Origin of the sequence: Paenibacillus kribbensis (assembly GCF_002240415.1) — a bacterium.
In the GTDB taxonomy this organism is placed as follows: domain Bacteria; phylum Bacillota; class Bacilli; order Paenibacillales; family Paenibacillaceae; genus Paenibacillus; species Paenibacillus kribbensis.
The window spans coordinates 1,385,172-1,500,514 of sequence record NZ_CP020028.1 but is presented as its reverse complement, the minus strand read 5'-3'; the positions used below and the strand labels follow the sequence as shown (position 1 = coordinate 1,500,514).

General features: G+C 46.7%; 82 protein-coding genes, 1 pseudogene and 2 riboswitches (2 of these 85 cut by a window edge). Of the genes and pseudogenes, 12 read left to right on the top strand and 71 right to left on the bottom strand.

Translation table 11 applies throughout. From position 1 onward, the window contains the following. From B4V02_RS06725 to B4V02_RS06705, 5 genes are all read right to left on the bottom strand, one after another. Nucleotides 1–104, bottom strand: the start of a protein-coding gene (locus B4V02_RS06725) for a DUF454 family protein (protein WP_094154205.1). The gene continues 2,050 nt to the left of window position 1, outside the view; the window shows 104 of its 2,154 coding nt (coding positions 1–104); it begins with the start codon at nt 102–104; its stop codon lies beyond the left edge, outside the window. Nucleotides 105–323: 219 nt separating this feature from the next. Next, complete coding sequence (locus tag B4V02_RS06720; RefSeq protein WP_094154204.1) at nt 324–1,469, bottom strand: mannitol-1-phosphate 5-dehydrogenase; 1,146 nt, start codon at nt 1,467–1,469, stop codon at nt 324–326. Next, a complete protein-coding gene (locus tag B4V02_RS06715; protein WP_007431587.1) occupies nt 1,466–1,900 on the bottom strand; it encodes a PTS mannitol transporter subunit IIA in 435 nt (144 codons plus the stop codon). The genes B4V02_RS06720 and B4V02_RS06715 overlap by 4 nt, the downstream gene beginning before the upstream one ends. Further along, the gene (locus B4V02_RS06710) at nt 1,897–3,975 is read right to left on the bottom strand and encodes a BglG family transcription antiterminator (protein WP_094154203.1); all 2,079 of its coding nucleotides are present in this window, start codon (nt 3,973–3,975) and stop codon (nt 1,897–1,899) included. The genes B4V02_RS06715 and B4V02_RS06710 overlap by 4 nt, the downstream gene beginning before the upstream one ends. An 82-nt stretch (nt 3,976–4,057) precedes the next feature. Next, nucleotides 4,058–5,536, bottom strand: coding sequence for a PTS mannitol transporter subunit IIBC (locus B4V02_RS06705; RefSeq protein ID WP_094154202.1), 1,479 nt, complete (start codon nt 5,534–5,536; stop codon nt 4,058–4,060). A 572-nt stretch (nt 5,537–6,108) separates the two neighbouring features. Here B4V02_RS06705 and B4V02_RS06700 point away from each other — a divergent pair. After that, nucleotides 6,109–8,307, top strand: coding sequence for a DUF6055 domain-containing protein (locus tag B4V02_RS06700; protein ID WP_094154201.1), 2,199 nt, complete (start codon nt 6,109–6,111; stop codon nt 8,305–8,307). 232 nt (nt 8,308–8,539) lie between these two features. Here B4V02_RS06700 and gcvH read toward each other — a convergent pair whose 3' ends face one another. Then, entirely contained in the window at nt 8,540–8,935 is a 396-nt protein-coding gene (gcvH, locus tag B4V02_RS06695) for a glycine cleavage system protein GcvH (RefSeq protein WP_094154200.1), read from the bottom strand. 303 nt (nt 8,936–9,238) lie between these two features. Further along, nucleotides 9,239–9,426: riboswitch (glycine riboswitch) on the top strand. After that, a riboswitch (glycine riboswitch) is annotated at nt 9,427–9,522 on the top strand. Between the two features lie 79 nt (nt 9,523–9,601). Here gcvH and gcvT point away from each other — a divergent pair. From gcvT to gcvPB, 3 genes are all read left to right on the top strand, one after another. Beyond that, on the top strand, nt 9,602–10,702 hold the full coding sequence (gene gcvT / locus B4V02_RS06690) for a glycine cleavage system aminomethyltransferase GcvT (protein WP_094154199.1): 1,101 nt from the start codon (nt 9,602–9,604) through the stop codon (nt 10,700–10,702). Between the two features lie 125 nt (nt 10,703–10,827). Next, nucleotides 10,828–12,183, top strand: a complete 1,356-nt coding sequence (gene gcvPA, locus B4V02_RS06685; protein ID WP_094154198.1) for an aminomethyl-transferring glycine dehydrogenase subunit GcvPA — start codon at nt 10,828–10,830, stop codon at nt 12,181–12,183. Continuing rightward, complete coding sequence (gcvPB, locus tag B4V02_RS06680) at nt 12,180–13,676, top strand: aminomethyl-transferring glycine dehydrogenase subunit GcvPB (protein WP_094154197.1); 1,497 nt, start codon at nt 12,180–12,182, stop codon at nt 13,674–13,676. The genes gcvPA and gcvPB overlap by 4 nt, the downstream gene beginning before the upstream one ends. A 131-nt stretch (nt 13,677–13,807) precedes the next feature. Here gcvPB and ptsP read toward each other — a convergent pair whose 3' ends face one another. The 10 genes from ptsP to B4V02_RS06630 all read right to left on the bottom strand — a co-directional run bounded on the left by ptsP (nt 13,808) and on the right by B4V02_RS06630 (nt 26,731). Next, nucleotides 13,808–15,520 carry a phosphoenolpyruvate--protein phosphotransferase gene (gene ptsP / locus B4V02_RS06675; RefSeq protein ID WP_094154196.1) on the bottom strand — a complete coding sequence of 571 codons (1,713 nt, stop codon included), beginning with the start codon at nt 15,518–15,520 and terminating at the stop codon, nt 13,808–13,810. After that, complete coding sequence (locus tag B4V02_RS06670; RefSeq protein WP_010347286.1) at nt 15,513–15,788, bottom strand: HPr family phosphocarrier protein; 276 nt, start codon at nt 15,786–15,788, stop codon at nt 15,513–15,515. The genes ptsP and B4V02_RS06670 overlap by 8 nt, the downstream gene beginning before the upstream one ends. Nucleotides 15,789–15,911: 123 nt before the next feature. Further along, the gene (gene ptsG / locus B4V02_RS06665; RefSeq protein WP_094154195.1) at nt 15,912–17,957 is read right to left on the bottom strand and encodes a glucose-specific PTS transporter subunit IIBC; all 2,046 of its coding nucleotides are present in this window, start codon (nt 17,955–17,957) and stop codon (nt 15,912–15,914) included. A gap of 264 nt (nt 17,958–18,221) precedes the next feature. Beyond that, entirely contained in the window at nt 18,222–19,073 is an 852-nt protein-coding gene (glcT, locus tag B4V02_RS06660) for a glucose PTS transporter transcription antiterminator GlcT (protein WP_094154194.1), read from the bottom strand. Between the two features lie 199 nt (nt 19,074–19,272). Continuing rightward, nucleotides 19,273–20,808: a flotillin lipid rafts scaffold protein FloT gene (locus B4V02_RS06655; protein ID WP_094154193.1), complete on the bottom strand. Its 1,536-nt coding sequence runs from the start codon at nt 20,806–20,808 to the stop codon at nt 19,273–19,275. A 48-nt stretch (nt 20,809–20,856) separates the two neighbouring features. Further along, nucleotides 20,857–21,375, bottom strand: a complete 519-nt coding sequence (locus B4V02_RS06650) for an NfeD family membrane protein (RefSeq protein ID WP_094154192.1) — start codon at nt 21,373–21,375, stop codon at nt 20,857–20,859. 174 nt (nt 21,376–21,549) lie between these two features. Next, a complete protein-coding gene (locus B4V02_RS06645) occupies nt 21,550–22,713 on the bottom strand; it encodes an iron-containing alcohol dehydrogenase (protein WP_094154191.1) in 1,164 nt (387 codons plus the stop codon). Nucleotides 22,714–22,900: 187 nt separating this feature from the next. Beyond that, entirely contained in the window at nt 22,901–24,544 is a 1,644-nt protein-coding gene (locus tag B4V02_RS06640) for a UDP-glucose--hexose-1-phosphate uridylyltransferase (RefSeq protein WP_094154190.1), read from the bottom strand. A 17-nt stretch (nt 24,545–24,561) separates the two neighbouring features. Then, nucleotides 24,562–25,551, bottom strand: coding sequence for a UDP-glucose 4-epimerase GalE (gene galE / locus B4V02_RS06635; RefSeq protein ID WP_094154189.1), 990 nt, complete (start codon nt 25,549–25,551; stop codon nt 24,562–24,564). Nucleotide 25,552: 1 nt separating this feature from the next. Beyond that, nucleotides 25,553–26,731 carry a galactokinase gene (locus B4V02_RS06630; RefSeq protein ID WP_094156955.1) on the bottom strand — a complete coding sequence of 393 codons (1,179 nt, stop codon included), beginning with the start codon at nt 26,729–26,731 and terminating at the stop codon, nt 25,553–25,555. Nucleotides 26,732–26,950: 219 nt separating this feature from the next. On the opposite strand from B4V02_RS06630, the gene B4V02_RS06625 reads away from it, so the two are divergent. Further along, nucleotides 26,951–27,817, top strand: coding sequence for an AraC family transcriptional regulator (locus tag B4V02_RS06625; RefSeq protein WP_094154188.1), 867 nt, complete (start codon nt 26,951–26,953; stop codon nt 27,815–27,817). Between the two features lie 219 nt (nt 27,818–28,036). On the opposite strand, the gene mgrA is transcribed toward B4V02_RS06625, so the two are convergent. The 4 genes from mgrA to B4V02_RS06605 all read right to left on the bottom strand — a co-directional run bounded on the left by mgrA (nt 28,037) and on the right by B4V02_RS06605 (nt 31,463). Continuing rightward, nucleotides 28,037–29,044 (bottom strand): L-glyceraldehyde 3-phosphate reductase, encoded by a 1,008-nt coding sequence (gene mgrA, locus B4V02_RS06620; RefSeq protein ID WP_094154187.1) that lies wholly within the window; start codon nt 29,042–29,044, stop codon nt 28,037–28,039. A gap of 84 nt (nt 29,045–29,128) precedes the next feature. Continuing rightward, entirely contained in the window at nt 29,129–29,872 is a 744-nt protein-coding gene (locus B4V02_RS06615) for an NAD-dependent protein deacylase (RefSeq protein WP_094154186.1), read from the bottom strand. Beyond that, a complete protein-coding gene (locus B4V02_RS06610; RefSeq protein ID WP_094154185.1) occupies nt 29,860–30,639 on the bottom strand; it encodes an HAD family hydrolase in 780 nt (259 codons plus the stop codon). The genes B4V02_RS06615 and B4V02_RS06610 overlap by 13 nt, the downstream gene beginning before the upstream one ends. Nucleotides 30,640–30,653: 14 nt before the next feature. Further along, the gene (locus B4V02_RS06605; RefSeq protein ID WP_094154184.1) at nt 30,654–31,463 is read right to left on the bottom strand and encodes an alpha/beta fold hydrolase; all 810 of its coding nucleotides are present in this window, start codon (nt 31,461–31,463) and stop codon (nt 30,654–30,656) included. 326 nt (nt 31,464–31,789) lie between these two features. On the opposite strand from B4V02_RS06605, the gene B4V02_RS06600 reads away from it, so the two are divergent. Continuing rightward, nucleotides 31,790–32,824, top strand: coding sequence for an acyltransferase family protein (locus B4V02_RS06600; protein WP_094154183.1), 1,035 nt, complete (start codon nt 31,790–31,792; stop codon nt 32,822–32,824). A gap of 194 nt (nt 32,825–33,018) precedes the next feature. Then, a complete protein-coding gene (ilvD, locus tag B4V02_RS06595) occupies nt 33,019–34,707 on the top strand; it encodes a dihydroxy-acid dehydratase (protein ID WP_208618707.1) in 1,689 nt (562 codons plus the stop codon). Between the two features lie 133 nt (nt 34,708–34,840). Here the strand turns inward: ilvD and B4V02_RS06590 are convergent, their stop codons facing one another. Beyond that, nucleotides 34,841–36,238, bottom strand: a complete 1,398-nt coding sequence (locus B4V02_RS06590; RefSeq protein WP_094154182.1) for a polysaccharide deacetylase family protein — start codon at nt 36,236–36,238, stop codon at nt 34,841–34,843. Nucleotides 36,239–36,414: 176 nt separating this feature from the next. Here B4V02_RS06590 and B4V02_RS06585 point away from each other — a divergent pair, with 176 nt between their 5' ends. After that, complete coding sequence (locus tag B4V02_RS06585; protein WP_094154181.1) at nt 36,415–37,569, top strand: AI-2E family transporter; 1,155 nt, start codon at nt 36,415–36,417, stop codon at nt 37,567–37,569. On the opposite strand, the gene B4V02_RS06580 is transcribed toward B4V02_RS06585, so the two are convergent. The 11 genes from B4V02_RS06580 to B4V02_RS06530 all read right to left on the bottom strand — a co-directional run bounded on the left by B4V02_RS06580 (nt 37,524) and on the right by B4V02_RS06530 (nt 50,845). Further along, nucleotides 37,524–39,332, bottom strand: coding sequence for a peptidoglycan D,D-transpeptidase FtsI family protein (locus B4V02_RS06580; protein WP_208618706.1), 1,809 nt, complete (start codon nt 39,330–39,332; stop codon nt 37,524–37,526). The genes B4V02_RS06585 and B4V02_RS06580 overlap by 46 nt on opposite strands. 124 nt (nt 39,333–39,456) lie before the next feature. Then, a complete protein-coding gene (locus B4V02_RS06575; RefSeq protein ID WP_094154180.1) occupies nt 39,457–41,700 on the bottom strand; it encodes a methyl-accepting chemotaxis protein in 2,244 nt (747 codons plus the stop codon). 224 nt (nt 41,701–41,924) lie between these two features. Continuing rightward, complete coding sequence (locus tag B4V02_RS06570) at nt 41,925–43,256, bottom strand: peptidase U32 family protein (protein ID WP_094154179.1); 1,332 nt, start codon at nt 43,254–43,256, stop codon at nt 41,925–41,927. A gap of 30 nt (nt 43,257–43,286) precedes the next feature. Further along, on the bottom strand, nt 43,287–44,216 hold the full coding sequence (locus B4V02_RS06565) for a peptidase U32 family protein (protein ID WP_094154178.1): 930 nt from the start codon (nt 44,214–44,216) through the stop codon (nt 43,287–43,289). Nucleotides 44,217–44,227: 11 nt separating this feature from the next. Beyond that, the gene (gene mltG, locus B4V02_RS06560) at nt 44,228–45,256 is read right to left on the bottom strand and encodes an endolytic transglycosylase MltG (RefSeq protein WP_094154177.1); all 1,029 of its coding nucleotides are present in this window, start codon (nt 45,254–45,256) and stop codon (nt 44,228–44,230) included. Between the two features lie 95 nt (nt 45,257–45,351). After that, on the bottom strand, nt 45,352–45,654 hold the full coding sequence (locus B4V02_RS06555; protein WP_007431621.1) for a DUF1292 domain-containing protein: 303 nt from the start codon (nt 45,652–45,654) through the stop codon (nt 45,352–45,354). Then, nucleotides 45,651–45,953, bottom strand: coding sequence for a DUF1292 domain-containing protein (locus tag B4V02_RS06550; RefSeq protein ID WP_007431622.1), 303 nt, complete (start codon nt 45,951–45,953; stop codon nt 45,651–45,653). The genes B4V02_RS06555 and B4V02_RS06550 overlap by 4 nt, the downstream gene beginning before the upstream one ends. Nucleotides 45,954–45,966: 13 nt before the next feature. After that, nucleotides 45,967–46,383: a Holliday junction resolvase RuvX gene (gene ruvX / locus B4V02_RS06545; protein WP_043891218.1), complete on the bottom strand. Its 417-nt coding sequence runs from the start codon at nt 46,381–46,383 to the stop codon at nt 45,967–45,969. 9 nt (nt 46,384–46,392) lie between these two features. Beyond that, nucleotides 46,393–46,653 carry an IreB family regulatory phosphoprotein gene (locus tag B4V02_RS06540; protein ID WP_007431624.1) on the bottom strand — a complete coding sequence of 87 codons (261 nt, stop codon included), beginning with the start codon at nt 46,651–46,653 and terminating at the stop codon, nt 46,393–46,395. A 137-nt stretch (nt 46,654–46,790) separates the two neighbouring features. Then, nucleotides 46,791–49,424: an alanine--tRNA ligase gene (gene alaS / locus B4V02_RS06535; RefSeq protein ID WP_094154176.1), complete on the bottom strand. Its 2,634-nt coding sequence runs from the start codon at nt 49,422–49,424 to the stop codon at nt 46,791–46,793. Between the two features lie 353 nt (nt 49,425–49,777). Next, nucleotides 49,778–50,845 carry an AI-2E family transporter gene (locus B4V02_RS06530; RefSeq protein WP_094154175.1) on the bottom strand — a complete coding sequence of 356 codons (1,068 nt, stop codon included), beginning with the start codon at nt 50,843–50,845 and terminating at the stop codon, nt 49,778–49,780. Nucleotides 50,846–51,055: 210 nt separating this feature from the next. Here B4V02_RS06530 and B4V02_RS06525 point away from each other — a divergent pair, with 210 nt between their 5' ends. Beyond that, nucleotides 51,056–53,029 carry a methyl-accepting chemotaxis protein gene (locus B4V02_RS06525; protein WP_094154174.1) on the top strand — a complete coding sequence of 658 codons (1,974 nt, stop codon included), beginning with the start codon at nt 51,056–51,058 and terminating at the stop codon, nt 53,027–53,029. A gap of 179 nt (nt 53,030–53,208) precedes the next feature. Here B4V02_RS06525 and B4V02_RS06520 read toward each other — a convergent pair whose 3' ends face one another. The 4 genes from B4V02_RS06520 to cymR all read right to left on the bottom strand — a co-directional run bounded on the left by B4V02_RS06520 (nt 53,209) and on the right by cymR (nt 55,673). Continuing rightward, entirely contained in the window at nt 53,209–53,421 is a 213-nt protein-coding gene (locus tag B4V02_RS06520) for a hypothetical protein (protein WP_025718630.1), read from the bottom strand. Nucleotides 53,422–53,431: 10 nt separating this feature from the next. Continuing rightward, entirely contained in the window at nt 53,432–53,953 is a 522-nt protein-coding gene (locus B4V02_RS06515) for a PRC-barrel domain-containing protein (RefSeq protein WP_094154173.1), read from the bottom strand. 136 nt (nt 53,954–54,089) lie between these two features. After that, on the bottom strand, nt 54,090–55,241 hold the full coding sequence (locus tag B4V02_RS06510) for a cysteine desulfurase family protein (RefSeq protein ID WP_094154172.1): 1,152 nt from the start codon (nt 55,239–55,241) through the stop codon (nt 54,090–54,092). A gap of 12 nt (nt 55,242–55,253) precedes the next feature. Further along, a complete protein-coding gene (cymR, locus tag B4V02_RS06505; protein ID WP_007431631.1) occupies nt 55,254–55,673 on the bottom strand; it encodes a cysteine metabolism transcriptional regulator CymR in 420 nt (139 codons plus the stop codon). A gap of 304 nt (nt 55,674–55,977) precedes the next feature. Here cymR and mnmA point away from each other — a divergent pair, with 304 nt between their 5' ends. Then, nucleotides 55,978–57,099: a tRNA 2-thiouridine(34) synthase MnmA gene (mnmA, locus tag B4V02_RS06500; protein ID WP_167383749.1), complete on the top strand. Its 1,122-nt coding sequence runs from the start codon at nt 55,978–55,980 to the stop codon at nt 57,097–57,099. A 144-nt stretch (nt 57,100–57,243) separates the two neighbouring features. On the opposite strand, the gene B4V02_RS06495 is transcribed toward mnmA, so the two are convergent. From B4V02_RS06495 to B4V02_RS06445, 12 genes and pseudogenes are all read right to left on the bottom strand, one after another. Beyond that, nucleotides 57,244–57,552 carry a ClbS/DfsB family four-helix bundle protein gene (locus B4V02_RS06495; protein ID WP_244188466.1) on the bottom strand — a complete coding sequence of 103 codons (309 nt, stop codon included), beginning with the start codon at nt 57,550–57,552 and terminating at the stop codon, nt 57,244–57,246. 62 nt (nt 57,553–57,614) lie between these two features. Then, nucleotides 57,615–57,851 carry a DUF1871 family protein gene (locus B4V02_RS06490; RefSeq protein ID WP_094154169.1) on the bottom strand — a complete coding sequence of 79 codons (237 nt, stop codon included), beginning with the start codon at nt 57,849–57,851 and terminating at the stop codon, nt 57,615–57,617. 189 nt (nt 57,852–58,040) lie between these two features. After that, complete coding sequence (locus tag B4V02_RS06485) at nt 58,041–58,295, bottom strand: CPCC family cysteine-rich protein (RefSeq protein WP_094154168.1); 255 nt, start codon at nt 58,293–58,295, stop codon at nt 58,041–58,043. Nucleotides 58,296–58,310: 15 nt separating this feature from the next. Beyond that, nucleotides 58,311–59,489 (bottom strand): WXG100 family type VII secretion target, encoded by a 1,179-nt coding sequence (locus B4V02_RS06480; protein WP_094154167.1) that lies wholly within the window; start codon nt 59,487–59,489, stop codon nt 58,311–58,313. Nucleotides 59,490–59,661: 172 nt separating this feature from the next. Continuing rightward, a complete protein-coding gene (locus B4V02_RS27270; RefSeq protein ID WP_157739716.1) occupies nt 59,662–59,808 on the bottom strand; it encodes a hypothetical protein in 147 nt (48 codons plus the stop codon). A 272-nt stretch (nt 59,809–60,080) separates the two neighbouring features. After that, a complete protein-coding gene (locus tag B4V02_RS06475) occupies nt 60,081–61,499 on the bottom strand; it encodes a helix-turn-helix transcriptional regulator (protein ID WP_094154166.1) in 1,419 nt (472 codons plus the stop codon). Between the two features lie 445 nt (nt 61,500–61,944). After that, nucleotides 61,945–62,847 (bottom strand): hypothetical protein, encoded by a 903-nt coding sequence (locus tag B4V02_RS06470; protein WP_094154165.1) that lies wholly within the window; start codon nt 62,845–62,847, stop codon nt 61,945–61,947. A 273-nt stretch (nt 62,848–63,120) separates the two neighbouring features. Beyond that, nucleotides 63,121–63,724 (bottom strand): annotated as a pseudogene (locus B4V02_RS06465) (recombinase family protein). 291 nt (nt 63,725–64,015) lie between these two features. Then, nucleotides 64,016–64,354 (bottom strand): hypothetical protein, encoded by a 339-nt coding sequence (locus B4V02_RS06460; RefSeq protein ID WP_094154164.1) that lies wholly within the window; start codon nt 64,352–64,354, stop codon nt 64,016–64,018. A gap of 181 nt (nt 64,355–64,535) precedes the next feature. Continuing rightward, entirely contained in the window at nt 64,536–64,814 is a 279-nt protein-coding gene (locus B4V02_RS06455) for a hypothetical protein (RefSeq protein ID WP_094154163.1), read from the bottom strand. A gap of 18 nt (nt 64,815–64,832) precedes the next feature. Next, entirely contained in the window at nt 64,833–66,008 is a 1,176-nt protein-coding gene (locus B4V02_RS26480; protein WP_244188465.1) for a YncE family protein, read from the bottom strand. A 66-nt stretch (nt 66,009–66,074) separates the two neighbouring features. Then, nucleotides 66,075–66,806, bottom strand: coding sequence for a YiiX/YebB-like N1pC/P60 family cysteine hydrolase (locus tag B4V02_RS06445; protein WP_094154162.1), 732 nt, complete (start codon nt 66,804–66,806; stop codon nt 66,075–66,077). A 744-nt stretch (nt 66,807–67,550) separates the two neighbouring features. Here B4V02_RS06445 and B4V02_RS06440 point away from each other — a divergent pair. Both B4V02_RS06440 and B4V02_RS06435 read left to right on the top strand, forming a co-directional pair. After that, nucleotides 67,551–67,853, top strand: a complete 303-nt coding sequence (locus tag B4V02_RS06440; protein WP_244188464.1) for a tyrosine-type recombinase/integrase — start codon at nt 67,551–67,553, stop codon at nt 67,851–67,853. Nucleotides 67,854–67,956: 103 nt separating this feature from the next. After that, complete coding sequence (locus tag B4V02_RS06435; RefSeq protein ID WP_094154161.1) at nt 67,957–68,787, top strand: PPK2 family polyphosphate kinase; 831 nt, start codon at nt 67,957–67,959, stop codon at nt 68,785–68,787. A 141-nt stretch (nt 68,788–68,928) separates the two neighbouring features. Here the strand turns inward: B4V02_RS06435 and crcB (B4V02_RS06430) are convergent, their stop codons facing one another. The 23 genes from crcB (B4V02_RS06430) to B4V02_RS06320 form a co-directional block, all read right to left on the bottom strand. Beyond that, a complete protein-coding gene (gene crcB / locus B4V02_RS06430; RefSeq protein WP_094154160.1) occupies nt 68,929–69,285 on the bottom strand; it encodes a fluoride efflux transporter CrcB in 357 nt (118 codons plus the stop codon). Continuing rightward, the gene (crcB, locus tag B4V02_RS06425) at nt 69,282–69,683 is read right to left on the bottom strand and encodes a fluoride efflux transporter CrcB (RefSeq protein WP_094154159.1); all 402 of its coding nucleotides are present in this window, start codon (nt 69,681–69,683) and stop codon (nt 69,282–69,284) included. Before crcB (B4V02_RS06425) ends, crcB (B4V02_RS06430) begins: the two co-directional genes overlap by 4 nt. An 88-nt stretch (nt 69,684–69,771) precedes the next feature. Beyond that, on the bottom strand, nt 69,772–71,082 hold the full coding sequence (locus B4V02_RS06420) for a replication-associated recombination protein A (RefSeq protein ID WP_094154158.1): 1,311 nt from the start codon (nt 71,080–71,082) through the stop codon (nt 69,772–69,774). 287 nt (nt 71,083–71,369) lie between these two features. After that, a complete protein-coding gene (locus B4V02_RS06415; protein ID WP_094154157.1) occupies nt 71,370–73,511 on the bottom strand; it encodes a HelD family protein in 2,142 nt (713 codons plus the stop codon). Nucleotides 73,512–73,764: 253 nt separating this feature from the next. Beyond that, nucleotides 73,765–74,652: a triphosphoribosyl-dephospho-CoA synthase CitG gene (gene citG, locus B4V02_RS06410; protein WP_094154156.1), complete on the bottom strand. Its 888-nt coding sequence runs from the start codon at nt 74,650–74,652 to the stop codon at nt 73,765–73,767. A 61-nt stretch (nt 74,653–74,713) separates the two neighbouring features. Further along, on the bottom strand, nt 74,714–75,244 hold the full coding sequence (gene citX / locus B4V02_RS06405; RefSeq protein WP_094154155.1) for a citrate lyase holo-[acyl-carrier protein] synthase: 531 nt from the start codon (nt 75,242–75,244) through the stop codon (nt 74,714–74,716). A gap of 1 nt (nt 75,245) precedes the next feature. Next, nucleotides 75,246–76,292 carry a [citrate (pro-3S)-lyase] ligase gene (gene citC / locus B4V02_RS06400; RefSeq protein WP_094154154.1) on the bottom strand — a complete coding sequence of 349 codons (1,047 nt, stop codon included), beginning with the start codon at nt 76,290–76,292 and terminating at the stop codon, nt 75,246–75,248. 113 nt (nt 76,293–76,405) lie between these two features. Beyond that, the gene (locus B4V02_RS06395) at nt 76,406–77,578 is read right to left on the bottom strand and encodes an NAD(P)-dependent malic enzyme (protein ID WP_094154153.1); all 1,173 of its coding nucleotides are present in this window, start codon (nt 77,576–77,578) and stop codon (nt 76,406–76,408) included. Between the two features lie 54 nt (nt 77,579–77,632). After that, nucleotides 77,633–79,192 carry a citrate lyase subunit alpha gene (gene citF / locus B4V02_RS06390; RefSeq protein WP_094154152.1) on the bottom strand — a complete coding sequence of 520 codons (1,560 nt, stop codon included), beginning with the start codon at nt 79,190–79,192 and terminating at the stop codon, nt 77,633–77,635. A 10-nt stretch (nt 79,193–79,202) separates the two neighbouring features. Next, nucleotides 79,203–80,084: a citrate (pro-3S)-lyase subunit beta gene (citE, locus tag B4V02_RS06385; RefSeq protein ID WP_094154151.1), complete on the bottom strand. Its 882-nt coding sequence runs from the start codon at nt 80,082–80,084 to the stop codon at nt 79,203–79,205. Next, the gene (gene citD, locus B4V02_RS06380) at nt 80,085–80,378 is read right to left on the bottom strand and encodes a citrate lyase acyl carrier protein (RefSeq protein WP_094154150.1); all 294 of its coding nucleotides are present in this window, start codon (nt 80,376–80,378) and stop codon (nt 80,085–80,087) included. Between the two features lie 45 nt (nt 80,379–80,423). Further along, nucleotides 80,424–82,667 (bottom strand): sensor histidine kinase, encoded by a 2,244-nt coding sequence (locus B4V02_RS06375; protein WP_094154149.1) that lies wholly within the window; start codon nt 82,665–82,667, stop codon nt 80,424–80,426. A gap of 184 nt (nt 82,668–82,851) precedes the next feature. Continuing rightward, nucleotides 82,852–84,201 (bottom strand): 2-hydroxycarboxylate transporter family protein, encoded by a 1,350-nt coding sequence (locus B4V02_RS06370; protein WP_094154148.1) that lies wholly within the window; start codon nt 84,199–84,201, stop codon nt 82,852–82,854. A 361-nt stretch (nt 84,202–84,562) separates the two neighbouring features. Further along, nucleotides 84,563–85,261 (bottom strand): response regulator transcription factor, encoded by a 699-nt coding sequence (locus B4V02_RS06365; RefSeq protein WP_094154147.1) that lies wholly within the window; start codon nt 85,259–85,261, stop codon nt 84,563–84,565. Between the two features lie 477 nt (nt 85,262–85,738). Next, nucleotides 85,739–87,556: an ABC transporter ATP-binding protein gene (locus B4V02_RS06360; protein ID WP_094154146.1), complete on the bottom strand. Its 1,818-nt coding sequence runs from the start codon at nt 87,554–87,556 to the stop codon at nt 85,739–85,741. A gap of 97 nt (nt 87,557–87,653) precedes the next feature. Then, complete coding sequence (locus B4V02_RS06355) at nt 87,654–88,952, bottom strand: NCS2 family permease (protein ID WP_094154145.1); 1,299 nt, start codon at nt 88,950–88,952, stop codon at nt 87,654–87,656. Between the two features lie 175 nt (nt 88,953–89,127). Then, nucleotides 89,128–89,877 (bottom strand): tRNA threonylcarbamoyladenosine dehydratase, encoded by a 750-nt coding sequence (locus tag B4V02_RS06350; protein WP_007431654.1) that lies wholly within the window; start codon nt 89,875–89,877, stop codon nt 89,128–89,130. A gap of 152 nt (nt 89,878–90,029) precedes the next feature. After that, nucleotides 90,030–91,808, bottom strand: a complete 1,779-nt coding sequence (aspS, locus tag B4V02_RS06345) for an aspartate--tRNA ligase (protein WP_094154144.1) — start codon at nt 91,806–91,808, stop codon at nt 90,030–90,032. 89 nt (nt 91,809–91,897) lie between these two features. Next, nucleotides 91,898–93,142, bottom strand: coding sequence for a histidine--tRNA ligase (hisS, locus tag B4V02_RS06340; protein WP_007431656.1), 1,245 nt, complete (start codon nt 93,140–93,142; stop codon nt 91,898–91,900). A 576-nt stretch (nt 93,143–93,718) separates the two neighbouring features. Further along, nucleotides 93,719–98,674, bottom strand: coding sequence for a type I polyketide synthase (locus B4V02_RS06335; protein WP_094154143.1), 4,956 nt, complete (start codon nt 98,672–98,674; stop codon nt 93,719–93,721). Beyond that, a complete protein-coding gene (locus B4V02_RS06330; protein ID WP_094154142.1) occupies nt 98,674–105,696 on the bottom strand; it encodes a beta-ketoacyl synthase N-terminal-like domain-containing protein in 7,023 nt (2,340 codons plus the stop codon). The genes B4V02_RS06335 and B4V02_RS06330 overlap by 1 nt, the downstream gene beginning before the upstream one ends. Nucleotides 105,697–105,710: 14 nt before the next feature. Beyond that, a complete protein-coding gene (locus B4V02_RS06325) occupies nt 105,711–111,461 on the bottom strand; it encodes a type I polyketide synthase (protein ID WP_167383748.1) in 5,751 nt (1,916 codons plus the stop codon). 121 nt (nt 111,462–111,582) lie between these two features. Beyond that, on the bottom strand, nt 111,583–115,343 hold the 3' portion of the coding sequence (locus B4V02_RS06320) for an SDR family NAD(P)-dependent oxidoreductase (RefSeq protein WP_094154140.1). It continues 6,691 nt past the right edge of the window; the window shows 3,761 of its 10,452 coding nt (coding positions 6,692–10,452); its start codon lies beyond the right edge, outside the window; its stop codon occupies nt 111,583–111,585.

The window sequence follows — 115,343 nt, the reverse complement described above, 5'->3', positions numbered from 1 at the left end:
GCCGCCAGCAGCAAAAACGGCGTAGTCGGCAGCAATGGCACCACCACACCAATAACTCCAAGCGCCAAAAATAGAAACCCTAAGGTAACATATATCGGTTTCACTGTAATCCTCCCTAATAAAATAAGATAATAAATATCATTTTATAGATAATGATAATCATTATCAATATAAGATAATTCGGGCAGGTTGTTATGTGATTTAAGTCACGCGCATTAAAAAATCCTCCTGAAGTACATCCCTGCAGAAACACTTTCGTGTTGATGCAGATGTTTTTAGTCTTCAAGAGGATTATCAAAAATATGACGCGTTATTTCGTTGTTTTATGAATTTATAATATCATATTGCTCCAAAACCTGCCGGTGTAGCGGGTGGTCTGCAGGTATGGATGTATAACGTGTCAGCGCCACACCCAGTCCTTCGCTGCGGATGACCTGCTGAAGCTCAGCCGCCTCGGGATCTTCCGCAATATCAAATTTACAGGCAGCAGCCATTCCTAACGCCAGATGATCCGTCGGGATGCCATACTCCTGTGCTTGCAGCGCGGGACGTACAAGACGGTCATTGGGAGACAGCTTGCGCAATGGTGAACGTCCGACCCGAGTAACCTCGTCTGTCAGATTAGGATTGCGGAAGCGATCCAAAATTTTGGAGATATACTTCTTATGCTCCCCTTGATCCAAACCGAAGCGCTTTACAAGCACCGCCCCTGTTTCCTCCAATGCTCCTTGTATCGAATCCACCACCTTGCCGTCCTTCATGGCCTCTTGAATCGTAGCATAACCTGCTACATAACCAAGATAAGCCGCCACGCAATGCCCTGTATTCACCGTGAACAGCTTGCGTTCAATGTAAGGCTCCAAATCCTGCACATAAAGGATGCCTTCGATCTCTTTATGGTCAGGAGCCATTTGCGAACGATCCACAACCCACTCGTAAAAGGGTTCTACCTGCACATGCAACGGGTCCTCATGATGCTGGATCGGCACAATCCGGTCTACAGCAGCATTGGGAAAATACACTGAAACCTCTGCCTTGGCACGGGTCGCCTCATCCAGCAGTGCAAAGACATGCTCTTTCAGTTGGGCGCTGCCCCCGATTGCATTTTCACAGGCAATCACATGTAGCGGCCTTGCTCCTCGTTCTACCCGCCGCTTGATTCCCTCTGCGATGCCTGCTGCAATGTGCTTGAGGATGCTGACACCTACTGCAGTCGTTACCAGGTCGGCGTGGTCAACCGCATCCGCTACAGCCGCTGCATCCTTACCGTCAATCGCCGTTACATTCGTGACCGTCTCCGTGTCCTTTGTATCATTGGCTAACTCTACCGTGTATTGTTTACGACGGCGCAACTCGGATACAAGGGTATCGTTGACATCCGAAAATACAACCTCATAGCCTGCTCGCGACAGAATCAATCCGATAAAGCCGCGACCGATATTTCCTGCTCCAAAGTGGACGGCTCTCATAGTTCCATCTCACTTTCAAACAAATCGATAATTTCCTGAGGGGTCACCGCGTTACGAAGTTTGTCCATGTTTTCTTCCTCCGCACATACCATAGCGATCCCCGTCAGAATCTCCATATGATCGCCGCCTTGTGCTGCGATGCCGATCACCATATATGCTTTCTCTTCTCCAAAATCTACACCTTGCGGGAACTGAATGATCGAGATTCCTGTCGATTGAATTAACGCTTTGGATTCCTTTGTGCCATGTGGAATAGCCAACCCATTCCCGATATAAGTGGACACGATCTCCTCGCGTTCAAGCATCTTGTCAATGTACTCACTTGTAATATGTCCCGCATCCAGCAGAATCTGTCCAGCCATGCGTATCGCCTCATATTTGTCTTTGGCGGTTGCGTTCATTTTTACTTTATCTATCGTCATTATGCTCACGGTAGCTTCCTCCCTGTTCCTAATTTACTGTGAAAAAATTCAGCCAGCTCACTCGATATATAATTGGCAATATGCTCCCGGCTACCGCGCTCCAGTAGCGTAACCATCTCTTCCTGCAAAAGTAATGCACTAATCTCGCTCAATACCTCCAGGCTTTCTCTCGGCAGCTCGCGAGGTCCCAACATCAGCAGCACGCATTCTACCTGTTCGCCTGTATCCGTCAGCAGCGGCTCTGTCAGCTTATACAAGGTAAGTGAAGGCTGGCGAATATAGTGGCTGCGCGTATGAACTAAAGCAATCGAGGTATCAGGGATAACCTGACTACCTTGGCGTTCTCTTTCCATGAGTTGTGCAGCAACGGCAGAAGGCTCTGTGACATTTCCCCGCCCCGCCTCCAGCATGCATATGGCCTGTACGGTAGCCTGCATATCCATCCCCTGATTTTCAAGCGGATATACTTGAAATTGCTGTACAATGTGTACAATTTCCTCAAGACTTTTCCGCAGCCCGGTAAGCCACTCCATGTCCTGACCGGGCTGAACAGCCTGTTCCTGCTGATGGTCATTGGGATGCTTGAGTGTAATATGCTGGATAAAGTTACGCAGGCGGTCACTCTCCTCCTGCGTCAGCAGCGGGCTGATCTTGAGATATCGATCCGGTTCAAGTGGCAGCTCCACTGTCGAAATGATCAGATCATAATCCTCCTTCGGAATTCGCGCCGCCTCGAACCAAGACGCCCTATCTACAATTTTGATCTGTGGAAGCTCCTTGGCGAGCCTTGTTGCCAGAAGTCTGGATGATCCAATGCCGCTTGTGCAGACAACGATGGCCCGTACCTCCCGCCGGAATTGTCGCAGCCGTTCCAGCGAAGCGCCGAAATGCATGACGAGAAATCCGATCTCTTCATCTGGTACTTCCATGTCTGTCATGTCTGCGGCAGCCTTTTTCACCGAGTCGAACAAGCTGCCGTAATCCTTGCGGATTTGCTGAAGGAGGGGGTTACGGATCGACTTGCCTTCCTTCAAACGTTTGAGTACCGGAGCCATATGGGCAATCAGCCCTTCACGCAGAACGCGATCCTCTGCCAATGGCGTGTCTGTCTCTTCCTCCACACGGCAAATCAACTCATGAACGGTCTCCAGCAGTACGAGATCATCCAGCGGCAGCAGCCGGGTGGAATGATCCTCGGCATCACGAAACAACAGCCTGAAATAAGATCGTTCCGGCTCTGGAAAGTCAATATCCAGCGCCTCTGACAATTCCGTGCATATGCGTTCCACCATCGCCGCGCGCAGCATGATATTCTCGTCCGAATCTGTTTTCGAATACGAGAGACGATGATCCACAACATACCCGAGTCGCAGACGTGCTAGCGAAACACAAATTTGAATCAGCAGCTCCATATATTTGCTTTCCACCATGTTTTCCAGCCATTGATCATGGGGCTGCCAGAGAGTATTTTCCACGGTCAGCAGATTCTCTCTGCCAATCATCTCCAACAATTTGTCGGCGACACGTGTCACAGGACGAAGCTCCTCCCGACTGGAAAACAAATCTGATTCATCCAAATATTCGAGAACCAGCTCGGAAATCGCCCGTCTTTTGTCCATCTCCCGGCCTGTAATCTCGACACCATATCCGCGTCTGCGCACAAGCACGAGTCCCCGTTCCCCGATCCAGCCTTGCAATTCGTCCAGATCATGGCTGACAGTAGTGACCGTGACCTTCAAATCAGAAGCCAGCGCCAGCAGTTTGATCGGCTCCTGTGTATCCAGCAGCATACAAAGAACCACGATCTTTCTTTCCTCAGCCGAATATTCGTCCGACTTCGTATGCATCAATTGCTCCCGCAGGCTTGCAAGCTGAGCCGGGTCGGCATCCACATAGATACCGATCCCTGATTTTTTCTCCAGCTTTACCTCATGAGCCGCCAGCCAATGCTCGACTGCGCCGAGTTCACGGTGAACTGTCCTTGTGCTGACATTGATCTTCTCGGCAATTTCCCCGGCCGTAACCTCTTGGGACTGCTCCAAAAGATATTCCACGATGTCAGATTGTCGTTTCGTAATATTCATAAGCGCATACCGTTCCTTCCCAAGCTCTCATCCCTTCAGCAGGAAATACAAACTGTACACAGACGACCTGACTTTACGGGAATTAAGAATCGGATTTCAGACGTTCCACCAGCGCTTCGTACTCAGGGCTTTTCAGGAAATTGTCAATGGAAATGTGCTCGGCATTCGGAGCTACCGTTTTAGCCCGTTCTGTCAACGTTTTTTGCGTAATAACAATATCCGCGTCCTGTGGAATTTCACTGATTGCCGTGTTCGTTACCGTAACGTCCACACCCGCCTGCTTCATTTTTTTGCGTAAAATCGAGGCGCCCATAGCGCTTGAACCCATACCTGCATCACAGGAAAAGACGATCTTGTTAACTTCTGATTTGTCCTTCAGCGTTCGATCTGCGGCAATCTCGGCAGCACGATCAGATTCGCGGTTATCTTCCATTACAGTGGCGTTAGCGCTTGCACCCTTGCTTTGATTTTTCATATCTTTCATGCGGGATGCAGCTTCCTCCAGCCCTTCTTCTTTTTGCTTACCTGTCTTGAGTAGTACTGCAGCAACAGCAAAGGATACGACCGCCCCAGCTATCACACCGCTCAGCATTGGCAAATATCCGCCTTTTGGTGTCATCAGGAAATAAGCGATGATACTGCCCGGTGAAGGAGCAGCAACCAGTCCGGCACCTGTCAACATGAAGCAGAAGGTTCCTACAACGCCCCCCGCTATAGCAGCAAGAATCAGAATCGGCTTCATCAAAATGTAAGGGAAATAAATTTCATGAATCCCGCCGAAAAAATGAATGATTACTGCACCAGGAGCCGACGACTTCGCAGATCCTTTACCGAACAGACAGTATGCCAGCAAAATACCAAGCCCCGGCCCAGGGTTGGATTCAAGCATGAACAAAACGGATTTGCCTGTTCTTGCAGCTTCCTCCAGCGCAATTGGACTCAATACTCCGTGATTCAGTGCGTTGTTTAGAAATAATACTTTTCCGGGCTCAATAATGAGGTTGACGAGCGGCAAAAGCCCTGCGTTCACGAGGAACTGTACCCCTGCTGACAACACTTGACTGATAATTTGTACAAACGGGCCAATTGCCACATGGGCAAGCAGTGCTAGAATGGCACCGATAATCCCGGCCGAGAAATTATTGACCAGCATTTCAAAACCTGATTTGACTTTGCCTTCAATAGCCTTGTCGAACTTCTTCAATACCCATGCAGCGAGCGGACCTGCTACCATCGCGCCCAGAAACATCGGGATATCTGCTCCCACAATGACACCCATCGTCATAATGGCCCCGATCACACCTCCGCGCTGTCCGTGAATCATCGTGCCACCTGTGTAACCAATCAGCAGCGGCAGCAAATAATTTTTCATCGGATCAACCAGTTGGGCAAAACCCTCGTTCGGGAACCATCCGGTCGGAATGAAAAGTGCCGTAATCAACCCCCACGCGATAAAAGCTCCCATATTGGGCATAACCATACCGCTGAGAAAACGGCCAAAACGCTGTACGGCGACGCGAGCGCCTCCATTTGAATTGGACTTTGCGTCCACTGTGCTCATATTCATATCCTCCTTGTTGGTAATAGCAACACTACCTTTTCTCAAGATTCATACTAAATGACAGCGTTATCTTCATCAACGAAATGAAAACGTACTTTCGTCATGAACGTTGATGACAACATTTAAATTTAAATTAACAATAAGGTATTATACCCTACATAATTCTTCTTAATATGGCCTGTAACCATAAAAATTAGCCGGAAATCCATACCGTCATTTGTACTACTCTTACAAGGAGACAAGCCTCTTAATAGAAGAAAACACACGTAATTACGCCTGCCCAAAAAACAACAAAAAATGGGGCTTATCTGATTGTCCCATTTCTATAGTCTCCCTATTGAAATTTCTTCTTTTTTCTGCTTGGAAATACAAACCATAAAATTGTATATTCATACATTAATGTATTCACTTTTCATTTTGTCAACCGATAAAAATAATAGGAGAACTCTTTTTTCCTGAAATGAAGAGAAAGGGGGTGCATTGACAACGCTCAAAGAGCATGGCTTATAAAGACCATGAACAGAAAAAGGATTTGCAAAACAAAATGAGGGTTACACAGAAAGGAGAAAAAAATGAAGAAGAAACATGTGACAAGAAAAACAAGAAAAGAGCGTGCGCTGGCAGCAGGAGTGAGTGCCTTGGCCATGACACTGGCATTTACCGGGGGGCTGTCTCTGCATACGCAGAGCGTATCGGCTCAAAGTGAGCCGGAAGTAGAAATGGTTGCCGATTCACTTAGCGAGAGCCGAAATGTGGTAGAAGCAACCTACGCGGTAGAAACAGCCTACGCGGTACAAGCAGCCTACTCTGTACGCGGTGTTCATAATGATGCGGAAGTGATTTCCAAAGCAAATGCCAATGTATACGAATCGGAGCATTTTCAGTTCCTATGGGGCAACGGCGGGGAATCTAAAAAAGTAACCAAGGCTTTCCTGGAGGGAAATGCAAAGATTTTGGAGGATAACTGGGATTTATTCATAAATAAGCTTAAAATGACACCGCCTACCCGTTCGACTCATGAGTGGATACGCGATAATAAAGATTACAAGGTCAACGTGGTCATTCTGGGAACCGGGCTTCATCTCTACGAGGGGGGATGGGCTTTTGCCGGGCTTGACTCAGAGGGGTATCCATACTTGATGTGCGCTCCGGATGCCATGAGTCCCAGAGTGCAGCCAGGTTTGCCAGTCCCTCATGAATTTGGACATGTAGTACAATTTGCCCAAGGAAGCAACAGCTGGAGAGGAAATGATTACCTTGGCCCTTGGAGCGAAGCGGTGGGCAACTGGTTCCGCGAGGAATACACGTCCAGTGACGCTTATAAACAACAGTCAGGTACGGAGGGAGCAACCGACTTTTCCGCTCTATATTTACGCGCAAGCACGTTGACCGCCGTAAATGGGCGGGCATATTACGAAGCCTGGCCGCTCCTGAAATACCTTGAGGAAAATCCGGATGGCTTACCTGGTTACGGATCGGGTTTTGTCGCAAAGCTGCTGCAATCCGGGAAACCGGAAAACCCAACGGAGTCCATCTATGAGGTGATCCAAAGAATTAATCCTCAAGTAAAGGTGCAGGAGATGATTGGCCGTTTTGCCAGCAGAATGGCTACTTTTGATTTCAGTAATCAGAAGCTCTACAAGCGCAATGTCGAGAACATGCTCAGGTACGGAGAACTTTATTGGCAGCAGTATTATACGATGATGCTTAAAGTGGATGGAAGTGAGAATGTCTATACCATTCCTTCTGAGCGTGCCCCTCAGGCTACCGGCTACAACATCATCCCGCTTGATGCAAAGATTCCTGCAAACGCTTCCTCCACCACAGTACGAGTCAAATTGGATGGCTTGGCTAAAGCAAACGGTGCTGGCTGGCAAGCATATCTTATCGTTGAAAATAAGAATGGAAAAAGCCGGTATAGCCGTTCTTTCGGTAACGGGGAATCCGTTCAGGAAGAAGTCTTTAACGGGGAAAAAGCTTATTTGAGCGTGGCGGCAACCCCTACGTTGGAAAGCATGCAAAAAACTAAAATAGGTATTGGAAGCTGGCAAAGAAAGTTCTCCGAAAAAAATATTCCGTTTGAATCCAAACCGCAATATCCTTATCAAGTCACCTTGGAAAATGCTGAACCGCAAATGCGTAAGGTTGAAGAAAGTACCGGCATCAGGGGGCACGTACACAGAAATGGCGGAGGTTTCGTAGCCGACAGCGCTCGGGTCGATGATAGTGTCTATGTGGCTAAGAATGCCAAGGTTCTTGACAGTGCAACCGTGACCGGGAATGTCCGCATTGAAGATTCTGCTGTGGTGCGCGGTGCCGCAAGAGTAAGCGGCTCAGCCAAGATTACAGACTATGCGCTGGTGCGTGGAAGCGCCCAGATCGGCGAATCCGCTACCCTAAGCGGGTATGCGATTGCGGACGGTTCTGCAAAAATAACAGGTCATGGTCATGTAGGGGATCAAGCCGTTGTTACTGAACAAGCAGAAGTTTCGGAATATGGACAGGTGGTCGAAAGCGCTTTAGTGAAGGGATATTATACTGTGAGCGGTCATGCCGTAGTTAAGGGGCTTTCGATTGGTCACGGCGGGGTCAGCAAGCGAGAACATGGAGGAGCCACCGGACAGGCCGTTACTTACGGCGATTTCTTCGATGATATGGGATATACCATAAGTGGCGGTTCCTTTGCAGGCTATGAAAGTTTGGAGGCCTCTGTGAAAAACTTCAGAGACGGTTATGCCCGATCAGACGGCAAGGGCGGCTATATGCGCTAAAATGGCCAATCCGCAGACTAGAGTTTAAACGCCGGATACCGGCATGAACAAAACGAAAAATATTTGATATAAAATGACCTCATCCTCCACTTGACACTTCACCGTGGAATATGAGGTCATTTTTGGCTTATTCCTATCCGAAAAGAACTCTTTTGGGACAGCCCCATTTTATACAAGCACAAGCGAATAAACGACACTCTTATTCAATTTTCGACACGATATGACTTTATTATTACCCTTCGGCAGTCAATCTCTCGTACTCATCCGCAGACAATAGCTTGCCCAGAGCTTCCTCCACATCGTTGCTGATCTCGACCTCGATCATCCAGCCTTTTTCATAGGGAGACTCGTTAACCAGCTCAGGCGTAGTTTCCAACGTTTCATTCACCCTTAATACGGTTCCCGTCACCGGAGAAAACAAATCGGATACCGTCTTCACCGATTCAATGGTACCAACCTCCGCTCCTTGTTCAATTGCTGCTCCCTCCTCAGGCAACTCCACAAAAACAATGTCACCCAGTTGGTGCTGTGCAAAATCTGTAATACCGATTCGAACCTTTCCATCCTCTATACGCTCAACCCATTCATGCTCCTCCGTATACCAAAGCTGCTGTTTCACTTCGCTCATCCTGCTTCCGCCTCACTTCCAAGGGAATGTAATTGCTTCTGCTCACCTATACTAGACAGGTTAAGATTATGACAACAAGAATACCTATGTCAATAATACTAACAAAAATACTTCATATCACTGTAAAAAGCGTTGTAAACCAAAATACGACAAGGTACAACAAACGCTTACATATCCTTATTTATGTATTAAATGTTTTTTAGATTGATTTTCATGACATTTTTATTGACATTTTGAATGAATTTGCGTATTAATGGGTTATAGCCAATGCTTGTGGAAATACCCCGACAACTGCAAACGCGGATGAACGCGGAGGGAGAGACTGCCAGGATTCGCATAGCTGTTACTGCTTGTGAGACAGAGGTACATGCGAATCGGATTATGTTGTTATCTGTATCCATCGGTAACATACAATATTCCCGAAGGTAGCGCCGAAGGAGTAAACCTGCACGGCAGGTGAATCTCTCAGGCAAAAGGACCTCTGCCGGACGCATCTCTGGAGAGCATTCGCCATGGAGCGGATCACCCAAGAGGAAACCTGGTGCACACCGGGGTAACTTTCAGGTATCAAGGACAGAGCTGAAAAAAGAGTATGGACCGCCGTCTATACGTTTTTTTCAGCCTGTCTTTTTTGTTTAGCCGATCACACCGGATAGGAGTGGAAAAATGACTAACTTGCGAAGAACACCGCTGTATTCTTCTTACGGGACGCTGCCCGGAGTCCGTTGCATTGACTTTGGAGGTTGGGAGCTCCCTGTGCAGTTTAGCGGCATTCAAAAGGAGCATGAGGCCGTCCGCCAACATGCGGGATTATTCGATGTATCGCATATGGGCGAGTTTTTGGTTGAAGGCAAAGAAGCCCAAGCTTTTCTGCAACAAGTAACGACGAACGATGTCAGCCAGTTGGAACCGGGTCAGGCCCAGTACTCGCTCTTGTGTTACCCCGATGGTGGTGTGGTGGATGACCTGCTTGTGTACTGCAAAGGACCGGAGCGCTACATGCTGGTTGTCAATGCCTCCAACATCGACAAGGATTGGGATTGGCTTATGCGCCACGCGCCTGCATCCGTTCATCTCGAAAATGTGTCGGATGCCATAGCATTGCTGGCGTTGCAAGGCCCGGAAGCAGCGCGTATTATGGCAGCCGTGACAGATACGGATATAACCAATCTGGCCTCCTTCCGATTCCGTGAGAACGTGCAGCTGTTCGGAGTGAAAGCACTCGTCTCCCGCACCGGATATACAGGTGAAGATGGTTTTGAAATGTATATACCTGCAGCGGAAGCAGCCGCTGTATGGGAAGGATTGCTTCGCGCAGGTGAGTCGTATGGTCTGATTCCCGCCGGGCTTGGTGCCCGGGATACGCTGCGCTTTGAGGCACGGCTGCCCTTGTACGGACAAGAGCTATCTGCCACGATTTCACCGCTTGAGGCTGGCTTGGGCTTTTTCGTTAAGCTGGGCAAGGGAGATTTTATCGGCAGAGAAGCGCTGCAGCGTCAGAAGGAGCAAGGTATTCCCCGCAAGCTGATCGGACTGGAATTGCTGGATCGCGGTATCCCGCGCGCCCATTACCCGGTATTCGCGGAAGGACAGCAAATCGGTGAGGTTACAACGGGAACCCAGTCGCCAACCTTAAAGCGCAATCTGGGTCTGGCCCTGGTGGACAGCCGTTTTAGCACGCTATCCACACCGCTGGAGGTCGAGATCCGTGGCAAACGCCTGCGCGCCGAGGTGGTAGCAGCGCCTTTTTATAAACGTTCACACTGATCCTAGACTCTTTTCATTTCTATAAAGCGAACAAGGAGATATGGACTTCTGGATTTTCCAGTTCACGATTATGTATTAGCCAATTTACGACTTTACATTTTGCTTTTTGAAAGGAGCCAGAACCTATGAAGCAGCATCGCTATCTGCCCATGACCGAACAGGACCAAACCGAAATGCTGCGTGTGGTCGGCGTATCGTCCATTGACGATTTATTTAGTGATATTCCAGCAGAAATCCGATATCAGGGCGAGCTGCCCATGTCCTCTCGACTGGACGAAAGAGCCTTAACCCGCCATCTGGCCGAGCTGGCAGGGCATAATGCCAACACAGACACACATGTCAGCTTTCTTGGTGCAGGGATTTATGATCATCATATTCCGTCCGTCATTCAGCACATCACTTCGCGCTCGGAATTTTACACTGCCTACACTCCCTATCAGCCAGAGGTAAGCCAGGGCGAGCTGCAAGCCATATTCGAATTTCAATCGTATATTTGCGAATTAACAGGCATGGCTGTAGCCAATGCCAGCATGTATGATGGAGCGACTGCGCTGGCAGAGGCAGGCTCACTGGCCGCCTCTGCCACCCGCCGTAAACAGCTTATCGTATCACGAACCGTCCACCCGGAGGCACGTCAGGTATTGGCTGCCTATGCACGCGGGCTAGGCTTGGACATCGTGGAGATTGGCTATTCGGACGGTGTAACGGATGTAGAGGCATTGGCAGCGGCCGTATCGGAACAGACGGCGGCTGTTTTGGTTCAAAGTCCCAACTTTTTCGGAGCCGTGGAACATTTGAAGCCGATGGCTGATCTGATCCATGCGCACCAAGGGCTTATGGTTGTCAGCGCCAACCCGCTGGCGCTGGGCTTGCTGGAGACGCCCGGCAAGCAGGGTGCGGATATTGTCGTCGGAGACGCACAGCCGCTTGGCATCTCTCCCTCCCTTGGCGGTCCGACCTGCGGTTACTTTGCCGTTTCTCAGGCGCATATGCGCCGCATCCCCGGGCGTATTGTGGGCCAAACGACAGACCGCAACGGCAAACGCGGCTTCGTGCTGACCTTGCAGGCACGGGAACAGCATATCCGCCGTGAAAAAGCCACGTCCAACATTTGCTCCAATCAAGCATTGCTTGCTTTATCTGCATCTGTGTATTTGTCCGTTATGGGGAGACAGGGCATGCGGGAAGTCGCCGAGCTGAATTTGCATAAAAGCCGCTATGCATTGGAGCAATTGCTAAGCTTAAAGGGCGTAACTGCTTCCTTTAACGCGCCGACCTTTAACGAGTTTGCCCTTAAACTGCCTGAGGGTACGGATATGGCCAAGCTCCAGGCCGGATTGCTTGATGCGGGATTTATCGGTGGCTATGAGTTGGGCCGGGACTACGAGGAGCTTGCAGGTCACATGCTGATTGCCGTAACCGAGCAAAGAACAAAAGAAGAGATCGACCAATTTGTACACACCTTGGGGGGATTGCTATGACGCAGGCCGGACAGGATCAGAAGCAGGAGCTGTTAAAGGAACATGATCAATCACTCATTTTTGAATTGAGCCGTTCGGGTCGTATCGCCTATTCCCTTCCCGAATGCGATGTTCCCCAGCGCCCGGTGGCAGAGCTTTTGCCGGATTATGCGCTGCGCAGTGAGCCTGCGGCATTACCGGAGGTATACGAAGTAGACGTTATTCGCCATTATACCGCCTTGTCCCGGCGCAATTTTGGCGTAGACAACGGATTTTATCCGCTCGGCTCCTGTACGATGAAATATAATCCGAAGGTAAACGAGGATGTCGCCCGTTATGCAGGCTTCGCTAAAATTCATCCATATCAGCCTGAGGATAGCATCCAGGGGGCCATGGAGCTGCTGTATACGCTCCAAAACGATCTGGCCGCGTTAACCGGCATGGATGCCGTCACCCTTCAGCCCGCAGCAGGCGCCCATGGCGAATGGACCGGGCTGATGATGATCCGCTCCTACCATGAAGCCCGTGGTGAGCGTCGTAACAAAGTGCTCGTGCCGGATTCCTCGCACGGAACGAACCCCGCCAGTGCAACCGTCGCGGGCTTCGAAACGGTCACCCTCCCCTCGACCCCGCAGGGGCTGGTGGATCTGGACGCGCTGCGTCAAGCCGTAGGCAACGACACCGCTGCGCTCATGCTGACCAATCCGAACACGCTTGGCCTGTTCGAGAAGCAAATCGCTGACATTGCCGCGATTGTGCATGAGGCCGGAGGCCTGCTCTACTATGACGGCGCGAATTCCAACGCCATCATGGGCATTACCCGCCCTGGGGATATGGGCTTCGATGTTGTGCATCTCAACTTGCACAAAACGATGAGTACCCCGCATGGCGGAGGTGGCCCCGGCGCAGGGCCTGTCGGCGTGAAGCAGCGGCTCATTCCCTATTTGCCAAAGCCGATGGTTGTGCGTGATCCTCAGGGTACGTATCGCTGGGACCGGGAGCAGGGAGATTCCATCGGACGGGTCAAAGCCTTTTACGGTAATTTCGGCATTCTCGTCCGTGCTTATGCCTATATCCGCAGCTATGGTCCTGACGGCTTGAAGCGGGTATCTGAATGCGCCGTACTGAATGCCAATTATATGATGCATCGGCTGGCTCCGTATTTCGATCTTCCCTACCCGGGCCACTGCAAACACGAATTCGTAATGTCTGGACGGAATTTGAAAAAATTTGGAGTGCGTACGCTGGATGTTGCCAAACGCTTGCTCGATTTCGGCTACCATCCACCTACGATTTATTTTCCACTGAATGTAGAGGAATGTATCATGATTGAGCCGACGGAAACAGAAAGCAAGGAAACGCTTGATGGTTTTATCGACACCATGATTCAGATTTCGCGAGAAGCGGAGGAGAATCCCGAACTGGTGATGAATGCACCCTATACCACGCCAGTCACACGCTTGGACGAAACCACTGCCGCCCGCAAGCCTGTATTGAACTGCTCGTGCAGCTAAAAGTAAATTTAATCAAATACATGCAAAAAAGAAGCATGCAAAAAGGCCGGTATCTGTTGAGATACCGGCTGCTGTATGTACACAGCAATTTTTTGTTGGAAAAAGATATAACCCTTAAAAATGTGATACCCTTAGCCTTCAATACTTTGAACCAATTCAACAACCTGTTCGGCTGTTTGCATGTCCAAAGCTTTGGCAGCCAGTTTTTCCATATCCGCACGAGACAATTTGGAGATTAGACTGCGTGCTGGCAGAATGGAAGTTGCGCTCATGCTGAACTCATCGAGTCCCAGTCCCAGCAGCAACGGAATTGCTGTCGCATCCCCTGCCATTTCGCCACACATACCAGCCCAACGTCCTTCACGATGAGCCGCATCGATAACCATTTTCACCAAACGCAGAATGGATGGATTGTATGGTTGATACAAGTAAGACACGCGTTCGTTCATACGGTCTGCAGCCATTGTGTATTGGATCAGGTCATTCGTACCGATACTGAAGAAATCAACTTCTTTGGCGAATTGGTCAGCCAATACCGCTGTAGAAGGAATTTCTACCATGATGCCCAGCTGAATTTCTTCAGATACGGCTACACCTTCGGCCACCAGCTTTTCCTTTTCCTCCAGCAAAACAGCTTTTGCTTCACGGAATTCGTTCAGCGTAGCAATCATCGGGAACATGATGCGCAGGTTACCGTGTACACTTGCCCGCAACAAAGCACGCAATTGAGTACGGAAAATATCCTGACGATCCAGACACAGACGAATTGCACGGAATCCGAGGAACGGATTCATTTCTTTTGGCAGATCCAGATAAGGAAGTTCTTTGTCGCCACCGATGTCCAACGTGCGGACTACAACCGGTTTGCCTTCCATTTTTTCCAGAACGGTTTTGTATGCTGTGTATTGTACTTCTTCAGATGGAAGCTTATCGCGTCCCATATACAAGAATTCTGTACGATACAAGCCGACGCCTTCACCACCGTTATCCAGAACACCGGCTACGTCGTTAGGCGTACCGATATTGGCTGCCAATTCGACATGGACACCATCGACAGAAACTGTAGCTTCGCCGCGCAGCTTTCGCCACTCTTCGCGCTGCTTGTCGTATGCCACTTGTTTAGCACGGTATTCTGCAATGATCTCTTCAGAAGGATTCACGAATACGTGTCCATCCAGACCATCAACGATAATCAAATCCCCGCTTTTAGCTTGGGACAATATATTTTTGGTTCCTACAACCGCAGGAATTTCAAGTGAGCGAGCCATGATAGCCGAGTGCGAAGTACGTCCACCGATATTCGTTGCAAAGCCTTTAACAAATTCACGATTCAGCTGAGCTGTGTCGGAAGGTGTCAAATCTTCTGCAAGTACAATCGTTTCTTCGGCAATTTCTGCAGGGCTGACAAAATGAACACCAAGCAGATGATTGAGCACCCGTTTGGTTACATCACGCATGTCAGACGCGCGTTCTTGCAAATATGCACTTTTCATGTTTTCAAACATGGAAATAAACTGTGTAGCTACTTCATCCAAAGCATAGTCAGCATTAAGCTGCTCATCTTTGATTTTAGCTTTTACTGGATCGATCAGTTCCGGATCATTCAGGATCAACAGGTGAGAAGCAAAGATTTCTGCTTTTTTCTCGCCCAGTTCCTTTAATGTTTTCTCCTTAATCGTTTCCAATTCAGTTTGAGATTCTGCCAAAGCCGCATCCAATCTTGCGATTTCAGCTTCAACATCACCAACCGCGCGTCTCTCTACAGCGTAATTCGGATGCTCCAAAATAAACGCCCGGGCAATAGCAATGCCTGCCGAAGCGGCAATCCCGGAGATCTTAAGCATGAACTTCGCCCAGCCCTTCGTTAACGATTACATTTTCAAGAGCTTTCAAAGCTTCAGCAGCTTCAGCACCTTCACAGATGATATTGATGATATCACCTTGCTCCAGACCCAGGGACAATACACCCAGAATGGATTTCAAAGTTACTTTTTTACCATTAGCTTCGGCAAAAGATTCAGCACCGCTGAATTTGTTAGCTGTATTTACCAGCGCAGTTGCAGGACGTGCATGGATACCATCTTCATCTGTAATTCTGAAAGTTGTTTGCATAGATTTGTTCCTCCCACTTTTCTAAAAATATATTTGTTTACACGCAGTATAATACGTGCAGTGAAACCGGGCAATGATCAGACGGACTAAGCCGCCTAATCATTAAACCGAAACACATAGAGTTTATTTTATCGTAATTATACCATCTTCGCCAGCCTTCAATACTCCTGTTTTGTTTAAAGTTATCGAAGAACCTTCTGGAAGGTTAGTAAAAATGACAGGTGAAATGATGGATTTAGCGTTTGCTTTCACGTATTCCAGATCAATTTTCATGATTGGCTGACCTGCTGACACAAGATCGCCTTCGTTCACCAAAACGTCAAATCCTTGTCCTTTCAGCTTCACTGTGTTCACTCCGATATGAACAAGCACTTCTTTACCGCCATCCGATTGAATGCCAATCGCATGCTTGCTTGGGAATACATTGAAGACTTTACCATAAACAGGGGATACAATCGTTCCATCATTTGGCACGACTGCAAAACCGTCACCTGTCATACGCTCTGCAAATACCGGATCGGGAACGGTCGAAATATCAACCAGTTCGCCATTAACTGGCATTACGATATCTTCCACAATAATCGCTTGCTTTTGTTCTCCGGCTTCCTTTTCCTCTTGTGGAGCTGGTTGTGCAGGAGCAGGTGCAGGCGTACGTCCCGCCATGATATCAGCCATTTGAGTTTTAATCGTATCGGAACGTGTACCGAAAATCGCCTGTACGTTATTGCCGACTTCAAGAACACCCGATGCGCCAAGCTGTTTCAAACGGGCTTTGTCAACGTTCGATTTCTCATTAACCTCGATCCGAAGACGTGTAATACAAGCATCCAGATGCTTGATATTGGATGAACCACCGAAAGCGGCCAAAATGTTGTGTGGCAGATCATCACTACTTCCGGTTGCAACGCCATCCACATTGTCTGTAGCTTCTTCACGGCCTGGTGTTTTCAGGTTGAACTTCCGTATGATGAATCGGAATCCGAAGTAGTAAATTACCGCCAAAATCAGACCGACGATGATGACATACCACCAAGGCGTACGAGTTGGAATAATCCCGAAAATCAAGAAGTCAATAAATCCGCCCGAGAACGTCATGCCGATTTTAACATTCAAAATTTGCATGGTCATAAATGACAAGCCCGCAAATATACAGTGAACTGCGAACAACAGTGGAGCAACGAACAGGAAGGAGAATTCCAGCGGCTCCGTAATCCCTGTCAGGAACGAAGTCAAAGCTGCGGAACCCATAATACCTGCTACATATTTTTTGTGCTCAGGTCTTGCTTCATGGTACATCGCAAGCGCAGCAGCTGGCAGACCGAACATCATGAACGGGAATTTACCTACTTGGAACGTACTTGCTGTCAGGGCTACTCCGTCGCGAAGCTGGTTAAAGAAGATTTGCTGATCACCATGAATCGTTTGACCTGCTTTGTTAACATATTCGCCGAACTCAAACCAAAACGGTGAATACCAGATATGATGCAAACCGAATGGAATAAGCGCACGTTCAATGACCCCAAAAATGAAAGCGGCCAGTGTCGGATTAGAATCAACCATGAAGTGAGATACGGTGTTCAGTCCGTGCTGTACCGGAGGCCATACAATGACCAACAGTAGTCCAACCAGCAACGAGGATAATGCCGTTGCAATCGGAACAAAGCGCTTGCCTGCGAAAAAGCCCAGATATGAAGGCAACTCAATTTTGAAAAAGCGGTTGTACATAGACGCGGCCAGAATACCGATGATAATCCCGCCGAATACCCCTGTTTGCAGCGTTGGAATCCCCAATACATTGGCATAGCCAGGGATTTTTTGGGCAATCAGGCCTGGTGTGACACCAACGGCTGTTCCCAGTGTAATATTCATTACAAGGTAACCGATGATCGCAGCCAAACCTGCTACACCCTCACCGCCTGCCAGACCGACGGCTACGCCGACTGCAAACAACAATGCCAGATTATCAAAAACGATTTGACCGGCATTCATCATGATCGTCGCAACTGATTGTACCCAGCCCGCATTTAATGCAGGAATGTACTGGAGAAAATCAGGGTTGACCAGCATGTTACCAATCCCCAATAAAAGTCCCGCAGCTGGCAAAATAGCTACAGGAAGCATCAAAGCTTTGCCGACACGCTGTAAAACGCCGAAAAGCTTTTTAAACATACGTTCCACTTCCTTCTCTAAAAAATTTAGAATACAGAGGCAAAACAACAAAAAAGGCATGAGCCGATTTAAGTATGTTTGAACACAACCTTGGGATATAGCTTACCCCAGTAGGCTGTAAACAATCATAACTTAAAACAACTCATGCCTGATCGAATCAGTAACACGTTAAATGTTCAATTGTTGTCTTGCTCATTACAGAATTGATTATAGCATCCTGCTAAAAGTGAGGCAATACTTTTTTATTTCTCGGCTTTATCATGGTTATTCTTCCTGCTCTTTGCGTTGGGACAACCGCTGCAGATGCATCGTCAAATAGCTGACCTCAGCCGGATACACAGGCTTACGGAGCCTTTTCTCCATAATTTTTGTGAGCTTCCAGGCCAGCATGTACATTTCCGGATACTCCTCATTCAAAAGCTTGTCCAAACGATAAATCTCCTGCACAATTTCACCCCGGCGCACACGCTCAATGGCAAATCTCAGATGAGTCAGCAGACGGGAATAATCGAGAGACAGGAGAGGAATACGATAATCGAGGGTATTCTCGACTACCTGAACCATATCTGCTATCAGACGTGAATCCTTCCTAACCTCGGAAATATGCTGGTTGGTCATGGCACTATAAATATGCAGGGCCACAAATCCGATCTCATCTTCTCCCAAATCCACGTCCATCTTTTCCCTGATTAATGTCACAGCTTGTTCAGCCATCTTGTATTCCTGGGGATAGATTTCCCTGGTTTCGTACAGAAACGGATTATGAATCGTAATCCCCTGTTTCTGACGTTTGATGGAAAAAGCGATGTGGTCGGTTAAAGCAATTAGTATGTGCTCATTCAAAGGCTTCTTCGCTTGAAGCTGAACAAGATGAAGCACCTCACCGATGACCTCAATGAGCTTTTCATCCAGCTCAGGCAGCAATCGCTTGTATTGCTCCTGCTCTTCATGGCTTTTTAATATAAATAATTTTTCAACTGAATCCAACGTTATAAGATCGCCGGCTTTGCGATTGAAACCGATTCCTTTTCCAATCACGACAACCTCATCATGTTCGGGATGCATTCCTATAATCACATTGTTATTCAGCGCTTTCGCCACTTGTAGGCTGCTCACATCCGCACCTCTTTTTATCAGAACCTTGATCCTAAGAATTATAGCATGCTGCTCAGAGGAATCCACGTTAAAGTAACAAATATTCCGCTAAAGGTCAATAAAAAGAAAACGCTTTTCATCACAATTGCTGGGAAAAGCTGTGATGAAAAGCGGTCTTTTTGCTTCTCTTCAGGAGCAACTGCTCCCCGAAGAATTGCGATTATTTTTGATCTGTTGGAGCTACCTCAACCGGGGCATGGATATGCAGCTTATCAGCTTCTCCAGCAGATGGTACAGCATGAAGTCCATTTTTCCCAGCGGTCAGTCCCTTAATTAACTGCTCCACATCGATACCGGATACACTCTTAAGCATCTCTGGAGCCGTGGACATCAACTCTGTGACATAATTGCTGACACGTGCTGCTCCTTCTCCTTTGCCTGTATCAACCACCGTCAGTTTATCAATGGACGCTATCGGTTCAGCAATACGGCCAGCCAGATCAGGCAGCATTTTCACGATAATATCGAGCACGGCTGCCTCTCCAAATTTCTGGAACGCCTCCGCCAGTTTCTCCTTGGCCTCCGCTTCTGCCAAACCACGCAAACGGATGACGTCTGCGTCCGCCGTCCCCTTTGCGCGTTCCGCATCCGCTTCGGCTTGCCCGTTCAGGCGTTTTTGCTCAGCTGATGCTTTAGCCTGTGTCTCAATCGAGTATTGCAGCGATTCTGCCTCGCGCATTTTACGCGATTTGTCCGCTTCCGCAGCCTGCTCTACGGCATACCGATCGGCTTCCGCCTTCTTTTTCACTTCCGCATCATATTGCTTTTCACGAACCTGAATTTCCTTGGTTTGAAGATCAATCTCCCGCTCCTTGCGGACCAGTTCGACCTTCATCTGCTCCTCAACAGCAGTTTGCTTGGCACGAGCCTCCTGGATATGATAAGCCTGATCAGCGTCGGCCTTGGCTGTATCCTGCTCTTTCTTAAACGCAGCCACTTTCAGCTCCTTCTCCTTGGCTGCCTCGGCAATATTCGTGTCCCGCAGCAGCTCAGCCTTCTGGCCTTCCTGTTCTGCACGGGCCTTCTGAATTCGGGCATCCCGCACAGCCTCGGCTTCTGCAATTTCTGCATCCCGTTTTACAGCAGCAATTCTCGGCTTACCGAGCGCATCCAGATATCCATGTTTGTCACGTACATCCTTGATGGTGAATGACACAATTTGCAGCCCCATCTTTTTCAGATCGCGAGCAGCTACGCCCTGTACTTCCTGTGCGAATCGGTCCCGATTACGGTACACTTCCTCCACTGTCATCGAGCCGAGAATTGCACGCAAATGCCCTTCCAGCACTTCCTGGGCCTCTCCCTTGAGAGCCTCCAAAGGCTTCCCGATAAATTGTTCCGCTGCTGTCGCTACATCCTCAATGGCACTGCCGACCTTAATAATGGCTACACCGTCAGCAATCACCGGAACCCCTTGCTCCGTATATACTTCCGGTGTGGTTACATCCAGTTTGTGGGACAAAAGAGAAATAAATTCAGATTGCTGAAAAATAGGCCAGATAAAGGCCCCGCCACCGCGCACAATTTTAATTTTGCGACCGGATTCATCCTCGGAAATATTTTTGCTTCCCAGAAAAGAACCCGTCACGATCATCCCTTCATCCGGTCCTACCGTTTTGTAGCGGGCCCAAAAAGCGATCCCTAATATGACAATAACGATGACAACAATTCCCGGGACCAGTATAACATCCTGCAAATTTGACACTCCCGTTCACGCTCCCTTCAAGTTAAGCGAATGCGCCGTCTATGTGTCCAGGTATGCTACGTGGACGACGCCCTCTGCGACCTCAACCACGACAATACGGGTCCCCGCAGCCAGCGGCTTGTGATCAAAGCTCGATGCCGTATGTATGGTGTTGCTTGCACCAAAGCGGATCATAACCTCCCCGTAACCAACCTCCGGTACCGGAATGGTGACCTCACCGATCCTGCCAGTCAGCTCACGCATAGAGAAGCCGCTGGATACCTCCGAGTTCGCCATCGGCTTGATAAACGCAAAAAACACGAGTACTCCAATGACAAATGCAACACAAAAAGCAAGCACAACGACCCAGCCCGTGCTTAGCCCTGTATATTTCGTCAATAGTACACCAGCCCCGCCAAAAGCAGTCATGGCTCCAAGCAAAACGACAGGTCTGAACCAATCAAGGCCCGGCAGCTCCAACGCCCCATCCAGCCAGCTTCCGAGTACATCCCCGATCAGTACACTGACCACCGTAAAGATAGCGCCCCCTGCCAATAACCACCAAAATATGGTTTCCATGCGACTCCTCCTTCCATGCACCTTTTCAGTCTGGTTTCCAGCCTATAAATATGTTTACGTATTCAACCTGAAAAAGTTTCAAAATTTTCCTCCTATACCTTACATGAAACCCAAAAAAAGCACGTCCCTACGTCAAATGACGTACAAACGTGCTTAAAGTGATCCGAAACCGAGTTACAGGGAAGCGTTGTAAATTGCCACTACATCTTCGCGATTGAGCTTGTTAAAGCCACCGAAAGCTCCAAATTTCACAGCTTTATCCGCCATAACATCGATTTTGGAAGCATCAATATCGTAATCTGCCAGACGGCTCGGCGCACCAATCGAGTTCCAGAAATCACGCAAGGCCTGAATACCTTCCAACGCTACTTCTTCATCACTCTTGCCTTCCGGGTTCACATGGAATACATTCACAGCCAGTTGCTTGAAGCGTTCAGGCTTCACATGCAGATTATGCTTCATCCAGTTCGGGAACAGAATAGCCAATCCTCCGCCATGTGGAATATCATACACAGCAGACACAGCATGCTCAATATTATGAGTAGCCCAGTCACCTGTCAGCCCCATGTTCAGGAAGCCGTTTAGCGCCATCGTACCACAATACATAATCGTTTCGCGCAACTCGTAGTTTTCCAGATTGTCAACCAGACCCGGAGCAGCATCAATAACCGTACGCAAAAGCGTTTCACACCAGCCCAGTTGAACCGGAGTATTGGATTCCAAATGGAAATAATGCTCCAGCGTATGTGACATCATATCCACAATTCCGTAAACGGTTTGATCTCGCGGCAGAGAGTACGTGTTCACCGGATCAAGAATGGAAAACGCAGGGAACGCATATACGCTGCCCCATCCCAATTTCTCCTGTGTTTTTTCGTTCGTAATGACAGAACCTGCGTTCATTTCGGAACCGGTTGCTGCCATCGTCAGCACTGTACCTAATGGCAATGCCGCCTTTGCAGCCGCTTTACGCTCCGCAAAATCCCACATGTCGCCATCATATTTTGCGCCGACAGCGATAGCTTTGGAACAATCCAGCACACTACCGCCACCCACAGCCAATACAAGATCGATTTGATGTGTTTTACACAATTCCACGCCTTTATGTACGGTGGACAAGCGAGGATTTGGTTCTACACCTGCCAGTTCCGTTACCTCTGCGCCAATTTCACCAAGCAAACTTATTACATTATCGTACAAACCGCTGCGCTTAATACTGCCACCGCCATATACAAGCAATACACGTTTACCATATTTGGGAACTTCACGCTTGAGAGCTTCCAATTGCCCTTTACCGAAGATCAATTGTGTCGGATTATAAAATTCAAATGCTTTCATCGCAAACGCTCGCCTCCAATATTTTCTAAAGTTTAATGTTAAGAAACTACTCTATTATAACCTTATCAGTTACAGGAAACAAATCAGCATTCTTTTCAGAAAAAAAACCACACTCTGTAAAGGAGCATGGTTCCATGTCATATCTTGGGAGGGTTCTCGTAATGTATTATGCGCCGTGCAATTGATTTTATTCTCCCAGGGTATATCCCAATTGTTGCATAAAACGGCCAAAGGCCTGCTGACCGGACGAATTCCGTTTATACACTCCTGCATGCTCCAGAATTTCGCTGAATTTCAGTCCAACTTCATTTTGCACGGTACGGACAGCCGTCTCCTTGTCAGACAAGCGACCAAATCGCGTGTTTAACTGATCAATCCAGTCTGCATGCTTGAACAGTGGATGTCCTTCCTCCTGTATGGCAGCAGCCAGCTCATCGTTCCCGCACAAAATATCTGCAATTCCATCCAGCTCTTCCTTGAGCCGCCCCGGTAATATGGCAAGTCCCATCACTTCGATCAGGCCGATATTTTCCTTTTTGATGTGATGCATCTCACGGTGGGGATGAAAAATACCTTCCGGGTATTCATCACTTGTTCGGTTGTTGCGCAGCACCAGATCCATCTGGAACCTTCCTTCAGCATCCCGGCGCACAATCGGCGTCACTGTGTTATGCGGAACCGTTTCCCCCTTCTGCTCTGTATGAGAGAGGACGTCGGCTGCAGGATCGTTGTAAGCTTTCCAAGCTTCAAAAGCAGCATTTCCTGCCTCCAACAGCTCCTCGGCATCCGCTGACGTAAAACGGATCACCGACATCGGCCAGTTCACGATGCCTGCCGTAACCTGCGGAAACGTTTTATTATGATACACCCCGTCCACACCTGCTTTTTCAATCGGGAATGTATGGCGCCCCCCTTGAAAATGATCATGGGTCAGGATCGATCCCCCGACAATCGGCAGATCGGCATTGGAACCAATAAAATAATGCGGAAACGCTTTCGTAAAGGCCAGTAACCGCCGCAGCGTGTCCTTTGTCAGCTTCATTGGCACATGATCATGATGGAACACGATGCAATGCTCGTTGTAGTACACATAAGGTGAGTATTGAAAAAACCACGGCTCCCCGTTTAGTTCCAACGGAATGATGCGCAAATTTTGACGGGACGGATGATTTACTCTTCCGGCATATCCGACGTTTTCACGGCATAATTGACATTTAGGATACACGGGCGGTGGAAGAAGCTTCGCCATCGCAATTTCCTTTGGACTTTTTTCCGGCTTGGACAGGTTGATCGTAATTTCCATATCCCCGTAAGCTGTCGGCTGATTCCAGTACACATTGCTGGAAACCCGATCCATTCGAATGTAGTTCGAGTCGATACATAGCTGATAAAAAGCATCTGTCGCCGCCTCTATGCCACGTTCAGCTTGCATTTGCTGAAAGTCACGGACGACCTCGGAAGGTCTTGCCATCAGCAAGCCCATGATTTTGGAGTCGAGCAAATCACGATACGTATCTGTGTTTTCGGGAATAAGTCCTGTGGCAAAGCCATAATCAATCAATATATTGAGCACAGGCTGGAGAACTTCGGGGGCAGTAATGCCCCCTGCCTCCCCACCTGAATAAGGCTCGGAAAACCCGAATTGCTCCAGCAGCAAATTACGGCTGTAATCTATATCTTGCGGACTGATCAAGCCCCGTTTTTGCGCGAATGCAACCAATTGCTCCACCGCGTATAAAGCTGCTTGCTGCGCCGTTTCGTCGATGTCATGAGCCAGGTGCCGGTTCTGTTCTTCATCATGGCTCTTAGCTGCGAATTGACTTTCACTCATATGTCATCGTCTCCTGTCTATTCGTCGCCGTAGCCCTGAGGATGCGACTGGTGCCAGCCCCATGCTCCGCTAATAATATCCTCCAGCCTGGTCCGCTTCGGACTCCAGCCAAGCACAGAACGAGCCTTGTCAGAAGATGCAACCAATACCGCAGGATCACCTGCACGACGTGGTTCTGTAACAACCGGAATGTCAAGCCCGGTAACCTTGCGGGCCGTCTCAATAACTTCCTTGACTGAGAAGCCCTGTCCATTGCCCAGATTGAACACATTGCTGTCATTGCCTTCACGCAAGTAGTTGACTGCACGCATATGAGCATCTGCCAGATCGCTGACGTGAATATAATCACGGATACACGTCCCGTCAGGTGTCGCATAATCATCACCAAACACGGAAATGTGCGGACGCTGTTTCAGTGCTGTTTGGAGTACCAATGGGATCAGATGGCTCTCTGGACGGTGGTCTTCACCGATCTTGCCGCTCTCATGTGCGCCAGCCGCGTTAAAATACCGCAAGGACACATATTTAATGCCCAATACTTTATCAAACCAGGACATCATGCGCTCCATCATCAGCTTCGTTTCGCCATACACGTTCGTCGGCTCTGTACGGTCGCCCTCTTCAATCGGCACTTTTTCCGGTTCGCCATAGGTTGCCGCAGTAGAAGAAAACACGATTCGGCGCACGCCAGCATCCTTCATAGCCTCCAGCAGGCTCAACGTGCCAAACACATTGTTGTCATAATATTTTCCAGGATTCTGCATACTTTCCCCAACCAGCGAGTTGGCTGCAAAATGGATAACCGCGTCGATGCTATTTTCGGAAAACAGTTTGGACAGCAGCTCTTTATCTCTCAAATCCCCTTCATACAGCTTTCCCCCAAGCAGCGCTGCCTTGTGCCCGGTCTGCAAATTGTCCAGCACAACCACTTCTTCCCCTCGATCCAACAGCTCTGCTACCGTATGTGAACCAATATATCCCGCTCCACCTGTGACCAAAATTGCCATGTTATTCGTCCTCCTTCAGTTCTTTAACTCCGTCTCCCGCCTTACATACATAAAAGCTGGCCTCCAGCCCCGTCCGGGTCTGATAAGCTTCGCCGACTTCCTGTACAAAACGTTCCACATCATCTTCGTGAACCAGTGAAACCGTACAACCTCCAAATCCAGCACCTGTCATACGCGCACCCAGTGTACCTGAAATGCGTCGTGCTTCCTCAACCATGACATCCAGCTCCGTACAGCTGACCTCATACAAATCGCGCAATGAATCATGCGAGGCGTTCATCAACTGTCCAAAAGCTGCGAGATCATGGGCCGCAAGCGCATCGACAGAGGCCAGCACACGCGCGTTTTCCTCTACCACATGCTGTGCCCGGCGGCGCACTGTTTCATCCGCTATGTGATGCTGAAGCTCGCCAAAACGGGCCTCATCCAGCTGAGCGAGGTATTCCAATGTCGGCTCCTGCTGCTGTAAAATAGACAGCGCTTCGGCACATTGGCTGCGGCGCTCGTTATAAGCTGAATCCACCAAACCGCGACGCTTGTTCGTGTTGCCGATCACCAGCTTATAGGCACCGGTGCGGAAGGGCACCTTACGGTACTCCAGCGTATCGCACATCAGTAGAATGGCATGATCAGCCGCTCCGTTCGCGACAGCGAACTGGTCCATAATACCGCAGTTGACACCAACGTAATTGTTTTCTGCCCGCTGGGACAACAAAGCAATTTCGACGGTATCTGTTGCTTGTTTTTCGATCGTGAGGAACGCATATCCCGTTACAACCTCAATCGAGGCAGAGGAGGATAATCCAGCACCATTCGGTATTTCTCCATGATAGAGCAGGTCGTATCCACTAGTCGGATAAACTTCCTTTTTAGCCAACTCCACCAGCACACCCACCGGATAGTCCACCCACTCATCGGTTTTGTTTTTACCTATCTCTCCACGTGGAATAGAACCTTCATACGAAAGGTTTGTCGAAGCAAAATGAATCTCATCATCATTGCGCGCACGAAGGATCAGTGTCGTTCCGAATTCCAGCGCAGCCGGGAGTACATAGCCACCATTATAGTCGATATGCTCTCCAATCAGATTGACCCGCCCAGGTGCGTGAAATATCCGCAGCTCACGACTGCTTTCACCATATTTTTCAATAAAATGTTTCTTTAATTCAGCAGAGTTCATATCCACATCCACCTCATTCACGTTAGTAAAGGTCCCCCTGACTTCCCTGTAAAAATCATAATCAGGTTGACATCTCTTATGAATTCAGTATAAATGAAAGCGCCACACAGTGTAATGCATCCATGTGTTGAAGCTATGGATAAATGTGACTTGGACATGTACAATGTAAGTATACCGCATTCGCTAAACTATTCACAATGTAGGAAGGATGACCCTATTTTGCAAGCGCATTCATATAGTTATGCTGTCGCCTCTAATCCGGTGCTTTACGAAAATAGCCCGCTGCATGTGCTCTTTGCAGGGGAGAGCCAAACCAAATCCGGTCATGCCGTCGGGCCCAAGCTCTATGATTACTATCTGCTTCATTTCGTAGAATCGGGAAAAGGGATTTTCCGAACGGAACAGCACACATATCGGCTTGAAAAAAACGATTTTTTTCTGATCCACCCTGGTCAGCTTGTGAGCTATACCTCGGATGAAGAAGAACCGTGGCGCTATCGTTGGTCAGCATTTACTGGATACCTCACCGAGCAGGTGGTACAGGAAGCAGGATTGCGCGTTCATCAGCCTGTCTTCCATGCCTCCGATCACAATCCCATTCCCGGTTATCTGGAGCAAATGCAATTGGCCTTCTACAGCAGAAAATCCAGCTCTCATCTTTCAGCACTCGGCTATTTGTATCTGATCATGGGAGAAGCAGGTAATCATCTGAGTGACTGGTCTGATCCGTCGGGAGCAGATTCGCAAATTCGACGCACCGTCAAACAGATGGTTCAGTATATGTCTACTCAGTATGCACATCCCGTTTCCATTGAGCAAATGTCTGAAGGACTTGGGTATAACCGTGCGTATTTGTCACGGATATTCAAGAAGGAGACGGGCGTCTCCCCCGTGACTTATCTGCTCAAGCTGCGAATCGACAAATCACGTCAACTGCTGCGTGAGCGTCCCGAGCTGTCCGTGGAGCAGGTAGCCGCCTCGGTTGGGCTAACGGACGCTTTGTATTTTTCGCGTCAATTCAAGCGTTTCTGCGGTCAATCACCCACTGAGTATCGAAACAAGGTTAAGCAATATCCTCAGCCTTAGGGATAGGCTTTACAGGCTGCATAAGTCTGCACACACTCAGCCCGACAATCGATCTTTTTGCAGCCAAGATCACGGAGGATAGATTCAGCATGGTTTACAATATGACAAACAGCCCGCATCCTTCAACGATGCGGGCTGTTACGTGTATAGTATTTATGCCAGAATGAATGATATCGATTATTGCGAAATATCGATTGGCCTTTAGGCTGTGCCTCTATCCTAATCCTGGGTGTTCCCCGCATGCAGAATGGAATCAATCCGATCCAGTTCTTCCTGTGAAAAGTCCAGATTGGACAAGGTGGCAACATTTTCCTCTATTTGGCTGGCACGGCTGGCCCCGATCAGGACGGAGGTCAGTCGTTCACCGCGCAGAGCCCAGGCCAACGAGAATTGAGCCAAACTTTGTCCGCGCGCAGCTGCCATTTGATTGAGAGCACGTACCTTGCGAAGTGTTTCAGGCGTCACATGGCTCTCATTCAAGAAGACTGACGTACTCGCCGCACGTGAATCTTCTGGAATGCCGTTCAAATATTTATTGGTCAGCAATCCCTGAGCCAGCGGGCAGAAGGCAATGCTGCCTATCCCGTTTTCGTCCAGTACGTCCTGTAATCCGTTTTCAATCCAGCGGTCGAGCAGAGAATATTTCGGCTGATGAATCAGAAGCGGTGTTCCCAGCTCCTTCAAAATACGAGCGGCTTCTGCCGTTTGCTCCGCGCTGTAATTAGATACACCTACATACAGTGCTTTGCCGGAACGCACGATATGATCGAGCGCCTGCATCGTTTCTTCAAGAGGTGTATCAGGATCAAAGCGGTGAGAGTAGAAGATGTCGACATAGTCCAGCCCCAGCCGCTTCAGGCTCTGATCCAGACTAGAAATCAGATACTTGCGTGAACCCCAATCCCCATAAGGCCCCGGCCACATATAGTAGCCTGCTTTGGTTGAAATGACCATCTCATCCCGATAGGGTTTCAGATCACTAGCTAATACTTGTCCAAAAAATTCCTCTGCTGATCCTGCTGGAGGGCCGTAGTTATTGGCGAGGTCAAAATGCGTAATTCCCAAATCAAAGGATCGGGTGATCATGTTGCGGCCATTTTCCGCGTTGTTGATTCCGCCAAAATTGTGCCACAAGCCCAACGAAATGGCGGGCAATTTGAGGCCTGATCTCCCTGTGCGGTTATATTTCATGCTTTCATAACGATTATCGTCAGCCAAATAAACCATGCTATCCCTGCCTCTCTCGAAACATTCTTATGTCCGGTACAACAATACTATAGCGCTTTTATGCGACCGTTGACAAGAAAACGATTACAACCCTAACTGATCAGCGAGTTGTGCCATAACCTGTCCAATCGGGTTAGTGATAAGCAGATCGGCCTTGTGATCATAGGAGGTGGGGTCGGTATTGAGCAGAACCGTATGCTTACCGTGGAAATAAGTGATCAGACCTGCCGCAGGATGCACGGTCAACGACGTTCCCCCAATTAACAGCAGATCGGCCTGCGAAATGGCCTGAACGGATCGAACAATGGTATCCTGATTCAGTTCCTCCTCATATAAAACAACATCCGGTTTGATCATTCCCCCGTCCACCGGACATTTGGGTACGACCTCAGAGCTGCTCATTACCTCATTCAGACTGTAAAAGCGCCCGCACTTCATGCAATGATTGCGATGCACCGAACCGTGAAGTTCGAGTACATTGACACTGCCTGCGGCCTGATGCAATCCGTCAATATTTTGTGTCACCACCGCTTTAAGTCGGCCTTGGTGTTCCAAGGACGCAAGAAAACGATGGCAGCCGTTCGGCTCCGCATCGGGATGCAGCATTTTGCTGCGATAGAAGCCGAAGAACACTTCAGGGTGCTTGACAAAAAAAGAACGGCTCAGCATAACCTCCGGGGAATAAGGCAGTTTTTCCTCACTCTGATACAAGCCGGCCGCCGAACGAAAATCCGGAATACCGCTTTCCGTCGATGTCCCGGCTCCGCCGAAGAAAACGATATTTTGCGCGTCCTGTATCCATTCAGCCAACATTTTTACTTTGTCCATGTTTCACGCACCTCCAGTTCTTCATATGCGCGGATAACCATGTCCGCATCCAGCAAATGAGCCGAACGTTCGGGCTCCGGCGCAAATCCAATAGCCAGCCGTACTCCGGCACGCTTGCCCATCTGCATATCCCCGTTGCTGTCTCCGATGACAACTACATCCGATGGTGGTAGTCCCAGTAAAGCGCAGGCTTTTTCAGCCATTTCCGGGTCAGGCTTGCCGTATGTAACCCTATCGTGTCCAATGACCTCGTCAAAATAGGAGGTCAGCCCCATCCATTCCAAATGCTCCTGTGCGGCCTCTGTACTGTCAGAGGTTACAACCGCCAGCTTCACCCCGGCACGGCGGCTTTGCTCCAGCAACGTCCGCAACCCCGGAAACACCTTCGCTGCCCGCTGTCTTCGAATATCAGCCATCGCTGTTTTATTAAAATCACGGACAAGCCGCACAGCCTCATTCCACGGCACGCCAGCAGCATACAGCTGCCAAGCGAGTACGCCCGTACTTTCATCCACCGTTCCCATAGCCAGCGGACCGGAAGGATCATAGCCGATCACGCGCCCCTCCCGGTCATGAATCGTGCCCAGAACGCTATCTTTTGCCACTGTAAAACCGGTACCTGACAAGGCAAGGTGCTGCTCCATCATATCCAGTATAGAACGAGCCCAAGGGCCCCACAACTGAATAAAATCCAGCAGCGTGCCATCCTTATCCAACAAAATGCCACGGCACGAATACCGCTCCCCCTGTACGATCAGCTCAGACATGCAGTATGCCTCCTTTACTGGTTTTTAGGAGCCCCGTCCACCACACTCTCTTTCATCCAGTCCTGTAAAGCCGATACCGTCTGATTCCATTGCTCAATGGCACTAATTGTTGCCGCTTTATCACCTTTTTGAGCTCCATAGCTGCCAAACTGGGCATGATTGCCTCCCTCAACTGTAAAATATAACGTATTGGCTGGCAAATAGGCTCTGCCACTCTGAACCTGATCCATATCGATAACTCCGTCATCACTTCCCAGGAGAGAAATGACCGGCAGATTCTTATCCTTTAAATTGCCTTTGCTATCCGGGTAGGAGGCGAGGAAAAATACGCCCTTGACTTGATCGGCGTGTGCAGCAGCATAGCGGGCCGCCATCACACCACCCAACGAATGGCCTCCAATGACAAATGCTTCTTTCGGATAAGCCTTAAGCACTTCACCCGCTAAATCGGGGGAAGCCAGCGGCAAATTCAACGGCATTTTTGCAATGATCACATGATGGCCCTTTTCCGCCAGACGGCGTGCCAATGGCGCGTAACTTTCGGGCTTCACCAGCGCTCCCGGGTACAAAATGACTCCGGCACCGCTTCTTTTGGCGGGCTCAAAACCAACCCAATGCTCTTGTTCATTTACCCTTACAGCATCATCGGCTTCTGCTAATGCAGCTACAGCCTTCTCATCAGGCTGATAAGGTGTGAACACCTTCCATGCTCCCCAGCCTGCGATCAGCACAATGATAATCAGGATGCCAAGGAGGATTTTCCATATTTTCCGGGGACCACGTGTCCCATATGAATGGTATGATCTTCTTGTACTTCTTCTCATTTTAAATGTTCCTTTCACCTTGCCTGCCTCGTGTTTCAGCTTTTGAATAACTTTGAATATGCAATGTGTAGCAAGTATTCACCAGTGTAACTATAGCCATGTTAGGGTAACACCGTTGTACATTCAGGGTCAAATCAGCAAATATTTCCTAGTATTGGCCTATCTTTATCCGCTGTTCAAGCTTTCGCCACATAATAAGGACATGATAGCGCTTACTATTGTGAATTAAATCACAATGATAGAGTCCAGAGTGTCGTACCTTGTTCCTTGTAAAGAATTATTTTTTAAATAGTTGACACGGCTGACTGCCGCTCGGAGGGAAACACATGACGACAAGCCATGATGTACAGGGGGAAAGCTTCTTTCTCAATTTGCGATTTATGTTGATCATATGTGTATTTGCGGGGAACGCTCTGGAGCCGCTAGCTAATTCATTTCATATCGCCCAGCAATGGTTCAGCTGGATATTTATGTTCCATATGCCGTTGTTTGTGCTCGTTACAGGCTATTTTGCCAAGTCCTCCCTGACGGGACCAGCAGGCCGTAAAGTTCTTCTACAGATTGGTATGCAATATCTTATTTTCCAATCGCTCTATTCTGTATTGGATGTTGCACTCTTTCACGTTCCACGTATCCATCATTCTTTTTTCGCACCTTACCTGCTGCTCTGGTTCCTTGCCAGCCATATCTGTTGGAGACTGTTGATGCTCGCTTTGCGGGGAGTGCCGCCCGTCTTGCAATTGGGCATATCCGTGCTACTGGGCATCCTTGTTGGATATCTCCCTGTGGAGGGCATATGGCTAAGCGTATGCAGAACCTTTGTTTATTTACCTTACTTTATAGCAGGATATCATTTGAATTATGCGGACGTTCACCGCTTCTTTACAGCTCCAGTTCGAATCATCGCTGGTGCTTTGTCCCTTCTGCTCATGGTGTTGGCGGGAACGTCGTATTTCGGCATCCCTGCAGGCTGGCTGTATGGCAGCATGACTTATGGTGAGCTGGGCCATACCGAATGGTACGCAGGGATTTACCGTATCGGCATGTATGGCGTTCAATTCATAGCCTCCATGGCGTTTTTAGGCTTAGTTCCAGCAATCACAGGACGTATCACCGAGATGGGTCGGCGGACATTATACGTCTTCTTGCTCCATGGCCTGATCGTCCGTACCGTTGTTGCGAAGGGAGTCTACGAATATATAGATACACCGGTGGAGATTATTTTAATCGTAGTGTGTGCAGCAGGTCTGTGCTGCTTGTTGACTATGCCCTGGGTTCGGATGGCAACACGGCCTCTGGTTGAGCCACAAGTAGATTGGATGCTTAAACCAACTCCTTATCCTTTTAGACGATCTGCATAATTTTATTTAGCTGGAGCTCACCCGTTTTATAGCGGTGTGGGCTTTTTCACATTCACTTTTTGTCATTTCTCGAAATCCTCATATATGTAGAAAAATGCTCACATCTATGATAGACTCTTTAGAAAACATCTGCGCTCTTAACGGCGTCTATTCAGCGCCATATCATTTTTATACTTTGGGGGGAAACCAGCATCATGACAGCAAAGACGAAAATGCGTTCCGATATGATTAAAAAAGGCTTTGACCGCGCTCCTCACCGCAGCTTGCTGCGCGCAGCGGGCGTTAAGGAAGAAGATTTTGACAAACCGTTTATTGCGGTATGCAACTCGTATATTGACATTGTACCGGGTCACGTTCATTTGCAGGAATTCGGCAAAATTGTCAAACAGGCCATTCGTGACGCAGGCGGTGTACCTTTCGAATTTAACACCATCGGTGTAGATGACGGCATTGCCATGGGACATATTGGTATGCGTTATTCTCTGCCAAGCCGCGAAATTATCGCCGACTCTCTGGAAACCGTCGTTTCCGCTCACTGGTTTGACGGCATGGTGTGTATTCCTAACTGTGATAAAATTACCCCCGGCATGATGATGGGTGCATTGCGTGTTAACATTCCGACTATTTTCGTCAGCGGCGGCCCTATGAAAGCTGGTAAGGACAAAAATGGACGCTCTATCTCCCTGACCTCTGTCTTCGAGGGTGTAGGTGCATTCCAGGCGGGTAAGATTGACGACCAAAGCTTGCTTGAATTGGAACAATACGGCTGTCCAACCTGTGGCTCCTGCTCAGGAATGTTCACAGCCAATTCCATGAACTGTCTCGCTGAAGCGCTGGGTCTGGCTATGCCAGGTAACGGTACCATTCTCGCAGTGGCAGAAGAGCGTAAAGAATTCGTCAAACAATCTGCACACCAATTGATGGAATTGATCAAGCTGGATCTTAAGCCACGTGATATCGTAACTAAAGAAGCCATTGATAATGCATTTGCGTTGGACATGGCAATGGGCGGTTCCACCAATACGGTATTGCATACTTTGGCATTGGCTCATGAAGCTGAAGTGGATTACCCTATTGAACGTATTAATGAAGTCGCCAACCGCGTACCTCATTTGTCCAAATTGGCACCTGCTTCCGACTATCACATTGAGGATGTTCACAATGCAGGCGGCGTAAGCGCAGTGCTGAATGAACTGTTGAAGAAACCAGGCGCACTGCATGGCGACTGTATTACGGTAACCGGAAAAACTATTCGTGAAAACGTAGAAGGACAGGAAATTCTCGACACAAATGTCATCCACAAGCTGGACAACCCTTATTCCGAACGCGGCGGACTGGCTGTACTATTCGGCAATCTGGCACCACAGGGCTCCATTATTAAAGTCGGTGCAGTTGATCCTTCTGTTAAGGGGTATCACAAAGGTCCTGCCATCTGCTTTGATTCACAGGAAGATGCACTGGCTGGCATCGCCAACGGGAAAATCAAGGAAGGACACGTTGTTGTTATCCGTTATGAAGGTCCTAAGGGCGGACCGGGTATGCCTGAAATGCTGGCTCCAACCTCGCAAATCGTGGGCATGGGGCTTGGTGCCAAGGTGGGTCTGATTACAGACGGACGCTTCTCTGGTGCATCTCGTGGTATCTCCATTGGCCACATTTCTCCTGAAGCCGCTGAGGGCGGTCCTATCGCTTTTGTTGAAGACGGCGATATTATTGAGCTGGATCTGAACAACCGTAAGATCGAGCTGCAGATTTCGGACGAAGAATTTGAACGTCGCCGCGCCAACTGGAAAGGTTTTGAGCCGAAGGTGAAGACTGGTTACCTGGCACGTTATTCCAAGCTGGTAACGAACGCAAGCAACGGCGGAATTATGAAAATCTAATGCGTGACTAAGATATGCTTTATGAACAGCTAAAAAGCCTCCCGCTCCCTGATAACAGGGGGTGAGAGGCTTTTTCATATTAGGTTAACCGCTTTGATCCTGTGTTCGCTGCTTGTGAGGCTCTAATTGCTATTTAAATGGAGCTAACCTCATCATTCACTTCACCGTGGAGCACATGCGCAGCTCCCAGTTGATTGGTTTGACCAAGGGCCGAATCTGCCTGATATGCCTCCCTTTGGTGGAAACGGGCAAACAAAGTATCAATTGGCATCACGATCAGTTTTGGGACCATCACTTCTTTTTTTTCGTTCAACTGCTCGAGGCCCGAAGGATGGATGACACTAAATAACAGCTTTAAATATATGGTCGACGCTCCCTTGAACAGTCCTTTGGGCAGCTCTTGAATTTGAAATCCCAGCTTCTCTGGTCCGCGGTTAATCATACTTACTGCATAGACAGCCTTTACACCATTCATTCCAGAATCATGTACAAGCTGATGGGCAAGATCAGGAAGCTGCCGCTTCACGATTCGGATCAATTGAATAGCCAAATGCACCATAGACTTTGCTGTCGAGCCTAAATGAAACAACATTTTATTATCAAAATGAAGCTCGACGATCGGGTCTCCCTTTTTTAGCCACCTACCGTTCTCCATGTTTACATTCGGTCCACGATAGGTACGACGACGATAATAAAAAATCGTATCCTCCTTGCTTACGGGACGAAGCCGGAATAAAGTGTGGAATAGGCGCTCGTAGAGCAGCCATCCAAATACCAGCGTTTTTTTAAACCACCCCGTACCGGCCATCTCACTGGCAGCTGAAATAAGGACAGGCTGACCAAACAATGTATCCACCCGTACGCTGCGCAATTGCCGTTCTTGGGCGACCATCAGAAGCTTCTCCAGCGCGATTAGCATATTCTGAGGGGCCTCTTCGTCTGCTCCCAATGTCGTGCCACAGTCATGGAGCAGCATCACCTCGCCACCCCTCAGCTTTTTGAGCATCCGCTCCGCCAACTGTTTTGCTCCAATGCTCGCCTTCCAATCCCCGAACATGGAGGACCATAATACAATTCGACGACCATTTGTTTTAGAAATATCAAAGAAGTTCACAATTCCCCATGGCGGACGGTAGAAGGTCGTTCCCTTTCCGGTTACCCGGCGAATGACTTCTTCTGTTTGGGCAATCTGCCTTCTGACAGTAACTGGCCGCATCAGCCAATTCGATTTGTGCACATAATTATGAATCCCGATCAAATGACCTTCATCATGCATGCGTTTTAGAAGCTCGGGATGCTTTTCCGCATTGATGCCAACGACAAAAAAAGTAGCCTTGGCATCAAAACGCTTCAATAAATCCAGCAACTGCGGTGTATACACCGGATCAGGACCATCATCAAAGGTGAGCGCAAATTCCTGCTCGCTTTTGCCACGTCGAAACACTCTGAACCCAAAAATACGACTGACTAGCGCCGGAATAAAAGCATAAAAAGTTGAAATGTAAAACATCCATAACAGCAAAGTCTGCACGTTTTATCCCCACTTTTCTATTCTGTACTCGCAAGCTGGATTCCTGAGGAAAATTCACTTACTTATATATTATCATAAAGCGTAAGCATGCGGACATTTTGCTATTGCATGATCAGCATTGAAGTCCAATTTTAGTGTACAATAAATAAAAATCTTAAAGGAGTCGTTGTATACATATGCTTCCATTGTACAAAAAATATTGGCGTACCGTTTTTGATATCGGTCTGATTGTATTAACTGTGTATTTAATTATGTTTGTATCCAGCAAACTGTATCAGCTGGCGGCACCAGTATTCCTATCGTTCGTCGTGTTCTGGTGCATTGAACCTGCAGCCCGTTATTTCCATCGCAAAGGGATGAAGAAGCCCTTCGCCTCCGCGCTCTCCGTGTTGCTGTTCATCATCCTTTTACTCGCTATTTTTTTCGGATTGGGTTTGATTCTGGTTACGCAATTTACGAAAGTCGCGCAAAACCTCCCACATTATACCCAGATTATCCAAACGGAATTCACGCGATTTCTTCATCTTTCTCAAGATAAAATTGCTGCTTTACCTTCAGGTGTTACCGAACGTGTGAATGAATATTTTGCGACTGCGACCACGATTGCTACCAAATGGGCACAGCTCGGATTATCCTTTTTCATACAATTTCTCAGCTCCTTCACTGTTTTTATGGGCAATTTTGCCGTTGCAATCATTTTAGCGTTCTTTTTAAGTATGGAAATTAATCTCTGGAAGGGAATTGCCCGTAGTAAAACTCCCAAGACACTAAAAACGGCTTACCTTTTTCTAAAAAACCACGTGCTTAAAGCGATCTCCGCCTTTCTGAAGGCTCAAGCCTTACTGGTAGGGATTACCTTTATCCTTGTATTTATAGGTTTACTCATTTTGCAAGTGGATAATGCCCTGTCATTGGCACTTGTGGCGGCGTTGTTTGATATTCTCCCCTTGCTGGGTGTGCCTGTTATTTTTATTCCGTGGGCAGTGTATTTGTTCATTACAGGGAATACCGGCTTGGCTATCGGGCTGCTTATTGTCATGGCTGTCGCGGTGATCGTCCGCCAACTGGCAGAGCCTAAAATCACTGGAAATTCTATCGGTGTCTCATCTGCCTATCTGATGCTTTCCTTTGCCATTATATCGTTATCCATTTTCGGATTGGCCGGATTGATTTTGTCTCCGATTCTGATTATTTTACTCAAGGAATTGTGGCAGCAAGGCTATCTGCAACAATGGATTCGGTTTCCGACAGAAGAATTTGATGAGCTCCCGTTTATTGTCAAAATTCAGGAGGAGAACCGTGAGACTGCTCGTGGAGCTGAAGAGAATTGAGCCAGCAGATCCATCACCTGTCCGAACAGTGCAGTAGCTCGATTGGCAGAGTGCGTTGGAGCATTTTGCACCAGGACGGCAACAGCATAACGAGGTCGCTCTACCGGACCATAACCGATAAACCATTGGTGATTTACGGGACGGCCGTCCTTTAAGGCTTGGGCTGTACCCGATTTTCCAGCCAGATGCCATGATTTATCACGCAAGGATACGCCTGTACCGTGGACCACGACTTTCTCCATCGCCTCGCGAAGCGTGCGGGCCGTGGAGGCATGAATCGGGTGGCTTCCCTGGGGTGCTGGTGAAGCATGAGCAGGTAGCTCTAGCATGGTGCCTCCATCTGCGTAGCTGATGCGATTCACAAGGCGTGGAGCATGAACCTGGCCGTCGTGCAGCAAGGTGACGATGAGATTGGCGGCTTGGAGGGGCGTGACCAGCACGTCGCGCTGACCGATCGCTGTCTGTACACGTACGCCCCGATCCGCCGCATTCGTATGGGAGCCGAATACGGCTCCCTTTTCCTCGTGATCCAGCGGTCTGAATTGCGGCAGCCCTGCAAGATTTCGCTCCTGCCAGCCCACGGTTCGGATCAACCCCAGCGCAGAGGCCGTAGCCTGAATTTGCTCAGGCTTAAGCCGTTCGCCAAGATGAGCGAACACGATATTACAGGATACGGCAAGCCCCTCTTCCAGGTTCAGGGTGCCGTGTCCTTCTTTTTTCCAGCAAGTCAAACCGTACTTGCCATAGGTTCCATGACAATGGAACTGCTCCTTCGGTTGAACAACACCTGATTCAAGTGCAGCCGCAGCCGTAACCAGTTTAAAAATGGAACCGGGGGTTACCGCCTTGAGCGCGCGATTCGACCAGTCTGTTGTCTGCTGCGGATTGACACGAACGGGATTATAAAAAGGACGAGACACCATCGCCAGCACATCTGCATTACCGGCATCAAGTACAACCACTGCACCTTCTGCCAGGTGATTGGCTTCCGTCAGCTTTTCAAGCTGCTCCTGTAAGGAAAGATCAATGGTGGTCTGCACCTGTAGCGGATAGTGAGCATTGGCTGGAGCACTGACCCGCAGCGATACATGAGTCAGCGGACGACGCTGCGCATCCACAAACCGGGAGACGAATGTTTTACCCACGCCACTCAGCAACGGCTCCAGCGTTCTTTCCAGCCCGGCTGCGCCGATCGGTAGTTCACCCACTCGGTCGCCACGCTCATACAAAAAGCCAAGCCATTGCCTGCCAGTGGGGAGATCCGTGTAGCGTTTCGCATACGGAACAAACTCGATGAGTGAAGGGGCTAGCTTCAGCAGCTTGCTCGCTTCATTCGGCTTAATTTGTACGGGCTCTCCGCGCCCATCCCGCCATATTAGCGGTGATTGCAGACCTTTCCACTGTGTCAGCAGCAGCTTCTTGTTCGTCCGCAGCAGCCTGGCGAGCTCTTCGCCATGTAGAGCCGCTTTGCCGTCAACGTCGGGAAAAAGCACCGGTACCCATACGACACCACCCGTCAATGGCTGTCCATATCGATCCGTGAGCTGTCCACGCCCAGAGTCAATAGCAATTCCCTCCTGACGCTGACGCACAGACATTTCCTTCAGCGAACGTCCCCCGTAAGCAGACATATGTATCCCCGCCGTCCCCTGAATCCAAGCCAGTCGGAATAGTAAAATTAGCAGCAGCACCGTCATCCCCAGGGCCATATATGCAATTCGACGTTTTCGCATGAAGCTGTTGCCACGCCTCGGCACACGCATCCTTCTTTCATCTTTTTCCAGTAGTATGTCCTGTAGCTAAAAAAGAAAACCCAATCCGCTTTTGAACACGGAAATGGGTTTCCTGCCATTATCATAAAATAAGCAATACATCATTTTGTTGCATTTACACCGTAAACCGCGAAAGCTGCTCCTTCAACTTCACGGATACGCCTTCCAGCTTATCAGACAAGCCTACCAGTTGATTACCGATATTTGCCTGCTCATTGCTCAGGGAAGCGACTTCCTGCGAAGTGGCCGAGGATTGCTCAGCTACTGCACTTACATTGGTCATTGCCTCAGATAAAGTTGTCTGCGATTCACTCAATTCCTGAATGGATGAGGTGACCGTTCCCAATCGAAGCGCAAATTCTCCCATTTGCTGCTGCACCGATTGGAAAATGTCCGTCGTCACCTGCACGGCTCCCATCTGCTCACGGAACAGTGGATACACCTCGGATAATGCCTGCACCGTTTCATTCATCTCATTGATGATGTTGTTAATAATTCCTGAGGCCGTTTGAATGGCTTGACGTGATTGCTCAGCCAGCTGCCGAACCTCATTCGCCACCACCATAAAGCCGCGTCCGGCGGTTCCCGCCCGTGCCGCTTCAATCGTCGCATTCAGCGATAGAATATTCGTTTGCTTGGCAATATCCTGTAATACGTCCAGCACCTTAAAGACATCGGAAGTGGTCTGCTTCAGCTCATCTACCTTGCCTACCAGAGCATGCGTAGTTTCTTCTGTAACCCGCGTCTTGCTTAACAGGTTTTTCAGCTGAATCGTCCCTTTTTCACTGGATTGTTCAACCTCCCGTGCGGCCAAGCTCATTTCATGATTAGAAGCCATCACCACATCCATTTGCTGAGATATATTCCCGGTTAGTCCGCTGCCACGTTCAGCCTCGGTTGCCAAACTGGTGGAGCCATGAGCGATTTCCTCAGTTGCGGCTGCAATTTCCTTGGCTGAAATAGCCGTCTTCTTCGAGGCATCACTCAGTTCCGTCGCTGTATCCAGAACCTCCTGAGCCGACGCGTTCGTCTGCTCTACCAGCAATGTAATTTGCTCCATCATCATGTCAAAGCTGACAGACAACTGGCCAATTTCATCCTGAGCCTTGTAGTTCGTTCGGATTTGCAGGTTCCCTTTGGCACCTTCGACCATTAAATTTTTCAGATGGGTCAACGGACGCGCTACGAGGCGTACGATCCACAGGCCAATGAACAATGCAATGAGTGCAGCCACCGCAGCAAATATCCAGGTCGTCGTTAAAATCCCCCTAGCGTCTCTAACCAGCTCTGATACAGGTACTACACCCACGAGAATCCACTTGGAGGTTCCCAGCGTATTATGAACCGTTAGCACATTTTGTTCTTCCCCATTTGCTTCCTGCTCCATAAATTGAGTTCCTTCGATCCCTTCAAGCTTGGAAACGTAATCCAGCTTTTTCTTTCCTCCTGACAAGCTATCTATGTTGGAGCCTACAAATTCGCCCTTGTCGGTCACAAGGCTAATCATACTGCCCGCGCCCAAATTAACACTTTTCAACTCGTCCTCCACCACACTGGACTTTAAATCCATAACCAGAACGTAGGTCCCTCCGAGTCCGGACATACTGTTCATGGAGCGTGCCAGACGAAAGGTCTTGCTTCCATTGTCATTCACCTGCGTAGGCAACCAAACAATTCCCTTGTTTTTCAGAATATCCTTAAACCACGCTTCCTGCCGTACATCCTTTTGTGTTCCTGTGCCCATCGCCGCCAAACTGGCTTCCTCCGGGTACAAGTACAATGAATCAACCGCTTTATTCGTAAAAGCAAGATTCGTTAACTTCTTGTTTACTTCACCCATAGCAACAAAAGATTCAAAAGAGTTCTTTTCTTGCTTTGCCGCCTTTTGCAGCTGATCACTTAATTCCGTATCAAAAAATACCTGTGTCGAGGTATCTTGAAAGCGTTCTAAAATAATATCAAGCTTTTCCGAGGTTTGCTGAACGGTTTGCTGATAAGCGGTAGCCGCATTTTGCTCAATCGTACTTTTTGCCCTGTAGTAAGAGATCATCCCCAAGCTGACCACAAATAACATAATTGCCGCAAAAAAGATCAGGAACAACTTCATTCCAACCGAACGGATCGGATTATAGTTTTTGACCAAATGCATGAAATCCTTACTGTACTTTTCCGGCTTAAGTAAACGCTTTAAATTATATGCGCTCTTACGGGTGGCTTTGGCTACCCAGGGAATAACTTTCGAGGATATCCTAGCTGTCTGTTCTCCTTTATTCGCTGTGATGCCCTTCATGCCTTTCATGAGTTCTATTTTCTTCGGTTGCCTTTTTGAAGTCTTCCCTTCTTTTTTCCGAAAACCCATTCCTCTCACCTGCCGCCATATAATTAGTTTCCTGATCCACGTCATCCACTATGTATCTGTTATCTATATAACATCTATCGGAACTATTCGACGCGGAATGTAGCTTTCCTTTGTGGAATGACTAAATTTTGTGAAACTTTTTTCCTAGAAAGGTATTCAAAAAAAAGCCTCTCCAACCGATAGGAGAGACTTTTGAATCTTTTCACCCGCGACTTAGGGCCTATTCACTTCTTTTTACGCATCATATCAAAATACGATACAGGTTGATCTACCTTCATTTTAATCCGTTGAAGCGGGTGACGTGCAGCATCCAGCTCATTGCCTTCCTCATCCCAGATCGTTCCGACCTTTTGTTTAAAGAATGTTCCGTTCGGACCAAAAAATTCAATTTCATGACCCGGTTTAAAATGATTGCGCTGCTGAATCGTTGCGATGCCGCTAGCAGCATCATAATCCATGACCAATCCGGCAAAATCGTAAGGTACTGCCTTCTCCTCCGGCTCATAAATATGATCCTCATGATCCGGTGTATCGTAGAAAAAGCCTGTATTCAGCGGACGATTGGCTGCCTTGTTAATCTCTTCAATCCATTCTGGCTTGAGCACATAATTTTCAGGATCAGCCATATAGGAATCAATCGCTTGACGATAGACATTCACGACCGTAGCCACATAGTGAATGGACTTCATGCGTCCTTCCACTTTAAAGCTGTCTACACCGACATCAATCAGATCGGGAATATTTTCAATCATGCACAGGTCCTTGGAACCCATTGAAAAAGCGTTATCGCCTTCTTCAAACAGCGGAAGCTGGTTAACGCCAAGCTGAAACTGTTTCAGCACATTGTTATCCTGCGCCTCTTCCTCAGATATCCACACCTCGCCCGGGCGGGCATCCTCGAACAGGTCGTATTTCCAGCGGCAGGACTGACAGCATCCCCCACGGTTGGAATCTCGATCTGTAAAGTGATTGGACAGCACACAGCGACCGGAGAATGAAGAACACATCGCACCATGGACAAAAGCTTCGATCTCAATATCCACATGCTTTTTAATTTCCTCAATTTCCTCCAGGCTGGTCTCACGTCCCAAAACAACACGTGGCAATCCCTCGTCCTTCCAGAACTTTACCGCTTGCCAGTTCAGTGTGGACTGCTGTGTGCTCAAATGCACTTCCAATCCCGGAACAGCACGCAATGCCACAGATACAATGGCCGGATCAGCAACAATTACAGCATGAATGCCTACCTCGTACAGATTGCGCAGATATTCCTCGATCCCGGCAATATCTTCATTGTGGGCATAGATATTCGTCGCCACAAGCACCTTGGCACCGTACTTGTTGGCAAATTCTACACCTTCCCGCATTTCCTCAAAACTGAAATTGTCGGCGTTAGAACGCAGACCGTATTTCTGTCCACCAATATATACAGCATCCGCGCCATAGTGAACCGCAAACTTCAGCTTTTCCAGATTTCCGGCAGGAGCGAGCAGCTCCGGCTTATCCAGACGATTCCGCTTGCCATTATATTTTCTTGTTTTGGTCAACGTTCCCATGACGTTCCCCCCTTGTGTGTTCATGTAATATTAATAAACCTGCTCTTTATAGAAAAATCCGAAGGATAGCTCCCGTTCAGGGTCTTGAAGCCGGCGAACCTCATCCAGCCAGCTTTCATCATATGCATAAGCTTCCGGATCAGCTGTATAGGTGTCAATGGCTTTACGATAAGCACGAACAACCGCTGCATTGTAAGCCGTAGGTTTTAACAGCCCTTCGATTTTAAAGCTGTGAACGCCTGCCTCCATCAGAAAATGCAGGTCCTCCATGATACAGAAATCATCCGAACTCATAATATGCGTCCCGTTCATATCCTCATAAATGGGGAATTTCTCTTCCTTCCGTTCGGCTTCAATCAGGAACAAGCCGCGCTCCCTGCCGAGATCGCCTTCTACCGGGCGTCCTTGATGCAGCATGTAGCTTTGTACAAGCTTGCGCTTGGAATGATAAATATTAGTCATGCCATGTACCTGAACCTGTGCCTCCATGTTCAGCTTCGGAATCATTTCCGTAATTTCGTCCATACTGAGCTCACGGGCCAAAATAACGCGTGAGGCTCCCTTCTCGCCCCAATAGTTGGCGGTTGCGAAGTTGGTGGAAATCATTTCTCCGTTCCAAAACAGCTTCAGATGGGGGGCATACTCTTTCACCGCCATGAGTACCGACGGATCATTAAACTCAATGGCATCTATACCGCACCCAGCAAGTGTCTGCACATATTCGGGAATGAGCGGCAACAGCTCGTTCGTCATCAAATTTGTCATAGATACGTATACCTGTGCCGTATGCTTCCGTGCTTCTTCTACAACCTCACGGATTTGATTCGGTGTAAAATGTCCCGGTAGCCGCATGCCAAAGCGGTCATCTCCAATTAGCAATGCATTCGCTCCGGCCTTCAGCATTTGGCGGGCATCCTCCGGAGAGCTGGCGGTTACCAGCAGTTCGGGTTTGTAAGCCATAGGCTCACCTCCTATTTTGTCTTACGGTTACTTACCTGAATGTTATGCAAATGTTCTTTATATGTGGCGGCAAACAAATGTTCATGTGTTCCGTCTTTTTTGGTCACATAAAATAAATAATCCGTAGCTGCCGGCTGCAAGGCCGCCACTACTGATTTCAAACTCGGACTGGCAATTGGTCCTGGCGGAAGTCCCGGATGCAAATACGTATTATAAGGACTTTCTACAGCCAAATCCTTATAATACAGCCGTTCCTTCTGCTTATCCAGCATATATTGAACGGTGGCGTCAATTTCCAGCTTCTTGTCCTGCTTGAGTCGGTTATAAATGACTCCAGCCACTATAGGCCGTTCATCATCCACTACCACCTCGCGCTCCACCAAAGAAGCAACACTCAGCAGCTGATGCAGCGTTTCGCCCCGCTGCTTTAGGTTAGCATCCAGGTCAGGTATGGTATTCAGACGTTTTTGCGTCTGCTCCAGCATCGCCTGAACAATATCCTTGGTTGTGCTGCCTTTTTTCAGCTCATAGGTTTCAGGGAAGAGATAGCCTTCCAGCGCATAGCGAAGCCCTGCCTGCTTCGGAATATCCCGCACCAGCGAGACATCAAAAGCGGACGGCTCGTTGGCCAACTGCAAAAATTGCTGCCGGTCCGCCAGTCCTTCTTTTTGCAGCTTATCAGCCATCTGTCTGATCGTATAACCTTCCGGTATTGTAAAACGAATCATTTCCTCTTTGACAACGTCCCCTGCCGATAGCTTGGCAATCAGTTGATCAAAGGTTATGCCAGGCTGCGCCTCATAATTCCCGGCCTGGAGTGCATTTCCTTGCTGTTTGAATTTTACATAAGCCTTAAACACAAGCGCATTACGTATAAGTCCCTTTTGTTCCAGTGTATCTGCAATAGCTGAGGTCCCTGTTCCCTTCACTACCGTAAATGCAACAGGCTGCGTTTTCGGCTGAACAGGCTGCATAGCACTCCAAATATAGAAAGCTGCTCCTCCTGCTATGATAACAAGCAGCAAAAACAGCGTGGTCATCCTCGTCCTTCGCTTCACATCCACTCACACTCCTTCACAGCCAAAAAGGGCGGACAGGTCCGCCCTTTCAGGTTTGATCTCCTCGTTATCCAGCCTTACAGCTCCGGCAGCGTACATTCATCGTACAGCTCGGAAATATCTTCCCATTCATCATCATCTTCGATGGTGGTAATGGAGACTTCGCCGTCTGTGGATGAGCTCACATGATATAGCTCATGCTCGCCTGCAGCAGCCCCAGGTCGACGTAATACAGCGTACCGTTGATTACCTACCTTGAACTCTGCTTCCAGCTCCATGCGTACCGCATGACCCTGTTCATCCTGCAACTCTACATCGCCGTCGAATGCTTCCTTTAAATCAGAGGTCCAGCTTAGGTCTTCACGTGAATAGTTCGTCATTTCCCGTCTTCCTCGTCCTCTTCTTCCACAAATGTATTAAAGGTCTCTTCAACGATTTCCCACTCGGCATCGTCTTGGATCACATACAATTTAATATCATCGCCTTCTTCCTCATAACGGAAGGCGTAAACATCGGACTCATCAGCTTCAGGGTCCACTGGCGCAACCATCATGTACTTCGCTTCGGAACCGTCTACCTCAAACTTCATAATGACCTCGAACTCTTCTTCGTTGCCCTCGTCATCGGCAATATAAATAATTTCCGGCTCTTCTTCCATACCCACTTGATTTTCAGCCATTACGATATCCCCCTCACCTTGTACTGTGTGCGTCCAAATAGTTTTGCAAGATCAGGCTTGCTGCCAGCTTATCTACCACCTGCTTGCGTTTTTTTCGGCTGACGTCGGCTTCCAGAAGCGCACGCTCTGCCGAACGCGTCGTCAGCCGTTCATCCCAAAGGTGAACGGGTAATCCCAGCAACTCCTTAAGCCGGTTCGCAAACTCAATGCAAATCTCACCGCGTGGACCCACGGTTCCGTTCATATTTTTCGGCAAGCCTACAACCACCTCACCGATTTCATGGTCACGGATTAAATCTGCAATTTTACCGAACTCACTGTCGTCACCACGTCGTTCTATGACTTCCAATCCTTGGGCGGTCCAGCCGAAGGCATCACTTACGGCGACCCCAATTCGGCGGTCCCCGTAATCCAATCCCATTACTTTCATGCCTGTCTCCTAACGGTGCTTCGCCAGATAGAAACGAACCAGCTCTTCAATCAATTCATCGCGTTCTTTTTTGCGTACCAGGCTTCTGGCATTATTATGCCGCGGCACATAAGCAGGATCACCTGATAACAAATACCCGACAATCTGATTGATTGGATTGTATTCCTTTTCTACCAAAGCATCATATACGGTCAACAAAATTTCCTGAGCAGAAGCTTCCTTCTCATCCGCCTTGACATTAAATTTGACCGTTTTGTCCATGGAATCCATTGTTGACACCTCGCTTCCACAAAACATGTGTACATGTTTATGCCAGCTTATTCTTATACATCATACCATAAGCAGAGCCTTTCAAGGAAATGTCTTAGCCCGTTTTTTTTCCAAAAATCCGCAAAAATGATCGAACTTTATCCTTGAGAAGCTGCCGCCACCAGTTCATGGGCACGTTGAAGCGCTTCGTCCAGCTTGCTGGCATCCTTGCCTCCAGCTTGTGCCATATCAGGACGTCCGCCGCCGCCGCCGCCGCATACGGCAGCAATTTCCTTCACGAGCTTGCCTGCATGAAGTCCTGCCTTCGTATGCTCTGCAGGTACAGCTACGACAAAATTGACTTTGTCGTCCATCGCAGCGCCGAGCACCAGCACAGCAGCCGGAAGCTTCCCTTTCAACTCATCGGCAATGGCACGCAAAGCGTCCATACTGGAAGCCTGTACGCGTGCAGCGAGCAGTTGTACTCCACCGACTTGCACCACCTGATCCGTCAGTTGACCTGCCTCAATAGCGCTCAGCTTGCTTTGCAGCGATTCATTTTCACGACTAAGGTCTTTAATGTGCTGCTGCAGGGACTCGATGCGCTTCGGCACCTCGGACAGCTTGGATTTAACCAGCCCGGCCGATACCTTCAACAGCTCCAATTGTCCTTCCATATATTCAAAGCCAACACGCCCGGTTACTGCTTCAATACGACGGACACCTGATCCGATACCGCTCTCGCTGACAAGCTTGAACAGTCCGATTTGCGAGGTATTGCTGACATGACAGCCACCGCACAGCTCGATGCTGTAATCGCCTATTTTAACGACTCTTACGATATCTCCGTATTTTTCACCGAACAGCGCCATCGCTCCCAGTGCCTTGGCTTCATCAATCGGTTTCAGTTCAATATTCACATCCAGCTGGCTCCAGATCGCACGGTTTACCCGCAACTCAATATCCGCCAGCTCTTCCGCTGTAATGCTTCCGAAATGGGAGAAGTCAAAACGCAGTCGTCCAGGCTCTACCAAAGAACCTGCCTGATTGACATGGTCACCCAGTACTTCTTTAAGCGCTTTGTGCAGCAAATGTGTAGCCGTATGGTTTTTCTCAATTTCTCCACGCGAGGCTTGGTCTACTTCTGCTTTCACCGTATCGCCAACGTTCAGCTCACCGGCCTCTACAACGACCTGATGCACATGCTGGCCTTGTGGTGCCTTGAACAGTCCTTCGACCTTCGCAGTCACCGTACCTCCACGCAGCAAGCCATGGTCACTGACTTGTCCGCCGCTTTCGGCATAAAAAGGAGTCACATCCAGCACGACCTGGCAAGTTTGTCCTTCACTAACACTGTCCACCAGCACATCCTCATATACAATCGCCACAATTTTTGACTCAGTTACGAGGTCATTATATCCAACAAATTCACTTTTAACCGCCAAGTCGGACAAAGCTCCGCCCTGAATCTTCATGCTGGCATTGTCCTGATGAGCGTCACGCGCGCGTTTGCGTTGCTCCTGCATCGCTTCATCGAAGCCCTCACGGTCGACTTTCAAGCCCTGCTCATCCGCATAATCCTCGGTGAGGTCAAATGGGAACCCGTACGTATCGTACAGTTTGAATGCGTCTGTTCCGCTAATCATATCGCGGCCTTCCGCCTTCGCCTGAGCGCTGATGTCAGCCAAAATAGCCAATCCGTCTGTCAGTGTTTCGTGGAAGCGTTCCTCTTCTGTTTTGATCACCTTGACGATGAAATCACGCTTGTTCACCACTTCAGGGTAGTACACACCCATGATATTCCCAACCGTTTCCACCAGTTCAAACATAAACGGACGGTTCATACCGAGCATTTTTCCGTAACGCACAGCCCGGCGCAGCAAGCGGCGAATAACATAGCCCCGTCCCTCATTGGAAGGCAGTACGCCATCGCCAATCGCAAAAGCTACGGTACGAACATGGTCGGCAATGACTTTGAGAGCCACGTCGCTGTCCACATTTTCGTTATATTTGACTCCTGCCATTGCAGCTGTTTTCTGAATGAGCGGCTGGAAAATATCTGTGTCAAAATTGGAATCCACATTTTGCAAAATGGATGCAAAACGCTCCAAGCCGGCTCCTGTATCAATATTTTTGTTTGGAAGCGGCGTATAGCTGCCGTCTTTGTTATGGTTGAATTGTGAGAATACGAGATTCCATACTTCCAGGTATCGCTCGTTCTCTCCGCCTGGATACATTTCAGGGTCCGTCATGTCGCTGCCGTAGGCTTCGCCGCGATCATAAAAGATTTCCGTACAAGGTCCGCAAGGGCCTTCACCGATGTCCCAGAAGTTGTCTTCCAATTTGATAATTCGCTCAGCAGGCAGACCGATTTTTTCGTTCCACAGCTTGTACGCTTCTTCATCTTCAGGATACACGGTAACAGCCAGACGCTCCGGATCAAAGCCAATCCATTTCGGATCAGTCAGAAACTCCCATGCCCATGTAATGGCCTCTTCTTTAAAATAGTCGCCAATGGAAAAGTTGCCGAGCATTTCGAAAAAAGTGTGGTGACGGCGCGTTTTGCCGACATTTTCAATGTCATTCGTACGAATGCATTTTTGTGAATTGGCGATACGTGGATTTTCAGGCTTCACACGTCCGTCAAAATAAGGCTTGAGCGGCGCCATGCCCGCATTAATCCACAGCAGGGAAGGATCTTTATGAGGAACAAGCGGTGCGCTTGGTTCAATCACATGTCCCTTGCTTTCAAAAAACTCCAGCCATTTGGAGCGGATTTCACTAGCTTTCATATAAGTAGCCTCCTAGTTATGGTGTCACTTGTTCTTGGCACAGGCCATAAAAAACAGAAAAACGCCCCTGAACGGATCAGGGACGATTGTATCGCGGTACCACCCTGGTTATCGCCGTCCCCTCTGTACGAAATGCCACATGTGCAAGCTGCACACTCAGGCATCTGTTTAACGGACGAGCGATCGCCTTGTTTTCACTGGTAACGGGAGCATCCCGGCGGGTTCAGCCCGCACTCCGAAATGAGCTTTCCCTACTGGATAAACACATTTAAACATACTCAATTCAGTATATCCGTGTCATTTAGCCGTGTCAACGCGATTTCAGACAGGATGCATTAGGAAAACATACAAAATCAGATCGGTTTACGCTTCACATAATAAGCAAAAAAATGCTGAAGCGCTACCTTTAATACGGCCATCACCGGAACTGCCAAAATCAAGCCGGTAATTCCCGCTATTTCTCCACCCACCAACAGGGCGAATATGATGGATATCGGATGCAGATGCAGGGTTCGTCCGACTACCTGAGGGGAAATTACATTACTTTCCAGTATTTGAATGCAGGTGTTCACGACCACGACCAACAGCACCATTTTGAAGGAAACCGTAGAAGCCATTACTACCGCCGGAGCAGCCCCCAAAAAAGGGCCCAAATACGGAACAATATTAAAAATCGCCACCACACCTGCCAGCAATAGCGCATAAGGCATACCAACCAGCATATATCCGATATAAGCCATTACGCCGATAATGACGCATACCAGCAGCTGTCCTCTGACATAGTTGCCAAGTGCCTGATCAATTTCCTTAAGCACCGTTACAATCGCCTTACGGCGAGAACGCGGGAGATAAGATACAATCGTCCGCTCGAACACTTCAAAATCCTTTAAAATATAAAAAATGAGAAATGGCACAATGAATACATTGAACAGCATGTTGATCATGCTACCAATGTTATCCATAAAGTTGGAAATCCCCGTAGCCATGCGGTTTTCCAGTTGGAAAAACCATTGGTTCATCCCCGTTCGCACCCCTTGAGGCAAAATGCCGCTATCCATATTCGACATTAATCCCTGTGCATGCATGGTCAGTTCAGGCAAATGCTCATTCAGCTCATCCAGTTGTTCAATAAACATCGGGATCAGATTCATCAAAATGACAATAAGGCTGGCCAAAAATACAGCATAGATAAGCAGCACGGCTACACTTCGAGGCACCTTGCGACCGCCCAGCATACTGACAATAGGATTGAGAACATAGGAAATGATCATCGCTACCGCAAACGGAGCAATGATTGTTTTCAGAAAATCATACAGATTCAAAAACAAAGGTCGCAGCAGCCAGATAAAATATAGAATGACAAGTCCCAGCAGCGTCCATATTCCGTACCGGAACAGTCTACTTTTCGTTAATTGCTCCATATTGTGCCCCCTTACCGGACTAGCCTTCTTTAAGTATATGCCTGTATCTTTACTTTAATCCTTCCTTTGGATTCTGGCGTTTACCATTAATGTCCATTGTAAAAAAATGATGAAAACGGATGAAATTAATTAACAAATTCATTCCATCTGTCGATATAAGTACAAAGAACTATTAGATTTTCATATTTCTGAATCATCGGAGGTCGTTACATGAACTTGAAAATGAAACTTATTCTCCTTTTTACTTGCATTGTTGTCGTTGCGGCTGGACCTTTGTCTGTCATTAGCATGACAAGCATTAAAAATCAGGCTAACCGTGACATCCAAGAGCTTATGAGCAGCAAAGCCTCCGAAACTGTCAACCAGCTCGACGGGTGGACGCGCGGGAATGCCCAAATTATCGAAACGCTGGCTGCCGAATTGCAATCAGCTGATATACCATCAGATGTCAAATTAGTTTCCCTGAAAGCGGCCTTTCAAAATTATAAGGATCAAAGTATCGCTAACATTTATGCTGGACTTGAGGATGGAACCTACTGGGATGGCTCCGGCTGGTTTGAAGCAGGCTATGATCCTCGTGCCCGTCCGTGGTACAAGGATGCCAAAGCCAAAGGGGAAATATATTATTCCTCCCCATATATTGATGCGGCCAGCACCGATTTCACCATCTCGATTGCGAAGCCACTCAAGGATTCCAACGGCTCCATCACTGGGGTTGTCAGTGAAGATATTTTGTTAAACGATATGACCAAAATCATTAAAGACATAAACCTGAACGGATTAGGCTATGCATTTCTGATTGACCAAAACGGAGTCGTGGTCGCACATCCAGACAGCAAGCTGGCTGGTAAAAATCTCAAGGATACGCCCGAGCTAGGTTCGTCAACTGCAGCCCTGCTGAGCGCCACTTCGGGAAAAGCAGACTACAGCTACAATGGCAGTGAGCGCCAGCTTTATTTTAAAAAGATGCCCAGCACAGGCTGGATTGTAGGATTGTCTATTTCAAAAGATATTGCTTTTCAGGAGTACTACTCCACTCGTAACCAACTGTTGATTACTGTTGCTATTATCTTCGTCGTTGCCATGCTGCTGGCGATCTGGGCGGCAAACAGCTTTATCAAGCCGATTCGGAAGCTTCAAGTGAACGTCAAACGAGTAGCTGAAGGGGATATGACAACACGAGTGGATATTAAGGGTAAGGATGAAATCGCCAGCCTGGGTGCGGATTTTAATATCATGTCTGATAACCTCTCTAACCTCCTGCGCAAGGTAGCAGATACAGCCGTCGATGTCAGCTCAGCTTCGCATGATATGCACCAGCATGCCAAAGATACGGGAACCATCGCGTCACAAATCGCCAGTGCAGTTCAAGAGCTTGCTCAAGGAGCGAGCGATCAGGCTGAGGCCGTGTATTCCGGCTCTGAGAAGCTAACTCACATGACAGACTCTATCAACCTGATTGGAGAAAGTGTCAAACGGACTCAAACTGCGGTGTTCGAGACAGATTCTGCCGTGGTGGCAGGGTATGAAACAGCAGAGCGTCAAGCGAAGCTTGCAGCAGAGTCCAGACAAACGACGACTGCGGCAGGAGAAGCGGTAGATTCACTCACTCTAAAAACTCAGGATATCGAGCGTCTGGCCGGTGCCATCCACGATATCGCTGCCCAAACAAACCTGCTGGCCCTCAATGCGTCCATCGAAGCAGCAAGAGCCGGGGAACACGGACGAGGTTTTGCCGTCGTCGCAGGGGAAGTGCGGAAGCTGGCTGAACAAGCGGGCAGTTCCAGTGACAGTATCATGAATAAGCTGGAAGAAATCAAAATTGCAGGACTACGAAGTACGGAGGAAATGAAAAAGGCTCTTACTGTAACTGCTGAACAGGAGCAGGCAGCCACCGCGACGAGACAGGCGTTTGAATCCATCCGCGGAGCTTCTCAGCATATGCTTACCCAAATTGGGGACGTTTCAGCCGCGACGGATCAACTCCGCGTGAATGCCGGACATATTTCCGACGTTATCTCCAGCGTGGTCGCCGTCTCTGAACAAAGTGCAGCTTCTACCGAGGAAGTCGCTTCCTCCGTGCAAGAACAAGGCCATGCCATGAACAACATTGCCGACCTTTCCGCCAAACTCGATTCGCACGCGGATCTTCTGCTGGAAGAGGTCAAACGCTTTAAACTGTAAGCATTGATGTCTTCGCAGAACCGTGCAAACAAAAGAGGGTGACTCCCAGGCCAATACAGCCACCGGGAGTCACCCTCTTCGTTATTTTTATCAAGCCATATCTACCCATTGAGTCATATTCAAGCAATGGGTTAGAAAACACTCCATAGTAGACAGCCTGTCCGCTCCGTGCGTAAAGCTTAAGAAGAAGCGTGGATCTGCGGCAAGTCCTGTTGCACCATTTCATCTCCGAAGAACAGGTCATCCAATGAACTAAGCGTTCCATCCTCTTCTACCTGGTAGACGGACATTTTCTCACCATTCACCTGAAGTTCGATAAAGCATCCCCAGCAATAAAATTGATGGGAGCCGATTTTGCCGATATCTTTCGAATTACAATTCGGACATCTCAATAAACTCACCCTATCCATTAACAGAATATATGGCTTTTTCCAGACGCTGCTCGCTTAACGGGGGCACCATGACAGCATTTTCCCCGATGGACATATCTTCGGTGCAGGGCAGCCATTTCCGCCCTTCTATAATATCCGATACAAAACCATCGCTGATTTCCAAGCCTATTATGTTATTGCCCATTTCCTGATCGAAATAAACATCCGAAATGTGTCCGAGCATAAGCCCTTCCTCTGTCAGCACAGATAAATCCTTCAGTTTACCAGGTCCAAGCAAGTACGTATGTTGTATCTCACGAGCCTCCGTTTTACGTACCGCCTGCTGATTACGGATCATGATCGCATCTTCACCATACGCAACGATGTCATCCCAAGCAACGACCTTCACTTGAGAAGAAAAAAGGCCTTTGCCTTCCAGCTCGATCCCCGTAATTCTCCAATTAGCAGTCACCATAAAATCATGTATTTTACCAATCTGCTTCCCGTTCTCCACATCAAAAACGGTAAGCCCGATCATATCCTGAAGCTTCATAATATAGGGTACCTCCTCATTCTGCAAATCCGAACGAAGGTGCGGTCCTTTTCGTACATGCCTGTCAGACCTTGCTTCCGTTCATGTAATGAAATGGAAAACCGCCCTCCCTTCTTATTAAAATGTGGAGAAAACCCTAGTACCTAGTACGCAGCCGCTTCCATATGGTTTCAATTTTCTGGGCCGTGTATTCCATTTCTTCCGTAGTATTACCCAAACCGAAGCTAAAACGAATCGCTGATTTCAAAACATCTTCAGGAAGATTCATCGCCTGCAGTACATGCGACAACTCCAGAGACCCGGAAGTGCAGGCTGAGCCGCTGGCCGCTGCAATGCCTTCCATATCGAGGTTCATTAGCATGGTTTCTGTACCAATGGCCGGGAAGCTGATATTCACGACATTCGGTAAAGAATGCTCCGGATCACCATTGATCACAAAAGCATCGCTTCCCAAAGTGTCTCCCAATGCTTTCAGCAAGGTTTGACGAAGCGTTGTATCGTACGCCGAACGTTCCTCTATGGACGCACTGGCGAGCGTTGCGGCTTTTGCCAGACCGGCAATTCCCGCGATGTTTTCGGTACCGGCACGGCGTTTCTTCTCCTGGAGTCCTCCATGCATTAGCGGCTGGATGCGTGTACCCTGACGGATATACAAAGCCCCCATCCCCTGTGGACCGTTAATCTTATGACCAGATACGCTAAGCAAATCAATCGGAAGGCTCTGGCAGTCTATCTGAATATGACCAAAAGCTTGAACCGCATCTACATGGAATACAATGCCGTGTTCTCTCGCAATCTGTCCTACTTCATGGATCGGCTGGATGACGCCTATCTCATTGTTGGCATACATCATGCTGATCAAAAACGTATCCGGTCGTATGGCAGCCTCTACATCCGCAGGGTTGACACGTCCAAAGCCGTTGACCGGAACGTAGGTTACCTCATAGCCTGCTTTTTCAAGCTCGTCGCAAGCATGAAGCACCGCATGATGCTCAGTCGTGGTCGTAATGATATGGCCGGAAGTACGTCCATCTGCCGTAGCCGTCCCGAACAGGGCCAGATTATCGCTTTCTGTCCCTCCACTTGTAAATACGATTTCTTCAGGCTTGCAGCCCAAAGAGGCCGCAACGGCATCCCTCGCAGCACTGACGGTGCGCTTGGCATCCCGGCCAAAGGCATGAACGCTTGAAGCGTTGCCGAATTGGCCGGTCATGATGTCCATCATAGTCTGCGCAACCTCAGGATGCAAAGGAGTCGATGCGGCATGATCCAGATAAATTCTGTTCATGTTAATCCCACCTCAAATATAGAACATATAATTATCAAACTCATCATGTTCCTGGTATGTGATCAAGTCCTTCAGCGTTGTGGAATCCAGCACTTCTGCAATGCTGTCACGAATTCGCAGCCAGAGCTGGCGTTTGGCCGGATCGTCTTCTTCCGTGAAATCGACTGGTGAAATCGGACCCTCCAATACACGAATGATATCTCCCGCTGTTACTCCTGCCGGTTCACTGGCAAGAATATAACCGCCGTAAGCACCACGGATACTTTTTACCAAACCTGCATTACGCAAAGGTGCAATAAGCTGCTCCAGATAATGCTCGGAGAGCTGATTTTTTTCGGCAATACTTTTCAAAGAAGTTGGACCTTCGCCAAACTTGGCAGCAAGCTCCATCATAATGGTCAGGCCATAGCGGCCTTTCGTTGATATTTTCAATTGTGCCACCTCACTTATAGTAACAATTCCGTTAAACACGCGGAATAATTGGTGTTGTAAACCTCTCTATTCCGATCCTAACCCTCAGCTTATGTTAACATATTAGGGCAGGTAAAGGGAAACATTACAGATACAATCTTAAAAAAAGTTGTTTTCGAGCGATTTGGAACGGCTTTAGCCCGTTTTATGTAGTTTTCTCCCATCGTTCGCCTTGTCGTTTAATCGTCCAAACATCGTAACTCATTATCGTTTATGTTACAATAGGTGGGTTCTACAACAATAATGAAAGAATTGGGTGATGACCATGGCAAAAGCCAATCATGAAACCCGTGTCGTCGTCGGGATGTCCGGTGGCGTCGACTCATCCGTTACCGCGCTGCTGCTAAAGGAGCAGGGCTATGACGTAATCGGCATCTTCATGAAAAATTGGGATGACACGGATGAATTTGGCCGTTGTACGGCTGAAGAGGATGCGGAGGATGTGCGCCGCGTCTGTGAACAGATCGACATTCCTTACTATACCGTCAATTTTGAAAAAGAATACTTTGATAAAGTATTCTCCTATTTTCTTGATGAATATAAAGCTGGACGCACACCTAACCCGGATGTCATGTGCAACCGTGAAATTAAATTCGGTGAGTTTCTCAATAAAGCGCTGGATTTGGGAGCAGATTATGTTGCTACTGGGCATTATGCACGGGTTGTGGAAGAAGACGGCCGCTTTACTTTGCTGCGCGGTGTGGATAGCAACAAGGATCAGACCTATTTCCTGAATGCGTTAAGTCAAAAGCAGCTGTCCCGGGCCATGTTCCCGATCGGTCATTTGCCAAAGCCGGAAGTTCGCAAAATCGCAGAATCCGCGGGACTATATACAGCCAAGAAGAAAGACAGCACGGGCGTTTGCTTTATCGGCGAACGTAATTTCAAGGAGTTTCTGAGTGGATATCTGCCTGCAAAAGGTGGAGACATGGTGGATATCGCTACTGGTGAAGTCAAAGGACGCCACGATGGGCTGATGTACTATACACTGGGTCAACGGCAAGGCTTGGGCATCGGCGGCTCAGGTTCAGGCGAACCATGGTTCGTAGCCGATAAGGACCTGGAGAAAAATATTTTGTATGTGGTACAGGGTGATCGTCACCATAGCTTGTATTCCACCGGCCTGATTGCAACGGATGTGAATTGGATTGAAGGCGCAGATGCACGTCCATCCGGGGAATTCCGTTGTACAGCCAAGTTCCGTTACCGCCAGCCTGACCAGCAAGTAACCTTGCGATGGCTTGAGGATGGAACTGTTCACGTCGTATTCGATGTACATCAAAAAGCCATTACCCCTGGACAAGCTGTCGTGTTTTATGATGGGGAATTATGCCTGGGCGGCGGAACCATTGATAAGGTTGAGAAACTCCAGCCTGAAACAGTTTAAATGAATAATCGGTTTGGTCGACTAATTAAAAAAGTCGTTTCTCCTTATTGGGGAGAGACGACTTTTTTTATTGCAGGACGCAGACTAATGGGCGCTTTCGTCCTTTGCCGCTCAGGCGCACAATCCAGTAATCCCAGACTAACGTCAGCGAATGGCTCGAAGAGCTTTCATGATTTGCTCTTTATGATGTCTGTCATGCAGAACAAACATCTGTTGCAAAAAATTTTCCATGGTGTATGGACTATTAGGAAATGGACGGACAAAAGCTAATTCTGAAACCATTTTGAGCTTCCTAATCATTTGCTTGCGCTGAGCAATAGCTTCATTTAACAACTCATGTGGTTTCATATTTCTGCCGAACGCAACGGATGCATCGTTAAATGCCTGTACATCGGGTTGTTCCTGGAACGAGACTTGTTCATCATTGATAATCTGTATAAGCGTCTTAGTCAAGCTTTTGTCCCAACCCATAATATGACTGATAATATCTTGAATCGACCATGTACCCGCAATCGCTATTTTATAAGATCAATTATTTTCTCAGCAATCCACCAGCATTCTTCGATACTTTTGTTGAACTCCTTTTTAAAAGCTTGTACAAATACAACATGGATTTGTTCAGCTAATTCTTCTACAGAGTTTGTTTTAATCTCATAAATTTTACGTATTTCCGAATAGTACTCATCTTCTATTAAAGGGTATATTTTGATTGGATTCCATTCATTAATGATTTCTACAATCTCAGCGTTCATTTCTTCTTTACAACCTTATCCTCCAAATTACGAACTTTAGCTATTACAGCAGCACTCTCTTAAAAAAACAAATGCTTTCTACCATTATTCTGGGAGAGGGACTTTCCATACTTCACCCCAGAATCCGTTAAATTCCGTACTGGGTAATCCTCATCAAATGTATCTCCTCCTCTAAGACTCGCTTTTATGTTAATCACTCTCAGTATTGTTTTCTGGAAGTTCCTCCGATATTGGTTTTCTGACCTTAACTATAAATCTCTCTTCAGAAGCCCCAAAAGTTTTATAATTCTTTTGCGCCATCTTCAAAGAAATCTTATTCGCTCCCATGGCTATATCAGGATTATTGTGTGCAATAGTATCATACTGCCAATAACAAACTTCACAAATATCAAAATCCTCTTCAACAGTAAAATTACCGCAACATGGGCATTTTTTCGTATCCATCTTAGTTGCCTCTCTTTATTTTGGAGTATATAAACTAATTTGCTCTAACCAATAGTCCAACCCATTTTCAGGCTTGAAATAAGTTGAGATTCCTCCGTACTTATTAATTATCCCAAATTCATTTGTAGCAGAATCATATCTGAAATATGTTCCTTCGTTTGAGACAAAAGTCTGAGTTGTTGACGTTGGGCGTTTTTCTAGAAATTCTCTTGCATCCTGTAAATATTTTTCCGGTAAATCATAATCGTGCTTACTGGCATGTCTATCTAATGTACTTTTGCCTTTACCATTCATAAAATCCACTTCTGGATTACGTGTTCCATCATAGGGTCTAGCATAATTTCCACCTCCGTCCGCCCCCTCAATAGCATGAGGCGCACTCTCTGCCTTACCTCCGGAAGATGGAGTAGATTTGGATGAACCTCCACCTTCCCCCTTCGTCATCTGCCACAATTCGGCTGAGCTTTTCCCAATTCCGCTTGCACCCCTAAATACGGTGGTGCTTCCATGTGCTGCCAAAGCTGCCGATCCAATTAATCCCGGTACTCCAACGATACTCCCTACGCCTGAAGCTGAAACAGCAACTGATAATCCTTCTCCACTTGTTCCAACGATTACCTCACCAGCCCCCTGCAATGTCGTAGCTACGTGACCGAGAATTTCACCTACTTTAGCTGCCATGGGATGATCATAGTTACGGTCTTTGTCGGGCAACATCCCCAAGGTTAAATCTTCCTGAATGGCTCCTTTTGCCCCCTGAACAGTATCCCATAAAATTTCACTTTGAAGCTTGCTAGCTTCCATCTGGGCTTCAGCCTTGGTGATCTCAGCTTGTCCAATTTGTTCAAAGATTTTATGTAACCAACCTTCATCGCTGGATACCGTTTTAATAGGTACACCATTTCCCGGTACATCTAATACAACCTTTTCTCCGTCCACCTGTGTAAAGTTTTTTGAAATAAAAATAAGTTCCTGTGCTACTGTTGATAGTCGTTCAAGCGTCACATTCATAGATTGTCGAGAAACCTGAAATTCCTGAAAAAATCTCTCTTGGGTAGCTCCAGACCAGCCTTGTTGGACAAAATCAATTCGTCCACTCAAAAAATTCAGCATACGTTCCATTTCGTGTTTACCATGCAAGAACTGGTCAGCCACTTGCATCAGCTTGTCAGGTGGAACCAATATTCTCCCCATTCTACCACGCCCACTTTAATTTTGATGGAAATAATCTTATCAGAAGGGGTGATTTAGGGATATCCATCCATTATCCTGAAATTACCTTTTAATTGATGTGACATTTGAACTGAAATAAAACAGTGATTACTACAACTAAAGTAATGTATATCGCTGTTAGATGATGCCTAAGTTAGGGTATAGCAGTTGATGCTTTCAAATCTTGTTCCTCAACCATGTCCTGCAACTCAGAGATAAGAGTTAGGTATTTTTTGTAGTTATGTAACTGCTGTTTCGTGATGCCAAGTTCCTGAGCAATATCCTCCTGCGTTTTTGCCAAAGTAAAATTATTTGACTTTGCCTCTTTTGTCTCTATATTGATTGCTTCCTTCTCGATTGACTATTATATAAAAAATACACTCCTTAGAATTTTATCGGTTCAACCTGTGTTGGGTTCCTCCAATATCCATTTTAGGGAGTGTATTTTTTTAAGCTGGGATTTTTGCTTTCCTCATTCGTTTGAAATATTAAGCCCCCCCTTGTTGATCGTAAAGCCTGATACTCTGGTGTTGGCTATGAGTCTGAACAGGTGCAGTCACGATAAACAAAAAACTAGTTGCTATGATCAATAGCGCCATTTTTCTTAACATCAGCTATCCACACCCTTTCAATAAATTCTAAATATGCTGCCTTAGTTTCGGATACTACATAAGCTCGATAACGCTCAAACAACACCATACATTTTATAAAATAAGTCTCATTATTCAGTGTATGATAACTTACCATTGAATACATCAAATGTTTAAAACCATTAATGTAAGAACCTTGATGTAAATAATAATAAGCCAACTCATAACCAAATCGTGCAAACTGTTCTGGTAAAACTTGTTTAGTATATATGTCATTAGATTGTGGAAATTGCAAAAGTGAATTAACATCCTTTTCAAAACGCTGGAGTATATCATTTACGTCTATCTGGTATCGGTTTGCCGTCATCATAATGTTCAACAGTTGGGTAACCTTATCTTGTTCAGCTGTATCTGACGGTGCACCAATATATTCAACATAATCATATAAAGCGTTTATATCCCCAGATAAAAGCTTATTTGCGGTAACGTTAGCTTGCGCCCAATGTTCAAACAAGCTGATCCAATGTTTAGCATCTTCGTCCGTCTCTTTGACCCAATCTAAATTGGCGTAGGCATATGTATAATGTAGAGCTTGCTGATAATCGCCTTGGGCTTCACAGACACTTGCACACAACAGGTCGGCATAGGTGATGTATACAAACATGGGACGACTCAGCTTCTTAGCAGCCTCATTGAGTTCTCTGCTGTTCTGTTGGTGTTTCAAAGTATATTGGATTTTCGCTTTATCTCTCATCTTTCTTGCCATTTCATCAACCTTGTCCCATTTACGCAAAGACCTGTACACGTTTGCCAAATCCTTCAATGCGTCAAGCTGCTCTACTTCATCCAGACGCTCTACAAAAGCTTCAAATATCGCTGCTGCCCTGACATTTCGGTTTTGGTCGTCTCCAACCTGAATCGTGAATATACGATACTGGCAAAGAGCCAGACGTTCGGAATGTTGGTATTTCTCGACTTCTGCTACGTTCTCATAGAGCAGCAGAGCCGCATCATATCGTCCCTGTGCGAATAGGGTTTCTGCAATATCAAATAGTTTGGGTGAATAGAGTAGATTGTCCATGATGGCTCCCACCACTCGACGGATCGCATCCAGCTTGTTCAAATCCGCACAGCGATACAAAAATGGCTCGATTCGCCTCATATTCGGAGGATGGTCTATGATGTAGTTTTCTATAAACAGATCGTAAAAATACCCTTCTTCCAATCCCATGGCCTCGGTGATTAGATCAAGCTGATTAACAGACATAGATTTATTTCCTGACACTATGCTACTTACTATCCCCCTATTCATGCCTGCAATATGCCCAAATTGTATTAGACTCAAACCTTCTTGTTTTAAGTATCTGTCTAATTCTGCCCGTATCGTAGGTGTATGCTTCATGTCATATCCACCCTTCATCATAAACTTGTAATATAATGCATAGTTAAATAAATTATGTAATTGAGAAATAAGTAGTAGAATATCTTTGTTTTATTGTTCATAATCTTACCATTTTTCGGAATAAAGTCATATACTTTTCAGATATTTACTTAAGATACCTTTTCGGATAGTTTGCGATGATTTCGTGATTAAGGGTATCGTCATTTTGCATATGTACATAGTATTATTTAGTATGTGAAGATACTAGGTTGGCATTTATATGTAGTTATCGTATCACCAATCAAGTATTTGCAGAAATAAAATAATGAGCCTAGACATAAATATCTAGGCTTGTCTATATGAGTAATCCACATTAAGATTATGTGGCTTCACCCATAAAAGTTATCGAATCAGGTTTTTAAATTATTATTATATCTCTTCTCTAATGCTATAATTCCGCTGTGATTTATTTAAATAAAATTTCTGAATATATTTCATATATATAGAAATTGTCCTTCTCAATATAGAGCTTGAAATGAACTTGTTTAGGATTTCTTCCAATCTTTTCTCTAATTGCTCCGAGATAAAAAAACATATTTTCTTTAACTTGTTTCTCAAGATTCGTTACTTTGTGATGATAATAATCACCTGCTGTAAGTGCGCTTAAACTTGTTCCACCTATTGAATATCCCCCACCAATTGGTGTATATACTGCCCCCTTTTCCGCTTCAATAAAGTATGTTCCCCCTATTTTTCGAAGCTCTTTGACAAATTCATTTGAAATGGGATCATCGAGTGTAAAAGCTTCATCAACTTTAAATTGTTTTATGGTTTCAGGCCAATTATAATGTATTATCTGTACTAGCCTTTGATTACTAAAGGATTTGTGATCCATCACAACGATTAGATATGCATTTTCTTCATTAAAACGTGCGTAAAGAAGAAATTTATATAAGTGAGAAACTCTAGAATTTCTTTGAACAAAACCATCTTCTTCAATTAAAGTACCAAGGTGAAGATGGTGTATTCCCCAATCATTAAGTAATTGATCGCTATAATTAATGTCCTTTATTTTTCTGCTAAGATGAGGAATAAGTTCTTCCCCTTTTTCAATCTTTTCAATGATTAAATCTAATCCTTCCTGAAGACGAGTATGGCAATCAAGTTCTTTTGAAATATGTACATTACGTGGCTTCGGACGAATTGCGCGCTTGAGCCAGTTAAAATAATAATAATCCAATTTGTTTTGAGGAATATTTATGTAATCTTTTTCTTGAAGAATTGGCAATTGTCCTAACTCAAATTTTATGAATTTAATCCAATCACCATGGAAATCCAATGTGAGCTTAAAATTAAAAGGTGCTACCATTAGGCTACCTCCATTTTACAATTGTAATGGTATAAATATTACATATTACTGTAAGAGGTGAAAGTTACAATTATGTCATATATATAATCGAACCAGAAGATAACCTGAGTGTGGGAGTGGAAGTGCTTGGGACAATTCTGGAAATTAAATAGGCGTTTACGATGTAAAATACCCCCACCCTATTTTATTGTAGCTGCTAATATGGATTAGCATAGACATAACAAAGAAACCTAGACATAATCATCTAGGCTTGTGGGTCTACTGGTGTATATTTTATCCTACTTGTCGCTGTTGTTCATATTCTTTAACCCTACGATAGAACGTGTTAGGCTTCATTTCTACACGCTTCATTGCTTCAACCGCTGTTATGCTGCCTTCCTTCCATTCCTCATATACCGCAATGAAGTAATCACTTATCTCCTGCTTAGGACGACCAAATACCACACCATTATTCTTAGCTGCTGCTATACCTTCAGATTGTCTACCGTTTATCTTCTCACGTTCACGTTCTGCCATGTAGCTAAGCAATTCAAGCACGATACTGGATATAACTTTCTCTAAACCATTTCGATATTGTCTAGTGTCAAGGATAGGCATATCAAGAATAACGATGTGTGCGCCTATCTCATGCGTTATATCTTGCCATTCACGTTTGATTTCTTCTGCATTCCGTCCAAGTCTATCCAATTCTTTAATGAACAGAATGTCTCCATGTCTAAGCACACTCCTCAATGTCTGATATTGTGTTGCCGCTTTGCTTATCAATGAAGTAATCACGTTCTATGATACCTAAATCCTTCATCGCTTCCAATTGTCTAGCTTCGTTCTGATCTTTAGTCGATACTCTTATGTAACCATAGTGTCTAATCTCACTCATACGGATTTCCTTTACTATGTCATTGATTATATTATAGTAAAATTATGTCAAAATGTATATATTTATATATGAAATATTTCAATATATTTTATATACTATTTGACATGTACCATAACTACTTTTGACACAAACTAAACTAATATTGCAAAAGGTATACTTTATGACACGGTGTTATAATTGTTCTTCAACTGTGAAGAGGAATAAAAAGGGCGACCATAGTCGTCCTAAAGAAATTTAGCTATCGAATTAATATAGAAAGATACCTTTTCAAACTGATCCTTTCCCTATTAACTACTCAATACCTTCTTCCTTAATATAAGTAGCGTCATATGCAACAATCACTTTGGTTTTATCTGTAGCCTCTGAAACATCAAAGACCACTTCATTTTGACTAAAGCGATTTTCAGCCTGAAGTGTTTTTGTTTTTACAAACAATCCATCCTTAGTTTTAATCCTATCAGGATGATTAAGTTGTTCTATAACATCTGCGGGAACTGGCTCGTAAGTAACACTTTCCGATTTTCTGAGGGTATCACTGTAATCATTAACATTACTTGTAATAATTCCAGTGAATGCAACAGCACTCACCGTTAAAACAGCCAACACCCATGTTATTCGTTTAACTTTCATAGCAACTCCTTTAATTATTATTTATTTTGTATATCCGTTTCCAGATATATATTTTGCATCAGAGTGATTTCCAATCAGCAAATACACTGGATTGAACGCGAGATATTCATCATTGCCTGTTATACCTAAGTTAATGTGCGAAAAGTTGATTGTGGTGACTATTGATAGTAGTGTGAAAAAATTAACTCGATTTTCCTAACTGTGAAAACGCCATCTTATAAGCCACAAACGTAATAATTGCGTAGATAAAACCATATAGAATCCAAGCATCTATATTAACTGCAATGGTTTCTAAATCGGTGGCAATAAATATAAGAGGCAGTAACAAGGCTAGAATTAATCCTAAGTAGATGTTTCCTTTGAAAAAGGCGAAACATACTCCGATCAAGATTGCCAGAATGGGGCAAAGTAATAGAGTAGGGAGGAGGGGATTAAGTCTTGGAAATAACCAATAAATCATAATAATCGCTCCTTAAAGTTAATTAGTCAGAAAAAAACGAATCATTTCCTTGTTTGATTTAAATGCTAGAGGAATGACATGTAATTCTTTGCCTGTCAATAAGTCATATTCTCTTATTTCCCTTATTCTATCAGCAGGAGAATTTTTGACATAATCATATAGGACAAAAACAGATCCTGCAAGATAGTGTACTCCAGATATTACTCCTTTCTCATTTTGTATTTTTTCGGAGACGGAATTGCTTTGTTTTAATCTCAACTTTTTAGGATTTTTGTTAAGGTCATTGAAAATAGTAAAATTTAAGTCTTCAGAGAGAATATATAATTTATCGTTGTAAATTTGGCTGTCATAAAACAAAAATGAAGTATCTGACAATGATGTTTCACTTTCTAACTTACCATTTTTAGGGTCAATTATCTGCATTATAGGATGAAATTGTGTATCAGATGTATTGCCATCAAGAAATACAATAAGCTTGCCTTTAAATATTTGTAGTGATGCTCCATTTTGGCCTACCGGAAAGTATTCTGTTAAACCTTGCAAACGATTTTCTATAGTGAATTGTTTGATCTTCTTTGATGTTTTTAAATCAATGACATAAATACCTACAGAATTATCATTATTGTTCACATATAAAGTGTATGCCATATTATTGTATTCAACGGTTGATAATAAATATCCACTCAAAAGAATATTTCTATATTTCAAATTTTCTTTATCGAAATAAACCAATTCATTGGTGTACTGTGTGGGAGAATAACCCGGATTAATACCCACGTTCATGGAGAAAAATAGATGATTGTCGCTTTCTTTTAAAAATGAAGTTCCGATATTTCTATCTTTTCCATACTTATTAGGTCCAAAAAATGGTTGAAGAATTCCATTTTGATTAAGTATGTAATGTCTATTTTTTCGTTCAGACATTAAATAATAGTCATTCTTTACTTTGGCAAAATAATAAAGTGACTGGGCATTAACTAAGTTTTTTTTGTCTAAAATTTTGCCTTTATTGCTGTACTTCACAATTTCTGCACCGTCATCCATTGCATTAGAATAAACAACAGTAAATGTCTCGGATTTTGTTTTATTTTCCAATGAGTGATGTGTTGCAGTAAACCAAAACGTTGAAATGGCTGCTAATCCAAGTAAAAATAAAGTTGCAAAAATAATTTTCATTCTTTTTTTGAAGAGCATAATGTCCCCCTTAGTGAAATCACTCACAGGAAATAAATATTTTTTTCCTGTGAGTGATAAGGTTTGTTAGTTGCTGTAGTATATTGAAGTATTACCGGATTTAGCTATTTCCATTGGGGTAACAACAGGATCAATTGTTATATAATCAACATCAATCCCTTGAGTTTTCCAAGCCTTCCATACCAACTGTGAACAATAAAATCTATCTTCTCTCCATGGATCAACAAAATTCCAGTTATAGCGTTTTCCAATTTGATTAGCTGCATATTGTGCAGCTCCCCTATATTGTGAACCCGAAGCCCCTTTAACGCTCATTCCATAAACATTTGAGCGACTTCTCCAATCATTTGTGTGATATTGAACTCCATCATCTGGGAACGATTCTACCGTTTTACCACTTATTAAGGAAACAATAGCAGCATGACCTGGATATCCGAAATCAATTCCCCACGAACTTGCGTTATAGGCAACCAAAATATCTCCAACTGTTCCTAAACTTGATGCTGCTAACCTAGGATTCTCCAAGCTATCAGTGAGCGATTGGCTAGTTTTTTGGTCATTCAATGCCTTCTCTTCCAATTCCCCGTTTTTTATGATACGAAGATCATTTTCATTATGCTTACGGAGTAACTCAATATCACTATCAGTCATACCAGCAGCTTTCATTTCCTGATAAGAATTGTCACTAACACTGTAGGAAGGTGATGTTTCATCAGCGGCATAAATGTTTGCACTGGGAAGAAGAAGGATACTTAGAGCAAGACTAGCGGAAAAAGCTAAACTAAGAACTTTTTTCATGATTATACCTCCAAATGGGATTTAATTGATATAGGAGAATGCTTGTTCAAAGTTTGTCGACATGTTTATCCATACTTCATTTTTTTGTCCCTCCATATGAGTCAGAGTCTCGTATGTCTATTTTTTGGAGAGATGATGTATGTGAAAAATTTAATTAGTTAGCTCCATAAGTCAAATAGAAATACGAACTTACGCAATCACCCTCTAAGTATGAAGTAGCAATTGCGAATATATTGTTTATGTCCGGCAGAGTAACCGTCCAATAACAATCAATTCTTTTTAAAGATATACATATATTAAAAATTAATTAATTTATAGAAACTTTTTTGCATGAATGTTCACAAAAAAAGTGACTAACAAGGCTGGCAAATATATGAGTATGTAATTAGACAAAAGCAGATTATAGCAAATCAAAGGAAACTCTACACATTAGTTGAATAGATCCATTAAAAATGGATACAATTTCACTTTATTATATAAAATTACCTATCAACATATTGAAATTATATCCAGTAATTCTATCAAAGTCAAATTAATCATTTATTTTCAACACATTTATTATCATGTAGTTTTAAAGTAATATTCTGATAAGATAGTAATTAATGGTGAATGTAAAATGTTGCAGAAGCAACATGAAAGAGTCTTTATGGAAAAAGAACTGGCTGGAGAATTGTATGTAGATAATGATTTAGTCTGTTGCACAAATATTGGAAGCAAGTTTTCCCAAACACAATTACAAGACTGATGAAAAGAAAAATAGAAGAAATAAAATTACCATCTATTCGATTTCACGATCTTAGACATACCTCTGCTTCGTTGATGCTGTCCATTGGGATACATCCAAAAGTTGTTTCCGAAAGATTGGGACATCGTAGTGTAACTATAACTTTGGATACTTATTCACATTTATTAAAAAATATGCAGTCAGATGCAGCAGTAGGATTGAGTAATTTACTGAGTAAAAAAGAAGTATCTGAACCACTAGAAATTGAAGAGAAATTCTGTGACCAAAAGCGTGACCAGAAAGTCGAAAAGGTAGCCGTTTAGACCAAGAAAAGCAAAGTTACATAAGGAATTTTTGATAACAATCTCATTTGGGTATATGATGAAGACAAGATATCATACTTCAATTGAAAAGGAGCGTGCCTTTATGTCTAATTCATTAGGAATGCTGACACCGGGTAAAAAAGTTTCTTTAAAAGATTGGGACCCCAAAGATACGCAGGATATCAAAAATAAAGAAGAAATTCAGCAGGAAACAGATCAATTGAAGGAACGTTTCGCGGAATTGCAAAGTAAATTATTTACGGAGAAGAAACAAGCCGTATTGTTTGTGTTTCAGGGTATGGATTGCAGCGGAAAAGATGGCGTGATCAGGCATGTATTCTCGAATCTGAATCCAGCAGGGGTGACGGTCCATAGCTTTAAATCACCTACGGCTGAGGAATTAAGCCATGATTTCCTGTGGCGTGCCCACAGTGTAACCCCCGGGCGTGGATATATTGCAGCATTCAACCGTTCTTATTATGAGGACGTACTGATTACACGTGTTCACGGACAGGTATCCGATAAACTGGCCAAACGGAACATTAAGCATATCAAACACTTTGAACAGCTGCTGCTGGATTGCGGTGTGAAGGTGGTTAAAATCTTTTTACATATTTCCAAGCAATTTCAGTTGGAAAAGCTGATCGACCGGATCGAGAAGCCCCACAAAAACTGGAAGCTTGATCCAAGTGATTTGCAGGAACGCAAATTTTGGAAGCAATATACCCAATACTATGAGGACGTGCTGGAGCTGAGCGCAACCAAGCAAGCTCCCTGGTATGTTGTTCCTTCGGATAACCGTTGGTACAGAGATTATACCGTTTTGCGAATTGCGGTCCAGACACTGGAGGAAATGAAGCTGTCCGATCCTGATCCAAGACCGGAACTGCAATCCCTTTTGCCTGAGCTATACAAAGAACGGGATAAAAAATAGCTTCATAAGCGCTGCGCTAAATCCACATTTGGTGAAACACCTCATAAAAAAGCTTTCGAAACCGACCCCGGCTGAAAATACCACGGTCTGGATTCGGAGGTTTTTTTCTTTTGTAGTCTGCATGCGGGGTATTATAATTATTTAACTAAGTCTATAACCAATAGCCGCAGCTGCAACTCCTACGACCACCGAAGCCAGTACATACGCAGCCATCCGCCGGTATTCTCCACGCTCCATCAGTTGAAGAGATTCATAGCCGAATGTTGAAAAGGTCGTGTAACCGCCACAAAAGCCTGTTCCTAGCAGCATCCAGAGTGCAGGAGACAGATGGTGCTGCATAAATTCGCCATACAACCACCCCAACAGCAAGGAACCGCTGATATTAATGATCCACGTTCCCCACGGAAACGCGGCTCCAAACCGCTTTCCAGCCCACATGCCAAGCCCGTACCGCGCCAATGTACCTGCAGCCCCGCCTGCCGCCGCCCACCAGATCATAGACGTTCCTCCTTGGGGGGAGCTTCCGTCATATTTGTGCCCAGACGAATACCAGTCCACGTCAAAAACAGGCCTCCGCCTACGCTAAGCAGCAGGTACAGCACAGCCGTCAGCATACGATCGTGAACCGAGAGGCGTACAGCATCGACTGCAAAGGTGGAAAAGGTAGTGAATCCACCTGTAAAGCCTGTCCCAATGGCAAGTCGCAAGCGGGGTTTGATCCGCCATGAGCGCAAAGTTACCGTAAAGAACCAGCCAAGGAACAGACAGCCGAGCCAATTGATTAGCAGCACGCCAAGTGGAAAATCCGCCCCGGCCGCAGGCAGCAGTGACTGCACGCCATATCGGGCAGAAGTTCCGAGCGCTCCGCCTGCCGCGACGAATAGCATGTCTTTCATTTTTTCTATCCCCTTTTTCACTCATGCTGGATCACGGTGTAATCATATCTGGTCCACATACGCCGCACGTCTGTCTACAGCATGCATCCTATGACTGTGATTCACGCCACCGCTGGTTTTGTCTGATTTTTGACTCGTTCCCCTGCTCAGTAGCCTGGTAAAAGGTCTGATCTGCTATCGAATCAGGCAAATATTGCTGTTTCACATAATGGTTCGGATAATTGTGCGGGTATTGATAACCAACATGGCCGAGCTTTTCCGAGCCCTTGTAGTGTGCGTCGCGCAAATGCAGCGGCACCTCGGCTGATTTGATATCGTCCATCGCCGATATGGCCCGTGAAATCGCCGTATATACGGCATTCGATTTTGGGCTTTCTACAGCGAACAAAATGGCTTGTGCAATGTTCAGCCTGGCCTCAGGCCAGCCGTTATTGCGGTAGGCTTCAAGCGCGCTCACTGCTTGCACCATCGCCTGCGGGTTCGCCAGGCCAATATCCTCGCTGCTCGCCGCGATGAGACGGCGAATAAAGGTCATCGGGTCCATGCCGAGCTTTTCTACGGCGTACAGGAACCAGAACAGCGCCGCGTCGCTGGAGCCGCGAATGCTTTTGTGAAAGGCAGACAGCACGTCATACTGCGTGGACTCGTCTGCCTTGACAATCGGGCGGCGGATGGATTCCTCCGCGACTTCCAGCGTCACGTGAACCGTGCCGTCTGCCAGCGGAGGCGTCGTGAGCGCCGCCAGTTCCAGCGCGTTCAAGGCGCGGCGGATATCGCCGTTGGCCATGGACGCGATGTGATCCAGCGCAGCTTCGTCCACCTGAAGCTGCATATAGCCAAGCCCCTTGTCCGCATCGCCCAAGGCGCGGCGCATGGCAGCTAGCGAATGCTCCTGTGTCAGCGCTTCAAGCTGAAACAACGTAGAACGGCTCATCAAGGCGCCGTTCACGTAGTGAAAGGGATTTTCGGTCGTGGCGCCAATAAACACGATCGTCCCCTTTTCCACCGCAGGCAGCAGTGCATCCTGACGTGAGCTGTTAAAACGGTGTACCTCGTCGAGAAACAAAATGGTTTTTTTCCCATACATCGATTTATTCGTTTGCGCACGGTCAATGACTTCCCTTACGTCCTTCACAGATGCTTCTACTGCATTCAGACGGACGAAATCGCCTTGCGTATGCTGCGAGATAATATGCGCCAACGTTGTTTTGCCGCACCCCGGCGGTCCGTACAGCAGTATAGAAGAAACTTGATCCGCCTCTATAGCTCTGCGCAGCAGCTTGCCCGGGCCAACGACGTGCTCCTGTCCAATATATTCATCCAGCGAGGTTGGACGCAGGCGATCCGCAAGCAACCGATTGCTTGGCGTCGACTCCTCGGAATATGAAAATAAGTCCATTTTATTCACTTCCTTATGGTTAAAAACCTGAAAATTCAAATCATCAATTGTACTGAAACGCTATGAACCGCCTCTTATTCTACCATAACCGCTAACAAGTTGCAGATAGCATGGTCATGGCACATCTGTATACCTGCAAGTCCGCCGCGCACAATAAGAAAGAACAGCCTTGGACGAAAGATGAACTCCGTGGCTGTTCTCAGACTGGTATACTTCCATTGTATCCACCACAACGGTGAACAGTAATTTGAATACTGATGCAAACGATTTTCTACTTTGTTTTCCCCTTACTCCGGCTGCTTCTGCACATAGCCGGGAAGCGCACCGTCATACATGAGCCACAGCTCATGGAGCGCACGGGTACATCCCACATACAACAGCTTGGCATCCCATGCCAGCTCTCCATAATGCTCATGGTCGGCATCCGCTACAATGACTGCGTCGAATTCCAAGCCTTTGGAAAGATACACAGGCAGAACGGACAAGCCGCCTTCATATTGCTTTTTACCACCATCAATCAGATGTACATCCAGTCCTGCACTGATGAAAACCTCATGCAGCTCTACAGCCTCTTTCAAGGTACGTGTCAGCACAGATACGGTGCGATACTCCTTGGAGGAAAGCTCTTTGAAAGCGGTAAGCAAATGCTGTTCACGCCCCGATGTGTCATAAGACACGGTACGCACCGGATCGCCACTGCGAAATACCGGAACTGCGGTAATGCCGCCGCGAACGCCCTGCTCCAAAATCGTATTTGCAAATTCTATAATTTCCAGGGTTGATCTATAGCTCCGCGTAAGTGCAAAATACCCCGTATGTTCCGGCGCAAAAAGAGAGCTCATTTCCTCCCATGCATGTACGCCACGGTATTCATGAATCCCCTGCGACAAATCGCCGAGTATTGTAAAGGAGTGACCTTTTACGAACAAATCCAGCAATGCGATATGAAAAGGAGAAAAGTCCTGCGCTTCATCAATGACCACATGGTCAAAACGCTGAGACGATTCTACCTCATGAATCAGTACATGAAGATAGACCAAGGCAGTCAAATCCTCTTCGCGGATCACCTGATTTCGTAAATCCGACTGTGTGGTCTTGAAAATAGCAGCCGGCAAAGAGGCCTTCATCTCCGCAGCCGTATCTGCGGGTAATCCTTTGGCTGCCCGAAAAAGCTGCTTGTAAAGCGTCAGCGCATCGTATTGGGGCCATTTCTTAGCATATGCCTTTTCCCGGGTCCCTGCTTTTTTCTTGCGTTCCTTGAGCGCAGCCGCCGAAGGCGATTTTTTCAGCTCCATTTCAATCCAGCGATGGACTCTTGCAAGCACACGCTCCTTCCGCTTCGCGAGCGGATAGGGCTTGTATTCCTCATTGAACCAATTCAAAATCTCAGTCCGTGACAGCACCGCCCCATCCCATGGAGAAAAGTCGCCGTCGGGAACTGAGATAGGCTCCAGCCGTTCCACAAAAGCCTGCAGCAGCTTCATAAAATGAACCGAACCTTTGAATCGTCCCGGCGCTTCATCCATAGATTCCCTTCTCAGGCTGCCACTCTCAAACCAATAAGTTAACGTTTCGGCAGGGTCCGCCAAAGGTAAATCCAGCCCCAGCAACTGGAGCGCCCAGTCCGCAAATGTACTTTGCTGAATATTTCCGACCCCCAGCTCTGGAAGTACATCTGAAATATAATCGAGAAACATATGGTTCGGCGCGAAAATGACCATCTTGTCCGCCGACACTTGATCCTTATACTGATAAAGCAAAAATGCGAGACGATGCAGCGCTACCGTCGTTTTGCCACTTCCCGCTACCCCCTGAATAACGAGGGCTGTATTTTTAGCCGCACGGATAATCTGATCCTGCTCGGCCTGAATGGTAGAGACGATATCCCGTAGACGGTTATCCTTGTTCTCACCCAAACGATACACGAGAAATTCATCGGAAACGGCGGGCCCGTCGCTTTCGCGATTGTACGTATCGGCTACCCGTTCCAGGATTCTTTTACGGATGACAACGTTGCGCTTCAGATACACTAGACCCTCAATGGTTCCCTCGGGAGCTTCGTAAGACGCGGTTTCTTCACCGCCTGTAAACGAATAAAACAAGCTGGCAATCGGCGCACGCCAATCAATCACGAGCGGATACGCTGACGTTTCTTCACGCTCCACTCCGACCTTACCGATATACAGCGGCTTACGCTGCCCTCTGCCACGCTCGTCAAAGTCCATACGTCCAAAGTAAGGCTCCTGCGCGCTTTTGGCCAAATCCTGACGCTTTTCCTCCCGCGCGGATTCCAGTACTTGCTCCGTAAAATCATGTCCGGTGTATACCGGTATATTACGAAGCCGCTCCAATCTCCGATCAATTTCCTCCATAGCAAGCGACAGCCTGTGCTGTTCTTCTTGATAGGCACTTTGAAACTCATTCTCCATTTCAGTTACCTCCTAAGAATATCATGTCTCGATTTCTGCATCTCTTCACTTGCTCCGACACAAAAAAGGAAAGTAATCATAACATATATATCCAAAAAAATCCAACCTTATTTCCTGGTACGCCCATTTCCATAAAAAAATCCCCCTTACAGCAGTAGGTTTTACGAATGAACCTGTCTGTTGTAAAGGGGACATATCACTTTGGGGACAGCCTTTTTTCATTAAATTGGGGCGGCTATGAACCGCATTGCCGTTATATTGCAGGTGGCGCCAGATATAAATTTTCCAACATGATTGTGACTGCCAGTAAATCAGCGGAGCCACCAGGACTAACATTTTTTTGCACAAAATCATCGTTCATTTGATGAATCATGGCGACACCTCTCTCTGACAAGATACCGCCCGCCTCCAGCACCTGCTTGGCATATTGCTGGACATAGGCTAGCATCTCCCTGTCGTGTCTGCCAACGACATTCGTATCTTCGTTAACAACCATCAGTTGCAACAGGGTTTGAACACAGATATCATTCACATGGTATCGTTGCGATGACTTCAACTCACGATAGACGGGCAGAGCATACGCTCGCACGGTGGGAAAGCCTGCTTCCACCTCACCACGTATACCCGTCATGCCCCACTCTCTATACAACCGTTCGCCGACCGTTAAGCCTGTTGATTTTTTCAGAGACGCAAGCTCACTCGCACATAAACCTTTGGTCATCTGAGCAATGGTCTCACAAATGATTTGTTCATCCAGCCTGCCAGCAACTGCTCGTGTCGTACAACAATACGCAGCAGCAGCACAAATAATTCCTAGCGAAAAAATAAGACCTTTATGTGTGTTCACCCCGCCTGTTGCGGCAAACATAGCCTGTTCGGCTTCCTGTCCCAAGGGACGTAGATTCGCAAATAGTATACGAAGATCCTCTCCATGAAAGGAAGCTCCTGCCTTTGTACATCTTTCAAAATAGCTGGAAAGTGCGACCGCACTAGACATAAACGTAAAGAAGTCCATATCGTTATGAGCGCCACGATTAAACCGATCTACCAGTCCCGGCTTTGGGCTGGCGGAGACCTCTGTTAGCAGCGCAAGGACAGCCTGTTGACCAAGGCTATCACTTAATAGGCTTGTTGCAATCATACATACTAACAACCTTCTTCTCTGGATTTTGTAATGATGATGAACGATCATGCTCGTTTGACTACTTGATGCTTTCGCGTATATAGCTGTCCACCAGTGCTTTGACAGCTTCCAGCAATTCGGGAAGTGCATGTGCTCTGCTCCGTCCACAACCATGCGCAGTCTGCTCGCACATAAGACATTTTCGCTTGTCCAAGCCAAGTTCATCTCTGGAGATTGCCCTTCCATGGAGTCCAATCACATCCAGATCCAGTAATCTTCCTAGTGGATGCCCGTCTTCAATCGCGATGACCCACTTTTTCAATATTCGCGCGTCTGCCTGAACGGCAACATATGCTTCCGGGCCTGTCAGCAGATCATACGCTTCACTGTGCAGCGGTGTCATTTGGTTCACCGTCAGCTGACTCATCAAGATACGATAGCCTTCTTGAAAAACGTATTTACTAGTTGGAGAGGACTTCTGTGGTCCCGGGATATTGATCGTCATGCTGATCAGAGGCACCGCGTACCTGCTGATCAGTTGTCTTTGTCTATCTGCCCGGTTTTCGCGTGCCTGCAGCATTTCTTCAAGGGTAACCTCATACGAATCCATGTTATGACATCTCCCTGATACGCCTGATGATTTCTTCAGCTTCCACTGACAATAAAAACTGATAGGTCGTGTCCGGTACAAGCTGCTTCACTTTATCCATTTGACCCAAACGGATATATTGGCGGACTGCAGAGGCGCTGATTGCGTCTCCTTCCCATCGCAGTCGCGGTATTTCCTCTACGTCAATTCCAACGGAAGGCAGCATTTTTTTCATGATCGTGTTGTACCTGCGGGTCAAGACACAGCTTGGCTCCTGACCGATATACCGTTTTTGAATATTTAGCAACGGAGCTATATACTGGCTAAATATTTTTAAATCTAGTGATATATGCGTACTTGCTGCCTCTTCATCATTTTTGAGGAAGTAAGAAGGAAACGTTGCGCTGGAGATGATATAGTCTTTGCCTTTGTGCAAGACCACATTGGCCAAATGTCTCACACCTTCTTTCACTAGTCTGTATCTGAGATCTGATGGAAAAATGGATCGGTCCTCCCAGACTACAAAAAGATGTACCTTTTCCCAAACCGCCGCTGCATGCTCAATTAAGTGCAGATGTCCAAGTGTGAATGGATTACAGTTCATGACAATCGCAGCCGAAGGTACAAGATCGCCCGATTCCTGCAAAAGTTCCTGCTGATACTGCCGCACACCATCCCATCGGTTTTCCAACAAGACAGCCTTGGAGGATTCCTCCACGATTGGATAAAAGCCGAGATCCTTGAAAATTTGTTTATTTGCTGGTTTTGTATAAATAAACAGGTGAGCCCTTCCCCGCCTGTATTCTTCATTTACTAAATGGCTAACGATTTGTGCCGATAGCCCCTGGTCTTTATAAGCTTCATCCACAGCAATGCACTTCAGTACACTGCCTGAAAAGGAACCTGTAGCGGCAATGTCGCTGCCATCTACAATTTCCATCGTATATTCAATTTGATGGTCCATTCCAAGACCTTGGCGCTTGAGAAAATCGCGAAGCTTTCTTTGAGCGTCTTCAGAGGTTGGATTTAAAATCTCTTCACGCAAATGTTCCATCCACATAGCCATCATAATCACCGTTTTTCTGCATGGAAGTCATAATAAACAGAATGACGCATCCCACACTCTGCAAGCGAAAGGATAGGATGCGCATCCTGTTTATTTGTTCTGAAAAGACAATGTCTTTATTTTCTTACAACACCGCTTTGTTCTGCGACGATTTTTACTGCTTTACTAACTGCTGCACTTACTCTTTTGTCAATCGCATCTGGAACGATATAGGTATCATCAAGCTCCTCGTCTGTTACCAGATCCGCGATGCTTCTGGCTGCCGCTAATTTCATTTCCATCGTGATGTCCGTAGCTTTGGCATCAAACGCGCCTCTGAAAATACCGGGGAATGCCAGCAGGTTATTGATTTGGTTGTGAAAATCCGATCTGCCGGTCGCAACAATTCTTGCTCCGCCTTGGTGTGCTTCCTCCGGCAAAATTTCTGGAATTGGATTGGCAAGGGCAAAAATGATGCTTTCATTACTCATGGTTTGCACCATTTCTTTTGTCAGCACATCTGCAACCGATAAGCCGATAAAGATGTCCTTGCCTTGGATAACTTCTGCAAGGCTGCCTGTTTCTTTATCACGATTCGTCAGCTTGGCGATTTGCTGCTGAGGTTCATTGAGAAAGGTGTCGCCTTCGACCAAGGCACCATTCATATCGCAGAGAACCATATGCTTCGCTCCTGCAGCAAGCAATAGCTTGGCGGTGGCAATACCCGAAGCTCCTGCTCCATTGATGAGGATGCGCACATCCTCCATTTGTTTGCCCACAAGTTTCAAGGCATTACATAACCCTGCAAGCACAGCAACTGCCGTTCCATGCTGATCATCATGATAAACCGGAATGTTCAGTTTTTCTTTTAATTTGTCTTCAATATAGAAGCATTCTGGCGCCTTGATGTCTTCAAGATGAATGCCTCCAAAACCTGGGGCAATCACTTCAACCGTGCGCACAAACTCGTCTGGATCAATGCTGTCGATACAGATAGGGTACGCATTCACCCCGCCAAATTCTTTGAGCAACAGGGCCTTGCCCTCAATGACAGGCAGTCCTGCCTCAGGGCCAATATCCCCCAGACCCAGCACGGCTGTCCCATTCGTCAGAATCGCCACGGTGCTCCCTTTAATCGTGTATTCATAGGCTTTGCTCTTATCTTTGGCGATTTCCTTGCATGGCTCGGCAACGCCAGGTGTATAAGCTATCGCCAAATCCTCTTTACTTACGACCGGTACTGTCCCTGCAATCTCCAGCTTACCGTTTCTTACGCGATGTGCCTGTAAAGCGGCTTCTTTTATACTCATAAGTTTGTTTGTACTGAGCAGCTGCTCAATACTTCCTCCTTTGGGTTTATAATTTTAGCGTCCTTGTTTCACTTGACGAATGACATCAATTACGGAACCATCACGATATTTGATAACACCCACAATTTTATCTTCCCATTGAATCGGCTCTGGTTTGCCGACAATCCGCGTAGCCTTCTCTTGCAGCTCTTCGATCGTGAAGACAGGGAGCCTGGCGGCTTTGAAGCTAGCCAGGAGATCTTGGCGGAGAGGGTTCACAGCGATGCCCTGATCGGTAACCAGTACGTCAACCGTATGACCTGGTGTGATAATGGTATTTACACGATCAAGAATGGCAGGCATTCTTCCGCGAATCAGCGGAGCGACGATGATGGATACTGCAGCGCCTGCGGCAGTGTCGCAATGTCCACCGGAAGCTCCACGGATGACCCCATCGGACCCGGTAATTACGTTCACATTAAAATTCAGATCAATCTCCAGCGCACTCAGTACAACAACATCCAGTTGGTGAGCAGCGCAGCCTATATTTTCAGGGCTTGCATAATATTCCGCACTAATTTGTTGATGGAATTTGTTCTTTCTCAGCGATTCTACGGCCCGCAGATCGAAGCTCTGCACGTCCAAAAGCTTTTCTATCAATCCTTCTTCATGCAGGTCAACGATTTGTTGGGTAATACCACCCAGCGCAAAGCTTGCTTTGATATTGGCGGCAAGCATTTTTTCCCGCAGAAATCTGGTCGTTGCAAGCGCAGCACCTCCGGAGCCGGTTTGTAATGAGAATCCATCCACGAAATATCCGGATGCTTCAATCACATCTGCCGCGTTTTTGGCAATTAACAGTTCCTTCGGATTCTTCGTGTAACGGGTAGCTCCTGAGACAATCCCCTTCTGATCACCGATGCGATCCACGACGACCACATAATCCACCTGGGTTTCAGGAATGGCGAATGGAGTGTTCGGATAGGAGACCAAATGGTCAGTGATCATCACAACATTGCGCGCATACTGTGCATCTACCATGGCATAACCCAGGGAGCCGCATGCCGATGGAGCTTCGTTTACGCTGGAAATTCCGTTTGCATTGCCGTATGCATCGCAGGAAGGAGCGCCCAAAAAGGCTACGTCAATCGGGCATTCCCCTGATGCAATCGCTCTTGCGCGACCACCGTGAGAGTTGATTGTCACCGGAATATCAAACCATCCGTAGGAATATGCCTGAGCCAGCTCGCCTCTAAGGCCACTGGTCTCGATTCTGCGGATGACACCGTTTCGCACATGCTCTACCAACGGCGCATGAATATCCGTCAAGGAGCTGGCTGCCAGGACAAGATCACGAATACCCATTTTGGCGATTTTATCCATAACCATATTCAAAATAAAGTCCCCGTTGCGGAAATGGTGGTGGAACGAGATCGTCATCCCATTACGCAGGCCTGTAGCTTCAATGGCTTTCTCTATCGAATCCATAATTTTGTTTTTGGCAGGATTTTGCTGGCGGTCTTTTAACCGCTCTGTATTTTTAAATTGCCCGTAAGTCGATTTGCGATCAAAGGGAGATATCGCATCAAGTCCCTCAATAGCCAGAGGAATTTCTCTCCCAGCACCGTTTAGCATAACATTCACCTTACTCTACGTTTATTTTTGCCGCTTCCGCCAGGTCAAGTATTCTACACGCACGTTCTACAATCGGACGGTCAATCATTTTACCGTCGAGACTGATCACACCTGAGCCTTTGGCCTCCGCTTCGAGACTGGCCTCTATGATCCGCTTTGATTTTTGGATCTCTGCTTCTGTTGGCGTATAAATGCGGTTTACAATCTCGATCTGACGTGGGTTAATAATGGATTTGCCATCAAAGCCTAGCTGTTTGATCAGCTCCACCTCGCTCGCAAAGCCTTCTTCATTATTTACATCCGAGTAGACTGTATCGACAGCAGCAATGCCAGCAGCTCTTGCCGCAAATAATATAAGGCTTCGTGCTGTCAATAGCTCAATCCCTTCTGGCGAGCGCGTTGTCTTCAGGTCTGTGACAAAATCCTCCGCTCCGATGGCGATGCCGATCAGCCGCTTGCTGGCAACTGCAATTTGCGCCGCATTCAATGCGCCCTTGCCACTCTCAACCGCTGCAAAAAGCTTGATTGTCCCATGCTCCATGCCGATCTTTTGTTCAATTTCGGTAATCAATTCATCCGCCTCAATCACGTCATCGGCGGTCTCCGTTTTCGGCAATCGAATGGCAGTTGGCTTCGCTCGTACAATCGCTTCAAAATCGTCTCTGCCATACGGCGTATTGAGTGGATTTACCCTGACCAGCACCTCGGTTCCCCCGAAATCAAAGGTTTTCAAAGCCTGGTAAACCAGCAAACGTGCCGCATCTTTTTCGTATAGGGAAACGGAATCCTCAAGGTCGATCATAATCGAATCTGCCCCATAAATATGGGCGTCCCGGATCATCCCTGGGTTATTCCCTGGAACATACAACATGGTCCTTCTCAGTTTCTGCATCTATTCCGCCTCCCATGGTCGGCAGTCGCCCTCGACCACTCTGCTTACGGCTGTCATTACTCTAGCCTTAATGGCGCAATCCAGTGCGCCTTTATCATTTGCGCGGACATATGCATGTTCAATGCCCATTCCTTGTAATGTTTCGAGAATCACTTTGCGAATCTGGTTCCCGAACTGGTTCTCTACGGTACTTTTCAACTCGATTTCAATGCCTTTCGTCCCGTTCGGCTCGATGGAAATCGTAATATCGCTTGATTCCAGTGTACCGGCCATGCCTGCTTGCTGAATAATCAATGTCTACACCTCTTTTGCCAATTGGATGGTAAATACTCACCATCTTCAGGATTGCAGAACCTTATAAATCATTTGTGCCATATCTGAACCTGCTACAGGCTTACACATGTATTCATCAATGATCAATCTCTCCTTGTATGCCACCACGTGATCCTCGACATAACCAGTAATCAGGATGATCTTCATACTTGGGTTGATTACCTTGATACGTTCAGCCAATTCTGTACCCGTCAGATAAGGCATTGCCTGATCCGTAATGACCAGATCGTAATGGTTTGGAGACTTTTCAAACCGCTGCAATGCTTCCACACTGTCTGATTCTGTCTCAACATGGAAACTATACGCTTCCAGTCCTCTTCTCATCGCTTTCAATACGCGCTGTTTATCATCGACCAAAAGAATGCGCTTTTGTTCCGTAAACACAGGGTTCATATTGATCTCTGTCTCTTTTGCTACAAACTCCGTTTTCGGCAGATACACCGTAAACACACTACCCCTGCCCAGCTCCGAATCTACGGTAATAAATCCTTGATGTTTTTCGAGAATGCTCTGGACGATATACAATCCAAGCCCCGTACCCTCTCCTGCCGGTTTGGTTGTGAAAAAAGGATCAAAGATTTTCTGCAAGGTGTCGTCACTCATCCCTCTACCCGTATCCGAGACAGATAAAGTAACGTAATCGCTGACTTCCAAGACGTTCTCGCGGATTTTTTTTACCTCTTGCAAGGGAATGGCATCCAATATGATTTTTAGTTCGCCACCGGCTGTTTTCATTGCTTGATAGGCATTGTTGCACAGGTTCATAATGACTTGATGAATCTGTACTTTATTTGCAAAAATAACGGCTGAATCTACCCGTTTGTTGAACACAGCACTCACTTTGGGCGAGAGGAAGGATTTGATGAGTCCCAGTGCCTCTTCGACCTGCTCTTCAACTTTGACCGGAGCGTTTTTCTTGACCTTCCCACTCTCCAGCCGGCTCAATAGCAGGATTTCCTCGATGATCACTCTTGCTTTCTCGGAAGCATCATAAATCTCACTGACATAATCATAAATTTCTTCAGTAGGATCTATACTGCTAAGCATGATTTCTGCATAGCCTCTGATGGGCGTCAGAAAATTATTGAAATCATGGGCAATTTCCCCTGATAGCGTGCCGATCAGCTGCAGCTTCTGCGAGTGCTGCAATTGTAGATCCTTTTTTCGGAGCAGCTCGTTTTTGTTATTCAGCTCCCGCAAATACCTCGTCTCGTATTCTAAAGCCTCTTTATTTTTTTTCGTCCTCATGATGATATAAACGGCACAAGCCAACGTCAGGACAATCATTGAAAAAATCTCAATCGTTTTAATCCGATTTTGTGCAATCGGTTCTCTCACATCATCGTAGTTCATGGCGGCGGCAACCACCCAAAACGAGTCACCGAGATGAACACGGGAAAATGCCTCGATCTTTTTCGTCTTGGTATAGGATTCGTCACCCCACCAGTACGAATGGTAGAAAGCTGAGCCTTGTTCCTGGGTAAGCTGCATTTTGAACAGTTTCTCCAGGTCGCGATAATCAAGCCCCGGGTATTTGGCCTTCATCGCCGATAGCGATAACCCGATATTTTCTTCGCTCGGGTGCATGAGATAGTAGCCTTGCTGATCCTTGACATGGATATAACCCTTGGTCCCCACGCGAATCGGCTTCAACAGCTCCTCATACACAGCGTTTAGATTTACCACACTGATAAGCGCACCTTGAAATTTCCCATCGAGATAAACAGGCTGAAACAGATGCACAATATAATGGCCTTGCTTCTCCAGCTTGGCACTTGCGATGAACGGTTTTTTTTCTCGCAGCACCCTTTGTATATCATCCTTGATTAATTCATAGGCTTTCATCGCATCCGTACGATTTCGCTTGGGAAAAGTGTGTACCACTCTCCCTTCCAGGTTCACCTGGCTAATCCGATAGATGCTATCTTTTTTGGCGGTATAATAAGCAGATAGGCTTTCGTCAATCACAGTTTCATTCTTATTGGCTATGGCGAGCGATATCTGCCGGTTGCCTGCCAATATTTGCAGCGTATGCATTTGTTCATCGAAAAAGGATTCAATAGATGTGCTGTTTAACTTGGCAATCGTTAGCAATTGCTGCTGCTGCTGTTCAATTACGGTACGTTCTCCGTCCATATACGAGCCGTAGGCCATCCACAGCAGAACTAGAAAAGAAATCGGAAGCGCTAGCATCGTGATGAATGAAAAATGGCTTCGATAATGAAATGGTATCTCTCGTTGAAATCTCATCCTGTTTTTGTCATCTCCATCGTGCTAGTAGCCTATCAGTCCCTAGCGCTAGGGCTAGTTCGCTTCCGAGTATATCAGTTATTCATGTTCGTCTACTAAATGGTGTCTCAAGACAACTTCATTGTAATGACAAGATCTTAAAGTATCCTGTCAAATTATTAATTTTTTTTAAGATTTCACTACCTTAGTGTGTAAGGTATCGCAGCAGGAAAATAGCAAGTGTTACCGTTGCTGCACCACCGAGACGTGTGGATACCTGGGCAAATGGCATGAGTACCATTCTATCGGCTGCAGAAAGAATCGCCACATCCCCTGTTCCACCCTGGCTGCATCGAGTAGAAGTAATAATCGCAGCTTCAACCGGATACATTTTCATCCACTTACCAGCAAAATATCCACTCACTACCACGGTTAATACAGTTACAAAAATGGTGATGAAATAAGCAGGGCTAATGACAGAAATCAGTGCCTCCCATGGTGTTTTAGCAACACCTACCGCAAGCAGGAGCGGATACGTTACGGCGATAACAAAGAAACGTTGCATCTGTTGCGCCCCGTCTTCAAGGAATTTTGGCAACCAACCAAAATATTTGGCCAGGAATGCCGCAAAGAGCATGACGATCGGACCAGGCAGACCAACAAACTCAGCGGCTAAGGTGCCTAACATGAAGAATCCGATAGCTAAAATGGCTCCGGCAGCCATTTGGTAAAGATCAAGCGGCTTTTTGTTTTTATCCTCTGCAAGTCCCAAAACATCGCTATCTCCTGTTTTGAGCAGCGTGCCATTGCCGGTAAGTTCCGGTTTTTTATCCCCCAGTTTCTTCAACAAGCCGGACAGAATAATAGCACACAAGCTACCCAACATGACCGCAGGAATAACCATGGCAAATTGTTCACCCTGGGTCGAACCTAAAATTTGGCTGTAGCCGATAGAGAGTGGAATCGCACCTTCACCAACGCCTCCCGCCATGATAGGAACAAGAATGTAAAACAAGGTATCATACGCAGGGATTCCCAAAGCCACACCTGTAAGCAAACCGACGCCTGTTCCGAGAATGGAGCCGACCGTCAAAGGGACAGCCAATCGAACGACCGCTTTTATCATCAGTTCCCGGTTCATACCAAGGATACTGCCAGCGATAACAATTGCGATGTACACATACAGGAAATTGGTGTTATCCATAAAGTCAGTAACGGAATCAATGGCTGACTGCGGGAGAAGATGAGCATACACCATGTAAGAAGGAACAAACGTTGCCATAATTGCAGCGCCGCCGATATCCTTCAGAATAGGAATGCGCTTTCCAATCTCCGCCAGAATAAAACCATACAATACCATGACAGATACAGCCCCAGGCATATCACTATCGAGCTTTCCGGAGTTCATCAGCAAGTAGACAACAGCCATAAACGGGATATACAGGCCTACAGGAATGACCCCTCCAATCTTGTAATTCAACACCTTTTTCCATTTGGACTCTGTTCGTGGCTGTAGCTTAAGCTCTGCGGCTTCTTGTAGATTATTAGTGACCACTTGATCGCCTCCTAGATGATCAATCTGCGTTTTACCTCGAATCAATCGCTAGCCCAGGTGTTTACAAGACTTTGTAGTAAAACGTTTTCATTGGATGATTCGAGATAACTAAATTGTAAAAAGCAAATCTTAAAGTATTCTGACTAATCCTTAAATGTTTTTAAGAACCATGTGACAAAAATATGTCAGCGTTTTCAACATGTTTGAGGCAGGCTAAAGAATCTCGACGAGTACGACAAATTCACCGCAGCGGAGAATGTGTTCGTTGGATAGAGAAATAATCAGCCATAGAAAAAAAGCCCCCCGGGTCCATCGGCGCGCTTTCAAGAGAACGTATGTAATTGGATCATGTATAGCTAATCTATCTTTCAACGGAAAAACGATACCCGATTCCCCAGACGGTTTTGATATATTTCGGATTTGTGGGATTTTCCTCAATTTTGGTCCGCAGGTGTCTGATATAGACCATAATCGTATTATTATCGACAACCGTATCTTTCCAGATGTTTTGATATAGCTGTTCTTTCGAGAAGACCTGATTGGGGTGCTCCATAAAAAATTTCATGAGTTGTAATTCTTTTGATGACAGCGCGATTTCCTGATTATTTTTTTGAAACGTATAGGTATGATGATTGAATAGAAATGGTCCCAACGCAATACGTGAGGCTTGTTGTGTTGATTCCTGAAGCTGGCGATATCTTTTAATCTGGTTCTTTACCTGAGCACAAAGCACAGGAGGACTAAATGGCTTGGTAACATAGGCATCTGCCCCAAGTCCAAGTCCAATGATCTGATCTGTGTCTTCTTTTTTCCCGCTCAGAAAAATGATTGGCGTATGGATGCCCATATTACGTGTTTGACCAAGCACATCATAGCCATCAACATTTTCCATCATAATGTCCAGGAGGACGAGATCGAATGGCTCCTCGCTAATCATCCGCATGGCTTCCATGCCGTTTTCAGCCTGTAACACAACCATTCCATCGGCTTCAAGAACCGTTTTAATCAATTTTCTGATAGCGTTTTCATCATCAACGACCAATACTCTCGGTTTGCTCATTCTTGACCCCATTCCTTTCTATCCCTCGATACAGCGTGCTTGCGAAAATGTCATATTTTAGTTTAGCATCATTTTAGCCAACTCTATATGTTGTATGTCATACAGTTTCAAAAAACTCCCTGATTCCTTGTTGAATATCTTTATAAAACCTTTTCGTCAAGATTTTGGAAAAATCAATTTCGGATAGATCACACTAATCCTCTAAAAACCCAAAGCTCACTCTACATAGCTTCATTCACATTATTTCTTTGTCCCTGCTCTTATGTCCTTGAACTCTGTCCTTGAACTTTGTCCTTGACCTTCCCTGCCCTTCCATCAAAGTATGGACCTTTGCGGCATCAGCGAAGCGGGTGATTTGAATCCGGAGAAGCGGAGCGTTCGCCTTTGCCGCTGAATTCCCCCCCCTTGTTCTCATTACAATCAGAGGAATTCAGCGGCAACAGCGATCGGAGGATCAAATCACACGCAAAGCGGTCTCTAATGCTCCATACTCCCCTCCCCCATCTCCACAAACTGCTTTTGAGCCAGCTCGCGATATACCTGATGGGACTCTATTAACTCGGCATGAGTTCCTGCACCCGTCACCTTGCCCTTGTCCAACACGATAATCTGATCGGAGTGAACGACCGTTGACAAACGGTGAGCGATGACAATCGTCGTTCGTCCTTCCATCAGGTTCGCCAGCGCCTTCTGTACCTCATGCTCGGATGAGCTGTCCAAACTGGAGGTAGCCTCATCCAGCATGAGAATGTCCGGGCTGCGAAGAAGCGCACGCGCAATGGCAATCCGTTGGCGCTGCCCGCCGGACAGCTTCATCCCCCGTTCCCCTACCTCAGTATCATAGCCTTGAGGCAAATCCATAATAAACGTATCTGCATATGCCATCTTGGCTGCTTGTCTTACCTCTTCCAAATCAGCTTCCCGTCCCAAGCCATACGTGATATTATCTCTGACTGTTCCAGTCATCATGGAGCTTTCCTGTGACACATAACCGATTTTGGAACGCCAGGAGGATAGCGTATATGATGATATCGGCTCATCTCCATAACAGATTTCCCCGGTATCTGGCACATAAAAGCGCTCCAGCAATGAAAACAGAGTCGATTTGCCACTTCCACTCGGACCTACGAATGCTGTCGTGCGGTTAGCTGGAATGACCAAACTCGCCTTATGAAGAACCTCTTCACCTTCGGTATAGGAAAAAGCAACATCACGCAGTACAATATCCCTGCTCTCTTTTGCTGCTTCCTGCTTCAATTCAAGCGGCTCCTCTTCATGATCTAAAATCGTCTGAATCCGTTCAGTAGCTCCAACCACCTTTTGCAAACGAGAATACAAGGTTGTAAACTGTGCCATAGGTGTAATCACTTGAAACAGCAGTAAAATAAAAGCCACTAAATCCCCGGCTGTCAGCACGCCTGATGCCACCCGTACACCACCTACACCCAAAATAATGACCAGCACTGCGGTCAGCAAGAAGGTAGAGATGGGTCCTACAAGAGCCAAAATACGGGATTCCTGTAGACCAAAGCGGAACATCCGGTAGATACGATCCTCTCCGGCCTTTGCTTCTCGGCTTTCTGTTCCGTAAGCCTTCACTAGCCTGATTTCACCGATAACCTGGGTCAGTACTGAGGTCAGATCTGCCATCTCATCCTGCTGCTTTTTGGAGATGCTGTACATTTTCCGTCCTACGGGAAACAAAATAAGAGCTGTTAGCGGAACAATAGTCATAATAATGAGTGTCATAACCCAATCCAGATAAAATAACAACGCAATACCGCCAATAATTGCAATCACATTAGAAATCAGGTTGACAAGATACTCTGTAATGAGGTTCATAATCAGGCTAGTATCATTGGTGACACGACTCATCGTATCTCCTGACCGATTCCGATCAAAGTACGGGATGGGGAGAGACAAAATTTTATGCCATAAGCGTTTGCGCAGATTAGCCACAATTTTGTGTCCGGCATAGTTCAGCATATAAATTGAAACCGCCGAAGCCACAGCTTGAAGCACAAACGCGCCAAGCAAACCAAAAATGACCATACGATTCAGTGAAGAAAAGGTCAAACCATCGATTAGTCCCTTGGTCATCAGCGGTACAATTAAACCGGCAATCGTCTGAACCAGGGTCAGAATCATGGCAATGGTGAGAATAGCCTTGGGCGGATGCGCACTCGCAATTAATTTGATAAATCGGCTCATGCCAGCCTTATCGGGTCTTTTACCCGTTTTTTCCTTCTTCCAGCTCTGTTGTTCATCTTGCTGTACATGATGCTCATTTTCCATAAACCATCAACCCCGCTTCCATTCTGACCATTCTTGTCCAAACAACAACACCCGCGCTCTGCGCGGGTATGAACAGTACAGCCTATCTTCGAGTTTACTACACCAGAGAATGAAGTACAAAGTTAGCCACGAACAGTACAGATATGATATACAATGCGACAGGCACTTCCTTGCCTCGTCCTGCTGCCAGCTTGGCTACCGGGTATGCAATAAAACCAAAGGCCATCCCGTCGACAATGCTGTAAGTAAAGGGCATCATTACCATAATCAGAAATGCAGGAAACGCCTCGGTAAAATCACTAAAATCCATCTCACGCACATTTTGCACCATGAGCCCGCCAATAATGATTAATACAGGGGCAATGGCACTATCAGGAATGTAAGCCAGCAGTGGAATGCAGAAGAACGTAGCCCCGAATAATATAGCAGTTACTAACGGTGTCACTCCCGAACGTCCCCCTGCTGCAATACCGGCTGTCGATTCCGCCGCAGCTACCGCCGGACTGCTGCCTAAAATACCGGCAAAAATATTGGTCACCGCCAATACACGCAAACTATTCTTAAAGGTGTCCGGTCTTCCAATCATGTTGGTCTGTGCAGTAATCATACCAATATTTTCAAACAGTACAATCAACAGCAGGAGAAAAACAGCGATCCAGAAGGCTACCGAAGCGATACCCGAAAAGGACAGTGCTCCAAACAATTGCCCGTATTGCTGCACGGTTTCAGAGGTTCGCACTGTACTTGTCGGCTCAACAGCTCCCAGTACGTAAGCAAGTCCGGTTCCTGCCAGAATGCTGATCAAGAGCCCACCCTGAACGTTACGGACAAACAACACAATAGCCAGCAGCAACGTTGCACAAGCCGTGATCACCTTAGGGTCATTAAAATGACCGATGGCCACAAAGGTCGTTTGATGAGCAATCACGATACCGCTTTTTTGTAATCCAATAAAGGTTAAAAACAAGCCGATGCCTACCGTAATTCCATGCTGCAAATTATAAGGAATTGCCTGGCTAATCAGCTTGTACAAAGATGTAAATGCTACAATGGCGAATAACACTCCGGTGATGCTTACTACCATCAACGCTTCCTGCCAGCTCAGCTTCATCGAATGTACGAGCGTATAAGTAAAAAAAGCATTGATTCCCATCCCTGGCACAACGACCATGGGGGATTTGCCACCAAAAGCCATCAGCAGACAGCCGATCATGGACGTGAGCAGTGTTCCGAGCATCGCTCCTTGCAGGGGAATCCCAGCATCTGCCAAAATAGTCGCATTGACCATCACAATATATACAACGGAAAAATAAGAAATGGCGCCAGCGGCCAATTCCTTTTTCCAATGATGCTCGGGTTTGAAACCGAGACTTCTGGACCATAGTCCATCCTTCATAGCAATACCCTCCAGCACGTTGTCCAATCTGGTTGCAGCAAACTGCGTTATTCCAAACAAAAAGAGCTGCAGTTAACTGTGACACAGGTGAATGTGACGCACAGAACTACAGGTCTTTAAAGTAAATCCATACAGCTACAGAATCTGCAAATATACAGCCATGCTATCTTTGAGACTACACGCCAGCACGCTCCAGCAAATCCTTGACGGCTGCACCGACCATGATCAAGCCTGCTACCGGAGGCACAAAAGCATTGCTCGCAGGCGGCTGCTTTGCTTTCCGGATTTCCGGTGCGTTCGCAGGTACGATTTTTTTCGTAATGTCCTCACGCGGCTTCATTGGCTCCTCATCGGAGAAGACGACCTTGACGCCTTTGGTAATGCCTTCCTTACGCAGCTTGGTCCGAATGACACGGGCAATCGGGTCCATTCTCGTCTGGGAAATATCCACCACCTTAAAACGGCTTGGGTCCATTTTGTTGGCAGCACCCATGCTGGAGATCATCGGAATCCCGCGTTTTAGACATTCCTTGATCAAATGAATTTTGTAAATAATGGTATCCGAGGCATCCAGCACATAATCCAGATCGTATTTAAACAACTCTTCATAAGTTTCTTCGGTGTAAAACATATTCAATGCAATAGCTTCACATTCAGGGTTAATCAGCTTCACACGCTCTACCATCAGATCAGCCTTTTTTTGACCTACCGTTGTTGTCAGTGCGTGAATCTGACGGTTAATGTTGGTGATGTCTACGACATCTTTATCAATCAAAATAATACGTCCAATACCCGTCCGGGCCAGTGCTTCGACTGCAATCGAACCGACACCGCCAATACCCAGCACGGCTACCGTACTATTCTTCATAGCTTCCAGACCCTCAGAGCCAATTGCCAGCTCCGTTCGTGAAAATTGATGCAGCATGTGGTATATCCTCCCTTACTGATTCTAACTTTAGGCTTAAACACTAGCATACAAACCACGAACCCATTATCCAAAAAAGGGTAACGGGTTCATGGCATTTTATAAGCTATTCACAAGTCAATGAATGGCACTTGTTAAGCCCAACGTTGGTCTTAGGCTTTAGGCGCAACAGGCTTCGGAGCAAGACGAATATGAAGCTGCTCCAATTGGGCATGATCCACTTCGGATGGTGCATCCATCAGCAGGTCTGTCGCACTGGCTGTTTTCGGGAATGCGATGGTTTCACGCAGGTTCGTACGACCTGCAAGCAGCATCACAAGTCGGTCAAAACCGAAGGCAATGCCACCATGTGGAGGTGTACCATATTCGAACGCATCCAGCAGGTACCCGAATTTATCCTTCACTTCTTCCGGCGGCAGATTGAGTGCTTTGAACATTTTCTCCTGAACTTCACGCTTGTAAATCCGCATCGAGCCGCCGCCCACTTCGTAGCCGTTCAGTACGATATCATAAGCCTGAGCACGAACCTGACCTGGATCTGTGTCCAGGAGGGCAAGGTCTTCGTCCTTCGGACGAGTAAACGGATGGTGTTCCGCCACATAACGTTTTTGTTCTTCGTCATAGCCAAGAAGCGGGAAGTCCACGACCCATGCAAATTTGAATGTGTTGTCGTCGATCAGTCCCAGATGACGGCCAATTTTCAGACGAAGCGCACCCAATACATCTGCAACGACTTTTTTGTTATCCGCAGAGAAGAGCAACAGGTCGCCTTCTTCAGCTCCCGTGCGCTCCTTCAGTGCTTCGATTTCTTCCGGTGTAAAGAATTTAACGATAGGCCCCTTGAATTCGCCTTCCTTCACTTGAATCCAGGCCAAGCCCTTAGCTCCATAGCGTGCAGCGTAAGGACCCAGATCATCAATGTCCTTACGGCTCCATGTGCCGCATCCTTTGGCATTGAGGACCTTGACCTCGCCACCCTTTTCAATGACGGAAGCGAACACTTTGACCCCACTGGTTGCCACGATATCACTTACTTTAATCAGTTCAAGACCAAAACGCAGGTCTGGCTTGTCAGAGCCGTACTTGTCCATTGCCTCTGCATGTGTAATCCGTTGGAACGGTGTTTCCAGTTCTACACCGATTGTTTCCTTGAACAGTTTGACCATAAGACGCTCCATCATCGGCAGCAGGTCATCCTGTTGCATAAAGGAGGTTTCAATGTCGACCTGCGTAAATTCAGGCTGGCGGTCAGCACGCAAGTCTTCATCACGGAAACAACGAGCAATTTGGTAGTAACGCTCCAGGCCGCCAACCATCAGCAATTGCTTATACAGTTGTGGCGATTGCGGCAAGGCGAAAAACTCGCCTTCATGCACCCGGCTAGGTACCAAATAGTCACGCGCGCCCTCCGGCGAGCTTTTCGTCAAGATCGGTGTTTCCACCTCGATGAACTCTTCACCGTCCAGGAAGTCACGGAACACCTTAGCCGCTTTGGAACGCAGCTTCAAGGTCTGATGCATCTCAGGACGACGCAGGTCCAGATAACGGTATTTCAAACGAAGCGACTCGTCTACTTCTACGCCATCTTCAATGAAGAATGGAGGTGTTTTGGATGCATTCAATACTTCGATTTCAGTGACGCGCACTTCAATCTCACCTGTAGGCAGGTTCGGGTTAATCGTTTCTGCATCCCGCTTGACAACAGTACCGGTAACCTCAAGCACATATTCACTACGAACACGGTCCGCAATTTGCAGTGCGTCACCGGAATATGCCGGGTTAAACACAATTTGTACAATTCCGCTGCGGTCACGCAGATCGATAAAAAGTACGCCCCCCAAGTCACGACGGGTCTGTACCCAACCGTTCAATGTAACTGTTTCTCCGATATGCGCATCGGTTAATGCGCCGCATTGATGACTCCTTTTCATCATACACACTCCTGTTTATGTTTTAGTGGTTCATGCTATGTGAATCCATCGAAGGAAGCTGCCCCCCGACTGATGCTACATCATGTTCATTAGCCCAGCTCTTCCACCAGCTGATCCAGCTTCACAGTACGCTGCTCGCCAGTTTCCATGTTTTTCAGTGCAATCTCACCCTGAGCTAGCTCATCCTCACCCAGAATTGCAGTATATCTCGCTTTAAAGCGGTCTGCTGATTTCATCTGCGCCTTCATTTTACGGCCCAGATAATCTCGCTCTGCGGAAAATCCGGCTTGACGCAGCTTAAACAGCTGTCTGGTCACTTCCGTTTCTGCCGCTTCACCCAATGCCACCATATAAACATCCAGCGGCTTGGTTTCGTTCAGTTGGATACCCTGATGCTCCAGGATCAGCTGAATGCGCTCCAGGCCGATACCGAAGCCGATACCCGGCTGATCCGGTCCGCCCAGTTCTCCAACCAATCCGTTGTAACGCCCACCTCCACCGATCGTGTCAATGGCACCAATACCTTCGGCTTTGAATTCGAACGCTGTCAGCGTATAATAATCCAGCCCCCGCACCAAACGCGGGTTGACTGTATATTCCACGCCCATGGCATCCAGATTTTGCTTTACTTTCTCAAAGTGTGTGCGGGATTCCTCATCCAGGCTATCCAAAATAGAAGGCGCACCGCCAAATTTGTCCTGATCATCTTTGCTATCCAGCACCCGCAGCGGATTGCGGTCAATCCGTGCTTGGCTCTCCTTGGTCAACGTATCCTTAATAGGCAACAGGAAGTCGACCAGATGTTGACGATAGGCCGCACGGCTGGCTGCATTGCCGACAGAGTTAATCTCCACCTTTACCCCTTTCAAACCCAGCTCACGGCAGAACTGGTACCCGAAAGCGATAACCTCTGCATCCAGCGCCGGATCAACCGCCCCAAATGCTTCAATGCCAAATTGGTGAAACTGACGCTGACGTCCAGCCTGTGGACGTTCATATCGGAACATAGGTCCAATATAATACAGCTTGGTCACATCCGGCTCACCGTACAACTTATTCTCCACATAAGAGCGGACAACCCCTGCTGTCCCCTCCGGACGCAGTGTCATGCTGCGTTTGCCTTTATCCTCAAAAGTGTACATTTCCTTTTCCACCACGTCCGTCGTTTCACCCACACCCCGAACGAACAAATTTGTTTGTTCGAACATCGGTGTACGGATTTCGCGGTAATTAAAGCGGCGGCTGATTTCACGGGCTTTTTCCTCGACAACCTGCCATCTTTCTACATTGCCCGGCAGCAAATCCTGCGTTCCTGTCGGCTTCTGAAAGGCCATTAACGTATCCCCCCTCTTAATAAAAACAAAAAAATCCCTCGCCCTGTTAAAATTAACAGGGACGAGGGATTGTCGTTTACAAATCACCCGTGGTACCACCCACATTCCGGAGTTTCCCGGACAGCCAGCGCGTAAAAAACGCTCAGTGCCCGTCAGCCTTACACTGACTCCGCTCATACGTATAACGCCCGCAACGCGCAGTACGGCTATTATGCAGGATGGTCCGCTGTTTGGCACAGTTACCCGTGCGCTCTCGGCAGGTGCTCCTCAATTGTTCGCCGCCTGTTCTCGGGGAGGTCATTCGTCCGCTCATCAAGGGAATTTTTACAGCCTGGAAATTCCTCTCTGCGCTTGTGGGTTCGGAGTACTTGGTCCCGTCATCAAATCATTTTTCATTATTTTATGATTTTAATGAACTGCTTCAACAAAGTCAAGACATTCTATAGCTTCTCTGCAACTTTGTATTATTGTCACAATAGGATACGAAGAGTTGCGACGAATGCAAAAAAGCAGCCTAAGCTTTAAAGCCTAAAACTGCTTTTTTAGTGTTTTGTTTTGTTTTATTTTTTTATCTAACTATATTTCTGTCTGCTCAGCGAAATTCCAGCAATTCTCAAGTCTATCTTCATGTTTTACAATCATGGAACGCGTTCTTAGTAGAGGGTGTAATGGTATGGCTGCAGTTGTAGCAACATTGAACAAAGGCCCTTCAATTGCTGGGTGGACCGTCTCATGTGGAACCCAGTAACGTTCTTTGGTAAAAGGATATGACGGCAGATGAAGGCGATGCGGCTTATCTTCCCCGTATAACTTGTTCCAATCAACATGCAAACCTCCTACCCACAACCCAGCTATACCTTCCATATCGCCTGAACCGATGTATGTCTCCAAAATAAAATCCAACTTGTCTGAATCATGAGTCCATGCTCTCTCTGGCGCTGTTTCTTCTCCGTGAATAAATTGCGCCATCTTATACTGCAGCTCATCCACAGAAGAAACAACAAATGAAACTCGCACAGGCATGGACTCCCGTCCAACTTGTAGCGTGTAGGCCAGTTCCCTAAGTCTTTCATAGCTTGCTCCCCGCTCTGATAAGCTATGAATCTTTAGAAATTGGAGCAGATTACACACGATCTGCTTAAGGTTTTCCTCTTTCTTGGCTGAAAGTGGAACAATAACAGACGTTTCTGTGCCTGAAAGCGTGCTTGTTCCCTTCGTTTCTGAGGGTACATATTCTTCCAGAATAAGATGAGCATTGCTTCCACTTGCGCCGAACGAGCTTATACCAGCCCGTCTAGGGAAAGAAGAGTATTCTCCGTTCATTTCGATTTCTGGCGCTACCCATGCTTCATGTTGTTGCTGAATTTGAAAAAATGAATTTTTAAAATCAATATAGGGATTGATTTCCTTGGCATGCAGTGAAGGAAATAGCTCCTTATATTTAAATTGAAGTAAAATCTTAGTTAGTCCTGCAATACCCGAAGCGGCTTCTAGATGTCCGATATTCGATTTAATAGACCCTATCGCACACTGTTGTTTGTTAAACCCACTCTCACTAAAAGCCAATTCAAGACCACGCATTTCTATCGGATCCCCTAATGAGGTCCCTGTGCCATGGGCTTCCACATAACCAATAGTTCGAGGATCAACCCCTGATTTCTTAATAGCGCTTGAAATGACTTCCGATTGGGCTACAGGGTCCGGCACCGTAGCTCCCGAAGTTTTCCCAACATGGTTCACTGCAGACCCTTTAATGATTCCATAGATGGGATAACCTTCTTTTTCTGCCTTGGATAGACTAGTTAAAAGAACTGCTCCAACCCCTTCACCGGGAACGTATCCGTCTCCGCCCTTACCGAAGCTTCGACATCTGCCGTCAGTCGAGAGAAACTGAGCTTGCTTCAAAAAAAGGTATTTGTGCGGATGAGTAACCAGGTTAACACCACCTGCAACAGCATAATCACATTCCCCCTGTCTAATGCTCTCACATGCTAAGTGAATAGCAGTTAGAGAAGAAGAACACATCGAATCTACAGCTATAGATGGCCCATGAAAATTCAGACAATACGAAACCATATTAGCTATTGATGAAGCGGCAATCCCAAATGCCAACGGCGTTCCACGCTGCGTCATCTCCGCACTAAACAGTTCATAGTTATTCCAAAATACCCCTGCAAATACCCCAACACTCTGATCACTGGTGGAAGGATATTGATGATGACTTTTATCAAGCGAAAACCCCGCATCTTCACAAGCTTCCCAAGCTGTCTGCAAAAACATTCTTGCCTGTGGGTCCATCATTTCCGCTTGCGCAGCTGATATATTGAAAAATAACGGGTCAAACTCATCAATTCGGCCCAGAAAACCACCGTAATTATAGATCTCTGTAACATCATAAGACAGTTTATTGTCTCGCCAACGCTCGGTAGGAATGTCGGAAATACAATCCCTCCCCTCTTTTAAATTAAGATATAATTGTTCTATGTTATCTGCCATTGGATATTTTCCGGATAGTCCCACAATAGCGATATCGTCATCTTGACCCCACTTTTTCTTAACAACTGATTCAGCTTCGTCTTCCCGGCCCGTGTTCATTTCCGTTAACCCAACAGAAATACCTGGATCTACCGTTATAATAGATTTCATCTGCTCCTTGATTGCCTGAACATCGCCATAGAGCACCACTGTATGAGTGCTTCCACTTGCCAACACAGCATCCAGTATACGAAGTCCATCGGCCGTGGGCAGCGCTTGGCTTCCTCCGGCTTTGTACAGCAGATCCTGCATATCTTCACTGATCCGCATACCGCCTTCGGACCACAGTGGCCAATTCACCGTAATGGTCTGTCCAAAACGCTCTCCCTGTTCTACCCGACTTTGCCGTTCCCATGCAAATGCATCCATCCATGCATTTGCACTCGAATAATCGGCTTGCCCCAAATTCCCGGTAACGGCTGAAGCAGATGAAAAAATGACGAAGCATTCCAGCGCATCATGCTTTGTTGCCTGATCCAGATTCCAGATACCACTGACTTTGGGTCGAAACACCTCATGTGCTTCATGCATTTGTTTATTGATAATAAACTGATCTTTTACGACACCTGCAGCATGAACCACTCCCGTTACAAAACCCCAATGATCACGAATATTGGCCATTATCTTTTCCATAGCACCCAGATCACCAACATCAGCCTGATAATACCGGACTTCTGCGCCCATTTGAACTAATAAGCGCATTTGCCTATTCTGTGGCTCAGTTAACCCGGATCTTCCAATCAATGCTATCTTAACCTTACATCTAGCTAAATGATTGGCAACATGAAATCCTAATCCACCAAGACCACCAGTAATTACATATACACCTTGCTCTTTAAAGGGAGAAGCCATTTCCTGAAACTTTTTTTCATACAGTTTATTGACAAAACGTTCAGTAGAATCGGTTGGATACAAAACTGTCCGGGCACCCTCTTCGAGATGATGGGCTTCCTGTATTAAAATATCCCTAATTTCCGCAGCCTGCCTTGTGGCCATATGTCTAATCATAATAATTTGACCATGAACTTTGTGATTTTCTAAAGAAGCTGTTTTCAGTAAACCCTCCAACGCATATACAGCTTTATGGTCTTTATCCACATCAGCAACAAGCTGAATCAGGATTTCTGAACTTCCTGATTTCTTAATGTGCGTCTGAATAAGATAAAAAACTTGTTCAAAACAATCCTCAAATTGATGGATGGACTGTGTACTAACAGAATTAAAGTCCAATATTTTCCATGCATCGTTACTTTGCCGTTCGAACCAAGATAACAGCTTTTTGCTTCCGTTATACATTAGCGTGATATGGAGATATTCAGGATACTGCACTTGGGTTGCCGGTATCGATTCACGGCTCCAGAAATGTTCAAAAAGTAATGCTTGAGGCAAACTAGACTGTGGATCGACAGCAACTTGCTGTCCCTGGTCTGTATGCTCCTCCTTTTCCTCTATGAACGCAGTCCCGCTATGTTCAAATAAAAATTCAGCTAATGCTGCAATGTTAGGATACTCAAACAAAAGTGTAGGGTATAATGCTCCGCTCACTTTCTCCTCTAAAACCTTTACCAGCTTCAACAATTCAATGGAATCCAATCCAAGCTCATAAAACCCTTGTTGTGTTCCAATCTCACTGGCAGGTACCTGAAGAACCCTTGAAATCTCCTCTTGCAAATAACGTTCAATAGCGGTTTTAAGAGTACGTTCGTTCTGTACAGTGGGCGTATCAGAATTGTCCTCGCTCCCCACATTTTCATTGAACGCTTGAGCATGATTTTCAAGTAAATATCCGGTCAGGCTGTCGATTGTGGAAAACTCAAATAGCAAAGTGGGATACATGATCGTGTCTACTCTTTCCTCCAGTACTTTAACCAATCGGAGCAGTTCGATAGAATCCAATCCTAATTCGTAAAATCCTGCACACACTTCTATCGTATCTGCATCTACCTTGAGTACCTTGGCAATCTCTTGCCGCAGGAAATTCTCAATAGCGATTTTAGTAGTTAAAAAAGAGAATTCGCTTTCTTCTATTCCCACATATCTATCTTTCGAAACAAGTTTTTTTTGTTGAACAGATTGCGCTTTATCCTTCTCCTCAGGCGGAGAAACCACAGGTTCCATCAGTTTTTGAATCAGTTGGGCGTCTCGGATACGTTTAACTGAAAAATTGTGGAATTCAACAGCCACCTCTCCTGCCTCACTATATACAGTGATATCTCGGGATATGAGATCTGGATTGATCAGTAGATCGTCTACAACTTCTCGTTCCTCTGTATACGTATAGATGGTGCTCGGAAGCCTTTGATAAATACAAAATCGTTCAATTGAAATAGGCATATAGGGCGAACCATCCTGGTTCACCCAATGTTGCGTTCCATTTTTGGAAAAAGACATTCCTGCCATCGATGCCCCATCCAACAATGCAGCATGCGCATAAAAATAATCGGCATCATTTTTCGCTAGCTCACTTAGCTGGAGCTTCATTACTTCCTGATTGCCCCGTTGGTAGACGTTCCCCAGTGTTTTCATAAAGGTGAAATGCCGAATTTTACATCGGCGGGCCAGTTCATACATCTCCTCCATATCCCACTGCTCTGTGGCATCATCCGCGAAGGCGGCAATATCGGGCCATGGGTTTATGGAAATATGCTCTGTTGTATACAACAAACAATTCATATTGATAACCTCAGATGTATCCACAGCTTCCTCATTCTTTACTTTTATACTGGTCACTTTCACCTCCCAATACCGTTCCTTTGGAATGAAAGTAACTAGAATCTGCTGGTCAAAATACTCGGATGTGATGATAGGCTGCATGAACAGGACATGACGTAATTCGATGGCCTGGGTTCCTAAATAGCAATCTGCCAGTCTATAGATCATATCCAGTAAAGCCACCCCGGGCAACGTGCGTATTTCGTGCACTTGATGATCCCGTACAATTAAATTGTTATGAGTTAGCCGCTGTGCATAGGTTTTGGGAGTTGTTCCTTTACTCATTACAGTTTCCCCTCCCTATAAATCTCAATGGGTTCAAAAAATTCCTGCTTCCATTCTTCCGCTTTCCGCGTGACCGGTTTTATCGATTCCAGAATATCCATTGGCTCTGGCCAATAACGCCGGCGGTTAAAGCGAATCCCTTCATCATCTGAACTCAATACAGCCTGAAGTGCATGTGGAACTCCCTCATTACTTACGATGATATGAGCATTATTCCCTCCAAGCCCAAACGAACTGATACCTGCACGTAAAATTCCCGCTATACCTGTCCACTTCGAATGGCGCTTTACAATATAAAACGGAGAGTCATCGAAATTAAACCGGGGGTTGGGATTGCTGCAATGCAGTGTTGCTGGCAGCTCTCCACTACTCATGGACAGTAAAACCTTGATGAAACTTGCTATCCCTGCTGCGCTAATCAGGTGTCCAATATTACTTTTAACACTACCAATTCCGCAAAACTGTTTGTTCCCTGTAAACTTTGAGAACACAGTTGTCAATGCTTTTAGTTCAATAGGATCACCGATAAGGGTACCCGTTCCATGGGCTTCCACATAGCTGATAGTCTCAGGATGAATATGGGCATCTGCAATCGCTTTTTCAATAAGTTCCTTCTGGGCCTCCGGGTTTGGAGTAGTAATACCCATGGTATTTCCATCGTTATTGAGCGCTGATCCGTCAATGACCCCATAGATTTTATTGTTATCCTTGATGGCTTGTTGCAGACGCTTTAGAACGACTACGCCACATCCTTCGCCCACACCAATACCATTAGCATCGGCACTGAATGCCTTAGAGCGCCCTTCAGGGGATATAATATTAGCGGCTCCTAGAAGTTGGTATATGGTCCCATCCAAAATAATGTCCACCCCTCCAGCCAGCGCAATCTCACTCTCACCGTTCAATACGCTTTTGGCCGCTACATGTATTGCAGTTAATGAACTGGAACAAGCTGTATCTACTATCATATTAGGACCTTTCAGATTATAGACATGAGCCAAATGGGCAGCAATAAAATTTTGACCGACACCGATAATGGTATCTTTATCGTTTCCTCTTAGCTTTTGATAATATTTATTGGTTCTCGCGCCCACAAATACACCCACTTGCTTATTCCATAAAGCTTCTTTTGTATATCCGGCATCTGCAATCGCACCCGCGCCACATTCCAGAATTTTACGCTGTAACGGATCAATTTGTATGGCAAGGGATGGAGGGATGTTAAAATAATCCGGATCAAAATCCTCAATGTGATCCATAAATCCGCCCACACCCTCAATTGCTTTTCCGGCGACCGTTTGCCTAATATGTCCCACCCTTGAGATGGGGGCTTCACGTATACTATCCATACCATTCTTCAGATTAAGCCAAAATTCATATTTATTATGAGCATCCGGGAATTGACAATCAATTCCTATTATAGCTATTTTATCGTTTTTATCTAAATCATTTTCTTTCCTGTCTAAGAACGATTTATTTTCTTTTAATGCTGTATTTTCTTTTAATAAGGAAAAAACGGGATTCTGCTCACATTCCGTATTTGTTGCTTCCTGTGCTTGGCTTTTTTCTATGTTAAAAAAAGACTCAAGTATATCCGGGTGATTCTCAGTTAGATAGGCTGTCAAGCTTTTCATGGTTGGATACTCCAAAATTATGGACGGATCAAGCGAGACTTCCTTTAATTCATAGTCCATTCTAGTGATGACCTGAGCCAGCAAAATCGAATCCATTCCATATTCCTGAAATGGAGTATCCGGTTTGAATTCGGCTTTGTCAATTCTCAATTCTTTGGCAAAAAGTGAAACCAACCATGATTGTGTTTTTTCCGTAAGATCAATTTTATCCAGATACCCACTTCCTAGCATTTGCATGGGAGCCTGTACTGGTCCTCTTTCCTCTTTTACGAACTCTGTTGCCGAGAGCCTGCGGTTCATTAACTGAGTAGGGTCCCATATAACCGGATTTACCCATGCAGGAAGAATGACTCGATAGCGGGAATCTGCCAAAAGACTGTCCAACATATTCAATCCTTCTTCGTTGGACATACTGAGCAAACCTGCTTGTTTGTATGGTTTACTGGTGACCTCTCCCATACCCACTTCCCTCCAGCTAGGCCACTGGATACTCATTATCGGACAAGTTCCTGCTACCGACTCGGCAAAATAATCCATATATGCATTGGCCATTGCGTAGTCGCTGATCCCTGCACCAAGTGCTGGAATAATGGCAGACACTGAAGAAAATAGCACAAAGAAGCGCAGAGGCTCGTTCATGAAACTTTGATACATGACATTTAGACCCAACACTTTGGGATTCAATACCTGTCCTATCACCTGTGGAGATTTTCTTATAAAAGCCAGATTTTCCAAATCGGCCAAACCCGCACAATGAATGACGCCACCAATAGGGCCCATAAAACGCTTGACGGTTTCCACAGTAATTCGCATGGCCTCCGCGTCTGATAACTCAACCGACAGGACAAATACTTCTACTCCAAGGCGTTCGATACTTTGGATTGCCCGTATCTTTGCAGCAGTTGCGCTATCAACTGCCTCAAGCGAATTCCATTGCTCTTTCGGTGGCAGTTGTTCCCTACCCGATAGCATCAGCTTCTTCACGCCATAATGCTGTACAAAGTGACGTGCACAGAGTAGGCCCAGTCCTTTCGTTCCCCCTGTCACCCATAAAACATGATTTTCGGGGAATTTCCGTTCATGAACTGGATTATGCTGTACGTTGACTTCATTCAAAAACGCGCAATATCTCTGTCCATCGCGGTAAGACACTTCAGTATCCTCATTGTTGTCCATGTATTCGCAGGCAATTTGCTCTGCAAACAATCTATCAGCCATTCCAGATTGTCCATCCATATGACGTGAGCGGATATAGCTGTACTCACTTTGCAGCATGCGATACAAACCAACGTTCAAAGCTCCTGATAAATTGATTTTTTCATTCCGATAAGATTCCAAGTCTTTTGTAACACAAAGCAACATCAAATTGTTTCTATTCCCATACTCAATAAGCTTTTGCAGCCAGGAAATGTATTCAACTTCCGGCTCCTGAGCATAACCGCAGCCAATCAGGTCAATACAGCCCGTATACTTATTCCACATGTGATCCTGCATCAACAGATCATCTTTAATTTCATCTCTACCTAATATTCGCACATCTGAAAAATAAGAAGCCAGACAGGCTGCAAGCTCTCCTGTATCATGAGTGGACAAGATTGCAACTGTACCAACAGCATCATTTTTTCCGACAAGCGGACTTGCTGCCCATTGCTTCGTTGTATATGACAATTTTCGAGTTTCTGATCTGTGATGATCGTCCATATTAGCTTTCCGCGAATCTGGAGCAATGGTAGCTGTATCTGAGATAGTTTGTTTTTGGGGCACCCAAAACTTTTCCTTGCCAAAAGGATAAGTGGGCAATGAAACTCTGGAATATCCCCCATTTACAAATAATTGATGGTAATTCAGCCCGTATCCCTGCATATACAATTCAGCTACAGCAGACAAATTTCTAGCAAAAAGAGTTTTATCATTTTCTTTTATACATTTCATAATGCATTCGTTTCCATGCTGTTTTAATTCCGGATCATCCCTAATCTCAGATCCATTCAGGGTAGAAACATACATATTCGCAGTTCTTCCCGTTTCCAGCCAGTTATCCAGTATATTAGCAAGCTCATTCGTATGACTTACAATGCATGCCAGCCGATGATCAAGGTGCTTACGGCCCAGCAACAAGGTGTAGCTCATATTACCTAAATCCAGCTCTTCCTCCTTCTTACAATAAGTGCTCAATTGCTGGGCTTGCTGCTGCAACTGTTCTTCTGTCCGTGCAGACAGAACGATTAAATAACTGGAGACAGGTGCATAATACCGATTCATTTCAGGAGCTTCTTCAATCACCATATGAGCATTGGTACCGCTGAATCCAAAAGAGCTTATAGCCGCGCAACGTTTTGTATTCCAAGGAACAGACCACTCCTTGAAACTTGTATTCACATAGAAGGGACTATTGTCCATTTTAATATTCATGTTTCCATGTTGATAATGGAGGGAAGGAACCATTTGACGATGCTGCAAAGAAAGTAATATTTTCAGCACTCCAGCTATACCAGAAGCATATTGGGTATGACCAAGATTCGATTTAATGGTACCTAATGCACAATAGCTCTTCTTATTAGTGTATTTGGAAAATGCCCGGTTCAAGGCCTTATACTCTATAGGATCACCTAGCTGTGTGCCTGTCCCATGCGCTTCAACCATTTGTATATTTTCTGGATGGATCCCAAAACGGTCGAATACAGTCTGTTCCAAACGTTCCTGAGATTTCGCGCTTGGTGCTGTAATCCCATTAGTAAAACCATCCTGATTGACCGCAGTACCTTTAATGACACCGTATATGTGGTCACCATCGGCAATAGCCTCCTCTAAACGCTTCAGAACAACTACACCCGCTCCTTCTCCTGGCACAAATCCATCTGCTTTATCATCAAAAGCATGGCACCGTCCAGTTGGGGACAACATATTGGCACGATTGGAATGCACATAAAAATTGGGAGTTGTCTGAACAAATATGCCGCCCGCCAAGGCCATGTCTATTTCTCTCGTCCAGAGCCCCTGACAGGCCATATGAATCGCTACCAGTGAACTGGAACAAGCCGTATCTACTGCAATCGCTGGTCCATGCAAATCTAGGTAGTAAGAGATTCTGGCAGGGAGAATAGAGCTGGCGTTTCCCCAAAAGGCTTGGGCTGGAGGGTTATCATCGATCCATTCTGTATAATCGGAAGGACCACAACCTACATAAACGCCACAGTCTTTACCCTGTACCCCTGAACCCGCATATCCGGCATCCTCCAAGGCTTTCCAAGATTCTTCGAGAAAAATACGTTGCTGCGGGTCCATGTATGCAGCTTCCAGTCCTGTAATGTTAAAAAATCTGGGATCAAATCGGTCAATATCTTCTATAAAACTGCCATAGTTACAATACCCTTTACCTTGATCGTAATAATCGGATAAATTCCACCGGGATACCTCCTGAATCAAGTCGTTTCCATGAACTAAGTGATCCCACAATTCCTCAACCGATGCCGACTGGGCAAAGCGCCCGCTCATACCGATTATGGCGATATCATCTTTTTTATCTTGTATTGGAATTCCTTCAGAAATCTTTTTATTTAAAATAGAGTCATTTCTAGCAGGTAGACCGGCATTGTCGCTTGCTTTTGTTGTTTTTTCGTTGGCAGATATCTCTTTTGGAGACAAGCCGTCAGATTGAAACCGGGTGGTCCATGTCCGTGCAACTACGCCCTGATGCTGTGACAAAATATAGGAGGACAATTGGCGAATCGAGCTATAATCAAATAAATCAGTAGTTTCCAATTCAATGCCAAGCGTATGGTTAATCGCTTGAATAAATTGGACTCCCGTAATAGAGTCAATACCATAATCAGAAAAAGACTCCTCAGAATCTATCATATTAACTTCAACTTTAAGAGTAATGGACAAATGTTGAAGCAGAGTTTGTTTTACAAAATACTGCACATTCTGTTCTGAAGGAGACAGCAGCCGAGAAGGGAGTACCGGTGACAAAACATCCTTATACTGTGACAAGATGTATGCTGCAAGCAAATTAACCGAGTTGTAATCAAATAGATCAGTGTTTTCAAGTTCGATGTGCAATATGCGATTAATGCTCTGCACCAATTGTGTTCCCGTGATAGAATCGACACCGAAATCGGAGAACGAATCATCATGGTCAATCAGGTGAGCCATTACCTTTAAAGATTCTGATAATGTATGGACAATGCATTCTTTCACATATACTTCGATATCCATTCCATTCGATTTAAGATTGGTCTGTATTGAGGCACCAGATGATGGCTGACTTGAAACCGACGTTCTTCCCCTGTCCCGCTTCGTACCTCGAGTGACTTGAACTATACCATCACTTTGCGCACTAATAATCTGCTGCCCAAGCTGGGTTTCTTCCGCTGCCAAAAAGCCAACATGGTGATACCCTTCGATTTCCAATAGTTTTTTCCACTGAGTTGGATATAAGCCTGGACATCCCTGAATACGTACGGCAGGATCTTCATACATCCACCATCCCTCCAACAAACCGAAGGTCAGATGAGTAAAGATGGATTTATCTGAAATTTCATTTAAGAGAATCAGACCGTTATTAGAGATCAAGCTCTTAGCATTGCGCAGGGTTCTTCGGATATTCCGGGTAGCATGCAATACGTTAGCCGCAATGACAATGTCATATTTCCCCACCTCAATCCCTTGCTCGGTTACGGCTTCTTCAATATTTAAAACCTCGAATTTCAGAAAAGGATTCTGTTCTCCATAAACTCGTTCCCCATGCTTTAGAAAAGCTTTAGAAATGTCTGTATAACAATATTCCTCAATATATTGTTGGAATGGCTTTAGTTTATCGAGAACTATTGATGTTGTTCCTCCTGTTCCTGCACCAATTTCCAGAATACGTATTTTTGTTCCTCTATGTTGCTTTAGTCTGTGTTGCAAGAAAGCAGTTACCTGATCCGAGAGCACTTCATTAAAATAGTCAGCAACCTTGTTATGCTTGTAAATACCTTCGACAAGGTGCATGGAACCTTTGGGAAACATAATGTCAGTTGCTGGAACTTTTCCGGTTAAGATCTCTGGCAGTGCTTTTAACGTAGCTTCAACCAGTAGAACCTGGGCTCTCAAATTAGCATCTTTAGTCCAATGCTGTTTGCTTTGTTCCCATTTCTCCCAAACTTCTTGAATATCGGATACGGTAGAGACAACGGCTGGATTACGAGTAAAGATATCCAAACTTTCTTTCATCCATAACCTATATAACTCCTTTAATCCGTATCTTACCCACAAACGATCATCTTCTGGATTTGCGTTCAGCAGCCCCACAGCTTGCAGCTGAGCCTGTAATATCTGAATTAAAAGTCTATCTACGGCTTTTATTTGTTCTCGGTAAATGTCAAATTGCTCACCATTCTTCATGGTTGTCCTCCTTGTTAATGAGTGTATACAATTTGCTTCTCCCAGCTCACTTTCTTGATTCCCAACGGATCTGTCGTTCGCATGACCCCCAACTGGTGCAGTTGTCCCGCTACCAGTTGCTCCAATATTCGCATCCCCTCTTCCGTCCGTATGGATTGGATCCCTAGCCGCTCCATCTGCTTGCGGTATCGTTCCCCTGATACCACCCCGACCTGGCCCCAATACCCCCAGTTCACCACCTTCACCTCACACGACCACTCTACAGATAGCTGGTGCGCGAATGCATCCTTAAAGGTACAGCCTGACACATAGTTGCTTTGCCCCGCTGCCTTGGTGAATGCGTTAAAGGAAGAGAAGAACAATACAAAATCCAATGCTTCTCCTTGAAATGCTCTCGCCAGATGTACACTCACATCTACCTTGGCCTGCAGCGATTTACAGAATTCTTCCTCCTCCATCTGTCCCAAACTCCGGTCTGACAGCACGATCGCCGAGTGTACCACACCATGGATATCTCCATACGCCTGACGCACTGCTCGGCACGCTTCTCCCAAGGCGGTCTCGTCCATCGCATCCGCTGCGATATACATCGGCTCGGGTCCTATCTCCGCTAACCGTTCCCGCTTGCCTCGTATGGCTTCATCCTCTGCTCGCCGCCCGATCAAAACGATCTGCGCCTGATACGTACGGATCATATATTCACTCCAGACGGTTCCCAATCCGCCCGCTCCCCCTATGACTACATACACGCCCCCATGGCGGTAGCGCGTCGGATAACCCATTTCCATCGTCACAGGGACAAGTTCCTGGCGGTACCATTCTCCTTCCCGGTACACAAGCCCGTCTCCTTCTGCATTGGGCGGCAGGGACAGCAGCTCAGACCATGGCCACTCCACTCCCGCTTCCATATCCGCTAACCGTACCTCCCAGTGGCTATATTCCTTTGCCATCGAACCGATAAAACCGTGTACACTCGCGTGGGTCGGATCGACCTCGTCGTACTTATTTACCGGTTGGGCTTGAACCGTAATGACCGTCCATTCTAGCGTCCGCTGTCCATACCCCAGCTGCAGCATACTTTTGACGAGTCGGAATAACTGGATTACCCCGTCTTCTTGACCCTCAATTATCCGCTTCTCTCCCATGGCTGGGATTTCCGCTTCCGGGCCGATCCAGATTACATGGCCGATGCTTCCGCAAGCCTCCAGTTTCCCCTGAATGTCCTCCACCGGCTCTCCTGTCTGGATAGGCACGACCTGCGCCTGCGGGTAGTATGCCATCACGGCTTCCCGGCGCTCCCGGCTCCCGCCAATCAGAACTATGCCGCTTCCAGCAGACCCGGAAAGGTCCGCTCCTTCCGTGATCCTGCACGGCTCCCATACGGGCGCTACAATCACGGTCTCTGCTGCTTCTACTTCTACTTCAGACTGCGCCAAAGGATACATCAAAGACTGCGTTAAAGAACGCGAGCCCCCTCCCTGCAGCCGTGAGGTAAATCCGCGTAGACTTACGCATAGCCTGCCAGTGTCATCGTAGACATCGACACTCCGTTTTTGCACTCGCTCTTCCTGTACTCGTTCCCCTTCTTCGCTTATGTGTACCCACATCTGGCTCGTACACGGACCGTACACGGTCAGCTCCCGCAGGCTAAATGGCAGGGCTGGAGCGCCCGCTGTGTTTTCTTGCGGCGCCAGTAGGGTCAGCCCAATGACCGCCTGCAACGCCCCATCCATCAAGCTGGGATGAAGCACGTAATCGTGGGCTGTTGCCGACACACTAGGAGGCAACGACACTCTCGCCCATACCTGACCCGCTCCAGCCTGTACGCTTTCCAGCGAGCGCTGGCCTGCTCCATATTCAATCCCCATCGCCCCAAACGCTTCGTAACAGGCGGTAATCGGCACCTCTTGTGCACCCGCAGCCCGGTGCTCCGCAATCCGCTTCGCTATATCCTCCCGCACGCTTTTCACGTTGGTCACCACACGAGCGGTTCCTTGGCTGTACACCACATCTTCCGTTGATCCCTTGTAGATTTCATAACCGATGTCACCTTCCTCGCCCGCCATCAGTCGGAGCCTTACCTCCACCGGCTGCTCTTCGACTGTGATGGGCTGCATCCAGGTTACTTGCTGCAATTGCAGCGTAAGCCACTCTCCTGGCTTCACCTCCAGCGCCTGCTCCACCGCTGTTCGGGCCATTTCCAGATAGGCTACCCCTGGCAGCATCTTACGTTCCTGCACTCTGTGATCCGTCAGGAAAAATTCCTCACCGCTAAACGTGGAAGCATACCGCTGCTCCGACAATACCGAGATATTCCGGTGCAGCAACGGATGCAATCGAGAATCCGTATCCTCCCGGCTTCGCCCGGTCGCTTCCTTCCCTTCCGCCTGCGGAACCCAGTACCGATCCCGCGCAAATGGATAGGTGGGTAGGCTGATTCGGAGCGGCCGGTTTTCTCCGTACAGCGCCTGCCAGTTCATGCTCAAGCCCTTAACCCATAAATCCAACAGCTTGGCATATTTCCCTTTATAAATCCACTGACGGATCGTCTCCTGCATATCCTCATCTGTCTCCAGGGCGGATATCGTTTCCTTGTAGCGCTTGACATTTCCACGAAACCATCTGCCAGCTTTCTGATGCTCCGCATATTCCCTCAGCTGTGCTGCTAAATCCGAGACGGATTCCACGATTAGTCCCAGTCGTTCTTCCATGGCTTCCCGTCCGACCTGTAGGGTATAGGCGATGGACTCCAGCTCGTCGTCACCGTAATCTCCCTGCTCCATCGCCTCAAGCAATTGGAGCACTTGCTCTTGCAGCCGCTGCTCATCCTTGCCTGACAGAACAATCATCACGGGGGTGCGTGGCGCAGCGCCGAAATGGTCCATACGGTTCTCCTGCGGAATGTATTCCTCCACCAGTACATGTGCATTCGCTCCTCCGGCTCCAAAGGATGAAATGCCTGCAATACGCGGAGAATCCTTTACCGTACCATTCATTTCAATCTGAGGTCGTTTCCATTCTGCCAATTCCTGCTGGAGTACAAAAGGAGTATCCTCAAATGGGATCTCCGGATTCTGCGTCTTTGAATGCAGCGTTGGAGCCAATTGACCATGCTTCATTTGCATCAATACTTTGGTTAAAGCCGCAATGCCAGCCGCGCTTTCACAATGTCCGATATTGGACTTAACAGAGCCAAGAGAACAAAATTGCTTGTCAAAGGTAGATTTTTCATAGGCCTGCTTCAAGCCTTCTATTTCAATGGGATCACCTAGAGCTGTTCCTGTACCGTGCGCTTCCACATAACTAACGGACCTTGGATGAATTCCAGCGCGTTCCAGTGCATCGGAAACAACTTGCGACTGTGCCGCGGGATTAGGCACCGTATAGCCGTTAGTTTTTCCTCCAGAGTTCAACATGCTTCCACGAATAATTCCATAAATATGATCACCGTCTGCTACTGCCCTATGGAGAGGCTTTAGAATGACGGCTCCTACACCTTCACCATCAACAAAGCCATCTGCCTCATCACCAAAAGACTTGCATTGTTGACCTTTACTTAACATATTCATGTCAGTTAATTTCAAGTAGTGGGCGGGATCTACAATCAAATTAACTCCACCTGCAATAGCACAATCACTAGTTCCACTTCGCAAACTTTCTATCGCCAAATGAAGAGCTGTCAGCGAAGAAGAACAGGCCGTATCTACCGCTAGACTAGGCCCCCGGAAATCAAGAGTGTACGAGATTCGATTAGCGACAGACCAGTATGAAGCTCCTGTCGGATAATGTGCATTCATAACCCCCACAAACACCCCGACTCTTTGATGATCACCGAGAGAAGTAGGAGTATACCCTGCATCTTCAATTGTGGTATAAACAGTTTCCAAAAAAACGCGTTCCTGCGGATCCATTAATTCTGCTTCTCGGGGGGATATACGAAAAAATAAAGGGTCGAATTTATCAGCATCTTCAATAAATCCACCCCATTTTGTATAAATTGATCCTTTCGTACCTTTCGCTCCTTTGAAATAATCCGCCCAATTCCATCGGTTCTGTGGAATCTCCTGAATACAATTTTTCCCTTTCTGAATATTATTCCAAAAGTCATTAATATTTTTAGCTTGCGCATAACGTCCGGACAAACCAATTACAGCCACTTCACGGTCAAAATTAGAGTCCTCATCTGGCTTAAAATCAAGCTCAGCAGGCAGATAGCGATGATTTTCAAAAGCGTTGGTCCGTATTCGTACATTGGGGGAATTTAGGGTTGTATAATTCTGTATCGCCCGCTCCCCCTTCGGTTCCTCTTCAATACCGACAAGTGTTATTAAATCTGCTTCTCTTGTACGGATAAAATGATCCACCAATTCATGGATCGTTGAGTGCTCAAAAAATAAAGTACTGCTTACATTTTTCATTATTTTTTTGAATTCACTTGTCAATTGAACCACAAGAATAGAATCCAGACCGTAATCGGCTAAAGGCTTCTCACTGTCCAACTGCTCTGGAGGAATTTTAAACACCTTGCCAATTAGCGTTTTAAAGAAGTGTTCACTTTTTTGACGAAACAGGCCTCCGTTAATTTGAGGCATATGTGTCGCTACTGGCACCTGATTCCATCGCTGACGTGTGTAAATCTCTGTCTCTTCGTGTTGCCCGCCCCTAAGCGATATATTTAGCTGCTTTTTTTGACGAATAACGCCATCACTTTCAGCCCGAATAATTTGTTGTCCCAATCGATGTTCCCCTGCCGCAGGAAAAGTTACTGAATGAAACCCTTCATGATGCAGCACTTTCTCCCACATTTCAGGATAAAGCCCCGGACACCCCGGGATACGTACTGCCGTATCCTCATACATCCACCACCCTTCCAACAAACCAAAAGTCAAATGCGTAAATAGGGTATTAGCGGTAACCTCATTTAAAAGAAGCCATCCATTCCGAGACGTACAAGCTTTTACATTCCTTAATGTGTGCCTTATATTGTGAGTGGCGTGCAGCACATTAGTGGCGATAATCAAATCAAAACCACCTTCATCAATGTTCTGTGCGGCAACAGGCTCTTCAATATTCAAAAGCTTATACGTCATCGGTATTTTTCGTGAGTTGTACTTCTCCTGCGCATGGATGAGGAAAGCTCTAGATACGTCAGTATAGCAATATTCTTCAATATATTCTTGAAAAGGTTCCAGTCTGCTTAACACCGCCTCGCTGGTCCCCCCGGTGCCCGCCCCGATTTCCAATATGCGAATACGTGCAGACAAGTTTCGATCGATACAACCCGTAACATATGCAACAACTTGATCGGACAAAATATCGTTAAAATAGTCGGCAACAGGATTGTTCTGGTAAACATTCTCCACCAGCTTCATAGATCCATTCGGAAACATAATATCGGTAGCAGGATAAGCCCCGCTCAGAATACCCGGCAAATGAAACAACATTGGCTCTAACAGATGAATTCTGGATTGTAAATCTGGATTGTACAAAATCCATTCCTTCTTTTTTTTGTCCCATTCTTCCACAAGTTCATCTAATGGCATAAAACTAGACTCCTCGTTTCTAGCCAGTATGGCTAAACTTTCGTTTAGCCACTTCATGTACATGCTGTTAATTTTCCCGTTCACACGTATCCCGTTGATTTCCAAATTACAATCCGGGTACACTCCTAATTGTTTTAGCTGGCTGCCTAACCATTTCAGAAGGAATGTGTTCATCAAGTTCATCGACTCGTTAAATAAATCCAGACGCTTCGTTATTTTCATGACCATCTCTCCATCTGCTTATTTCCGCCGGACCATTAGGGGCATAGCGGACTTCACACATATACCGTCCTTTCGCCGTACTGCATTATCCATGGAATTTAAAAATCCGTGCGCACCATACCTACATTGTAATGAACTCACCCCAGTTCACTTCCTTGATTCCCAACGGATCTGTCGTTCGTATAACCCCCAACTGGTGCAGCTGTCCCGCTACCAGTTGCTCCAATATTCGCATCCCCTCTTCCGTCCGTATGGATTGGATCCCTAGCCGCTCCATCTGCTTGCGGTATCGTTCCCCCGATACCACCCCGACCTGGCCCCAATACCCCCAGTTCACCACCTTCACCTCACACGACCACTCTACAGATAGCTGGTGCGCGAATGCATCCTTAAAGGTACAGCCTGACACATAGTTGCTTTGCCCCGCTGCCTTGGTGAATGCGTTAAAGGAAGAGAAGAACAATACAAAATCCAATGCTTCTCCTTGAAATACTCTCGCCAGATGTACACTCACATCTACCTTGGCCTGCAGCGATTTACAGAATTCCTCCTCCTCCATCTGTCCCAAACTCCGGTCTGACAGCACGATCGCCGAATGTACCACACCATGGATATCTCCATACGCCTGACGCACTGCTCGGCACGCTTCTCCCAAGGCGGTCTCGTCCATCGCATCCGCTACGATATACATCGGCTCGGGTCCTTTCTCCGCTAACCGTTCCCGCTTGCCTCGTATGGCTTCATCCTCTGCTCGCCGCCCGATCCAAACGATCTGCGCCTGATACGTACGGATCATATATTCACTCCAGACGGTTCCCAATCCGCCCGCTCCCCCTATGACTACATACACGCCCCCATGGCGGTAGCGCGTCGGATAACCCATTTCCATCGTCACAGGGACAAGTTCCTGGCGGTACCATTCTCCTTCCCGGTACACAAGCCCGTCTCCTTCTGCATTGGGCGGCAGGGACAGCAGCTCAGACCATGCCCACTCCACTCCCGCTTCCATATCCGCTAACCGTACCTCCCAGTGGCTATATTCCTTTGCCATCGAACCGATAAAACCGTGTACACTCGCGTGGGTCGGATCGACCTCGTCGTACTTATTTACCGGTTGGGTTTGAACCGTAATGACCGTCCATTCTAGCGTCCGCTGTCCATACCCCAGCTGCAGCATACTTTTGACGAGTCGGAATAACTGGATTACCCCGTCTTCTTGACCCTCAATTATCCGCTTCTCTCCCATGGCTGGGATTTCCGCTTCCGGGCCGATCCAGATTACATGGCCGATGCTTCCGCAAGCCTCCAGTTTCCCCTGAATGTCCTCCACCGGCTCTCCTGTCTGGATAGGCACGACCTGCGCCTGCGGGTAGTATGCCATCACGGCTTCCCGGCGCTCCCGGCTCCCGCCAATCAGAACTATGCCGCTTCCAGCAGACCCGGAAAGGTCCGCTCCTTCCGTGATCCTGCACGGCTCCCATACGGGCGCTACAATCACGGTCTCTGCTGCTTCTACTTCTACTTCTACTTCAGACTGCGCCAAAGGATACATCAAAGACTGCGTTAAAGAACGCAAGCCCCCTCCCTGCAGCCGTGAGGTAAATCCGCGTAGACTTACGCATAGCCTGCCAGTGTCATCGTAGACATCGACACTCCGCTTTTGCACCCGCTCTTCCTCTACTCGTTCCCCTTCTTCGCTTATGTGTACCCACATCTGGCTCGTACACGGACCGTACACGGTCAGCTCCCGCAGGCTAAATGGCAGGGCTGGAGCGCCCGCTGTGTTTTCTTGCGGCGCCAGTAGGGTCAGCCCAATGACCGCCTGCAACGCCCCATCCATCAAGCTGGGATGAAGCACGTAATCGTGGGCTGTTGCCGACACACTAGGAGGCAACGACACTCTCGCCCATACCTGACCCGCTCCAGCCTGTACGCTTTCCAGCGAGCGCTGGCCTGCTCCATATTCAATCCCCATCGCCCCAAACGCTTCGTAACAGGCGGTAATCGGCACCTCTTGTGCACCCGCAGCCCGGTGCTCCGCAATCCGCTTCGCTATATCCTCCCGCACGCTTTTCACGTTGGTCACCACACGAGCGGTTCCTTGGCTGTACACCACATCTTCCGTTGATCCCTTGTAGATTTCATAACCGATGTCACCTTCCTCGCCCGCCATCAGTCGGAGCCTTACCTCCACCGGCTGCTCTTCGACTGTGATGGGCTGCATCCAGGTTACTTGCTGCAATTGCAGCGTAAGCCACTCTCCTGGCTTCACCTCCAGCGCCTGCTCCACCGCTGTTCGGGCCATTTCCAGATAGGCTACCCCTGGCAGCATCTTACGTTCCTGTACTCTGTGATCCGTCAGGAAAAATTCCTCACCGCTAAACGTGGAAGCATACCGCTGCTCCGACAATACCGAGATATTCCGGTGCAGCAACGGATGCAATCGAGAATCCGTATCCTCCCGGCTTCGCCCGGTCGCTTCCTTCCCTTCCGCCTGCGGAACCCAGTACCGATCCCGCGCAAATGGATAGGTGGGTAGGCTGATTCGGAGCGGCCGGTTTTCTCCGTACAGCGCCTGCCAGTTCATGCTCAAGCCCTTAACCCATAAATCCAACAGCTTGGCATATTTCCCTTTATAAATCCACTGACGGATCGTCTCCTGCATATCCTCATCTGTCTCCAGGGCGGATATCGTTTCCTTGTAGCGCTTGACATTTCCACGAAACCATCTGCCAGCTTTCTGATGCTCCGCATATTCCCTCAGCTGTGCTGCTAAATCCGAGACGGATTCCACGATTAGTCCCAGTCGTTCTTCCATGGCTTCCCGTCCGACCTGTAGGGTATAGGCGATGGACTCCAGCTCGTCGTCACCGTAATCTCCCTGCTCCATCGCCTCAAGCAATTGGAGCACTTGCTCTTGCAGCCGCTGCTCATCCTTGCCTGACAGAACAATCATCACGGGGGTGCGTGGCGCAGCGCCGAAATGGTCCATACGGTTCTCCTGCGGAATGTATTCCTCCACCAGTACATGTGCATTCGCTCCTCCAAAACCAAAGGAACTAACTCCTGCTCGTCTTGGCAACTCCTTCCCCTCATCATCCAACAGCGGCTCCCACTTACAGGTCTCCTGAACGATGTAGAAGGGGCTGTCTTCCAATTCGATATATGGATTCACAGTTTCTAGATGCAGGTTCTTCACAAGCGTTTGATGCTTCATTTGCAGCACAACTTTAATTAAACCAACGATGCCCGCCGCCAATTCCAAATGTCCGATATTGGTTTTCACAGTTCCCAATCCACAATAACCGGATTTGTCACTACCGTTGTGACCCTGATCCTTTAATTCTTGAAAGGCTTGCTTCAGTGCATTGATTTCAATAGGATCTCCTAGCGGCGTACCGCTACCGTGAGCTTCGATATAACCTACTGTATCAGGTCTTATCCCGGCCCTTTGGTATACAGATTTTAATAATTTGGCCTGTGATTTCGGATTAGGCGCGGTCAAAGAGTTGGCTCTGCCACCATGATTTTCTCCCGTTGCTCTTATAACTGCATAGATATGGTCACCATCCAGTTCAGCATCCTTCAGTTTTTTGAGGAGCACCATACCAACTCCTTCACTTCTGACGTAGCCATTCGCTTGGTCCGAAAAGGTTTTACATCTTCCATCCTTGCTGAGCATTCCCGCTTTATGGAAGCTTTTATAATCTTCCGGACTAAGCAGCGTATTAACGCCGCCTGCGACAGCCGTTTCGCAATCCCCATTTCTGATCGCCTGAACTGCTCTGTGAACTGCAATCAGAGAACTGGAACAAGCAGTTTCAATAGGCTCACTAGGACCGTGAATATCAAGAAAATAACTCATTCTGTTCGGTCCTACGG

Bases quoted from the DNA above. Each gene is read 5' to 3' on its own strand.
- B4V02_RS06720 (WP_094154204.1), bottom strand. From the start codon at position 1,469: ATGAGAGCCGTCCACTTTGGAGCAGGAAATATCGGTCGCGGCTTTATC.
- B4V02_RS06710 (WP_094154203.1), bottom strand. From the start codon at position 3,975: ATGAATATTACGAAACGACAATCTGACATCGTGGAATATCTTTTGGAG.
- B4V02_RS06705 (WP_094154202.1), bottom strand. From the start codon at position 5,536: ATGAGCACAGTGGACGCAAAGTCCAATTCAAATGGAGGCGCTCGCGTC.
- B4V02_RS06700 (WP_094154201.1), top strand. From the start codon at position 6,109: ATGAAGAAGAAACATGTGACAAGAAAAACAAGAAAAGAGCGTGCGCTG.
- gcvH (WP_094154200.1), bottom strand. From the start codon at position 8,935: ATGAGCGAAGTGAAACAGCAGCTTTGGTATACGGAGGAGCATGAATGG.
- gcvT (WP_094154199.1), top strand. From the start codon at position 9,602: ATGACTAACTTGCGAAGAACACCGCTGTATTCTTCTTACGGGACGCTG.
- gcvPA (WP_094154198.1), top strand. From the start codon at position 10,828: ATGAAGCAGCATCGCTATCTGCCCATGACCGAACAGGACCAAACCGAA.
- gcvPB (WP_094154197.1), top strand. From the start codon at position 12,180: ATGACGCAGGCCGGACAGGATCAGAAGCAGGAGCTGTTAAAGGAACAT.
- ptsP (WP_094154196.1), bottom strand. From the start codon at position 15,520: ATGCTTAAGATCTCCGGGATTGCCGCTTCGGCAGGCATTGCTATTGCC.
- B4V02_RS06670 (WP_010347286.1), bottom strand. From the start codon at position 15,788: ATGCAAACAACTTTCAGAATTACAGATGAAGATGGTATCCATGCACGT.
- ptsG (WP_094154195.1), bottom strand. From the start codon at position 17,957: ATGTTTAAAAAGCTTTTCGGCGTTTTACAGCGTGTCGGCAAAGCTTTG.
- B4V02_RS06650 (WP_094154192.1), bottom strand. From the start codon at position 21,375: ATGGAAACCATATTTTGGTGGTTATTGGCAGGGGGCGCTATCTTTACG.
- B4V02_RS06645 (WP_094154191.1), bottom strand. From the start codon at position 22,713: ATGAAAGCATTTGAATTTTATAATCCGACACAATTGATCTTCGGTAAA.
- B4V02_RS06640 (WP_094154190.1), bottom strand. From the start codon at position 24,544: ATGAGTGAAAGTCAATTCGCAGCTAAGAGCCATGATGAAGAACAGAAC.
- galE (WP_094154189.1), bottom strand. From the start codon at position 25,551: ATGGCAATTTTGGTCACAGGTGGAGCGGGATATATTGGTTCACATACG.
- B4V02_RS06630 (WP_094156955.1), bottom strand. From the start codon at position 26,731: ATGAACTCTGCTGAATTAAAGAAACATTTTATTGAAAAATATGGTGAA.
- mgrA (WP_094154187.1), bottom strand. From the start codon at position 29,044: ATGGTTTATTTGGCTGACGATAATCGTTATGAAAGCATGAAATATAAC.
- B4V02_RS06615 (WP_094154186.1), bottom strand. From the start codon at position 29,872: ATGGACAAAGTAAAAATGTTGGCTGAATGGATACAGGACGCGCAAAAT.
- B4V02_RS06610 (WP_094154185.1), bottom strand. From the start codon at position 30,639: ATGTCTGAGCTGATCGTACAGGGGGAGCGGTATTCGTGCCGTGGCATT.
- B4V02_RS06605 (WP_094154184.1), bottom strand. From the start codon at position 31,463: ATGAGAAGAAGTACAAGAAGATCATACCATTCATATGGGACACGTGGT.
- B4V02_RS06600 (WP_094154183.1), top strand. From the start codon at position 31,790: ATGACGACAAGCCATGATGTACAGGGGGAAAGCTTCTTTCTCAATTTG.
- ilvD (WP_208618707.1), top strand. From the start codon at position 33,019: ATGACAGCAAAGACGAAAATGCGTTCCGATATGATTAAAAAAGGCTTT.
- B4V02_RS06585 (WP_094154181.1), top strand. From the start codon at position 36,415: ATGCTTCCATTGTACAAAAAATATTGGCGTACCGTTTTTGATATCGGT.
- B4V02_RS06580 (WP_208618706.1), bottom strand. From the start codon at position 39,332: ATGCGTGTGCCGAGGCGTGGCAACAGCTTCATGCGAAAACGTCGAATT.
- B4V02_RS06575 (WP_094154180.1), bottom strand. From the start codon at position 41,700: ATGGGTTTTCGGAAAAAAGAAGGGAAGACTTCAAAAAGGCAACCGAAG.
- B4V02_RS06570 (WP_094154179.1), bottom strand. From the start codon at position 43,256: ATGGGAACGTTGACCAAAACAAGAAAATATAATGGCAAGCGGAATCGT.
- B4V02_RS06565 (WP_094154178.1), bottom strand. From the start codon at position 44,216: ATGGCTTACAAACCCGAACTGCTGGTAACCGCCAGCTCTCCGGAGGAT.
- mltG (WP_094154177.1), bottom strand. From the start codon at position 45,256: ATGACCACGCTGTTTTTGCTGCTTGTTATCATAGCAGGAGGAGCAGCT.
- B4V02_RS06555 (WP_007431621.1), bottom strand. From the start codon at position 45,654: ATGACGAACTATTCACGTGAAGACCTAAGCTGGACCTCTGATTTAAAG.
- B4V02_RS06550 (WP_007431622.1), bottom strand. From the start codon at position 45,953: ATGGCTGAAAATCAAGTGGGTATGGAAGAAGAGCCGGAAATTATTTAT.
- ruvX (WP_043891218.1), bottom strand. From the start codon at position 46,383: ATGAAAGTAATGGGATTGGATTACGGGGACCGCCGAATTGGGGTCGCC.
- B4V02_RS06540 (WP_007431624.1), bottom strand. From the start codon at position 46,653: ATGGATTCCATGGACAAAACGGTCAAATTTAATGTCAAGGCGGATGAG.
- alaS (WP_094154176.1), bottom strand. From the start codon at position 49,424: ATGAAAGCTAGTGAAATCCGCTCCAAATGGCTGGAGTTTTTTGAAAGC.
- B4V02_RS06530 (WP_094154175.1), bottom strand. From the start codon at position 50,845: ATGGAGCAATTAACGAAAAGTAGACTGTTCCGGTACGGAATATGGACG.
- B4V02_RS06525 (WP_094154174.1), top strand. From the start codon at position 51,056: ATGAACTTGAAAATGAAACTTATTCTCCTTTTTACTTGCATTGTTGTC.
- B4V02_RS06515 (WP_094154173.1), bottom strand. From the start codon at position 53,953: ATGAAGCTTCAGGATATGATCGGGCTTACCGTTTTTGATGTGGAGAAC.
- B4V02_RS06510 (WP_094154172.1), bottom strand. From the start codon at position 55,241: ATGAACAGAATTTATCTGGATCATGCCGCATCGACTCCTTTGCATCCT.
- mnmA (WP_167383749.1), top strand. From the start codon at position 55,978: ATGGCAAAAGCCAATCATGAAACCCGTGTCGTCGTCGGGATGTCCGGT.
- B4V02_RS06490 (WP_094154169.1), bottom strand. From the start codon at position 57,851: ATGAACGCTGAGATTGTAGAAATCATTAATGAATGGAATCCAATCAAA.
- B4V02_RS06485 (WP_094154168.1), bottom strand. From the start codon at position 58,295: ATGGATACGAAAAAATGCCCATGTTGCGGTAATTTTACTGTTGAAGAG.
- B4V02_RS06480 (WP_094154167.1), bottom strand. From the start codon at position 59,489: ATGGGGAGAATATTGGTTCCACCTGACAAGCTGATGCAAGTGGCTGAC.
- B4V02_RS06475 (WP_094154166.1), bottom strand. From the start codon at position 61,499: ATGAAGCATACACCTACGATACGGGCAGAATTAGACAGATACTTAAAA.
- B4V02_RS06470 (WP_094154165.1), bottom strand. From the start codon at position 62,847: ATGGTAGCACCTTTTAATTTTAAGCTCACATTGGATTTCCATGGTGAT.
- B4V02_RS06460 (WP_094154164.1), bottom strand. From the start codon at position 64,354: ATGAAAGTTAAACGAATAACATGGGTGTTGGCTGTTTTAACGGTGAGT.
- B4V02_RS06455 (WP_094154163.1), bottom strand. From the start codon at position 64,814: ATGATTTATTGGTTATTTCCAAGACTTAATCCCCTCCTCCCTACTCTA.
- B4V02_RS26480 (WP_244188465.1), bottom strand. From the start codon at position 66,008: ATGCTCTTCAAAAAAAGAATGAAAATTATTTTTGCAACTTTATTTTTA.
- B4V02_RS06445 (WP_094154162.1), bottom strand. From the start codon at position 66,806: ATGAAAAAAGTTCTTAGTTTAGCTTTTTCCGCTAGTCTTGCTCTAAGT.
- B4V02_RS06440 (WP_244188464.1), top strand. From the start codon at position 67,551: ATGAAAAGAAAAATAGAAGAAATAAAATTACCATCTATTCGATTTCAC.
- B4V02_RS06435 (WP_094154161.1), top strand. From the start codon at position 67,957: ATGTCTAATTCATTAGGAATGCTGACACCGGGTAAAAAAGTTTCTTTA.
- crcB (WP_094154160.1), bottom strand. From the start codon at position 69,285: ATGATCTGGTGGGCGGCGGCAGGCGGGGCTGCAGGTACATTGGCGCGG.
- crcB (WP_094154159.1), bottom strand. From the start codon at position 69,683: ATGAAAGACATGCTATTCGTCGCGGCAGGCGGAGCGCTCGGAACTTCT.
- B4V02_RS06420 (WP_094154158.1), bottom strand. From the start codon at position 71,082: ATGGACTTATTTTCATATTCCGAGGAGTCGACGCCAAGCAATCGGTTG.
- B4V02_RS06415 (WP_094154157.1), bottom strand. From the start codon at position 73,511: ATGGAGAATGAGTTTCAAAGTGCCTATCAAGAAGAACAGCACAGGCTG.
- citG (WP_094154156.1), bottom strand. From the start codon at position 74,652: ATGATTGCAACAAGCCTATTAAGTGATAGCCTTGGTCAACAGGCTGTC.
- citX (WP_094154155.1), bottom strand. From the start codon at position 75,244: ATGGATTCGTATGAGGTTACCCTTGAAGAAATGCTGCAGGCACGCGAA.
- citC (WP_094154154.1), bottom strand. From the start codon at position 76,292: ATGATGGCTATGTGGATGGAACATTTGCGTGAAGAGATTTTAAATCCA.
- B4V02_RS06395 (WP_094154153.1), bottom strand. From the start codon at position 77,578: ATGAGTATAAAAGAAGCCGCTTTACAGGCACATCGCGTAAGAAACGGT.
- citF (WP_094154152.1), bottom strand. From the start codon at position 79,192: ATGCTAAACGGTGCTGGGAGAGAAATTCCTCTGGCTATTGAGGGACTT.
- citE (WP_094154151.1), bottom strand. From the start codon at position 80,084: ATGCAGAAACTGAGAAGGACCATGTTGTATGTTCCAGGGAATAACCCA.
- B4V02_RS06375 (WP_094154149.1), bottom strand. From the start codon at position 82,667: ATGAGATTTCAACGAGAGATACCATTTCATTATCGAAGCCATTTTTCA.
- B4V02_RS06365 (WP_094154147.1), bottom strand. From the start codon at position 85,261: ATGAGCAAACCGAGAGTATTGGTCGTTGATGATGAAAACGCTATCAGA.
- B4V02_RS06360 (WP_094154146.1), bottom strand. From the start codon at position 87,556: ATGGAAAATGAGCATCATGTACAGCAAGATGAACAACAGAGCTGGAAG.
- B4V02_RS06355 (WP_094154145.1), bottom strand. From the start codon at position 88,952: ATGAAGGATGGACTATGGTCCAGAAGTCTCGGTTTCAAACCCGAGCAT.
- B4V02_RS06350 (WP_007431654.1), bottom strand. From the start codon at position 89,877: ATGCTGCATCAATTTTCACGAACGGAGCTGGCAATTGGCTCTGAGGGT.
- aspS (WP_094154144.1), bottom strand. From the start codon at position 91,808: ATGAAAAGGAGTCATCAATGCGGCGCATTAACCGATGCGCATATCGGA.
- hisS (WP_007431656.1), bottom strand. From the start codon at position 93,142: ATGGCCTTTCAGAAGCCGACAGGAACGCAGGATTTGCTGCCGGGCAAT.
- B4V02_RS06335 (WP_094154143.1), bottom strand. From the start codon at position 98,674: ATGAGTAAAGGAACAACTCCCAAAACCTATGCACAGCGGCTAACTCAT.
- B4V02_RS06330 (WP_094154142.1), bottom strand. From the start codon at position 105,696: ATGAAGAATGGTGAGCAATTTGACATTTACCGAGAACAAATAAAAGCC.
- B4V02_RS06325 (WP_167383748.1), bottom strand. From the start codon at position 111,461: ATGAAAATAACGAAGCGTCTGGATTTATTTAACGAGTCGATGAACTTG.